Origin of the sequence: Lacrimispora sp. 210928-DFI.3.58 (genome assembly GCF_020554865.1) — a bacterium.
GTDB lineage: Bacteria > Bacillota > Clostridia > Lachnospirales > Lachnospiraceae > Enterocloster.
Genome location: NZ_JAJCIC010000001.1, coordinates 57672 through 173014 on the forward strand (window position 1 = coordinate 57672; position 115343 = coordinate 173014).

Annotated in this window: 110 protein-coding genes, 1 tRNA gene, 5 pseudogenes and 1 other annotated feature (1 of these 117 only partly in view); of the genes and pseudogenes, 90 read left to right on the forward strand and 26 right to left on the reverse strand. The window is 50.8% G+C overall.

Features of this window, described 5'->3' with window-relative positions:
- Both LIZ87_RS00250 and LIZ87_RS00255 read left to right on the forward strand, forming a co-directional pair.
- On the forward strand, window positions 1-641 hold the 3' portion of the coding sequence (locus tag LIZ87_RS00250; protein WP_178316576.1) for a uracil-DNA glycosylase. The gene continues 34 nt to the left of window position 1, outside the view; only the last 641 of its 675 coding nucleotides appear in the window; the start codon falls outside the window, past its left edge; it ends in the stop codon at window positions 639-641.
- A gap of 112 nt (window positions 642-753) precedes the next feature.
- Window positions 754-1596 (forward strand): undecaprenyl-diphosphate phosphatase, encoded by an 843-nt coding sequence (locus LIZ87_RS00255; protein ID WP_227144706.1) that lies wholly within the window; start codon window positions 754-756, stop codon window positions 1594-1596.
- Window positions 1597-1693: 97 nt separating this feature from the next.
- Here LIZ87_RS00255 and LIZ87_RS00260 read toward each other — a convergent pair whose 3' ends face one another.
- The gene (locus LIZ87_RS00260) at window positions 1694-2725 is read right to left on the reverse strand and encodes a 3-deoxy-7-phosphoheptulonate synthase (protein WP_178314588.1); all 1032 of its coding nucleotides are present in this window, start codon (window positions 2723-2725) and stop codon (window positions 1694-1696) included.
- Between the two features lie 518 nt (window positions 2726-3243).
- On the opposite strand from LIZ87_RS00260, the gene LIZ87_RS00265 reads away from it, so the two are divergent.
- The 4 genes from LIZ87_RS00265 (at window position 3244) to LIZ87_RS00275 (ending at window position 6873) form a co-directional block, all read left to right on the forward strand.
- The gene (locus tag LIZ87_RS00265) at window positions 3244-4137 is read left to right on the forward strand and encodes a DMT family transporter (protein WP_178313182.1); all 894 of its coding nucleotides are present in this window, start codon (window positions 3244-3246) and stop codon (window positions 4135-4137) included.
- A gap of 143 nt (window positions 4138-4280) precedes the next feature.
- Window positions 4281-4548 (forward strand) — a binding site (T-box leader).
- Window positions 4549-4597: 49 nt separating this feature from the next.
- Window positions 4598-4726: a hypothetical protein gene (locus tag LIZ87_RS22310; RefSeq protein WP_264467831.1), complete on the forward strand. Its 129-nt coding sequence runs from the start codon at window positions 4598-4600 to the stop codon at window positions 4724-4726.
- Between the two features lie 115 nt (window positions 4727-4841).
- On the forward strand, window positions 4842-6068 hold the full coding sequence (gene tyrS / locus LIZ87_RS00270) for a tyrosine--tRNA ligase (RefSeq protein WP_178313178.1): 1227 nt from the start codon (window positions 4842-4844) through the stop codon (window positions 6066-6068).
- A gap of 61 nt (window positions 6069-6129) precedes the next feature.
- The gene (locus LIZ87_RS00275; protein ID WP_178313179.1) at window positions 6130-6873 is read left to right on the forward strand and encodes a hypothetical protein; all 744 of its coding nucleotides are present in this window, start codon (window positions 6130-6132) and stop codon (window positions 6871-6873) included.
- Between the two features lie 118 nt (window positions 6874-6991).
- Here LIZ87_RS00275 and LIZ87_RS00280 read toward each other — a convergent pair whose 3' ends face one another.
- Complete coding sequence (locus LIZ87_RS00280; RefSeq protein ID WP_178313180.1) at window positions 6992-7555, reverse strand: manganese efflux pump MntP; 564 nt, start codon at window positions 7553-7555, stop codon at window positions 6992-6994.
- Window positions 7556-7708: 153 nt separating this feature from the next.
- Between LIZ87_RS00280 and LIZ87_RS00285 the strand changes: the two genes are divergently transcribed.
- On the forward strand, window positions 7709-9067 hold the full coding sequence (locus LIZ87_RS00285; protein ID WP_227144710.1) for an MATE family efflux transporter: 1359 nt from the start codon (window positions 7709-7711) through the stop codon (window positions 9065-9067).
- Between the two features lie 838 nt (window positions 9068-9905).
- On the forward strand, window positions 9906-10595 hold the full coding sequence (locus LIZ87_RS00290) for an aspartate/glutamate racemase family protein (protein ID WP_178313279.1): 690 nt from the start codon (window positions 9906-9908) through the stop codon (window positions 10593-10595).
- 64 nt (window positions 10596-10659) lie between these two features.
- On the opposite strand, the gene LIZ87_RS00295 is transcribed toward LIZ87_RS00290, so the two are convergent.
- Together LIZ87_RS00295 and LIZ87_RS00300 are read right to left on the reverse strand one after the other, a co-directional pair.
- Window positions 10660-11610 (reverse strand): radical SAM protein, encoded by a 951-nt coding sequence (locus LIZ87_RS00295; protein ID WP_227144712.1) that lies wholly within the window; start codon window positions 11608-11610, stop codon window positions 10660-10662.
- A 157-nt stretch (window positions 11611-11767) separates the two neighbouring features.
- Window positions 11768-12655: a helix-turn-helix transcriptional regulator gene (locus tag LIZ87_RS00300; protein WP_227144714.1), complete on the reverse strand. Its 888-nt coding sequence runs from the start codon at window positions 12653-12655 to the stop codon at window positions 11768-11770.
- Window positions 12656-12940: 285 nt separating this feature from the next.
- On the opposite strand from LIZ87_RS00300, the gene kduI reads away from it, so the two are divergent.
- From kduI to LIZ87_RS00315, 3 genes are all read left to right on the forward strand, one after another.
- Window positions 12941-13783, forward strand: a complete 843-nt coding sequence (kduI, locus tag LIZ87_RS00305; protein ID WP_178314502.1) for a 5-dehydro-4-deoxy-D-glucuronate isomerase — start codon at window positions 12941-12943, stop codon at window positions 13781-13783.
- A gap of 52 nt (window positions 13784-13835) precedes the next feature.
- Window positions 13836-14642, forward strand: a complete 807-nt coding sequence (locus LIZ87_RS00310) for a gluconate 5-dehydrogenase (protein ID WP_319638561.1) — start codon at window positions 13836-13838, stop codon at window positions 14640-14642.
- Window positions 14643-14740: 98 nt separating this feature from the next.
- Window positions 14741-15448: a GntR family transcriptional regulator gene (locus LIZ87_RS00315; protein WP_178314217.1), complete on the forward strand. Its 708-nt coding sequence runs from the start codon at window positions 14741-14743 to the stop codon at window positions 15446-15448.
- On the opposite strand, the gene LIZ87_RS00320 is transcribed toward LIZ87_RS00315, so the two are convergent.
- The gene (locus LIZ87_RS00320; RefSeq protein WP_178314215.1) at window positions 15441-15662 is read right to left on the reverse strand and encodes a hypothetical protein; all 222 of its coding nucleotides are present in this window, start codon (window positions 15660-15662) and stop codon (window positions 15441-15443) included. The genes LIZ87_RS00315 and LIZ87_RS00320 overlap by 8 nt on opposite strands.
- Window positions 15663-15850: 188 nt before the next feature.
- On the opposite strand from LIZ87_RS00320, the gene LIZ87_RS00325 reads away from it, so the two are divergent.
- From LIZ87_RS00325 to LIZ87_RS00350, 6 genes are all read left to right on the forward strand, one after another.
- Window positions 15851-17287, forward strand: coding sequence for a sensor histidine kinase (locus LIZ87_RS00325; protein WP_227144716.1), 1437 nt, complete (start codon window positions 15851-15853; stop codon window positions 17285-17287).
- A gap of 174 nt (window positions 17288-17461) precedes the next feature.
- Window positions 17462-18277, forward strand: a complete 816-nt coding sequence (locus LIZ87_RS00330; RefSeq protein ID WP_178314210.1) for a response regulator transcription factor — start codon at window positions 17462-17464, stop codon at window positions 18275-18277.
- A 314-nt stretch (window positions 18278-18591) separates the two neighbouring features.
- A complete protein-coding gene (locus LIZ87_RS00335; RefSeq protein ID WP_227144912.1) occupies window positions 18592-19605 on the forward strand; it encodes a TRAP transporter substrate-binding protein in 1014 nt (337 codons plus the stop codon).
- A 1-nt stretch (window position 19606) separates the two neighbouring features.
- A complete protein-coding gene (locus tag LIZ87_RS00340) occupies window positions 19607-20110 on the forward strand; it encodes a TRAP transporter small permease (protein WP_227144718.1) in 504 nt (167 codons plus the stop codon).
- Window positions 20107-21414, forward strand: a complete 1308-nt coding sequence (locus tag LIZ87_RS00345) for a TRAP transporter large permease (RefSeq protein WP_178316476.1) — start codon at window positions 20107-20109, stop codon at window positions 21412-21414. The genes LIZ87_RS00340 and LIZ87_RS00345 overlap by 4 nt, the downstream gene beginning before the upstream one ends.
- A gap of 166 nt (window positions 21415-21580) precedes the next feature.
- Entirely contained in the window at window positions 21581-22492 is a 912-nt protein-coding gene (locus LIZ87_RS00350; RefSeq protein ID WP_178316475.1) for an AEC family transporter, read from the forward strand.
- A 209-nt stretch (window positions 22493-22701) separates the two neighbouring features.
- On the opposite strand, the gene LIZ87_RS00355 is transcribed toward LIZ87_RS00350, so the two are convergent.
- Both LIZ87_RS00355 and LIZ87_RS00360 read right to left on the reverse strand, forming a co-directional pair.
- Window positions 22702-22869 carry a hypothetical protein gene (locus LIZ87_RS00355; RefSeq protein ID WP_178316474.1) on the reverse strand — a complete coding sequence of 56 codons (168 nt, stop codon included), beginning with the start codon at window positions 22867-22869 and terminating at the stop codon, window positions 22702-22704.
- Between the two features lie 146 nt (window positions 22870-23015).
- Window positions 23016-23771 (reverse strand): AraC family transcriptional regulator, encoded by a 756-nt coding sequence (locus LIZ87_RS00360; RefSeq protein ID WP_178316473.1) that lies wholly within the window; start codon window positions 23769-23771, stop codon window positions 23016-23018.
- A gap of 101 nt (window positions 23772-23872) precedes the next feature.
- Between LIZ87_RS00360 and LIZ87_RS00365 the strand changes: the two genes are divergently transcribed.
- Window positions 23873-24217, forward strand: a complete 345-nt coding sequence (locus LIZ87_RS00365) for a hypothetical protein (protein ID WP_178316472.1) — start codon at window positions 23873-23875, stop codon at window positions 24215-24217.
- Between the two features lie 20 nt (window positions 24218-24237).
- Window positions 24238-24885 (forward strand): YczE/YyaS/YitT family protein, encoded by a 648-nt coding sequence (locus tag LIZ87_RS00370; RefSeq protein WP_178316471.1) that lies wholly within the window; start codon window positions 24238-24240, stop codon window positions 24883-24885.
- 30 nt (window positions 24886-24915) lie between these two features.
- On the opposite strand, the gene LIZ87_RS00375 is transcribed toward LIZ87_RS00370, so the two are convergent.
- The 3 genes from LIZ87_RS00375 to LIZ87_RS00385 all read right to left on the reverse strand — a co-directional run bounded on the left by LIZ87_RS00375 (window position 24916) and on the right by LIZ87_RS00385 (window position 25851).
- Entirely contained in the window at window positions 24916-25062 is a 147-nt protein-coding gene (locus LIZ87_RS00375; RefSeq protein ID WP_178316470.1) for a hypothetical protein, read from the reverse strand.
- A gap of 200 nt (window positions 25063-25262) precedes the next feature.
- A tRNA-Val gene (locus tag LIZ87_RS00380) sits at window positions 25263-25335 on the reverse strand.
- A 342-nt stretch (window positions 25336-25677) separates the two neighbouring features.
- Complete coding sequence (locus LIZ87_RS00385; RefSeq protein ID WP_227144720.1) at window positions 25678-25851, reverse strand: DUF1540 domain-containing protein; 174 nt, start codon at window positions 25849-25851, stop codon at window positions 25678-25680.
- Window positions 25852-26009: 158 nt separating this feature from the next.
- Here LIZ87_RS00385 and LIZ87_RS00390 point away from each other — a divergent pair, with 158 nt between their 5' ends.
- From LIZ87_RS00390 to hslO, 3 genes are all read left to right on the forward strand, one after another.
- Window positions 26010-26519, forward strand: a complete 510-nt coding sequence (locus tag LIZ87_RS00390; RefSeq protein WP_178316735.1) for an SEC-C metal-binding domain-containing protein — start codon at window positions 26010-26012, stop codon at window positions 26517-26519.
- A 156-nt stretch (window positions 26520-26675) separates the two neighbouring features.
- Window positions 26676-27437, forward strand: a complete 762-nt coding sequence (locus tag LIZ87_RS00395) for a class I SAM-dependent DNA methyltransferase (protein ID WP_178316734.1) — start codon at window positions 26676-26678, stop codon at window positions 27435-27437.
- A gap of 5 nt (window positions 27438-27442) precedes the next feature.
- Entirely contained in the window at window positions 27443-28321 is an 879-nt protein-coding gene (gene hslO / locus LIZ87_RS00400) for an Hsp33 family molecular chaperone HslO (protein ID WP_178316733.1), read from the forward strand.
- A gap of 140 nt (window positions 28322-28461) precedes the next feature.
- Here the strand turns inward: hslO and LIZ87_RS00405 are convergent, their stop codons facing one another.
- On the reverse strand, window positions 28462-28659 hold the full coding sequence (locus LIZ87_RS00405) for a cold shock domain-containing protein (protein ID WP_021869793.1): 198 nt from the start codon (window positions 28657-28659) through the stop codon (window positions 28462-28464).
- A 232-nt stretch (window positions 28660-28891) separates the two neighbouring features.
- On the opposite strand from LIZ87_RS00405, the gene LIZ87_RS00410 reads away from it, so the two are divergent.
- A complete protein-coding gene (locus tag LIZ87_RS00410) occupies window positions 28892-29437 on the forward strand; it encodes a DUF5662 family protein (protein WP_227144723.1) in 546 nt (181 codons plus the stop codon).
- Between the two features lie 7 nt (window positions 29438-29444).
- On the opposite strand, the gene LIZ87_RS00415 is transcribed toward LIZ87_RS00410, so the two are convergent.
- Together LIZ87_RS00415 and LIZ87_RS00420 are read right to left on the reverse strand one after the other, a co-directional pair.
- Window positions 29445-29885, reverse strand: a complete 441-nt coding sequence (locus LIZ87_RS00415) for a C-GCAxxG-C-C family protein (protein ID WP_178316731.1) — start codon at window positions 29883-29885, stop codon at window positions 29445-29447.
- Complete coding sequence (locus LIZ87_RS00420) at window positions 29875-30681, reverse strand: TMEM164 family acyltransferase (RefSeq protein WP_227144725.1); 807 nt, start codon at window positions 30679-30681, stop codon at window positions 29875-29877. Before LIZ87_RS00420 ends, LIZ87_RS00415 begins: the two co-directional genes overlap by 11 nt.
- Before the next feature lie 460 nt (window positions 30682-31141).
- Here LIZ87_RS00420 and LIZ87_RS00425 point away from each other — a divergent pair, with 460 nt between their 5' ends.
- The 25 genes from LIZ87_RS00425 (at window position 31142) to spoIVB (ending at window position 53022) form a co-directional block, all read left to right on the forward strand.
- The gene (locus tag LIZ87_RS00425; protein WP_227144914.1) at window positions 31142-31570 is read left to right on the forward strand and encodes a DMT family transporter; all 429 of its coding nucleotides are present in this window, start codon (window positions 31142-31144) and stop codon (window positions 31568-31570) included.
- Window positions 31571-31669: 99 nt separating this feature from the next.
- Entirely contained in the window at window positions 31670-32401 is a 732-nt protein-coding gene (locus LIZ87_RS00430; RefSeq protein ID WP_442912165.1) for a helix-hairpin-helix domain-containing protein, read from the forward strand.
- 163 nt (window positions 32402-32564) lie between these two features.
- Window positions 32565-33269 carry a response regulator transcription factor gene (locus tag LIZ87_RS00435; protein ID WP_227144729.1) on the forward strand — a complete coding sequence of 235 codons (705 nt, stop codon included), beginning with the start codon at window positions 32565-32567 and terminating at the stop codon, window positions 33267-33269.
- 31 nt (window positions 33270-33300) lie between these two features.
- Window positions 33301-33792, forward strand: coding sequence for a GNAT family N-acetyltransferase (locus LIZ87_RS00440; RefSeq protein WP_178316842.1), 492 nt, complete (start codon window positions 33301-33303; stop codon window positions 33790-33792).
- Window positions 33793-33795: 3 nt separating this feature from the next.
- A complete protein-coding gene (gene rlmH / locus LIZ87_RS00445; protein WP_227144731.1) occupies window positions 33796-34275 on the forward strand; it encodes a 23S rRNA (pseudouridine(1915)-N(3))-methyltransferase RlmH in 480 nt (159 codons plus the stop codon).
- Window positions 34276-34438: 163 nt separating this feature from the next.
- Window positions 34439-35638, forward strand: a complete 1200-nt coding sequence (locus LIZ87_RS00450; protein ID WP_227144732.1) for a lipase family alpha/beta hydrolase — start codon at window positions 34439-34441, stop codon at window positions 35636-35638.
- A gap of 188 nt (window positions 35639-35826) precedes the next feature.
- Entirely contained in the window at window positions 35827-36828 is a 1002-nt protein-coding gene (gene spoIIIAA / locus LIZ87_RS00455; RefSeq protein ID WP_227144734.1) for a stage III sporulation protein AA, read from the forward strand.
- Window positions 36803-37348 (forward strand): stage III sporulation protein AB, encoded by a 546-nt coding sequence (locus LIZ87_RS00460; protein ID WP_178316838.1) that lies wholly within the window; start codon window positions 36803-36805, stop codon window positions 37346-37348. The genes spoIIIAA and LIZ87_RS00460 overlap by 26 nt, the downstream gene beginning before the upstream one ends.
- Before the next feature lie 36 nt (window positions 37349-37384).
- Window positions 37385-37579, forward strand: a complete 195-nt coding sequence (gene spoIIIAC / locus LIZ87_RS00465) for a stage III sporulation protein AC (RefSeq protein ID WP_178316837.1) — start codon at window positions 37385-37387, stop codon at window positions 37577-37579.
- Window positions 37580-37723: 144 nt separating this feature from the next.
- Window positions 37724-38110, forward strand: coding sequence for a SpoIIIAC/SpoIIIAD family protein (locus LIZ87_RS00470; RefSeq protein WP_227144735.1), 387 nt, complete (start codon window positions 37724-37726; stop codon window positions 38108-38110).
- A 20-nt stretch (window positions 38111-38130) separates the two neighbouring features.
- A complete protein-coding gene (locus LIZ87_RS00475) occupies window positions 38131-39426 on the forward strand; it encodes a stage III sporulation protein AE (RefSeq protein WP_227144737.1) in 1296 nt (431 codons plus the stop codon).
- A gap of 17 nt (window positions 39427-39443) precedes the next feature.
- Entirely contained in the window at window positions 39444-40151 is a 708-nt protein-coding gene (locus tag LIZ87_RS00480; RefSeq protein WP_178317175.1) for a stage III sporulation protein AF, read from the forward strand.
- A complete protein-coding gene (locus LIZ87_RS00485) occupies window positions 40105-40848 on the forward strand; it encodes a stage III sporulation protein AG (protein ID WP_178317176.1) in 744 nt (247 codons plus the stop codon). The genes LIZ87_RS00480 and LIZ87_RS00485 overlap by 47 nt, the downstream gene beginning before the upstream one ends.
- Window positions 40849-40863: 15 nt before the next feature.
- Window positions 40864-41640, forward strand: a complete 777-nt coding sequence (locus tag LIZ87_RS00490; protein ID WP_178317177.1) for a SpoIIIAH-like family protein — start codon at window positions 40864-40866, stop codon at window positions 41638-41640.
- Window positions 41641-41875: 235 nt separating this feature from the next.
- Window positions 41876-42256, forward strand: a complete 381-nt coding sequence (locus tag LIZ87_RS00495) for an Asp23/Gls24 family envelope stress response protein (RefSeq protein ID WP_227144739.1) — start codon at window positions 41876-41878, stop codon at window positions 42254-42256.
- A gap of 212 nt (window positions 42257-42468) precedes the next feature.
- Window positions 42469-42981 (forward strand): transcription antitermination factor NusB, encoded by a 513-nt coding sequence (nusB, locus tag LIZ87_RS00500; RefSeq protein WP_178317179.1) that lies wholly within the window; start codon window positions 42469-42471, stop codon window positions 42979-42981.
- 2 nt (window positions 42982-42983) lie between these two features.
- Window positions 42984-44267, forward strand: coding sequence for an exodeoxyribonuclease VII large subunit (gene xseA, locus LIZ87_RS00505; protein WP_227144741.1), 1284 nt, complete (start codon window positions 42984-42986; stop codon window positions 44265-44267).
- Between the two features lie 2 nt (window positions 44268-44269).
- Complete coding sequence (gene xseB, locus LIZ87_RS00510; protein WP_178314719.1) at window positions 44270-44503, forward strand: exodeoxyribonuclease VII small subunit; 234 nt, start codon at window positions 44270-44272, stop codon at window positions 44501-44503.
- The gene (locus LIZ87_RS00515) at window positions 44490-45398 is read left to right on the forward strand and encodes a polyprenyl synthetase family protein (protein ID WP_227144744.1); all 909 of its coding nucleotides are present in this window, start codon (window positions 44490-44492) and stop codon (window positions 45396-45398) included. The genes xseB and LIZ87_RS00515 overlap by 14 nt, the downstream gene beginning before the upstream one ends.
- A 230-nt stretch (window positions 45399-45628) precedes the next feature.
- Complete coding sequence (dxs, locus tag LIZ87_RS00520) at window positions 45629-47497, forward strand: 1-deoxy-D-xylulose-5-phosphate synthase (RefSeq protein WP_227144746.1); 1869 nt, start codon at window positions 45629-45631, stop codon at window positions 47495-47497.
- Window positions 47498-47553: 56 nt separating this feature from the next.
- The gene (locus LIZ87_RS00525; RefSeq protein WP_227144748.1) at window positions 47554-48372 is read left to right on the forward strand and encodes a TlyA family RNA methyltransferase; all 819 of its coding nucleotides are present in this window, start codon (window positions 47554-47556) and stop codon (window positions 48370-48372) included.
- A gap of 50 nt (window positions 48373-48422) precedes the next feature.
- Window positions 48423-49265, forward strand: coding sequence for an NAD(+)/NADH kinase (locus LIZ87_RS00530; protein ID WP_227144750.1), 843 nt, complete (start codon window positions 48423-48425; stop codon window positions 49263-49265).
- A gap of 40 nt (window positions 49266-49305) precedes the next feature.
- A complete protein-coding gene (gene argR / locus LIZ87_RS00535) occupies window positions 49306-49758 on the forward strand; it encodes an arginine repressor (protein ID WP_178314555.1) in 453 nt (150 codons plus the stop codon).
- Window positions 49759-49811: 53 nt separating this feature from the next.
- Window positions 49812-51488: a DNA repair protein RecN gene (gene recN, locus LIZ87_RS00540; protein ID WP_178314557.1), complete on the forward strand. Its 1677-nt coding sequence runs from the start codon at window positions 49812-49814 to the stop codon at window positions 51486-51488.
- Window positions 51489-51741: 253 nt separating this feature from the next.
- On the forward strand, window positions 51742-53022 hold the full coding sequence (spoIVB, locus tag LIZ87_RS00545; protein WP_178314559.1) for a SpoIVB peptidase: 1281 nt from the start codon (window positions 51742-51744) through the stop codon (window positions 53020-53022).
- A gap of 308 nt (window positions 53023-53330) precedes the next feature.
- Here the strand turns inward: spoIVB and LIZ87_RS00550 are convergent, their stop codons facing one another.
- From LIZ87_RS00550 to LIZ87_RS00565, 4 genes are read right to left on the reverse strand one after another with little or no spacing between them, the layout of a single operon-like run.
- Window positions 53331-55082 carry a PHB depolymerase family esterase gene (locus LIZ87_RS00550; protein ID WP_178314561.1) on the reverse strand — a complete coding sequence of 584 codons (1752 nt, stop codon included), beginning with the start codon at window positions 55080-55082 and terminating at the stop codon, window positions 53331-53333.
- Between the two features lie 11 nt (window positions 55083-55093).
- Window positions 55094-56419, reverse strand: coding sequence for an SLC13 family permease (locus LIZ87_RS00555; protein ID WP_178314563.1), 1326 nt, complete (start codon window positions 56417-56419; stop codon window positions 55094-55096).
- A 26-nt stretch (window positions 56420-56445) separates the two neighbouring features.
- Entirely contained in the window at window positions 56446-57606 is a 1161-nt protein-coding gene (locus LIZ87_RS00560; RefSeq protein WP_227144752.1) for a UxaA family hydrolase, read from the reverse strand.
- A 3-nt stretch (window positions 57607-57609) separates the two neighbouring features.
- Window positions 57610-57921: a UxaA family hydrolase gene (locus tag LIZ87_RS00565; RefSeq protein ID WP_227144754.1), complete on the reverse strand. Its 312-nt coding sequence runs from the start codon at window positions 57919-57921 to the stop codon at window positions 57610-57612.
- 101 nt (window positions 57922-58022) lie between these two features.
- Between LIZ87_RS00565 and LIZ87_RS00570 the strand changes: the two genes are divergently transcribed.
- Together LIZ87_RS00570 and LIZ87_RS00575 are read left to right on the forward strand one after the other, a co-directional pair.
- Window positions 58023-58958: a LysR family transcriptional regulator gene (locus tag LIZ87_RS00570; RefSeq protein WP_227144756.1), complete on the forward strand. Its 936-nt coding sequence runs from the start codon at window positions 58023-58025 to the stop codon at window positions 58956-58958.
- Between the two features lie 161 nt (window positions 58959-59119).
- Window positions 59120-59779 (forward strand): FmdE family protein, encoded by a 660-nt coding sequence (locus tag LIZ87_RS00575; protein WP_330664503.1) that lies wholly within the window; start codon window positions 59120-59122, stop codon window positions 59777-59779.
- 91 nt (window positions 59780-59870) lie between these two features.
- Here LIZ87_RS00575 and LIZ87_RS00580 read toward each other — a convergent pair whose 3' ends face one another.
- Window positions 59871-61250, reverse strand: coding sequence for an aldehyde dehydrogenase (locus LIZ87_RS00580; protein ID WP_178316286.1), 1380 nt, complete (start codon window positions 61248-61250; stop codon window positions 59871-59873).
- Between the two features lie 30 nt (window positions 61251-61280).
- Window positions 61281-62609 (reverse strand): iron-containing alcohol dehydrogenase, encoded by a 1329-nt coding sequence (locus tag LIZ87_RS00585; protein WP_178316285.1) that lies wholly within the window; start codon window positions 62607-62609, stop codon window positions 61281-61283.
- A 219-nt stretch (window positions 62610-62828) separates the two neighbouring features.
- Between LIZ87_RS00585 and LIZ87_RS00590 the strand changes: the two genes are divergently transcribed.
- The 21 genes from LIZ87_RS00590 (at window position 62829) to LIZ87_RS00690 (ending at window position 91636) form a co-directional block, all read left to right on the forward strand.
- Window positions 62829-66365 carry a hybrid sensor histidine kinase/response regulator gene (locus LIZ87_RS00590; RefSeq protein WP_227144758.1) on the forward strand — a complete coding sequence of 1179 codons (3537 nt, stop codon included), beginning with the start codon at window positions 62829-62831 and terminating at the stop codon, window positions 66363-66365.
- 212 nt (window positions 66366-66577) lie between these two features.
- The gene (locus tag LIZ87_RS00595; protein WP_227144760.1) at window positions 66578-70180 is read left to right on the forward strand and encodes an AMP-binding protein; all 3603 of its coding nucleotides are present in this window, start codon (window positions 66578-66580) and stop codon (window positions 70178-70180) included.
- Between the two features lie 286 nt (window positions 70181-70466).
- A complete protein-coding gene (gene spo0A, locus LIZ87_RS00600) occupies window positions 70467-71285 on the forward strand; it encodes a sporulation transcription factor Spo0A (protein WP_227144762.1) in 819 nt (272 codons plus the stop codon).
- Between the two features lie 403 nt (window positions 71286-71688).
- Window positions 71689-73134, forward strand: a complete 1446-nt coding sequence (glgA, locus tag LIZ87_RS00605; protein WP_227144763.1) for a glycogen synthase GlgA — start codon at window positions 71689-71691, stop codon at window positions 73132-73134.
- Window positions 73135-73273: 139 nt separating this feature from the next.
- The gene (locus LIZ87_RS00610) at window positions 73274-73786 is read left to right on the forward strand and encodes an HD family phosphohydrolase (RefSeq protein WP_178314756.1); all 513 of its coding nucleotides are present in this window, start codon (window positions 73274-73276) and stop codon (window positions 73784-73786) included.
- Window positions 73787-73845: 59 nt separating this feature from the next.
- The gene (locus LIZ87_RS00615; protein ID WP_227144918.1) at window positions 73846-74289 is read left to right on the forward strand and encodes a divergent PAP2 family protein; all 444 of its coding nucleotides are present in this window, start codon (window positions 73846-73848) and stop codon (window positions 74287-74289) included.
- A gap of 41 nt (window positions 74290-74330) precedes the next feature.
- Window positions 74331-74882 (forward strand): putative ABC transporter permease, encoded by a 552-nt coding sequence (locus tag LIZ87_RS00620; RefSeq protein ID WP_227144765.1) that lies wholly within the window; start codon window positions 74331-74333, stop codon window positions 74880-74882.
- Between the two features lie 279 nt (window positions 74883-75161).
- Window positions 75162-75770 (forward strand): Maf family protein, encoded by a 609-nt coding sequence (locus LIZ87_RS00625; protein WP_442912166.1) that lies wholly within the window; start codon window positions 75162-75164, stop codon window positions 75768-75770.
- Entirely contained in the window at window positions 75763-76548 is a 786-nt protein-coding gene (locus LIZ87_RS00630; protein ID WP_227144769.1) for an HAD family hydrolase, read from the forward strand. Before LIZ87_RS00625 ends, LIZ87_RS00630 begins: the two co-directional genes overlap by 8 nt.
- 13 nt (window positions 76549-76561) lie before the next feature.
- Complete coding sequence (locus LIZ87_RS00635) at window positions 76562-77590, forward strand: peptidyl-prolyl cis-trans isomerase (RefSeq protein ID WP_227144771.1); 1029 nt, start codon at window positions 76562-76564, stop codon at window positions 77588-77590.
- 81 nt (window positions 77591-77671) lie between these two features.
- Complete coding sequence (gene eno, locus LIZ87_RS00640) at window positions 77672-78943, forward strand: phosphopyruvate hydratase (protein WP_227144773.1); 1272 nt, start codon at window positions 77672-77674, stop codon at window positions 78941-78943.
- A 174-nt stretch (window positions 78944-79117) separates the two neighbouring features.
- Window positions 79118-80062, forward strand: coding sequence for a type I phosphomannose isomerase catalytic subunit (locus tag LIZ87_RS00645; protein ID WP_178315916.1), 945 nt, complete (start codon window positions 79118-79120; stop codon window positions 80060-80062).
- 228 nt (window positions 80063-80290) lie between these two features.
- On the forward strand, window positions 80291-80542 hold the full coding sequence (gene secG / locus LIZ87_RS00650; protein WP_178315917.1) for a preprotein translocase subunit SecG: 252 nt from the start codon (window positions 80291-80293) through the stop codon (window positions 80540-80542).
- 106 nt (window positions 80543-80648) lie between these two features.
- Window positions 80649-82892, forward strand: coding sequence for a ribonuclease R (gene rnr, locus LIZ87_RS00655; RefSeq protein WP_227144920.1), 2244 nt, complete (start codon window positions 80649-80651; stop codon window positions 82890-82892).
- Between the two features lie 4 nt (window positions 82893-82896).
- Window positions 82897-83364, forward strand: a complete 468-nt coding sequence (gene smpB, locus LIZ87_RS00660; RefSeq protein ID WP_178316775.1) for an SsrA-binding protein SmpB — start codon at window positions 82897-82899, stop codon at window positions 83362-83364.
- Window positions 83365-83755: 391 nt separating this feature from the next.
- The gene (locus tag LIZ87_RS00665; protein WP_178316776.1) at window positions 83756-84529 is read left to right on the forward strand and encodes a YdcF family protein; all 774 of its coding nucleotides are present in this window, start codon (window positions 83756-83758) and stop codon (window positions 84527-84529) included.
- Window positions 84530-84637: 108 nt separating this feature from the next.
- Complete coding sequence (locus tag LIZ87_RS22525; RefSeq protein WP_227144775.1) at window positions 84638-87607, forward strand: acyl-CoA dehydratase activase-related protein; 2970 nt, start codon at window positions 84638-84640, stop codon at window positions 87605-87607.
- Window positions 87608-87616: 9 nt separating this feature from the next.
- On the forward strand, window positions 87617-88885 hold the full coding sequence (locus LIZ87_RS22685; RefSeq protein ID WP_178316778.1) for a 2-hydroxyacyl-CoA dehydratase: 1269 nt from the start codon (window positions 87617-87619) through the stop codon (window positions 88883-88885).
- A gap of 14 nt (window positions 88886-88899) precedes the next feature.
- A complete protein-coding gene (locus LIZ87_RS00680; RefSeq protein WP_227144777.1) occupies window positions 88900-89433 on the forward strand; it encodes a hypothetical protein in 534 nt (177 codons plus the stop codon).
- 135 nt (window positions 89434-89568) lie between these two features.
- Window positions 89569-90009, forward strand: coding sequence for an HIT family protein (locus tag LIZ87_RS00685; protein ID WP_178314057.1), 441 nt, complete (start codon window positions 89569-89571; stop codon window positions 90007-90009).
- Window positions 90010-90187: 178 nt separating this feature from the next.
- A complete protein-coding gene (locus tag LIZ87_RS00690) occupies window positions 90188-91636 on the forward strand; it encodes a D-alanyl-D-alanine carboxypeptidase family protein (RefSeq protein WP_227144779.1) in 1449 nt (482 codons plus the stop codon).
- Window positions 91637-91755: 119 nt separating this feature from the next.
- Here the strand turns inward: LIZ87_RS00690 and LIZ87_RS22800 are convergent.
- The 5 genes and pseudogenes from LIZ87_RS22800 to LIZ87_RS00715 all read right to left on the reverse strand — a co-directional run.
- Window positions 91756-92337 (reverse strand): annotated as a pseudogene (locus LIZ87_RS22800) (ABC transporter substrate-binding protein); the annotation flags it as partial.
- Between the two features lie 753 nt (window positions 92338-93090).
- Window positions 93091-94200: pseudogene (locus LIZ87_RS22805) on the reverse strand (recombinase family protein); the annotation flags it as partial.
- 616 nt (window positions 94201-94816) lie between these two features.
- Window positions 94817-95460: pseudogene (locus LIZ87_RS00705) on the reverse strand (ATP-binding protein); the annotation flags it as partial.
- A pseudogene (locus LIZ87_RS00710) lies at window positions 95447-95982 on the reverse strand (phage replisome organizer N-terminal domain-containing protein); the annotation flags it as partial. The pseudogenes LIZ87_RS00710 and LIZ87_RS00705, both read right to left, overlap by 14 nt.
- Window positions 95983-96093: 111 nt before the next feature.
- Window positions 96094-96246 carry a hypothetical protein gene (locus tag LIZ87_RS00715; protein WP_227144781.1) on the reverse strand — a complete coding sequence of 51 codons (153 nt, stop codon included), beginning with the start codon at window positions 96244-96246 and terminating at the stop codon, window positions 96094-96096.
- A 129-nt stretch (window positions 96247-96375) separates the two neighbouring features.
- Between LIZ87_RS00715 and LIZ87_RS00720 the strand changes: the two genes are divergently transcribed.
- Window positions 96376-96651, forward strand: a complete 276-nt coding sequence (locus tag LIZ87_RS00720) for a type II toxin-antitoxin system RelB/DinJ family antitoxin (protein ID WP_057572732.1) — start codon at window positions 96376-96378, stop codon at window positions 96649-96651.
- Complete coding sequence (locus LIZ87_RS00725; protein ID WP_178314053.1) at window positions 96648-96929, forward strand: type II toxin-antitoxin system YafQ family toxin; 282 nt, start codon at window positions 96648-96650, stop codon at window positions 96927-96929. Before LIZ87_RS00720 ends, LIZ87_RS00725 begins: the two co-directional genes overlap by 4 nt.
- Window positions 96930-97885: 956 nt before the next feature.
- On the opposite strand, the pseudogene LIZ87_RS00735 reads toward LIZ87_RS00725, so the two are convergent.
- Both LIZ87_RS00735 and LIZ87_RS00740 read right to left on the reverse strand, forming a co-directional pair.
- Window positions 97886-98341 (reverse strand): annotated as a pseudogene (locus LIZ87_RS00735) (ABC transporter substrate-binding protein); the annotation flags it as partial.
- A gap of 81 nt (window positions 98342-98422) precedes the next feature.
- Window positions 98423-99019, reverse strand: a complete 597-nt coding sequence (locus LIZ87_RS00740; protein ID WP_178315417.1) for a MarR family winged helix-turn-helix transcriptional regulator — start codon at window positions 99017-99019, stop codon at window positions 98423-98425.
- Window positions 99020-99444: 425 nt separating this feature from the next.
- On the opposite strand from LIZ87_RS00740, the gene LIZ87_RS00745 reads away from it, so the two are divergent.
- The 17 genes from LIZ87_RS00745 to LIZ87_RS00825 all read left to right on the forward strand — a co-directional run bounded on the left by LIZ87_RS00745 (window position 99445) and on the right by LIZ87_RS00825 (window position 115284).
- On the forward strand, window positions 99445-101142 hold the full coding sequence (locus LIZ87_RS00745; protein WP_227144783.1) for an ABC transporter substrate-binding protein: 1698 nt from the start codon (window positions 99445-99447) through the stop codon (window positions 101140-101142).
- A gap of 71 nt (window positions 101143-101213) precedes the next feature.
- Window positions 101214-102134 carry an ABC transporter permease gene (locus tag LIZ87_RS00750; protein ID WP_227144785.1) on the forward strand — a complete coding sequence of 307 codons (921 nt, stop codon included), beginning with the start codon at window positions 101214-101216 and terminating at the stop codon, window positions 102132-102134.
- A gap of 15 nt (window positions 102135-102149) precedes the next feature.
- Entirely contained in the window at window positions 102150-103004 is an 855-nt protein-coding gene (locus LIZ87_RS00755; RefSeq protein ID WP_227144787.1) for an ABC transporter permease, read from the forward strand.
- A 14-nt stretch (window positions 103005-103018) separates the two neighbouring features.
- Window positions 103019-104005, forward strand: a complete 987-nt coding sequence (locus tag LIZ87_RS00760) for an ABC transporter ATP-binding protein (protein ID WP_227144788.1) — start codon at window positions 103019-103021, stop codon at window positions 104003-104005.
- Window positions 103972-105051, forward strand: a complete 1080-nt coding sequence (locus tag LIZ87_RS00765; RefSeq protein ID WP_178317225.1) for an oligopeptide/dipeptide ABC transporter ATP-binding protein — start codon at window positions 103972-103974, stop codon at window positions 105049-105051. The genes LIZ87_RS00760 and LIZ87_RS00765 overlap by 34 nt, the downstream gene beginning before the upstream one ends.
- Window positions 105052-105087: 36 nt before the next feature.
- The gene (locus LIZ87_RS00770) at window positions 105088-105531 is read left to right on the forward strand and encodes an RpiB/LacA/LacB family sugar-phosphate isomerase (RefSeq protein ID WP_178317224.1); all 444 of its coding nucleotides are present in this window, start codon (window positions 105088-105090) and stop codon (window positions 105529-105531) included.
- A gap of 24 nt (window positions 105532-105555) precedes the next feature.
- Window positions 105556-105954 carry a hypothetical protein gene (locus LIZ87_RS00775; protein ID WP_178317223.1) on the forward strand — a complete coding sequence of 133 codons (399 nt, stop codon included), beginning with the start codon at window positions 105556-105558 and terminating at the stop codon, window positions 105952-105954.
- Window positions 105955-105968: 14 nt separating this feature from the next.
- The gene (locus tag LIZ87_RS00780; RefSeq protein ID WP_178317222.1) at window positions 105969-106370 is read left to right on the forward strand and encodes a tautomerase family protein; all 402 of its coding nucleotides are present in this window, start codon (window positions 105969-105971) and stop codon (window positions 106368-106370) included.
- A 28-nt stretch (window positions 106371-106398) separates the two neighbouring features.
- On the forward strand, window positions 106399-106821 hold the full coding sequence (locus tag LIZ87_RS00785; RefSeq protein ID WP_178317221.1) for a hypothetical protein: 423 nt from the start codon (window positions 106399-106401) through the stop codon (window positions 106819-106821).
- 19 nt (window positions 106822-106840) lie between these two features.
- Window positions 106841-107218: a hypothetical protein gene (locus tag LIZ87_RS00790; protein ID WP_178317220.1), complete on the forward strand. Its 378-nt coding sequence runs from the start codon at window positions 106841-106843 to the stop codon at window positions 107216-107218.
- A gap of 87 nt (window positions 107219-107305) precedes the next feature.
- Entirely contained in the window at window positions 107306-108451 is a 1146-nt protein-coding gene (locus LIZ87_RS00795) for an alpha-hydroxy-acid oxidizing protein (RefSeq protein ID WP_178317219.1), read from the forward strand.
- A gap of 36 nt (window positions 108452-108487) precedes the next feature.
- Window positions 108488-109633 carry an alpha-hydroxy-acid oxidizing protein gene (locus LIZ87_RS00800; protein ID WP_227144790.1) on the forward strand — a complete coding sequence of 382 codons (1146 nt, stop codon included), beginning with the start codon at window positions 108488-108490 and terminating at the stop codon, window positions 109631-109633.
- 78 nt (window positions 109634-109711) lie between these two features.
- The gene (locus LIZ87_RS00805; RefSeq protein ID WP_227144792.1) at window positions 109712-111109 is read left to right on the forward strand and encodes an amidohydrolase; all 1398 of its coding nucleotides are present in this window, start codon (window positions 109712-109714) and stop codon (window positions 111107-111109) included.
- A gap of 68 nt (window positions 111110-111177) precedes the next feature.
- A complete protein-coding gene (locus tag LIZ87_RS00810) occupies window positions 111178-112881 on the forward strand; it encodes a M14 family metallopeptidase (protein WP_178315982.1) in 1704 nt (567 codons plus the stop codon).
- Window positions 112882-112964: 83 nt separating this feature from the next.
- Window positions 112965-113789 (forward strand): sugar phosphate isomerase/epimerase family protein, encoded by an 825-nt coding sequence (locus LIZ87_RS00815; protein WP_178315981.1) that lies wholly within the window; start codon window positions 112965-112967, stop codon window positions 113787-113789.
- Between the two features lie 142 nt (window positions 113790-113931).
- The gene (locus tag LIZ87_RS00820) at window positions 113932-114738 is read left to right on the forward strand and encodes a Cof-type HAD-IIB family hydrolase (RefSeq protein ID WP_227144794.1); all 807 of its coding nucleotides are present in this window, start codon (window positions 113932-113934) and stop codon (window positions 114736-114738) included.
- A gap of 231 nt (window positions 114739-114969) precedes the next feature.
- Window positions 114970-115284: a YerC/YecD family TrpR-related protein gene (locus tag LIZ87_RS00825; RefSeq protein WP_227144796.1), complete on the forward strand. Its 315-nt coding sequence runs from the start codon at window positions 114970-114972 to the stop codon at window positions 115282-115284.
- Window positions 115285-115343 lie beyond the last annotated feature (59 nt).

Sequence of the window (115343 nt, forward strand, 5' to 3'; positions counted from 1 at the left end):
TAAGCGCTGAATTTAAAAAGCCCTATTATAGAAAACTTTATGAGACAGTGATGCATGAGTACCAGACCAGGAAGATCTTCCCGGACCCCAACGACATTTTCAATGCCTTTGCATTCACCCCTCTTGCCCAGGTAAAAGTGGTTATTTTGGGTCAGGATCCCTACCACAATGACGGCCAGGCCCACGGCCTTTGTTTTTCTGTGAAGCCGGATGTGGAGATCCCTCCGTCACTGGTGAATATCTATCAGGAGCTCCACGATGATCTGGGATGCGATATCCCAAACAACGGATATCTGAAAAAATGGGCGGATCAGGGAGTCATGCTCTTAAACACTGTGCTCACAGTCAGGGCCCATCAGGCCAATTCCCACCGGGACATCGGCTGGGAGCAGTTTACGGATGCTGCCATTAAGATCTTAAACGAGCAGGACCGCCCCATGGTATTCATCCTTTGGGGAAGGCCGGCACAGTCAAAAAAGGCGATGCTGAACAACCCGAAGCATCTGATCCTGGAGGCCCCTCATCCCAGCCCCTTATCTGCATTCCGCGGCTTTTTCGGAAGCCGTCCCTTCAGCAGGACCAATGAATTTTTGAAGGAACACGGCATAGAGCCCATTGACTGGCAGATCGAGAATGTCTGAGAAGGAGACTTCAGAGAAAGGAATAGCTGTCTGAGAAATTACATAAAATGTACGGCACAGGCACAGGGAAGCTCTAGGATCCATGGAAAGGACTGTGCAGCAAGGAGAAGCAATGAGCATAGTAGAAATATTAAAGATTATTGTACTGGGCATTGTTGAGGGATTTACAGAATGGCTGCCCATCAGCAGTACGGGACATATGATACTGGTGGATGAGATCATCCGCTTAAACCAGCCGGATGCATTTAAAGAAATGTTCCGTGTGGTGATCCAGCTGGGAGCGATCATGGCAGTGGTCGTCATGTATTTTCATCGGCTGAATCCGTTCAGCCCCACCAAATCCGGCAGGCAGAGGGACGCCACCTGGGCCCTGTGGATCAAGATCATTATAGCCTGCCTCCCGGCAGCGGTCTTTGGCCTGCTGTTAGATGACTGGATGGACGCGCATCTTTACAATGCTTATGTGGTAGCTATTACGCTGATCCTCTACGGAGTTCTGTTCATTGTGCTGGAGAACAGCCGCCTCTGCGCCAACCCAACATATAATAAGGTGGGTCAGATATCGGCAAAGACAGCTCTGTACATCGGGCTGTTCCAGCTCTTGTCCCTGATCCCCGGCACCTCCCGTTCCGGTTCTACCATTCTGGGAGCAATGGTTCTGGGCTGCTCCAGGGGCGCGGCTGCGGAGTTTTCCTTCTTTTTAGGGATTCCGGTGATGTTTGGGGCCAGCTTTCTTAAAATTGTAAAATTCTTCCTGGACGGCAACATGTTCACAGGCTCTCAGGTGTTCTACACGATCCTGGGAATGCTGATCGCCTTCGGTGTGTCCATCTACTCCATCCAGTTTTTGATGGGGTATGTGCGCAAGCACGATTTCAAATTTTTCGGATATTACAGGATCATCCTGGGAGTGATCGTGCTGGCTTATTTTGGGATTACGGCCTTAGCCAGCTGAATATAGGACGATAACATACAGACAATAAGATCAGGCGCGGCAGTTGATTTGCCGCGCCTGTTATATTTGTGCCGTTTGGTTGTTCCTGTGTGTAAGATCAGTCAAGCAGATCTGCAATATCATACAGCAGCCGTTCGGAATCCTCCCAGCCCAGGCAGGGATCTGTGATGGACTGGCCGTAGCAGTGCTCGCCAATCTTGTGGTTTCCGGGTACGATGTAGCTCTCGATCATCAGGCCCTTTACCAGGTTCTTGATGTCATTGGAGTGGGAACGGCTGTGGAGCACGTCCTTTGCAATGCGGACCTGCTCCTTGTACTGCTTGTTGGAGTTGGAGTGGTTGGTGTCCACGATGCAGGCCGGGTTCTTTAAGTCGCGCTTTGCGTAAAGTTCAAAGAGAAGCCGCAGATCCTCATAGTGGTAATTGGGCAGGCACTGTCCGTGGGAGTTCACTGCGCCCCGCAGGATGGTGTGGGCCAGCGGGTTGCCGGGGCACTCTACCTCATAGCCCCGGAAGCAGAAGGTGTGCGGAAGCTGGGCAGCCACAACGGAGTTGAGCATAACGGTCAGGTCGCCGCTGGTAGGATTCTTCATGCCCACAGGGACATCGCAGCCGCTTGCCACCAGGCGGTGGTACTGGTTCTCCACAGAGCGGGCACCCACGGCGATGTAGGACATGATATCAGACATATAGCCCACATTATCCTGGTAAAGCATCTCGTCTGCAGTGGAAAAGCCTGTCTCCCTCAGCACACGCATGTGCATGTGACGGATGGTGAGAACGCCCTCCAGCATGTCGGGCTTTTTTTCAGGGTCGGGCTGATGAAGCATGCCCATATAGCCCTCTCCGGTGGTCCTGGGCTTGTTGGTGTAAACTCTTGGTACGATGAGAAGCTTGTCCTTTGTCTTTTCCTGAACCTTCACCAGGCGGCTGGTATAATCGCATACAGCCTCCTCGTTGTCAGCGGAGCAGGGGCCGATGATGATCAAAAATTTATCACTTTTCCCCTCGATAATGTCTGCGATCTCCTTATCCCTCTGGGCTTTTAACTCTGCCAAATGGGCCGGAAGAGGAAACTGCTCACGGATCTCATCCGGTGTGGGCAGAAGCTTATTGAATTTGAATCCCATATCTTAAGTCCTCCGATAAATCTAAACTAACTATGCGCTTTGCGCTCTAATCAATCATTATAATATAGAAAAAAGAATTCGTAAAGACCGAGATTTCCCCGATTTCCGCGTTTTGTATCACGGCTGTCAGGGAGAAGTCCGGATGCTCCGGTTTCGGACATAAGCAGCACTAAGACACCGGATTTTTCCGAAAAGCCAGAGCAGCATCAATGCAACTCGCTGCGCTCAAACAATCATTGATGCTGCTCTGAACGGAAAAACCAGCTGCCTAAGTGCTTCTAATGTCCTGCAAAGTCGCACCATCCTTTCCCCTGCCAGCCGCAATACAAAACGCGGAAACTCAGGCGGGATTTCTCGAAAAGGGCCATGAAATGGTTGACAGAAGAAACGCTACAAAGTATAAATAGAAAGGGCACAAAGGAAGAAATGGAGGCAGTTGGAGGATCATGGCAGGAGCAGTGACAGAGAAGAAAAGGGAAGCAGGCGCAGAGCCGTGCCGCATGCGACTGGGAACAGTCATGGCGCTGATCGGAGGGACCTGCTGGGGCTTTTCCGGCTGCTGCGGGCAGTTTTTATTCCAGCAAAAAGGCGCGCAGGCTCCCTGGCTGGTATCCCTGCGTCTCTTTTTTGCAGGACTCCTTCTGATCGCGGCAGGCTTTTGTATACACGGAAAACGGAATCTTGAGATCTTTCAAAAGAAGAGGGATGCTCTTCATCTGCTGGCATTTTCCCTCTGCGGGATCACCTTCTGCCAGTTTACCTATTTCATGGCGATCCAGGCTTCCAATGCAGGGACGGCTACGGTACTGCAGTATCTTTCACCTGTCATGATCCTGTTTGTGGTATGTATCCGTGAGAGGAGGAGACCAAAGGGACTTGAGCTGGCCGCTATTGGCTTGTCTGTTCTGGGCACCTTTGTTTTAGGGACCCATGGGGATATCCATACATTTCACATTACGGGGCAGGCGCTGTTTTGGGGCCTTCTGGCAGCAGTCAGCTCTGTGATCTATACTATGCTGCCGGGAGGGCTGATCATCCGGTATGATATCTATCAGGTACTGGGCTTTGGAATGTTCTTTGGCGGTGTTGCCATGAGCCTGGCTGTCCGCCCCTGGAGCTATGAGCTTGTGTGGGACGGAGGAACCTGGGGAGCTCTGACCGGTGTGATCGTTGTGGGGACGGCATTGGCCTTTGCCCTCTACCTGCAGGGCGTCAGCATGATAGGACCCTTAAGGGGCAGCATTTTAGCCAGTGTAGAGCCTATATCGGCAGTTATCCTCTCTGTACTGTGGCTGGGCACAGCCTTTGAGACAGCTGATTTCCTGGGCTTTGTCCTGATATTATCCGCAGTCATGGTTCTGACCCTTGCCCAGCAAAAGAGAGGGAAAACCACGGAAAGACCAGCTGACTAAGTGCTTCTAATGTCCTGCAAAGCCGCGCCGTCCGCCCTCCTGTCAGGCGCTCCGTAAAATGGTAACAGTTCAGACGGCGGGGACTCAGGAGGAAAAAGGCTTGACAAATATAGAATGCCTGTCTATAATGGGAATAATTTCATGAATTGGCTGTGACAAGAACAAGTAGCGGTCTGAAATCCCATACAGAGAGCTGCCGGGTGGTGAGAGGCGCATGGAGAGCAGGACGTGAATACATCTTCGAGCTCCGCACCAAACGGCCCTTTATCCGGCCCAGTAGGCTGCGGCGGATTCCCGCACCCGTTATCGTGCTAGAGTATTGGGATATGATATGTACTCGAAGAGGCAGGCAGTGTGAGCTGCCTGTGAACATTAGGTGGTAACACGGAAAGCGCAGGCTCCGTCCTTTTGAAGGGACGGGGCCTTTTTTGCATCACAGGAAGCTCCTCTGGAGCCTCTTATGATACAAAAAGCCCGACCGGCAAGATGCACATGCCGCGCGAAGGAAGATGTGCTCTATAAAGCAGAGTACGCGCGGCGGTGCGCAAAGCAGGCAAAGCCCTTGGGGATCGAGGGAGTGGGGAGCTGAGGCGGTCTTGCCCGCTTTGTTCTATCCCGCCAGTGTCAGAAAACGTAAGAATCAGGCTCTTGCATGAAAGGAAAAATATGATAAAATAGAAAACGTAAGAAGAGGAGAAATGACAATGCAGATTTACGAAGAGTTAGTTGCCAGAGGCCTCATTGCCCAGGTGACAAATGAAGAAGAGATCAGAAAAATGGTCAACGAAGGAAAAGCCGTCTTCTATATTGGTTTTGACCCAACGGCAGACAGCCTTCATGTAGGCCACTTTATGGCCCTCTGTCTGATGAAACGCCTTCAGATGGCAGGGAATAAGCCCATCGCCCTGATCGGCGGCGGTACCGGTATGGTAGGAGATCCCTCAGGCCGCAGCGATATGCGCAGCATGATGACAACAGAGACCATACAGCACAACTGTGACTGCTTCAAGAAGCAGATGAGCCGCTTTATCGATTTTTCCGACGGAAAAGCATTGATGGTGAACAATGCAGAGTGGCTTATGGGATTAAATTATATCGAGTTTCTGCGTGACGTAGGCCCGCATTTTTCCGTCAACAACATGCTTAGGGCAGAGTGCTACAAGCAGAGGATGGAGAAGGGCTTAAGCTTCTTAGAGTTTAACTACATGATCATGCAGAGCTACGACTTCTATGAGTTATTCCTCCGCTACGGCTGCAACATGCAGTTCGGCGGCAATGACCAGTGGAGCAATATGTTAGGCGGCACAGAGCTGATCCGCAAGAAATTGGGCAAGGACGCTCATGCCATGACTATCACTCTGCTCTTAAATTCCGAGGGCAAGAAGATGGGCAAGACCCAGTCCGGCGCAGTGTGGCTTGACCCGGAGAAGACCTCACCCTTTGACTTCTATCAGTATTGGAGAAATGTGGGAGATGCTGATGTGCTCAAGTGCCTGCGCATGCTCACTTTCCTTCCTCTGGAGCAGATCGACGAGATGGACCAGTGGGAAGGCAGCCAGTTAAACAAGGCAAAAGAGATCCTTGCCTTCGAGCTCACCAAGCTGGTTCACGGCGAGGAGGAGGCCGCAAAGGCTCAGGAGGGCGCAAGAGCGCTGTTTGCAGCAGGCTCCGGTACAGCCAATATGCCCACCTGCAAGCTGGATGATGAGGACTTCACGGAAGGCTCCATCGACATTTTGACCATCCTTCACAAATCCGGCCTGGCAGCTTCCCGCTCTGAGGCCAGAAGAAATGTAGAGCAGGGCGGCGTATCCGTAGACGGAACCCAGGTAAAGGACATCAAAGCCTGCTTCTCAAAGGAGCAGTTTGCAGGAGAAGGCCTTGTGGTAAAGAGGGGAAAGAAGAATTTCATGAAGGTGATCGTGAAATAGAGAGTCTGAAAAACAAGTGCTTTGGGAGTGCCGCAGAGATTGAGAGAGAGGAGGAGAACGTATGAGACGGAATAACATGGTGCGCAGGCTGTGTGTTCTTGCACTGTCTGCAGCAATGGCTGTTTCTGCTGCTTTTCTTTCGGAAGCATCTGCCGTGAAAGAAGAAACGCCGCTGACGCTCCACATGGATGTCAATAATCGCCAGACGGCCATCTATGACGGCTACACATCCTACGTGATGGGCTACCGTGCTTCGGAATATGACACGTTCACCGTTACGAAAGATACAAACAACATCAATCTTGATGAGGTAACCATGAACTACTATCTGATCACCTATAACGGGGAATCACAAAAATATCTGGAGTGTACGGTCCATGGGCTGAAGGAGGGAACACATTATCCCGTTGTAAGGCCTGAGACCGTTGCAAAGGAGACGGAGACAGGGAACTTTTACGAATACCTGGAACGGTGCTATGTTGTTGAGTTCTGCTATGAGAACACGAGAAAATCCCTTTATTTCACCCTTCTGCCTGAGGAGGACATGGCAGCCTACCGGAATATCCTGTTGGGAAAATGGGATAAGGATACCAAGGGCTGGAAATATTTTTACCAGGACGGATATCTGACTTCCTGGGCAAAGATCAACGACTGCTGGTATTACTTTGGCCTGGATGGGTATATGAGGACAGGCTGGCTGGAATATAAGGGCTTCTGGTATTATCTTGATCCCTCCAATGGAGTGATGAGGACTAACTGCACCATTGACGGCTATGAGATAGACGGCAACGGGATCCGAAGATAGGTTAAGAGAATAGAAGAATAGAAAAGAAATGAAAAGAGCTGTACAGGGATCTGCCAAATGGCTGCAGTCCCTGTACAGCTTTTCCGTTGTCTATGTTTGGAGGCACCGCCATATCGCATCAGAATAAGATGCCCAAATGCTCCAGCAATATCTTTACGCCCATGAGCACCAGGATCAGGCCGCCTGCGATCTCCGCTTTGGATTTATATTTGGAACCAAAGGCATTTCCCACCTTTACTCCCGTCATGGACAGGAAAAATGTAACAGTTCCGATAAAAATGACAGCAGGCACGATATCTACCCGGAGAAAGGCAAAGGTGACGCCCACGGCCAGAGCGTCAATGCTGGTGGCAATGGCCAGCAGTGTCATGGTCTTTACATCCAGTGCAGCGCTGGGACATTCCTCCTCGCCCTCCATGCCTTCCTTTATCATATTTCCTCCGATGACAGCCAGCAGGAGGAATGCGACCCAGTGGTCATACTGTTCAATGGCCTGGCTGAAGCCGGTGCCCAGAAAAAAACCGAGAAGGGGCATAGCTGCCTGAAATCCGCCGAAGTAAAGCCCCACGATCAGCGCTCCCTTCCAGTTCATGACCGGCATGGAAAGACCTTTACAGACCGATACCGCAAATGCGTCCATGGAAAGGCCCACAGCAATGATAAACAGCTCTGCAATTGACATAACGAATCCCCCTGATAACTGAATAGTTGTATGCCTGTTATGTAAAATCCGTCTTATTCTAAGATACAGCCAGAAAAATGTCAAGTAAAATTCCCGTATTGTAAAAATATATGCCCTATGATAAACTGAGTAGACGTGAGGAGGAGAATGACAATGAAAAAATCCTATGAAATTGATATGTGCCATGGGCCGCTTTTAGGGAAGATCCTGCTGTTTTCCGTCCCTTTAATGCTGTCCGGCATTTTGCAGCTTCTGTTCAATGCAGCGGATATCATCGTGGTGGGAAGATTTGCAGGGAGCGGTGCCCTGGCGGCAGTGGGCTCCACGTCCTCCCTGATTAACCTTCTGATCAACCTGTTCGTAGGCTTGTCCGTGGGCGTCAATGTGCTGGTAGCCAAATATTACGGCGCAGGAAAGGAAAAGGATATCAGCGAAACCGTACATACAGCAGTGCTTACAAGTATTTTAAGCGGCCTCATCCTGGTGGCCGTGGGCCTGATGGCGGCAAAGCCCCTTCTGCATATGATGGGAACGCCGGATGATGTGCTGGATCAGTCTGTACTTTACATGAGGATATATTTCCTGGGTATGCCGGTGCTAATGATCTATAATTTCGGCGCAGCGATCCTGCGTGCGATCGGAGATACAAGACGTCCTCTTTATTTCCTGTTTGCAGCCGGCATCGTAAATGTGATACTGAACCTGTTCTTTGTGCTGGGCATGGGAATGGGCGTGGACGGCGTTGGCTGGGCAACAGTGCTGTCAGAGCATGTGTCTGCTTTCCTTGTTCTCCGCACCCTTATGAAGACTGAGGGGCCCTTAAGGCTTCATCTGAGACAGCTTAGGATCGTTCCGGGAAAGCTGAAGCGCATTGTGAAGATCGGCCTTCCGGCCGGCATGCAGGGAGCGGTTTTCTCAATCTCCAATGTGGTGATCCAGTCCTCGGTCAATTCCTTTGGCTCCATCGCAATGGCCGGCAATACAGCTTCCTCCAATATTGAGGGCTTCATATATACGGCCATGAATGCGGTGTACCAGACCAATTTGAGCTTTACCAGCCAGAACCTGGGCGGCGGAAAGTATAAAAGGATCGATCAGATCATGTACCAGTGCCTGGGAGTGGTGACTGTGGTCGGCTTAAGCCTGGGGCTGTTGGCTGTGATGGGAAAGAGCGTTCTTTTGGGGATCTATTCCTCTGATCCTGAGGTGCTTTCCTATGGAATGCTGAGGCTTAAGATCATATGCGGCACCTATTTCCTGTGCGGCATTATGGACTGTATGGTGGGAAGCTTGAGAGGGCTGGGATATTCCGTTCTTCCCATGCTGGTATCCCTGACAGGGGCATGCGGCTTTCGGATCCTCTGGGTAGTTACTGTGTTTGCCGCCCGGCATTCACTGACCGTCCTTTACATGTCTTATCCGGTATCATGGTTTATTACGGCAACAGCCCATATGGTCACCTTCCGAAAGGTGCGCCGCCATTTTCCAAAAGAAAATGTAGCAGAAGTATAAAATGTCAGTAAATTTTCAAAAATATATACAATTAAGCAATAAATACTGTATAAAAATGGAAACAATTATAATAAACGAGCCTTGAAGAAAAACAAACAAAAAATTAGACCAAAATGCGAAAAAAGTGTTGACAAAATCCGGCTCGTTTATTATAATAAAGACAACAAAACAAAAGAGAAAAACAAACAAGGAACTGTAGACAATCAGTTCAAAGGGTATAAAATCTAAGCAAAGGAGGTACGGACCGCCAGCAAATTAAATTTTGTTTCATTTATAAGCTGATTATAAATGAAACCAGGAAAACCTTTCATCCAAAAGTGAAAAGTTCCAAAAAAGAAGAGTTACAAACAAACAGATAACCGCATTTTCATTGGCTGTGACAGAAGTATCAGAGAGATAGAAATGATCGGTTTGGTAATATGACGAGAAAGTATTATCAGAACGAAGACGAGATACAAGACAGTATAAAAAGAAAGTAAAGTAAGAAATGGATTAAATGTAAGTGAGTAAGAAATAGGAACAGAGTAGCAGAAGGAAGAGAGGATGACAACTTCATATAGATGTTGGAAAACTTCAGAAAAGAGAGGTAAGTCCAATGGACGAGATAGCAGGAAGACGGATATCGTAATCGAGAACGTGGTTAGTCAAAGATTCGATATCCGTCTTCAATTTGATTTGTTGTGTTGGCCTTAAGGCGGATAGGAATTATGTTGCTAAAGCAGCCGCCGCAGGCAGAGAAGTTCGCAAGCGGACTTCTTTTTTTGTGCTGTTTTTAGTGGAAGGATGGAGGGAGGGCATGCTATAATGGAGACAGAAATCAAAAACGGAGGTAGATAACATGAAAACGATTGGCCTGATCGGAGGCATGAGCTGGGAGAGTACGGTGACCTATTATCAGATCATCAATGAGACCATCAAACAGAAGCTGGGAGGGCTTCATTCCGGAAAGATACTGTTGTACAGTGTGGATTTTGCGGAGATAGAAAAGTACCAGGCAGACGGTGAGTGGGACAAAAGCGCAGAAGTGCTTGGCGCGGCTGCTGTGAACCTGCAGAATGCAGGAGCTGATTTTATTGTGATCTGCACCAACACCATGCATAAGGTCGCACCGCAGATCCAGGAGAAGATCCATATCCCGGTCCTTCACATCGCAGATGCCACAGCAGATGCCTTGCTGGGGGCTGACGTGAAGACCGTGGCCCTTCTTGGGACAAAGTATACCATGACCCAGGATTTTTATAAGGACAGGCTGACCGCAAAGGGGATCTCTGTCCTGATCCCGGACAAGGAAGAGGTTGAGATCGTGAATCACGTGATCTACGATGAATTGTGCTGCGGTATCATTTCCCCGGATTCAAGAAATGAATACAAGCGGATCATCGGGCAGCTGAAGGAAAGAGGAGCAGAGGGCGTGATCTTAGGCTGTACAGAGATCGGGCTGCTGATCCGTCAGGAGGATTCGCCGCTTCCTGTATTTGATACGACAGTGATCCACGGAACGAGGGCAGCATTGGCATCCCTTAAATGATCCTGGTAGAAGGCCGGAGGCATGGATGATGCCTTACAGCCGGTGCTGCCGGACAATGATCGTGTCATTCCAGGCCCTCCAGGTTAAAGGGAGGCGTATACTCCTCCTTGGCACTGCTCTTCTCCTGCATAAAGCCCTGGGTCAGTCCCAGGGAGATGGCGGCGTCCACCACCTGATTGTATTCATAGGTGGTGATGCGCCGGTTCAGCTCAGGGTATTGGCTGCTGTGAAAGCAGGGCGTGTATTGGCTTAGGAGGCTTAAGAGGTACTGGCCCTCTGGAAAATGCTCCTTTATCCAGTGAAGGAGCCTTATGGAGTCATCCTTGTGGCTCGGAAGGACCAGATGGCGGATGATAACGCCCTTTTTCATGAGCCGGTATGGAGAGCCGCTGTCCGGTGCCACTGTCTCAAACACAGGAGCGCCGGTCTGCCCGATCATCTGAGAGATGGCGGCAGCTGCTGTCTCAAAGTAATCGCCTGCCCTGGAATACCGGAGGGCCAGTTGGTTATCAAAGTACTTGAAATCAGGAAGCCAGATGTCCACATAGTCCTTTAAGGCCATGACGGTGGAAACACGCTCATAGCCGCCGCAGTTATAGACAATGGGAATGGTGAGTCTGTGGCGCACCTGATCCAGAGCAGGAAGGATGGAGGGAAGATAGTGGGTGGCCGTCACCAGATTGATGTTGTGGGCACCCTGGGCTTCTAAGCGCAGAAAGATATCTGCCAGCTGACCGGAAGAAATTTCCTTTCCGTGTCCTTCCTCGCTCAGCTCAAAGTTCTGGCAGAAGGCACAGCGAAGGGTACAGCCGGAGAAAAAGACAGTGCCGCTGCCTCCGGGCTCATATTCGGGGCCGCTCAGGACGGGCTCCTCCCAGAAATGGAGAGCGGCCCTGGCTGCCTTCAGGACAGGACCGCAGCCGCAAAAGCCAGTGGCCTTGTAGCGGTCTGCGCTGCAGCCTCTGGGACAGAGGGAGCAGGCATGGTAGCTGTCTGTGGAAATGGTATGGTTCATAATATCGTACTCCTATGGATCGCAGCCATTATTTCCGCGAAGCAATGAGCCAAATAGCCGTGCTTGCACAGATGTTCGGCTGTGTATGGCATTGTGCGGGCTGCTTTTGGTAAGAGGGAGGACAGGTGCTCAGGCTTTCTGGCGCCAGCCTTGCGTGTCAGCTGTGTTTTGGCACTTCTGGCAGCCGGTGCTGTTCCCTGTATTCCTTTGGTGCTGTTCCGTATTCCTTTTTAAATGCCCGAAAAAAGCTGGTATAGTCCTTAAAGCCGTATTGCTGATACACATGGCTGATAGGCTGGTCGGAGAGAATGGCATTTTTGCTGGCGTGAAGCCGTTTTTTCAATATATATTGGTGAAGCGGGATGCCCATATTGTCCTTAAAGGTGTGGGCAATGTGGTATTTGCTTACATAGAAAAAGGAAGCAAGGCTGTCAAGGCTTAAGTCCTCCTCCAGATGCTCGTTGATGTAATTGCAGATATTGAGGTAGAGGACATTTTCATATACCATGGGTTTCTGATGGAGGGCGTCATAGAGCAGGCGGTTCACGTATACCATGAAGGAGGCTGCCATGAGCTCCGCAGTCTGGCGGCAGAAGGCGCGGCTGCTGCCCATTTCCTCCAAAAGCTCCATGAGCTTACCCTGGAGGGCCTGGGTGGCAATGGAGTCTGTGTGGAAGCGGTAGACCTGATTGCTGCCGGCATAGTCAAAGCTGTAGGTCAGCGCCTCGTCTAAGGACCGCAGTTTCCGGTAATAATCCTTGCCGAACCAGAATACGAAGCGGCGGTAGGCCTTTTCGTGGGAGAGAAATACCGGATAGTGGAAGGTGCCGGGAGGAATGATGAGGCAGTCTCCGTATTCCAGATGGTAGATCTTGTCATGGATGTGGTAGTCCACATCTCCTTCCAGGAAAAAATAGAGCTCATAGTAATCGTGGTCATGGGAGGCCACGGATTCCAGCGTGGTGTCGCTGTAGTAGAATAATTCAAAATCAACGGGCTTCATATACTGCCGCGTATTAAAATCGGAGGAAAGACGTTTTTTCACCGGAAATCTCCCTTCCGGGGCATATCTGCCCCTCACATTATCCCCATCTTAGCATGCAGAAGCAATTTTTGCAATGTATACAGCATTTGAGATCCCGCATGGCTGAATAGTTACCATTTTGCGCCGCTGCCGTTTTGTGAATATGTCTAGAAAATCCTATTATTTTTGTGAACAATCACCATTGTAAATCAGAGATAGAAGTGGTAGTCTGTATACAGATAGAAAAAGTTGTATACAAACTAGAAAGTTTGAATACAAACAAAAAAGAGAAGGAGGAATTGGAAAATGGATATTCGTTATTCTGCAAATCAAAGGGACGTAAAACGGTATACCACAGAGGAATTAAGAGATGAGTTTCTGATCCAGAACCTGTATGTGGCAAATGAGGTAGTGGCTGTGTACTCCCATGTAGACCGTATGGTAACTCTGGGATGTATGCCTACCACAGAGGTGGTGTCCATTGACAAGGGCATTGACTGCTGGAAGAACTTCGGCACCCACTATTTCCTGGAGCGCAGAGAGATCGGTATTTTCAATATTGGCGGAGCAGGCACCATCAAAGCTGACGGTGAAGAGTTTAAGATGGGCTACAAGGACTGCCTCTACATCACAAAGGGCACAAAGGAAGTATTATTTGCAAGCGAGGATCCGGAGAAGCCGGCAAAGTTTTATATGGTAAGCGCACCGGCCCACACCTCCTACACCACCACCTTTATCCCCATCGATAAGGCTGCTAAGAGGCCCTGCGGCGCAGCAGAGACTGCCAATAAGCGCACCATCAACCAGTTCATCCATCCGGATGTGTTAAAGACCTGCCAGCTGTCCATGGGCATGACCTACTTAGAGCCGGGCAGCGTATGGAACACCATGCCGTCCCACACACATGAGCGCCGCATGGAGGTGTACATGTACTTTGAGGTTCCTGGGGATAATGTGGTATTCCACATGATGGGCGAGCCCACAGAGACAAGGCACATTGTAATGAAGAATGAGGAGGCTGTGATCAGCCCATCCTGGAGTATCCACAGCGGAGTGGGCACCTCCAACTATACCTTTATCTGGGCTATGGGCGGAGAGAACATGGAGTTTGACGACATGGACACCATGATGCCAAATGAGATGAAATAATGGTTCCCAAATAAGAAAAATGAGCTATAATAAAGAAATGGAGGATAAAGAAATGGCAGACTATTTACAGAACTTTTCATTGGAGGGCAAGGTTGCCCTGATCACAGGCGCTTCCTACGGCATCGGCTTTGCGATCGCAAAGGCCATGGCAGGAGCCGGCGCAACCATCGTTTTCAATGACATCAAGCAGGAGCTGGTGGACAAGGGAGTAGCAGCATACAAGGAAGAGGGCATTGAGGCTCACGGCTATGTATGCGATGTTACCAACGAGGACGCTGTGAACGAGCTGGTTGCTAAGATCGAGAAGGAAGTCGGCGTGATCGACATCCTGGTAAACAATGCCGGCATCATCAAGAGGATCCCAATGTGCGACATGACAGCTGCTGAGTTCAGACAGGTGATCGATGTGGACTTAAACGCACCATTCATCGTATCAAAGGCAGTGATCCCCAGCATGATCAAGAAGGGCCATGGCAAGATCATCAATATCTGCTCCATGATGAGTGAGCTGGGCCGTGAGACCGTATCTGCTTATGCAGCAGCAAAGGGCGGCCTTAAGATGCTGACAAAGAACATTGCTTCTGAGTACGGCGAGTACAACATCCAGTGCAACGGCATTGGACCTGGCTATATTGCAACTCCACAGACAGCACCTCTGCGTGAGATCCAGCCAGACGGCTCCCGTCATCCATTTGACCAGTTTATCGTGAGCAAGACTCCTGCAGGCCGTTGGGGTGAGGCAGAGGACTTAGGCGGACCAGCCGTATTCCTGGCTTCCGATGCTTCCAACTTTGTAAATGGACTGGTACTCTACGTAGACGGCGGTATCCTTGCTTATATCGGAAAGCAGCCTAAGTAATACCAATTATTTACCTGGTTTCACTTATCCGGCGGCTGCCTTGGCCGCCGGATCCTGCTTTTCATCCGCTGTTATCAGCTTCAAACGGGGGTCATAGGATGGAAGAGACAAATTTTAAAAACCGCGGCGAGCTTGTATTTGAAACCTTGAAAAGGGAGATTTTGGATCTGAAGCTGGAGCCAGGAAAATTGATCAGCGAGAATGACATCTGTGAGCGTTTTGGAGTGTCCAGGACGCCGGTGAGAGATGCGTTAAGGCTTCTGCAGGAGCAGGGCTTTGTGGAGACCATTCCCTACAGGGGAACCTATGTGACGCTCTTGAGTCTTGACAATATTAAGCAGATGATCTACATGAGGGTGGCGGTGGAGACCATGGTCCTGCGGGATTTTCTCCAGGTTCAGACACCTATGGTGATCGAGGATATCCGTCACGCCATTGCCCAGCAGAGGGCAGTCATTAAGGAACCCGGCTTTGTGCCGGAGCAGTTCTACCGCCTGGATGCGAAGATGCATTCCATCTGGTTTACAGCAGTAAGGCGGCAGAAGCTGTGGGATATGCTTCAGGCCCAGCAGCTCCATTATACCAGGTTCCGTATGCTGGACTTCATCACGGAGACAGATTTCATGCGCATCATCAGCGAGCACGAAAGGCTCTTTGGACTGATCGAGGAGAAAAATGAAAAAGAGCTGGAGGCAGTCCTGAAGGACCACCTTTACTACAGCATGAAGCGTATGCGCCACTCCATTGAGGTGGATTATAAGGATTATTTTGAGGAAGAACCGGAAGAGGGGCGGTTTGTCATTTGACAGGCTGCCCGCTTCCGGGCTTTTTTGTTTCATCGAGGTATTTCCTCTCGTCCGGATTTTCCTCCAGATATTCCTCCAGCTCCTCCTGGGAGAGGCCCAAGCGGACCTCCTCAAAAAATGCGGCTTCTCCCATGGATACAAAGTCTGAGATCCGCTTTACCACGTCCTCATCTTCCAGAAGCTCCTTTATCTTGTCATCTGTTAAATGTACCATATTTCGTGCCTTCCTTTCATAAAAATATACACTCAATTACCTATAGTATATTCGCAATTGCGGAGATATTCAATATGTGAAATTGGAAAAAAAAGGCAGGTTTCAAAATGCAAAACTCAAGCGGAAGCCTTTTCAAATCCGGAGAACTATTATAAAATAAAGGTATGAGGAGTGTCGGGAGGAAATATATGGGAAGAACGTGGATGTCAATGCCGCTGGAACGGAAGGTGAAAAGCATTTCCACTTGGGCGGCAGTGATCGTAATTTTGTCCATTGCTGCCAATGTGATGGTGGCTGGCTACGGCATGAAGAGCTTCAGTTCCATTTTAAAAAGTAATTCCCAGAGCCTTGCCTTTTGGTCTGCAATGGATGAGGAGAGTCTTGCCTTCCGGTGCTATGTGGAGGATGAGACGGAGGAGAATTACCGGAGGCTTCAGAACGCCTGTCTGGGCTCTAAGCGCCGTTTGAAGGAGCTTCCCTTTGATTATCAGAAGACCGGGGCAAACCGGTATGCAAGGACCTGGTCTCTTCGCAATATGTATGAGAATTATGAGCGTGAACGGGATGGCTTTCTGGAAATGAAAGAGGGGGAAGCAGGATATTTGGACCAGCTCTATCTGGTGTACCGGATACAGGGCTATCTGAATACCAGGGCAGGACAGCTGGAGCAGATGACGGTAGAAATGGGAAATAGTGCCTACGAAAGCCACAAGTACTGGCTGGTAGTGGTTCCCAGTCTGACGATCCTGCTGGGAGCGGTTTCCCTGCTGTTCATGAAAGGCTTAAGATGCTCGGTGGGCCGCTACATTGTCCAGCCTGTGCTGGATCTGGCAGAGGATTCCAGGCGCATTGCAGAGAATGATTTTTCAGGACCGGATACCTGCGCCCGGGGAGAGGATGAGATCGCCCAGCTGGTACGTGCATTTTGTACGATGAAGGCTTCCACCAGGGGATATATTGAGGCCTTGAAGAAGACTCATGCCATGGAGCAGAAGCTGAATGAGGTGCGCCTCCAGATGCTAAAGAACCAGATCAATCCCCATTTTCTTTTCAACACTTTAAATATGATCGCCAGCACGGCGCAGATCGAGGATGCCGCTTCCACGGAAAAGATGATCACAGCCCTGAGCCGTCTGTTCCGCTACAACCTGAAATCTTCGGATTCTGTTATGCCCCTTGACAGGGAACTGAATATTGTCCAGGACTATATGTATCTGCAGAAGATGCGGTTTGGAGCACGCATCCGTTATTCCATTGATTGTGCCCCGGATACTCTGGAGGTCCTGGTGCCTTCCTTTGCCCTCCAGCCTCTTGTGGAAAATGCGATCAAGCACGGCCTTTCCTCCAAGAGCCGGGGAGGGAGGATCCATATCCGCTCCAGGATGGAGGGGACGAAGCTTAAGCTGTGGGTCTCCGATACGGGCACTGGTATCAGTGAGGAGCGCCTAAGAGAGATCGGGAAGGCCTTAGAGAGAGAGGACGATAAGAAGACCGGGATCGGGATCAGCAATATCTACCGGAGGATACACGGGATGTATCAGGATGGGGAAATGCTCCTCTACAGCCGGGAGGGCTGCGGTACGTCAGTGGTGCTGTCATTTACGGCAGGGGAGCGGGTTGAATGAAGCATATGTAACTACTCAGCGCAGGTCTTTGCATTTACTGCAAAGACCGTAAGAACGAGCTGCGGACGAGAAAAATCCGGCTCCTTCGCCGCAGGCGGACTTAAAATGAGCCGGATTCCGTAACTACACAGCCATAGGCTGAGTAGTTACAAGCGTATAGAGGAGGGAATGGGTTTGTATCGTGTGTTGCTTGCAGATGATGAGCAGATCGAGAGAATGGCTCTTGCAAGAAGGCTGAAAAAGCAGTTTGGAGATATGCTTGTGATCAGTGAGGCCATCAATGGGGCGGAGGCCCTGGAGGTATTCAAGCGGGAAAAGAGCCAGATCATCATAATGGATATCGCCATGCCGGAAATGAACGGGGTAGAGGCGGCAGAGCATATCAGGAAAATGGATGAGGACTGCATTATCGTGTTTCTCACTGCCTATGACGAGTTCAGCTATGCAAAGCGGGCGATCGTCATCCGTGCTCTGGACTACCTGTTAAAGCCCTGTGAGCAGGAGGAATTGGTGGCTGTCATGGAGGAGGCCATGCGGCTGACAGACAGGAGGATGAGGGAAAGGGAGTGGGAGGAGGAGAGCCGGACAGCCCTAAGGGAGCAACGGAGTGAGGCCTCCTGGCAGCCTGTGGAAGACGGGGACCTGGAAGAAGCAGGAGGGGGACGCATGAACCAGGTGGCGGAGGCCATACGGGAGTACATCCGCAGCAATTATATGAAGGAGATCTCCATGCAGGATGCAGCCAAAATGATGAATTATTCTGATGCCTATTTCTGCAAGCTGTTCAAGCAGTGCTTTGACCAGAATTTTACCACCTACCTTACCAGATTCCGGATCAATGAGGCAAAGCGTCTGTTGCAGGATAAAAATATCAGTGTGAAGGATGTAAGCCTGCAGGTAGGCTACAATGATTCCAACTATTTTGCAAAGGTGTTTAAACGCCTAACAGGAATGATCCCCTCGGAGTACAGGGATAGGAATAATGCATAAAAAATAAAGATGATTTTTGTACATTTCCACAAATGACACAAAGAATTTACAAAAGATGTCAAAATCTTCTTCCCCAATGACAAAGTTTTACGGTACAAAATAAGAGCACCGGGCTATATAATGAAGAAAGTGTTAAGAGGACGCTAAAATTCCTGAACACAGGCTTGATTTTATGGCTGCCGGTGCTTTTTTTGACGTGAAAGAGGGCAGAATGCAGGAACAAAGGCATGGGAGAGGCTGTTTTCGTCCAGAATAGTGTAAGGGATTTTAAATAAAAGCGGTTATAAGGGAAAGGAAGGAAAAACGTGAGGAAAATGATGAAGAAACTGGCTGCCTGTATCCTGGCAGCTGCCGTGACAGCGGGACTGGCTGGCTGCGGCTCTGTGACCTCAGGGAGAAGGATCATCCGCATCTCCCATGCCCAGTCGGAGACCCACCCGGAGCATCTGGGCCTTCTGGCATTTAAGGAGTATGTAGAGGAGCGTCTGGGGGACAAGTACGAGGTGCAGATCTTCCCCAATGAGATCCTGGGCTCCGCCCAAAAGGCCATTGAGCTGACACAGACAGGGGCCATTGATTTCGTGGTGGCAGGTACGGCAAACCTGGAGACCTTTGCAGGGGTGTATGAGATATTCAGCATGCCATACCTGTTTGACTCCGAGGATGTGTACAAGTCTGTGATGCAGGATACGGACTATATGGAGAGGGTTTATGAGTCCACAGATGAGGCAGGCTTCCGCGTTGTGACCTGGTACAATGCAGGTACCAGAAATTTCTATGGCAAAAAGCCGATCAACACACCGGATGACTTAAAGGGCATGAAGATCCGTGTACAGCAGAGCCCTGCCAGCGTTGCCATGGTAAATGCCTTTGGCGCAGCGGCAGCTCCCATGGGCTTTGGCGAGGTGTACACAGCCATCCAGCAGGGCGTGATCGACGGTGCTGAGAACAATGAGCTGGCCCTCACCAACAATAAGCACGGCGAGGTGGCCAAGTATTACTCCTACAACAAGCACCAGATGGTGCCGGATATGCTGGTTGCCAACCTGAAATTCTTAAACAACTTAAGCCCTGAGGAATATCAGATCTTCAAGGAGGCGGCAGCCCTCTCCACAGAGGTGGAGCTTGAAGAGTGGGATAAGAGCATTGAGGAGGCAAAGAACATTGCCATGGGTGATATGGGCGTGGAATTCATCGATGTGGATGTAGATGCATTTAAGGAAAAGGTGCTTCCTCTTCATGAGAAGATGCAGCAGGACAATCCGAAGATCGTAGAGCTTTACAGCCATATCCAGGAAGCCAATGAAAAGGCGAAGGGAGGACAGTAATATGGAAGCAATGCATAAAGTGAGAGCAGCCATCATGAAAGTGCTGGGGATCGTGATCATCTTCCTGTTTGCCTTTATGACGGTGATCGGAACCTATCAGATCGTGACCCGGTATTTCTTTAACAGGCCCAGTACGGTGTCTGAGGAGCTTCTGACCTACTCCTTTACATGGATGGCCCTTCTGGCCTCTGCCTATGTGTTCGGCAAGCGGGATCACATGCGTATGGGCTTTCTGGCAGATAAATTTACAGGGCCCGGAAGGAAATATCTGGAAATCGTTATCGATCTTCTGACCTTTGGACTGGCAGCCGTTGTGATGGTGTACGGCGGTATTTCCATCACAAAGCTTACCATGATACAGACAACAGCATCCTTAAGAGTACCTATGGGATATATCTATGTGATCGTTCCTGTGACAGGCGTGATCATCATGGTATTCAGCATTATGAATGCTCTGGATATGCTGCACCATGATTTTGATGAGAAAGGAGAGGCAAAAGTATGAATATAGCAGTAGCATGCGGACTGATCATATTGGTCCTTCTGGTGGTAATGTTGCTGGCCGGTGTGCCCATTGCCGTTGCGCTGGCAGTGTCCTCCATCTGTGCGATCCTTCCTGTGCTTGATACGGGAGCAGCCGTGCTTACGGGAGCACAGAGGATATTTTCCGGTATTTCCGTGTTCAGCCTTTTGGCGATCCCCTTCTTTATCTTAGCCGGAAACATCATGAATAAGGGCGGTATCGCTATCCGCCTGATCAATTTTGCAAAGCTCTTTACAGGAAGCATTCCGGGAGCTCTTGCCCACACCAACGCAGTTGCAAACATGCTGTTCGGTGCCATCTCCGGCTCCGGCACAGCGGCAGCCTCCGCCATGGGCTCCATCATCGGCCCCATCGAGGAGGAGGAGGGCTATGACAGGGATTTCTCCGCGGCAGCCAACATTGCCACAGCGCCCACAGGCCTTCTGATCCCGCCCAGCAACGTTATGATCACCTACTCTCTGGTGAGCGGCGGAACCTCTGTTGCAGCCCTGTTCATGGCAGGTTACATCCCCGGTATCCTCTGGGGCCTGGCTTGTATGGCGGTTATCTACTATTTTGCAATGAAAAGGGGATACAGGAGCACAAAGAAATTCTCCATGAGCGAGAAGGTGAAGGTGTTCTTCCAGGCAATCCCCTGTCTGCTCATGATCGTGATCGTAATCGGCGGTATCATTACCGGTATTTTTACAGCCACAGAGGGAAGCGTGGTGGCTGTGGTTTACAGCCTTGTGCTGTCTCTGGTATTTTATAAATCCATCAAGGTTTCCGAGCTTCCCAAGATCTTCTTGGACAGCGCTGAGATGACAGGCATCATTATTTTCCTGATCGGCGTTTCCAGTATCATGAGCTGGGTCATGGCATTTACAGGCATCCCTACAGCCGTATCCCAGGCAATGCTGTCCATCAGTGACAACAGGTATGTGATCCTCTTTATCATCAACATCCTGCTCCTGATCATTGGTACATTTATGGATATGACGCCTGCCTGCCTGATCTTTACACCGATCTTCCTCCCGATCTGTCAGGCGCTGGGAATGCATACAGTACATTTTGGAATCATGATGATCTTCAATCTCTGTATTGGAACCATTACCCCTCCTGTGGGCACCACCTTGTTTGTGGGTGTTAAGGTAGGTAAGACAAAGATTGAAAATGTGATAAGGCCTCTTCTTTTCTACTTTGCAGCGATCTTCTTTGTGCTGCTTCTGGTATCCTATGTTCCGATCCTGTCCATGTGGCTGCCGGGACTTCTGGGATATGTATAGGTATTGCCTTAGAGAAAGGTATTTTGGCGCAGACAGTAAGAAAATCCTACTGTCTGTGCCATTTTTTGACTTTTTGTATATTGAAGTCACAGCGGGTTTTTGGTATAGTACAAAGGTGTGTCCCGGTGTATGATGACAGACAGGGACAAAAGGAAGGGATAAGGAAATGGCAGAGATATTGGTAAAGGCCGCATCCTTTGTGGCGATCATCATTTTAGGGTATGTTCTCAGGCGGAAGGGACTTTTTAAGCAGGAGGATTTTCATGTATTGTCGAAAATCGTTTTGAAGATCACTCTTCCTGCGGCGATCGTTTCTAATTTTTCAGGCATTGACTTAAAGCCTTCCATGCTGCTTTTGTCAGCTCTGGGGCTGGGAGGCGGTGTGCTGCTGATCACAAGCTCTCTGGTGATGAACGCCGGAAAGAGCCGCAATGAGCGTGCCTTTGGCGTGATCAATTTATCGGGCTATAATATAGGCAACTTTACCATGCCCTTTGCCCAGGGCTTTTTAGGGCCAATGGGAGTGGTGGCCACCAGCCTTTTTGATGCAGGCAATGCATTTGTCTGTCTGGGAGGAAGCTACAGCATTGCTTCTATGATAAAAGGCGGAGATAAGAAGTTTTCCATCATGCCGATCCTGCGGACATTGGTGAAGTCAGTACCCTTTGATGCGTATGTTGTTATGACAGTTCTGTCACTGCTTCATCTGTCAATGCCTTCACCCATTGTGTCCTTTGCAGGGATCATTGCCAATGCCAATGCATTTCTGGCAATGTTCATGATCGGTGTGGGCTTCAAGCTGTCAGGTGATATGAGCCAGACAGGAAAGATCGCAAAGATCCTTCTGGTGCGCTATGGAATATCCATTGCCCTGGCGGCGGCCTTTTTCTTCCTGCTTCCCCTCGATTTGGGCTACAGGCAGGCTCTGGCGATCTTAAGCTTCAGCCCCATTGCCTCCGCGGCCCCGGCATTTACCGCTGACCTAAAGGAGGACTTCGGCCTTGCCAGCGCCATTAATTCCATCAGCATTGTCATCAGCATTGTACTGATCACAGTTACGCTCATACTTATTTTATAAGTTGAAAAATTTTCGAAAAGGCTGTATATTTTCCGGGGAAGTGTTCATAATGTTAGTATCAACAAATGATAAAAATTAATACTTATCCTCCCCTTTTTGCCGGTCCCGGTGCAATGGCGCACTGGGGCCGGTTTTTTGTTGCATGGGAAACTCCTCTGGAGTCTCCTATGCAACAAAAAGCCCGGCCGGCAGGATGCACACACTATTTATTATCTCCAGGGCCAGTTATCATGATGATCGCGTCTGTCTCTGCAGTCATCACACTGCCTGTGGCGGTGATCATGTCCGTCCTGGTCGCGGTGGCCGCGGTCATGGCCGCAGAAGGGGCAGTCACGCCTGGGCCAGTCCCGGAAAAATTCTTCGAATCGATCAGGCATAAGGTTTCCTCCTTTTTTATTTCATGTACTCTCGGAATCCAAAAATCATCCCACAAAATCAGACACAGAGAAATTCTGAGAATACATTTTAATATATGCAGGAGGGGGACAAGATGTGTAAAAGGGGGAAAGCAGGGCTGAAGGGCTTAAGGCGTGCCCTCCGCCTGCTGGTGATACTCATAGTAGCGGTCTCTGTACTGTTTTGGCGTGTAGCCGCAGTCGGCCTTCATGAGCTCGGTGAAATGGCTCTGGGTACCGAGGGAAAGGAGGCTGCATATTTCGGATATGGGGAAGCTGGAGTATTTCAGCATATTTTTGGCTGCAGTCAGCTTTTGGGAACGGATGTACTGGGTGATGGAGCAGCCCATGGTCTTTTTGAAAAGAGTGGAGAGATAGTTGGGGTGAAGACCGGTGTGCTCTGCCAGGATAGGGACTGTGATCTTTTCGTGAAGGTGGTAGTAGATGTAATCTGCACACTGCTGTACTGGCTTGGAATCAATGCGTTCACGCCTTACAGCTCTCATCCTGTGGATGTAGTCAGTGATCATTTCCATATAGAGCTCATTTAGCTCCGGAATGGAAGGGCACACATCGGCCTTCTGGATATAGAGGTCGCTTAAGCTGTAGGCAGTCTGGTAGTCCATGCCGCCGTGGATGCAGGCCCTGGCTGTCTGGGCAGTTTCTACCACAAAGTGATATTTGATGTTGCGCAGGGGATGCAGGGACAGGGTGCCGTTATGGCAGCCTGTGAACTTCTCATAGCCCAGAGAAATGGCGGAGGAGTCCCCCTGGCTTACCAGGTGGTATAGGTGGTATTCATCATCGTAGGTGTGGTGGACGAACTGACTTTCCCTCTGAATATAGGCCAGATAGGTTAAATCTCTTTGACGTACGCTCTTCATGGAACTTTGCCTCCTTCCTTCTGTGATCCTGTTGATAGGATTATATAATAAATATGATATTTTTACAATAAATTTGATAGAAGCGAAGAGGGCATTGCAGTATGATATGTAACAGGGAATATGCGGCAGGGAAAAGGACGAGAGCGTCCATCAGGAGGCAGGCCATAGGAGAATGGAGGGAAAAGGATATGGATGTGCTGATAATCGGAGCAGAATACAAGATAGGTTTGGTGGAAAACTATTTAAAGCAGGGGGCGGAGGTCTGTGCGGTCTGTTTTGAGCCGGATGTCAGGCTGGACAGATTAAGTTGTCAGTTTGAAAACCTGATGCTGCTGTGCATTTCAAAGAGGCAGAGCCATCTGACAGACGCGCTGCAGTATCTGACAAGTACGGTCCGGCTTCCCTGCGGGATAGATGACTTTTCCACTGTGATCTATGTGAAATGAGAGATAAGGAGGCTTACGATATGAAGAGAGCGGGATGTGGAAGGACGGCAGTAATGGTATTGGGGATTGTGATACTGGGACTTGGGATCAGTCTATTTAAACTGTCAGCCCTGGGAAATGATCCCTCCAGCGCGATGGTGATGGCGATCGGGGAAAGGATCCACATTGCCTTTGCGCCGACTCTGCTGGCGGCCAACTGCCTGTGGTTTGCTGCGGAGTGGAAATGGGGACGTCATTACATCGGTCTGGGGACTCTTGTAAACTGGTTTGGAGTGGGCTACATAAGTACTTTTTTTACAGGGATCTTAAACCGCCTTGTGGATGCGCCCCAGGGAATGGACCAAAAGCTGGCGGTGATGGCAGCAGGGCTTCTGGTACTGAGCCTGGCAGCCTCCATGTACCAGACAGCGGATCTGGGGATCGCGCCTTATGACAGTCTGGCTCTTATGCTGAGAGATCATTTCCCGGTAAAATACTTCTGGTGCAGAATATGTACGGACTGCATATGCGTCATTGTCTGCCTGGCCTTTGGAGGCCTGGCTGGGTTCGGAACCCTTGTGTGCTCCCTGGGCCTGGGACCGTTTATCCACTTTTTTAATATCCACGTGTCAGAAAAGCTGATAAGCTGTCTGGATGGAAGAGCCGTATCCGGATCAGCAGAACAGTAATATCCAGATACGGCATACGTCAAAAACGGATTATTCCCCTCCGGGGCCATCGCGTCTGGGCCTGGAGGATTCAGGAAGGGGTTCTGCAGGTGTGTCTGCCGCCTTTGCGGGACGGTCCGTGTCATTGGAGACATCACGGTTTAATGCTGTATTCTCTGTGTTGGCTGTTGTATCCATTGTCTCACCTCCTTGGGAAAATGAAGCCGCTTTTGCAAAAGAAAGGCGGCTTTTTTTAGTATGTGTAGATATCGTCGGGTTTATCCACAATAATGTGGAAAAATATGTGGATAAAATGTTAGTATCTGAAAATAAAAAACAGAGAAACAATGGTGTGAGATATTAAAAAAGCCCGCGCAGATACGCGGGCAAAAAAATAATGGAGACAACAGGACTCGAACCTGCGACCTCCTGCACGTCAAGCAAATGCTCTCCCAGCTGAGCTATGTCTCCATTAAAACTATTATATCATGTTTTATATCGGGGAAGCAACCGGAAAATTGGAAAATCGGGGAAAAACCGGAAGAAATTACTTTAGGGGGGTGCCCGGCTTGGCCTGCGTTGTGATGGGAGACCTTACCGGGCCGCGTCATTTCTGACATGTCTAAACTATACCATGGAGTTGGTTTAAGGTCAACGGAAGTCAGAGAAATGTAATGAAATGTAATAATTCTTACAAAAAACGAAGGAGAAACCGGATACAGACAGAAAATAAGGCAGCCCGAAACCGGGCTGCCGCAGGCTGCGGGCAAATACATTAATACACATGATGCCCGCAGTGTCAGGAAGGATGGCTTACTGCGCCTTGTTTACAAAGGACTCGCAGTCAGTACATTCCTTTTTGGTGGGATTCATCTCGTGAGTACCGATCTGGATGGTGTCAAGGGTGCAGTAATCTACCGTCCCTGCATGGTGGACACAGTTCTTGATGGAACATTGGATGCTGTCGTTTTTTGCGCTGAATTTCATGTTGAACCTCCTTTTGATTTGTTTGATTCCTCCTTAGTATCTGCAAAAGGCTGCAAAAAATACGAAATAATATTGTAATATGAAAAATGTTTGAAAAATCCGAGGTTTTGTTATATACTATAGGACATGACTATAAATACAAAAAGGATGGTTATGTTATGGCACTGTTAGAGACATGGAGAAATCTGGCCTATGGCGATGGCCTGGACGATAAAAAAAGAGAAGAACTGTGGTCTGGCTATTTCCAGATCGAGAAGGGCATCTATGAGCAGATCCTTTCCAATCCTTCTGAGGTGGTGACCGGCACCGTTAAGGGCCTGGCAGAGAAGTACAACACAGAGATCCTGATCATGACAGGCTTCCTGGATGGCATCAACGAGAGCTTAAAGGGCTACGAGAACCCGATTGATACCATGGAAGAGGATACCGAGGTTAAGATCGAGATCGACCCGGAAAAGCTGTATTACAATATGGTCGAGGCAAAGGCTACCTGGCTGTATGAGCTTCCGCAGTGGGACAGCATTCTGACACCTGAGAAGCGCAAGGAGCTGTACAAGACTCAGAAGGCTTCCGGTACGGTCCGCAAGGGCAAGAAGATTTTCCCAAATGATCCGTGTCCATGTGGAAGCGGCAAAAAGTATAAAAAGTGCTGCGGAAAGAACGCTTAAGACCCGCGCACAGGTTTGAGCGGCCTGCCCGGAGAAGAACCCCGGACAGGCTTTTTTCGCTGCCAGGGGCCGGAACAGTGAAGCGGATCCCGGCCTTCTGAATGTAAAATGGAGCCGGGAATGACAGGGAGGACCCTGGATGTAAGGAGGAGGCAGATGGACGCATATACAAGCTTTGCCCGGGTATACGACACCTTCATGGACAATATTCCCTATGAGGAATGGGCTTCCTATGTAAAGGAACTTCTAAAAGGATATGGGATAAATGACGGCCTTGTGCTGGATCTGGGCTGCGGCACAGGAAGCCTTACAGAGCTTTTGGCAAAGGCGGGCTATGACATGATCGGGGTGGACAGCTCTGAGGATATGCTGGAGATCGCTATGGAGAAGCAGAGAAGCTCAGGACTGGACATCCTCTACCTTCTTCAGGATATGCGGGAGTTTGAGCTCTACGGCACGGTGCGGGCTGTGGTGGGCATCTGCGATTCCCTGAACTATATCCTGGAATATGAAGAGCTGGTCCAGGTCTTCCGGCTTGTGAACAATTACCTGGATCCCGGCGGAGTGTTTATTTTTGATATGAATACGGAATATAAATACCGTGAGATATTGGGAGAAAACACCTTTGCGGAGGACAGGGAAGACAGCAGCTTTATCTGGGACAATTTTTATGATGAGGACGAGAGGATCAATGAATATGACCTGACCCTTTTTATAAGGGAAGGGGAGCTGTACCGCAAGTTTCAGGAGACCCATTACCAGAGGGCTTACAGCCTTAAGGAGGTTGAGAGGGCTGCGGCGGAGGCGGGGATGGAATTTCTGGCCGCCTATGATGCATTTACCCGTGATCCGATGAAGGAGCACAGCGAACGGATGTATGTGATCCTCAGGGAAAAGGGAAAAGAAGGACAGGAGTGAGAAAAATGGCAGATTATGTGATCAGGGCAACAGCAGCGGAAGGGCAGATACGTGCATTCGCAGCTACCACAAGAGATTTGACAGAGGCAGCCAGGGCGGCCCACAATACAAGCCCTGTGGCAACGGCTGCCCTGGGAAGACTTCTGACGGCAGGAGTCATGATGGGATATGATATGAAGGGAGAGGACGACCTTCTGACCCTGAAGATCCAGGGAGACGGGCCTATAGGAGGACTGACAGTGACGGCAGATGCCCATGGAAATGTAAAGGGATATGCATTTAACCCTTCTGTGATGCTGCCTCCCAATGAAAAGGGAAAGCTGGATGTGGGGGGAGCCCTGGGAGTGGGCGTCTTAAGCGTGATCAAGGATATTGGCTTAAAGGAGCCCTATGTGGGCCAGACGATCCTGGTGACAGGAGAGATCGCGGAGGACCTTACCTATTACTATGCGACCTCGGAGCAGACACCGTCCTCTGTGGCACTGGGAGTCCTCATGAATAAGGACAATACGGTGCGCCAGGCAGGCGGCTTTATCCTGCAGCTGATGCCGGGAGCCTCTGAGGCTGTGATAAGCGGACTGGAGGCAAAGCTTAAGGAGATCCGGTCTGTCACCACACTCCTTGATGTGGGCAATACGCCGGAGACCATCCTGCAGTATATCCTGGGGGAGTTCGGACTGGAGATCAATGATAAAAAGCCAGCCAGATTCTTCTGCAACTGCACAAAGAGCCGGGTGGAAAAGGCGTTGATCAGTGTTGGAAAAAAGGAGATCCAGGAAATGATCGATGATGGCAAGCCTATTGAGGTGAACTGCCATTTCTGTGGAAGGAATTACAGCTTTGATGTGGAGGAGCTGAAGGAGATCCTGGAAAAGGCGAGATAGGCCTGGATGACAGAGAGAAACAACAAGAGCCAGTCCTATGACTGGCTCTTACTTGTAATCATTTGAAATCAGATATAACTTAGTTCAACTTCTATCAGTGATGATATATGTTTGAAAAAGGTACACTGTTGTTCATTAGATTATAATTTGGTTACGTTGGTAGCCTGAGGTCCCTTAGCGCCGTTAACAACGTCGAACTCAACCTCTGCGCCCTCATCTAAGGACTTGAAGCCTTCCATGTTCAGGCCTGAGTAGTGTACGAATACATCGTTACCCTGCTCATCGGAAATGAATCCGTAACCCTTCTGGTTGTTGAACCACTTAACTGTACCTTTCATTGTGATACCTCCAAAAATATATAAAAAAATGTTCCGTTGCGAGCAATTTCGCAACTGTGATAAGAATATCACAAATAATGGAAAGTGTCAAACATTTTAGGGAAAACCTTTGATTTTTAAGTGCTTGGGAAAAGACCTTTCCCGGAGAGAGAAAGAAAGTAGCCAGAAAGGGGCTGTTTGTGCTATACTGTAGGATAAGTTTGAATGAGTAAGCAGAAAAGAGGATTGGCAAATGAAAATTATAAATATATGGAAACATTTCTGTACGATCACAAAACACAGGCACCTTGTGAGAAAACACTGTTTCCGGCTGGGCCTGTACTGGCAGGGATTGACCCATGACCTTTCCAAATACAGCCCGGAGGAGTTCTGGACAGGAGTGCGCTATTATCAGGGAACAAGGAGCCCCAATGCAGCCGAGAGGGAGGATATTGGCTTTTCTAAGGCATGGCTCCACCATAAGGGGCGCAACAAGCACCATTATGAATACTGGATCGACATTTCCTCCAACAAGGAGGATGGCCTGGTAGGCAATAAAATGCCTTTAAGATATGTAGCAGAAATGATATGTGACAGGATCGCTGCCTGTGAGGTGTACCGTGGCAGGAACTATACCAGCGCTGCGCCCTGGGAGTACTATGAATTTACAAAGAAATATATCACCATCCACCCTCAGACCAGGAAGCTTTTGGAGAAGCTGCTCCTTATGCTCCGGGATGAAGGGGAGGAGGCGACCTATGTGTATTTGAGAAAGCTGTTGAAAAAGGGGAAATACTAGTACAGCGTCAGGAATCCGGAAACAGCTGTTCCTCAATGATGTGGACGGCATCCTCGATACAGCCTGCACAGCTTCTTAAGGGACGTCCGGTGTCAATGCCCTTGAGCTCGCGGCAGACAACGCTTCCGTTGGTATCCTTGAAGGCTTCGATGCACCTGCGGGATGCTTTATAGGAAATGGCCTTTGAGTCAGGGCGCTCTGTGTGGCCGGTGCTGCAGGCTAAGCCGGAGAGGACGGCGGCAGCGGAGATGGCGCCGCAGGTCCCCTCCATGCAGCCCATTCCCAGGCCAAGGCCCTCTGTGATGCGGAATAAGGTGGTCTCGTCCAGGCCCGTTTTATCTGCAAATGCACAGACCACAGACTGGGCGCAGTTAAAGCCCCGGTCATGGAAGGCAATGGCCTGTTCCGCTCTTGTTTTCTTGTTGGTTTCTGAATGATCATTTGACATTTTCATGTCTCCTTTCACTATTTTCCATTAGATATCCGGCGCAGTGACAGATGGCGCCTCCCAGGATCACAGACAGAAGGTACAGCAGGTTCCCAGGCAGGATGCCGATGGTAAGGGCGATCTGATGAAAGATCACCTGACCGTTGGGATAATAGGGGCTGATGTAGAACATGTCTGCATTTCCGTAGGGATGGGACAAAATGTTGATACAGGTGGCGGCTGCGCAGCAGAAAAGAAACAGCGGGATGGTGTCAAGAAAGTCCCTGATCCCCTTTTTGCCGTTTCCTGTCAGGGCACAGGTGAGTCCGATAAAGATCAGGATAAAATGCCATAAAAATCCGTGGAGGGTCAGCGTCCAATAGGGATGCATCAGCCCGCTGGGCTCAGCCAGGGCCATGATGCCCCCCAGAAGGCCGAAATCCTGTATAAAGGTATAGAAGACCGTGAGCAGCTTCTGCATGTTCCGCTTTTTAAGGAGCGGAAGGAGAAGACACAGATACATGGGGATGCTGCACAGCTGGAAGGGAAAATACCACCAGTCATAGTGTCCATTTCCGCAGACAGTATACAGAAAGCCCTGCTTGTAGGCCTCACTGGCAGCCAGTATCAGGCCGCAGAGAAAGAGCGGGGCGTGGATATCGGGGGCATACCGCCTGCTGCGGGAAAGCCGGTATGCCAAAAGGGCAGCCGCCGCGGTCCCCGCTGCCGTAAGACAGAGGTGGAAGGCCGAATAGGGCCTGGGTGGGATCATATCCCATGCGGTTGCCTGAAAAAAGGCAGTTGCAAAAAAAGCCATTGTCTGCGCCTCCTGACGGAATGATTATACATCATATGTGCCGGGCTGGCAACTCTGTACTGCCCCCAGCTTCCGCATTTTGTACCCTGGCTGCCGGGAGGGCGGCTCTCGCTCCGGTTTCGGACATAAGAAGCACTAAGACGCCTGATTTTTCCTAAAAGCCAGAGAGGCATCAATGCAACTCGCTGCGCTCAAACAATCATTGATGCCTCTCTGAACGGAAAAACCAGCCGACTAAGTGCTTCTAATGTCCTGCAAAGTTGCTCCAGCCGCCCTCCCGGCAGCCAGGGTACAAAATGCGGAAACTCAAATGTACTGCTTCCGACATGTTCTGAGCGAGGGACGAGCGGAATAAAAAGCCATTTCCCTGGGAAATCTAACACTACATGTAAGTCTCTGTAGAAAAAGAGGCCTCATGGCAGAATGGCAAGAACAGTGGAAAGGCAGGAATTGGAAAATGATGGGAATTGTAGTTGCATTGATCTCCGGGGCGTTGATGAGCATTCAGGGAGTATTTAATACGGAGGTGACGAAGCAGACCAGTGTGTGGGTGGCAGCGGGCTGGGTGCAGGTGACGGCATTTATCACATGCGTGCTGATATGGCTGTTTACGGGCAGGGAGCCCATTGGGGGGCTTATGGAGGTGACGCCCAGGTATGTGCTGGCGGGCGGTATCATCGGAGCATTGATCACCTATACGGTCATCCGGAGCATGGGCAGCCTGGGGCCGGCTCAGGCCTCTCTTTTGATCGTAGTGGCTCAGATCATTGTGGCTTACGGGATCGAGCTGTGGGGCCTCTTTGGCGTAGAGAAAGCTCCCTTTGCCTGGCATAAGCTGATCGGGGCTGCTATTGCCATTGCCGGGATCGTGGTATTTGAGCGAACGTAATTTAAAATTTGGAAATAGCCCTTGTATTTGCCGGGGGTTTTCGATAGAATAGTAATGCAGGCTGAGATAGTACCCTGAAAAGGAGGGGTATTGTTGAAGTTGAAAAAGATATCTTTGAAGAAGAAAAAGCTGCTGCTCATGGCAGTATGCATGTTGGCTGCAGGCATATGCTATAGCTGTAGCGTGGCTGCCTCAGACGGCTCAGGCAGATCAGAAGGTCCGGTGGAGCTTTTGCTGGCAGAGGAGGCAGGGACACCGGAGGCTTCCGGTGAGGCCCGCAGGGAGGATCAGGAGGATCAGGAGGCCCAGGAGGCATCTCTGGACCGTGTGCCGGAGGCCTATGCCCAGGAGACGGGGACAGAGGCCGTCCAGCCGGAGGAAGCCTGTATCTATGTCCATGTCTGCGGCAGTGTAGAAAGGCCCGGCGTATATGAGCTCTCTGCGGGAAGCCGCGTATATGAGGCTGTGGAAGCTGCAGGGGGCTTTGCTGAGGAAGCCTCCGTGGATTTTTTAAATCTTGCAATGGAAGCCGGGGATGGGATGAAGATCGAGGTTCCCACAGTCAGCCAGGCAGAGCAGTGGAGGGCAGATGGGATAACCGGTATGACCTCGGATAAACGGCCGGCTGCTGCCTCACCGGCAGTGGTGAACCTGAATACGGCTGCGTTAGAGGAGCTCATGACCTTAAAGGGCATTGGGCAGTCGCGGGCGGAGGATATTATCCGCTACAGGGAGGCAAACGGGCCCTTTCGCTCCATTGAGGATGTGATGAAGGTGCCCGGCATCAAGGAAGGTGCTTTTGAGAAGATAAAAGACAGCATATCTGTATGAATAGTCAGTAACCAGGAGGCGGCCCGGATTTTGGGCCGCCATTGATTCACACGAGCAACGAGCCAAGTGTCATGCTTGCATACACATTTGGCGGCTGCCGCGAGGGTCACATACCCCGTTGCTTGCAGCAGGGTTGTTGACTGATAGATAAGGGGAATATTGTATGGCACGAGTATTAGTAGTTGATGATGAGAAATTAATTGTAAAAGGAATCCGTTTCAGCCTTGAGCAGGATGGAATGGAGGTAGATTGCGCATATGACGGGGAGGAGGCCATTGCACTTGCAAAGCAGACAGAGTATGATATCGTTCTGCTGGATGTGATGCTGCCCAAATATGACGGCTTTGAGGTATGCCAGGCGATCAGGGAGTTTTCTGATATGCCGATCATCATGCTCACGGCCAAGGGCGGCGATATGGATAAGATCCTGGGCCTGGAATACGGCGCAGACGACTATATCAGCAAGCCCTTTAACATCCTGGAGGTCAAGGCCAGGATCAAGGCGGTCATCCGCCGCAGCTCAAAGAGCAAGAAGCAGAAAAAGGATGCCGGCGTCAGCCTGATCGGCGCCGGGGATCTGAAGATGGATACAGAGGGCCGCAGGGTCTTTATCGGTGAAAAGGAGATCAATCTTACGGCAAAGGAGTTTGACCTTCTGGAGCTTTTGGTGCGCAATCCCAACAAGGTGTACAGCAGAGAGAGCCTGTTGACCTATGTGTGGGGCAATAAGGCGCTGGACAGCGGAGATGTGAGGACAGTGGATGTCCATGTGAGAAGGCTCAGGGAGAAGATCGAGCCCAGCCCCAGCGATCCGAAGTATGTACATACCAAATGGGGTGTGGGATATTATTTCCGGGTAAAGGGCTGATCGATAAAAGAGAAAGGACAAAAGAAGCAGTATGGACAGCATTATTATAAGAAATGTAAGGCCGGAGGACCTGGAAGAGGTGGCAGCAGTGGAGCTTGCCTGCTTTCCAGCAGCAGAGGCAGCAGATAAAAAGAGCTTAAAAGAACGGTTGGGAGCATTTCCTGGGAGCTTTCTCGTGGCAGAGGATGCAGGAAGAATCGTGGGCTTTATCAATGGCGCTGTGACAGACGAGACCACCATTGCAGATGCCATGTTTGAGGACATTTCCCTGCATGATCCCAATGGGGCCTATCAGAGCATTTTCGGGCTGGATGTGATTGAGGAGTACCGTCACAACGGGCTGGCATCCAGGCTGATGGAGGCTATGATCGAGACGGCCAGAAGCCAGGGAAGGAAAGGGCTGATCCTGACCTGCAAGGACAGGCTGATCGGTTTTTATGAGAGGTTCGGCTATGTGAACAAGGGCGTATCCCTGTCCGTTCACGGCGGGGCTGTATGGTACGATATGATCCTGGAGTTTTAGTATATGAAGATTACCCTTGTAACTGTGGGAAAGATAAAGGAGCGCTATTTTGAGGACGCCGTCAAGGAGTATCAAAAGCGCTTAAGCCGCTACTGCCGTCTGGAGATCCTCCAGGTGGCGGATGAAAAGACCCCTGACGGGGCCAGTGAGGCCGTGGAGCGCCAGATAAAGGAAAAGGAAGGCCAGCGCATCCTGGACAATATCCGGGATGGAGCCTTCGTGGTCGCCCTGGCGATCGAGGGGGAGATGCTCTCCAGCGAACAGCTGGCTGAGAAGATCGATAAGCTGGGGATCAGGGGAGTGAGCCACATTGTGTTTGTGATCGGAGGCTCCTTAGGCCTTTCCGAAGCGGTGATGAATCGGGCAGACTATGCCTTAAGCTTTTCCAAAATGACATTTCCCCACCAGCTTATGCGAGTGGTTCTTTTGGAGCAGATATACAGGAGCTACCGGATCATTGCGGGGGAGCCGTATCATAAGTAAGACGGTATAACATGGCGGCAAAGTTTTCATAGTAAACCTTCATGCGCCCGGCCGGCGGACGCGCCACCGCACCGCGAAAGTCTGGCGGGCGCATTTGGAATACCTGAACTTAGTGCCGCCTATGGGCGGCGGAACTTTCATAGTAAACCAGAGGGAACGGATCGTGAGGTCATATATACGGAAGCATTATGATGAATGGCTGACAGCAGCAGAAAAGGTACATATCTGGTTTTTAAGGCTGGTAACAAGCCTGCTGACCATGGACCTGTGGCTGCTTTCTCTTAGCGGTATAGGATCGGTTTATCTGTTTTTGACCGGTGGATTGACGGTTTTTGGCGGAGTGATCCTTGTACTTTTTCTTATCTGCTATGGGAGTCTGCTGCTTCTTCTGGTCTGGATGTGTGTGCTGTGCAGGCGGCTGCGGATTGCCAAGCGGATCCTGATCTGGACATTTATCTGGATACCCGTTGTTCATTTCGGACTGGCTCTGTATGTCAGAGGGCTGGCAAAGCAGGAGATCGACCATACCCTATATAAGATCAGCTTGGATCATGTAAGGGTAGAAAACCAGATCTGCAGTACCCGTTACCCCCTCCTTCTGGTTCATGGCGTAGGCTTCCGTGACTTTCACTATTTTAACTATTGGGGACGGATCCCCAGGGAATTAGTACGCAATGGAGCCCGCGTTTATTATGGTCATCAGGAAGCATGGGGGACGGTAGAGGGAAACGGAGAGATCCTGAAGGAAAAGATTCTGGAGATCGTAAAGGAAACCGGGTGTAAAAAAGTCAATATCATTGCCCATTCCAAGGGCGGCCTGGATGCCAGATATGTGATCAGCGGTCTTCATATGGCTCCCTATGTGGCTTCTTTAACTACGATCAATACGCCGCACAGAGGATCTATGCTGGTGGAGTTTTTAAAAAATCTTCCTGACGGCATTTACCGGGGTATATGTAAAAGGATCGACACATATTTTGGAAAGCTGGGAGATAAAAATCCGGATGCCTATAACGCCAGCTATCAGCTATCCTGTGCCTATGCAAAAGAATTCAATAAGCGCTATCCCGATGCGGAAGGTACGTATTACCAGAGCTTTGCCAGTCTGATGAAGCATGGATTCAGCAGCAAGCTTCTGTGCATCCCCTATTGGATCCTAAAGGCGCTGGATGCGCCCAATGACGGTCTGGTAACACCAGAATCCGCTGAGTGGACCAATTTCCAAGGGGTGATCACAAACCGGTATTTGAAAGGAATCTCCCATGGAGACATGATCGATCTGACCAGGGAAGATTATCGGGGCTTCGATGTGCTGGAGTTTTACATACAATTAGCGGCGCGGCTGAAGGACATGGATTTTTAAATTCCTCCTGAAACAGGAAGACGGCTGCCGGCAGCAGAGCGCTGGATAGGCACTTGACAATAAAAATGAGAACATGTGAAGAGAAACCAGATCTTGAGAGAGGTCTGGTTTTGTTTTTAGGATCCTGTTTTATAAACAGTCATAAAACAGAGCCTGTCTCATATATTGAGATAAAGGGAGTGAGGAAGATGACTGGTAAGGAACAGGTCTTACAAATATTTCCAAAGGATATACGGGCCAGGCTCCGGGGGCTGCCGGTGGAGTTTGAGAAGCTTCAGGAGGTGCGCCTTCGGGCAGGAAGGCCCCTTATGATCCTGTGGGACAACAGGGAGTATGGGGTGACGGAGGAGGGAAGGCTGACAGAAGGCGGGCAGGAGCTTTTCTGCGTCACACCGCAGCAGATCAGGGAAACAGTGGAGTTTATGAGCAGCTTTTCCCTCTATGCAGCCGAGGAGGAGCTTCGCCAGGGCTTTTTAACGATCCAGGGAGGACACCGGATCGGCGTGGCTGGCAGGATCGTGACCCAGGGGAAGGAGGTACGCCTGTTAAAATTCATTTCCTTTTTAAATGTGCGCATTGCCCATGAGCGAAAGGGTTGTGCAGACGGAGTGATGGATCTTTTGTATTCCCCGGACAGACATTTTTTAAACACCCTTATCATATCGCCGCCGCGATGCGGAAAGACCACGCTCCTCAGGGACATCATACGCCAGGTCTCCAACGGAAGGCCGGGGAAGGACTCCCTGCCGGGGTTGAATGTGGGGGTGGTAGATGAGCGGTCAGAGCTTGCCGCCTGTTACCAGGGAGTGCCTCAGAATGATCTGGGCTTGCGCACAGATGTGCTGGACTGCTGTCCGAAGAGCCAGGGAATGATGATGCTGGTGCGCACCATGGCGCCTGATGTGATCGCTGTGGATGAGGTGGGAGGCAGGGAGGACACAGAGGCCATTGAATATGCCGGAAACTGCGGCTGCGCCCTTGCAGCTACTGTCCACGGAGGCTCGCTGGAGGAGATCCTTTATAAGCCTGGGATCGGCAGGCTGGTAAAAGAGGGATTTTTTAAGAGGATCATTTTGCTGGATCAGAGGCAGGCAGGACGTATACAGCAGATCTATGGTGAGAGGCTTAAACCTTTAGGGAAGCCGAAGGGAGGTGCCGCGATAGATGGAGGCAGCAGATTTGATATGTAAATGGGTTGGAGCGGGACTGGTCTTATTTTCCGCCGGAGGCATGGGCCTGTGGTACTCCTGGCAGTGGAAAAAACGCCTGAGGACGCTTTTGCAGCTGAGGCAGATGGTGTATTTCCTGAAGGGCGAGATCACCTACAGCCATGCGCCTCTGCCTGAGGCGCTGGAACGGGTCGGAAAGCGGGCAGGCGGCGGTCTTGGAAGGCTGTTTGTCAGCGCGGCAGAGCGTATTGGAAGGCAGGAGGGAGAGACCTTTCAGGAGATCTGGAAGGATGAGACAGAGAAGCTGGCAGGACAGGAAATGGGGATCGTATTGACTGGGGAGGATGTAGAGCACCTGAGTGGCCTGGGGGAGCATCTGGGATATCTGGATGTGGACATGCAGGAGAGAACGCTCCTTCTTTTTCTGGAGCAGCTGGACGATGCCATTCTGTATCTGAAAAGCCATCAAAAGGAAAAATGCCGTCTCTATGCCAGCCTGGGCATGATGGGAGGAATGTTTCTGGTGATCGTGATGTGCTGATGCCCGGAAATTTTGGTAGAAAGTTGAGGAAAGGTTATGGGGATAAATCTGATATTCCGCATTGCTGCAGTGGGGATCCTTGTCTCTGTCATCTGTCAGGTGTTAAAGCACAGCGGCAGGGATGAGCAGGCATTTCTCACCAGCCTGGCAGGGCTGATACTGGTGCTGTTCTGGATGATACCGTACATATATGATCTGTTTGAGACCATGAAGAACCTGTTTGCATTGTAAGCCTTCGTGTGCCCGGCTGGCAGATGCGCTGCCGCACCATGAAAGATTGGCGGACACACTTGGCATACCTGACTTTCGTGCCGCCTTGCGGCGGAGGACGTTTATTGTAAGGGAAGTGCTCTGGAAAGTAAAAGGAGGGATCGCATGACGATTGTTGCCATAGGAGCTGCTGCAGTGGCTGTCATTCTCATGGCCGTGCAGATGAAGAGTATCCGGGGAGAATATGCGGTGTACATGGTAATGGCAGCCGGTTGTTTTATTTTCTTTTATGGAACGGGAAAGCTGGCCGTGATACTGGATACCCTGAGGCAGATACAGAGCTATATAAACATTGATAATGTATATCTGGGGACTCTCCTCAAGATGATCGGGATCACCTATGTGGCGGAGTTTACCTCCGGCATCTGCCGGGATGCAGGGTATGGCGCATTGGGAAACCAGATCGAGATCTTTGGGAAGCTGTCCATTTTGGGGATCAGTATGCCGGTGCTTCTGGCATTGTTCGGTGTTCTGGAACGTTTTTTGAGATAAGTCCCTGGGAGGTTTGAGACATGGACAGGCTCGTATGGGAAGAAGGGTGGGGAAAATGGTTCAGGATAGGACTGTGGGCAGCGCTGCTGGCAGCCGTGTTCTCATGGCGGATGGCGGGCAGGGCCTGGGCAGCGGAGGAAGGTCCGGGAATCATGGCAGCAGCCGGGAACACGGGGGTTTTGATCCCGAAGGCCCCTTCGGAAGAAGTGTATCAGGAAGAAGAGAATTTGGGAGAAACCGTCCAGGAGCTGGGGATCGGGGATGAGATCGAAGACATGCAGAGATTTCTTGACGAGGTGATGGGACAGAGGCAGGAAATTTCCGGGGATTTCTCCTTCCGGGGCCTTATGAAGGAGATGGCGGGAGGAAATTTTAAGGGGATACTCGCGCAGATAGGAGCAGGTATTAGAAATCAGCTGTGGTCCGAGGTGGAGCAGGGGGGAAGGCTCTTGGCCCAGGTGGCGGCAATCGGGGTGATCGGAGCTGTATTTTCCAATGTGTCCTCTGTATGGAAAGGGGGCCAGATTTCGGATACGGGCTTTTTTGTGACATATCTTCTGCTGTTTACCTGCCTTGCAGGAAGCTTTCTCTCCAGTCTTCAGATCGCATCTAAGGTGCTGGGGCAGATTTTGGAGTTTATGCGGCTGCTGATGCCGGCGTATTTTATGGCAGTGGCATTTTCAGGCGGCAGTATGAGCGCATTGGCACTGTATGAGGGAATGATGGCAGCAGTGACAGCAGTGCAGTGGATGTGCAGCGGTATACTGCTGACTGCCGTGAAAATGTACGTGCTTGTGATCCTGGGAAGCCATGCGGTGAAGGAGCCCTTTCTTTCAAAGGCAGCAGAGCTTCTGGAAAAGGGGGTAGGGTGGAGTCTTAAGACCCTTCTGGGGCTTGTGGTGGGGATCCAGGTCCTTCAGTCCCTGATCCTGCCCTATGCGGACGGGCTGAAGCAGACGGGAATGTGGAGGCTGGTGGAGATGGTGCCCGGCCTGGGACAGGGAGCAGGCGCGGCTGCACAGATGGTGCTGGGGGCAGGAGTGCTTCTTAAAAATACCATAGGAGGGGCAGCAGTGGTGGTCCTCGCAGCCATTTCCCTGGTGCCTGTGATGAAGCTGGCGGTCCTCATGCTGTTGTATCATCTTGTGGCGGCTGTGATGCAGCCCATCTGTGACAAGCGGATGGTCTCCTGCGTATCCGGGGTGGCAAAGGGACATGGGCTGCTTTTGCAGATCGTTCTCTATTCCCTGTTCCTTTTTGTGCTGGCAGTGGCGGTCACCTGCGTATCGACAAATGTGGGATATCTGGCCCATTGATCATTGGGAGGCGTGCAGTGGAGGCAGTTTATAACTGGGTGAAGGGGATCATTTATTTTATGCTGTTTCTGGCAGTGGCAGGGAATCTTCTGGCAGAGGCAAAGTATGAAAGGTATATACGGTTTTTTGCAGGGATCGTGCTGATCCTTCTGGTAGTAAGCCCCTTTGCGGGCGGCTTCCGGCTGGAGGAGCAGGCAGCCAGGCTGTTTGAGAGCATTTCCCTGGAAATGGATACGCAGGATCTAAAGAAAGACCTGTGGGGAATGGAGGATAAACGCCGGGAGCAGGTGATCGGACGATATGAGGAGGCAGTGGAAAATGACATCGCAAGGATTGCAGAGAACCAGGGCCTTACATGCAGCCAGGTCCGGGTATCCATTGAGAAGGACAGCGGGAGCAGCCGGTACGGGCAGGTACGGTCGGTGTGGATGATGGTGGAGAAGAATGAGGAGGATGGATGGAACAATGCGGAAAACGGGGGACAGGATGGGAAGGAATGGGAAGCAGGGAGGAAAAAGAAAATTGAGGTGGAAAAGATCGAGGTAGGGAATGTGGGGGAATGGGCGGTCAAAGATACCAGTGCAGCTGCCAAAGCGGCCAATGTCTCAGACTCTCAGCAGCCCCCGGATCCTGTCCGCGAGAAGATCGGAAGCTTAAAGGGAAAGGTGGCGCAGTATTATGAACTGGAAGAAACAGATATCAAAATTCAGTGGAAAAATGACTAAGGAAAAATGGCTGTTCCTGCTTCTTTTAGGTGTGTTTCTCATGATCCTGTCCTTTCCGGCGCCTGATACCTGGGTAAAGGGGAAGAAAAGGGAACAGCAGACAGCAGCAGTAGAGGAAAAGGGGGCGGTTCCGCTTTGGACAGAGGAAGGAGGCAGCGGGAGCCAGGAGCCGGAGGAGGGGTACTTTGGCAGTGGTGCCGGGAGCTTTGACAGCGGTAATTCAGCAGGAAGCAGCGGCAGTGCCGATGGAGGGGATGGCGCCTTCCTGCCAGCTTCCGCCCCCACGTCTCCTAATTCCTATGAGGCCCAGCTGGAAGCCCGCATACGGGAGCTTCTAAAATCCGTGGAGGGAGTAGGCAAGGTGGATGTGATGGTGGTGTTAAAATCCTCCAGCGAGAAGGTCATGCGCATCGACCGTTCAGAAAGCTCCAGCACCACAAAGGAGCAGGATGCCTCCGGAGGACAGAGGGAGGCAGCAGATGTCCAGAAGTCTGAGAGCACGGTGCTGTCCGGGGCAGGTTCAGGAGGCGGTACATCGCCCATTATCGAGAAGGAATTAAGCCCGGAGATCTCAGGCATCATCATCAGCGCAGAGGGCGGGGGAAGCCCCGCCGTACAAGCGGAAATTTCTGAGGCAATGGAAGCATTATTTGGCCTTCCCCCACATAAAATAAAAGTATTAAAGAGGGTGGAATAAAAAGGAGTGCATGACATGAAGATCAAGAATATGAAACAGGTCAAGGAGCATATGAAGGACATGAACATGAAACGCCTCTTTCGGCGCAACCAGATCATCATCACCACACTGGCTGTCATGATAGCAGCTGCCGGGTATTTGAACTATGCCGGAAAAAAGGATCTGGAAGCCAGCAACCGGATCTCAGAGGTGGGAATGATGGAAATTTCCGATGAGGACATTTTCGCAGAAAACCAGGCAGCAGCTCTGACAGGACAGACGCAGCTGGAGGAGATCCCCAGTCTTGACCAGGATCTCTCTGATCTGGAGACAGCAAACACAGAGGGCATGACCCAGGCAGAAAATGACGGAGCAGCAGGCAGCAATCAGTCAGAAACCTCCCAGACAGGACTTGAGAATCCGGGAGAGGCCGTACTCACCAGCGGTATGAGTGTGGCAGATTACATAGCCAATGTGCAGCTGAGCCGGGAGCAGGTGCGTGCCAGGAATAAGGAAACGCTCATGAGCCTGATCAACAGCACAAGCATTGACGAGGCGGCAAAGCAGCAGGCCATCCAGGATATGATCGACCTGACAGAAATTTCCGAGAAGGAAAATGCAGCCGAGACTCTTCTGTTAGCCAAAGGCTTTGCAGATCCAGTGGTGAGCATCAGCAAGGAGAAGGTGGATGTGGTCATCAACGCGCCTTCCATCACAGATCCCCAGCGGGCTCAGATCGAGGATATCGTAAAGCGCAAGGCAGAGGTGGGAGCAGACCAGATCATCATAACACTGCTGAATATGGCGGAATAGCAAAATATATACAGGGAAAAGGCATCAGGCAGCCGGCATGGGGCGGTCCTGGTGCCTTTTTTTGCGAAGCGCCCTGGGGCGTTACAGTTCAGGCGCCAGCCGCTCTCTCAGCAGCCGCCTGAACTGTAACCCTGGGGCAGCTGCTGTACAGTTACAGATAAATTTTAGCCTATACATCTTTCGATGGATTTGATATAATAGAAGCAATTAAGTTTTGACAGGAGGGAAAGTTTAGATGGCGGAGGAAAATCGTAGTACCCATAAATTATACGAAAAGGACAAGATCGGCGAGGTGCAGATCTCAGATGAGGTGGTTGCCATCATCGCAGGCCTTGCAGCCACAGAGGTGGAGGGCGTGGATTCCATGGCCGGGAACATCACCAATGAGCTGGTGGGCAAGCTGGGAATGAAGAACCTGAGCAAGGGCGTCAAGGTGGAGGTCACAGAGGAGCATGTATCCGTTGACCTGTCCTTGAACATCAAATACGGCTACAGCATTCCGGCAGTCAGCGAGCAGGTGCAGGAAAAGGTCAGCGCCGCGATCGAGAACATGACAGGCCTTACGGTCCTGGATGTGAATATCAAGATTGCCGGTGTCAATATGGCTGAAAATTAAATATGCGTGAAAAACGCATCTTGATGGAACCTTTGTAATGAGAACACTCCCCGGAGCGCTGCCTAGGGAGTGTTTTATACATTTTTTATTGTTTTTATGCAACGTGTTTGATATAATCAATGAAGGACCTCATTTCCCAGCAGAGGGAGAGAGAGATGAGAGAAAGGAAAATGTACCTCAAAGCGCAGGCTTTTACGTACAAGCAGAGAAAGATGACCAGAAGAGAATTGCGGGAGCACTGCTTTAAAATGCTGTTCTCAGCAGATTTCTATCCCACAAAAGAGGAAGCAAAGGCACAGCTGGAGCAGTATTTCCAGTCACCGGAGGAGGACGATGTGGATCCCGAAGGCGTGTGTCTGGTACTGCATAAAGTAGAATTAAAAGAAGCGGACAGTGAATATCTCAGGGAAAGAACTGGGAATATAATGGATAAGATACCGGAGATCGACCAGAAGATCGATCAGGTAGCAGCAGGCTGGAAGACGCGCCGTATGGGAAAGGTGGAGCTCACTATCCTGAGGCTGGCCCTTTATGAGATGGGTTATGATGACACCATTCCGGAGAAGGTCTCTGTCAATGAAGCAGTAGAACTGGCAAAGAAGTTTGGCGGCAACGAATCCCCGGCCTTTGTAAACGGTATCTTAGCAAAATTCATAGGCGGAGAGGAACGGGAAAAAGAGGAGCCGGAGCCTGCCGCAGACAGTGAGAATAAGGGACAGGCATAGGAATGGCAAGCATTTTTACCGTATCACAGGTAACTGCATATATCAAAAACATGTTCACACAGGACTTCGCCCTGAACCGTATTTCCATCAAGGGCGAGGTCTCTAATTGTAAGTACCACACATCCGGCCATATTTACTTTACCTTAAAGGACGGCGGCGCTCAGATTGCCGCCGTCATGTTCGCAGGGCAGAGGAAGGGCCTGGCCTTTGAATTGAAGGAGGGCCAGCAGGTCGTTGTGACGGGGACCGTGGATGTCTATGAGAGGGACGGCAGATACCAGCTCTATGCCAGGGAGATCAAAAAGGAGGGCAAAGGGGATCTCTTTGCCAGGTTTGAAAAGCTCCGGGACGAGCTGGAGGAGATGGGAATGTTTGACAGCTGCTACAAGCAGCCGATTCCCAAATACGCAAAAAAGGTGGGGATCGTCACCGCCAGCACAGGGGCGGCCATCCGGGACATCATGAACATTTCCGCCAGGAGGAACCCTTATGTGCAGCTGATCCTGTACCCGGCCCTTGTCCAGGGAGAGCAGGCCGCCTGCAGCATCGTAAAGGGCATCGAAGCCCTGGATGCGATGGACCTTGACGTGATCATCGTAGGGCGGGGCGGCGGCTCCATTGAGGACCTTTGGGCCTTTAATGAGGAAATTGTGGCGAGGGCGATCTTCAACTGCCGGACGCCTGTCATCTCTGCTGTGGGCCATGAGACCGATGTTACCATTGCAGACTATGTGGCAGACCTGCGTGCTCCCACGCCGTCGGCGGCAGCAGAATTGGCTGTATTTGACTACCGTCAGTTTGTGGAGCAGGTAAGGCTTTACAAACAGGTCCTGGACCGGGCCATGGGACGCCATATGGAACGGCTCCGATTCCGGTTGAGCCAGGACAGGATGAAGCTGAAGCTCCGTGAGCCCATACGCCAGGTTAATGACATGCGCCAGCGCCTGGCGGACCTGGAAAGCAGCCTGGAGCAGGAGATGAAGGAAAAGCTTCTCTCTGACAGACAGCAGATAAAGGAAGCAGAGGATATCCTGAAGCGCCGGATGGAGCGGTCGCTTACAGAGAACAGCCACCGTCTGGCTCTCCTGGCCAGCCGTTTGGACGGCCTGTCTCCCCTTAAGAAGCTTGGCGGAGGCTATGGCTTTATCACAGACAGCAGGGGTCAGGCCATGACGGCCATCAGACAGGCTGAGGTTGGGAGCAGTATACGCGTACACGTAAGAGACGGCTACCTGGATGCAAGGGTGGAAGCAGTCATACCGGTTGCAGAGATAAGGGAGGAATAGCAATGCCCAGAAAGAAAGCGGAGGCCCTGGAAACAGAGGAAAAGGCCCCTACGATTGAGGAAAATTTTGCCGGGCTGGAGGAGATCATCCGAAGGCTGGAGGCGGGGGGAAGTTCATTGGAGGAAACATTTTCCGGCTACGAAGCTGGAATGAAGCTGGTAAAGGAACTAAGCAGCCAGATAGATGAAGTGGAAAAAAAGATTCAGATATTGAGCGAGGGTGATGACAATGAATGAAGAATTTAAGAAGGAACTGGAAGTTAGGACACAGGAGATCAATGCGCTTTTAGAGCAGTATCTGCCGGAGGAAAAAGGATATCAGAAAACCATTTTTGAGGCAGTAAATTACAGTGTGAGGGCCGGAGGAAAGAGGCTGCGCCCACTGTTCATGCAGGAGATGTGCAGGCTGTTTACAGGTGAAGTTCTGGGGATGGTGAAGCCCTTTATGGCAGCCATTGAGATGATCCACACCTCCTCCCTGGTCCATGACGACCTTCCATGTATGGATGATGACATGATGCGCAGGGGCAAGGCCAGCACCTGGGCAGAGTTTGGCGAGGATATGGGTGTCCTGGCCGGTGATGCCCTGATGATGTATGCTGTGGAGACAGCAGCAAAGGCCTTTAAAGAGGCAAATGAGCCGGATGAGTTTGCCCGCGTTGGACAGGCCATGGGGATCCTGGCAGGCAAGGCAGGCATGTACGGCATGATCGGCGGTCAGACGGTAGACGTTGAGCTGGCCGGCGGACCGATCCCAAAGGATAAGCTGAACTTTATCTACAAGCTGAAAACAGGTGCCCTGCTGGAAGCTTCCATGCTTATAGGCGCTGTTTTAGGCGGCGCAGCAGATGAGGACTGCAAGATCGTGGAAAGCCTTGCCTCTAAGATCGGCATGGCATTCCAGATCCAGGACGATATCCTGGATGTGACGGGGAATGAAAATGTGACAGGAAAGCCTTCGGGAAGCGATGAGAAGAACCAGAAGACGACCTATGTGACCCTGGAGGGCTTAGAGAAGGCAAAGGCAGAGGTAGAGAGGCTTTCCAAAGAAGCCATCGAGGAGCTTGACAAGCTGGGCTACAATGAGTTTTTGGAGAATCTCATAAAGGCTCTGGTGGGCAGGCAGAAATAAGGCTGCGCACCGGACGTTAGGCCGGACTGCAGAAAAGAAAGATGTACTCTCGGGATCACCCTTGCACCTGCTTTTGTGGCTGATTTTCTGCCGGCTGCACCCAAAGTTGATCAACGTACGTGCCGCGTACGCCTTATAACTTTGTGCACAGCTGGCAAAAAATCATCTCACAAGATCAGGTACAAAGAGACTCCGAGAGCACATAAGGGATAATTGGGGATGAATCCATTATGATATTGGAAAAGATCACAGGGCCTGAGGAATTAAAAAAGCTGTCCCAGGAGGAGCTTAAGGCCCTTGCACAGGAGATCAGGGATTTCCTGATCGGAAAGATCAGCCGCACCGGAGGCCACCTGGCCTCGAACCTGGGAGTGGTGGAGTTGACGATTGCGTTATTCTATACCCTTAACCTGCCAGAGGATAAGATCATCTGGGATGTGGGCCACCAGTCCTATACACACAAGATTTTAAGCGGGCGGGCGGCAGAGTTTGACGAGCTGCGCCAGCACGGCGGGATCAGCGGCTTTCCGAAGCGGAAGGAGAGCCCCTATGATTCCTTTGACACAGGCCACAGCTCCACCTCCATATCTGCCGGACTGGGTATTGCCCAGGGAAGAGATATCCTGGGGGAGGATTACAGGGTGGTCTCTGTGATCGGAGACGGTGCCCTGACGGGAGGCATGGCCTATGAGGCGCTCAATAATGCCGCCCGGATGAAGAAAAATTTTATTATTGTGCTCAATGACAACGAGATGTCGATCTCAGAAAATGTAGGCGGCATGTCCCAATATTTAAGCGGCCTGCGCACCGGCAGCGGCTATAATGATCTGAAAAAGAACGTGGTGGACGCCCTGGACAGGATCCCCGGCGTAGGCAACGTTATGATAGACCGCATTAAGCGGACAAAGAACAGCATCAAGCAGCTTTTGATACCGGGGATGCTCTTTGAAAACATGGGCATCACCTACCTGGGACCTGTGGACGGCCACAACATCCCGGTCCTCTGTAAGGTGCTGCGGGAGGCTCAGAAGCTGGATCACGCAGTATTGGTGCATGTGATCACGAAAAAGGGGAAGGGCTATGCTCCGGCAGAGAAGAATCCCGCCCAGTTCCACGGTGTAGGAGCCTTTGATGTGGCAACGGGAAAGCCTCTGGGAGAGAAGAAGGATCCGACCTACACAGATGTATTTTCAAGGAAAATGTGCCAGCTGGGCGGGAAATATCCGAAGCTGGTGGCAGTGACGGCGGCGATGCCGGACGGCACAGGGCTGACTGCCTTTGGAAGGAAGTTCCCGGACCGTTTCTTTGATGTGGGTATCGCAGAGGCCCATGCGGTGACCTCGGCGGCAGGCATGGCGGCAGCAGGACTGAAGCCGGTGGTGGCAGTGTACTCCTCCTTTTTGCAGAGAGGCTATGACCAGGTGCTCCACGATGTCTGCATCCAGGATCTTCCTGTGCTCTTTGCGGTGGACAGGGCCGGACTTGTGGGAAGCGACGGAGAGACACACCAGGGGATCTTTGATTATTCCTATCTGACCTCCATTCCCAATATGAGCGTGATGGCACCGAAAAACCTTTGGGAGCTGAGGGCAATGCTGGATTTTGCCATGGATTATGACCGGCCCCTAGCAGTCCGCTATCCCAGGGGAACAGCCTACAAGGGCCTTCGGGACTTCAGGCAGCCTGTCTCCTACGGAAAAGGGGAAATGCTCTATGAGGAGAACGGCATTGCCCTGCTGGCAGTGGGCAGTATGGTGAGCACCGGAGAGCATGTGAGGGAGAAGCTGAAGGAAGAAGGATATGAGTGCAGCCTGGCAAACGGCCGGTTCATCAAGCCCTTTGACAGGGAGCTTGTGGACAGGCTGGCAGGGAAGCACCGCCTGATCGTGACGATGGAGGAAAATGTGCTCCAGGGAGGCTATGGCCTGACAGTGGGAGCCTATATCCATGAGCATTATCCGGAGGTAAAGGTATTCCACGTTGCCCTTCCGGACGCCTATGTGGAGCATGGAAATGTCTCCATTCTGCGCCGGGGACTGGGGATCGACAGCGATTCTATCATAGAGAGAATGAAACGGGAAGGCCTGATACCTGTATAGGAGGAGGCCTTACAGTCCGGATCGGATGTCAAGTATACATTAGCAGGAGAGACGAGATGAAAGAACGTTTGGATGTGCTTCTTGTACAGAGAAACCTGGCAGAGTCCAGGGAAAAGGCAAAGGCCCTTATCATGTCAGGGATCGTCTATGTCAATGGACAGAAGGAGGACAAGGCCGGCACGACCTTTGAGGATAAGGCTGAGATCGAGGTACGGGGAAGCACATTGAAATATGTGAGCCGGGGCGGGCTCAAGCTGGAAAAGGCAATGACCCATTTCGGCGTGGAGCTGGCAGGCAAGGTCTGCATGGATGTGGGTGCTTCCACAGGAGGCTTTACGGACTGCATGCTCCAGAATGGGGCGGTAAAGGTCTACTCCGTGGACGTGGGCCACGGACAGCTGGCCTGGAAGCTGCGGGGCGACGAGCGCGTGGTCTGCATGGAGAAGACCAATATCCGCTATGTGACACCGGAGGATATAGGCGACAGGATCCAGTTTGCCAGCATCGATGTTTCCTTTATTTCCCTGACAAAGGTCCTGGGGCCGGTAAAGGCCCTGCTCACAGAGGAGGGCCAGGTGGTCTGCCTCATAAAGCCTCAGTTTGAGGCAGGACGGGAAAAGGTAGGAAAAAAGGGCGTTGTGAGGGAAAAAAGCGTCCACCTGGAAGTGATCGAAATGGCGATAAACTTTGCGGTATCCATTGGATTTGAGGTGCTGAACCTGGAGTTTTCACCGATCAAAGGGCCGGAGGGCAACATTGAATATCTGCTCTATCTCCAGAACCATGGGGAGGAGTATGGAGGAGAAGATGAGGCGGCCGGAAAGGTGAGTGCCTCTGCCGTGGTGGAGGAAGCCCACAGGACTCTTGATAAATAAGCCTTTTCCAGTTCCATGGAGAATGACAGGAGAGCGGCAGGAAACAGACGATGAGACATTTTTATATTATAGCAAATTATGATAAGGAATATGTAAAGGAAGCTCAGGCATTTATCAGAACCTATCTTGTGACAAAAGGAGCTGTCTGCCGTTTCCAGGAGCCGCGGGAGGACGGGGGAAGAAACACCCATATAAGCTCTTTGGAGGTGCCAAAGGAAACAGAGTGCATCATCACTCTGGGCGGGGATGGCACCCTGATCCAGGCAGCCCGCGATCTGGCGGGACGGAATATCCCCATGCTGGGGGTAAACAGGGGTCATTTGGGCTTTTTAAACCAGGTCAGCCGGAAGGAGGACATTGCCCCTGTGATGGACGCCCTGCTGGAGGACAGGTTCCAGCTGGAGCATCGGATGATGATCAAGGGAACGGCCTTCTGCAGAGGAGAACGGGTTCTGGAGGACATTGCCCTCAATGAGATCGCCGTTACAAGGATGGATCCCTTAAAGGTGCTGCGCTACAGCGTTTATGTAAATGGAGAGTATCTCAATGAGTATGCGGCAGACGGCGTGCTGGTGGCTACGCCCACCGGCTCTACTGCCTACAACCTTTCGGCAGGAGGGCCTGTGCTGGCTCCGGCGGCAAAAATGATGGCCCTTACCCCCATTTGCTCCCACGCGTTAAATGCCAGGAGCATTGTGCTGGCCCCGGAGGACTGCATTGAAATACGGGTACTCAACAGCGGCCAAGTGGTATCCTTTGACGGGGACAGCTCAGTGGAGCTGGGAGAAGGGGACTATGTGAGGATAGAACAGTCGGAGATGGAGACTGTGATGGTGAAGCTTAAGCAGATATCATTTATGCAGAATCTGAGCAATCATCTTGGGAAGATATAAGGGCGCGGCTTGGGGCGCCTGAGACGAGGAGGAAACCATAATGAAGGTGGAACGCCACAGCAAAATAGTGGAATTAATTGGAAAATATGAAATCGAGACTCAGGAGGAGCTGGCTGAAAAGCTGAATGAAGCCGGCTTTAATGTAACCCAGGCCACGGTTTCCAGGGATATCCGTGAGCTGAAGCTGACAAAGCTCCAGGCGGAGAATGGAAGGCAGCGCTACATGGTGCTGGAGAGCCCCAGGGGGACTTCTGCCATCAAATATATCAGGATCTTAAAGGATGGCTACATGTCCATGGATATGGCACAGAATATCCTGGTGATCAAAACCGTCTCCGGCATGGCAATGGCTGTGGCGGCTGCCCTGGATGCGATCCAGTTCCATGAGATCGTTGGATGCATCGCAGGAGATGATACCATTATGTGTGCTGTGAGGAGCGTGGACGATACGATCATCCTTATGGAGAAGATCAAGAAAATGGTGGAAGAGTGAGTGATGGCCGGCGGGAGGAACGCTTTCACGGCTTTGAGAAAGGGAGGTGTGGTATGTTACTGGAACTGCATGTGAAGAACCTGGCTCTGATCGAAAAGGCGGATGTGGAGTTCGGCGAAGGCTTAAATATCCTTACAGGAGAGACAGGAGCCGGAAAATCCATTATTATTGGTTCTGTCACTATGGCACTGGGAGGCAAGGCTTCCAAGGACAGCATACGCCAGGGTGCGGATTGGGCTTACATAGAGCTTGTATTTTCCGTGCCGGAAGAAGAGCAGAAAAAGGCGCTTCGTGAGCTGGAGGTGGAGCCGACAGAGGATGGCCTGGTGATCATCTCGCGCAAGATCATGCCCTCCAGAAGCATAAGCCGCATCAACGATGAGACAGTCACCACCGCCCGCCTGCGCCAGATCACCGGGCTTTTATTAGATATCCATGGGCAGCACGAGCATCAATCCCTGCTGTACAAATCCAAACATCTTGAAATCCTGGATGCCTATGTCAAGGCGAAAACCCAGTCAATGAAATTGAATATTGCCAGGGAATACCAGATATACCGCAGCCTGACGGAGCGCCTGGCCGGATTTGATATGGACAGCGAAGCCAGGATACGGGAGGCTGATTTTCTGCGTTTTGAGATCCAGGAGATCGAGGAGGCCGGACTCCGTGAAGGGGAGGAGGAGGAGCTGACTGCCAGCTACCGCCGGTTTGCCCATGCACAGAGGATAGCAGAATGCCTGGGAAATGCCCATGAGGCCCTGGAGGGGGACTGGCTCTATCATGCTTTAAAGGCAGTGGAGCAGGTAGTGGAGTATGATGCTGCCTTAGGAAGCATACGGGATCAGCTTTATGATGCGGATTCCGTGATCAATGATGCCTCCAGGGAAATTGCCTCCTATCTGGATTCCATGGAATTTGATGAGGAGACCTTCCGCCGTACGGAGGAGCGCCTGGATACCATCCACAACCTTCAGGCAAAGTATGGAAAGACGGTGGCTGATATTAGGAAAAATCTGGAAAATAAAAGGACGAGGCTGGAAGAACTGGAGGATTACGATGCTCACCGGGAAGCAGTGAAAAAGGAGTTTGCAGAGTGCAGGAATCGTTTGGAGGGATTTTGCGCACAATTATCGGAGATCAGAAGAGCTGCTTCAAGGAAGCTTACAGGGAGGATCAAAGAGGGCTTAGAGGATCTGAATTTCCTGGATGTGGAGTTTGATATGGAGTTTGAACGGCTGGATCATTTTACTGCTTCGGGCTATGACGAGGTGCAGTTCCTCATTTCCACCAATCCGGGACAGCCGATGCGGCCATTAAAGGATGTGGCCTCCGGCGGTGAGCTGTCGCGGATCATGCTGGCGATCAAGACGGTGCTGGCTGATTCGGATGAGATTCCTACACTGATCTTTGATGAGATCGACACAGGGATCAGCGGAAGGACGGCTCAGAAGGTATCCGAAAAGCTCTCCTATATTGGAAGGAGCCACCAGGTTATCTGCATCACCCACCTTCCTCAGATCGCCGCTATGGCAGACGCCCATTTTGAGATCGCAAAATCGGCAAAGGACGGCCGCACCACCACCACTATCCGGCTCCTTGACAGGGAGGAATCGGTAAATGAGCTGGCACGCCTGCTGGGAGGAGCCAAGATCACAGAGGCGGTGGTGAAAAATGCGGGGGAGATGAAGGAGCTGGCGGATAAAACGAAACTATGTGTAAAATGCAAATGAAAGAAATGGCAGACAGAACAAAATAAAACAGATTGAAAATCCTTCTGCGGATAATACTAAGAAAGAGGCATGAAAGAGCTTCTTTCTTTTTTTGTTTTAAACCGCACGTAAGCGTCTAAAATACAGGCGCTAAGTGCTCATAACGAGCCACTGCACTAAGCGGTCAGAGGACGCCCGCTAAGTGCCAGTGACATGTATCGCACGTAAGCGTCTAAAAAACAGACGCTAAGTGCTCATAACGAGGAGGCAGGCGATGACAGAGAAGACGAAATTTTACCGGTGGCTGGGGCGGCTGTTTTGGCTGTCTGTTATAGCTGTTACAGGGTATACCTGGTACTACATGGATCATGTGGTCCCGGACCGTATCAGCATTATTGAAAACCAGGCGGAGGAATTTTCCTTCGGCCTGCCCGTAAAAGCCACCATATCCAGCGAGAGCCAGGAGGTTTCCCTTGGAAATGAAAGCAATATTCCAGCAGACCAGATCACCATTACCAGCGGACAGTCCTTTTCCATGTTTGCGGGAAATCAGGGCAGCTATCAGGTAGGGCTTAAGCTGTTTGGCATTATCAAGCTGAAGGACATTCAGGTGGACGTGGTGGACACAAGGTACGCCATCCCCTGCGGAAGTCCCATTGGCATATACTTAAAATCGGACGGCGTCATGGTGATAGGCACAGGCCGCATTACCGGGGCAGACGGCATGGAGCGGGAGCCGGCCTATGGAAAGCTGAAATCCGGGGACTATATAGAGGCATTGAACGGCACTCCCATGAATACAAAGGAGGATCTGATGGATGCGGTAAACCGTGTTGGAGGAAAGGAGGAGGCAGTCCTTACTGTGCGGCGTGAGGGGGAATCCATCGATGTGAGCGTTGAGCCTATAAAAAGCTCAGACGGCCAGTACAAGCTGGGGGCCTGGGTCCGCGACGACACCCAGGGGATCGGGACCATTACCTATGTGGACATGAACGGGCGGTTCGGCGCTCTGGGCCATGGGATCAGCGACAGCGATACGGGAGAGCTGGTGGAAACCGCTCAGGGATCCCTGTATACCACCCAGATCATGGGAATCGAAAAAGGCACCATAGGAAAGCCCGGCCTCCTGTCCGGTGTCATCTACTACGGCCCCCAGTCCCATATGGGGGATGTCACCCAAAATACAAATGAAGGCATTTTCGGAACCGTAAACCAGCAGTTTATGAAGGACCTCCCAGGCGAGCCCATAGAGATCGCCTGCCGCCAGGATGTCAAACCGGGGACTGCCTATATACGGAGCAATATTTCCGGAGAGCTGAAGGATTATGAGATCGAGATACAAAAGGTAGACATCAATGCAGGCCATAAAAATAAAAGCTTGGTGATCAAGGTGGTAGATCCGGAGCTTTTGGAGCTGACGGGCGGTATCGTACAAGGAATGTCAGGTTCACCTGTCCTCCAGAACGGCAAGCTGGCCGGGGCCGTGACTCATGTGTTTGTGCAGGATGCAGCGCGGGGGTATGGGATATTGGCGGAGGATATGATACAGCATTGAGCGGAGGATGACAGAGACAGAAGAGTCTGATCATGAGGGAAAGCTCATCGGAACGGCATCATGTTCAGAGAAGAGATGATTACGGCATATTCCACAGCGGCCCAGGGACTTAGAGATTAAGGGATGACTTTCAGCTGTTACATTGCATTGTACAACTGTCCGCGGGGCCGCTGGATATGCCCGGAATACAGCAGATCGAACTGCTGTGTTGTAATATATTTTACCATATCCCTGCCGGGACAGGTAGATATGAAAACGGAATGCGGGTATTCCTGTACAGATATCCTGCAGAATAAGGCCAAAGGATTTCAGATGTTATCCGATTTCTGCTTTGCGGATGTTACAGGGATTCCGCGGTAGCAGAGCTCACCTTCCTCGTTTTTGCAGAACTGGCTGAAAAACTGGTCATAGCTGATCCGGCTTTCCTCCGGATAATTTCCGTGAACCATATTTTCCACAATGCCGATTGTCAGCATGGGCACGCCCTGGTCGTTGGGATAGCTGTACCAGGTAATGGGATAGGTTTTCCATGTGTGGAAGCGCTCCTTTTTCAGATGATAGCGCTCCAGCTTCTGGAGAAGTACCTGATGAACTTCCTCATGGACATAAAACGGAAAGTCAGGATTGGGTTCTTTGGAGATACAGATGTTATCCCGGTCACCGTAGAGAAACAGGGTAGGGGACAGGGGAGCGGTGGGCTCAAAATCACGGTAGGACCGGCTCTTTGACATCAGTGCTGACCAGGAGGCACAGGCTGCGAAGATGTCGCTGGCGCAGGTACAGAGCACATCTGTCATCATGCCGCCGCTGCTCTGGCCGCAGGCGTAGATGCGTCCGCGGTCAATAGGAAGTCTGCCTGAGATATTCTCAACCATTTGGCGGATGAAGGCCACATCGTCAATGGGCTGATTCCTGTAGATCCCATTCCATAGAAGGACATTTCTGAGGCCGTCTTTCTTCTGCTGATGAATTCCCGCTTCGGGGAATACGGCAATAAATTTGCGGTCATGGGCAACGGAAGACATGCAGGTGATGTCGAAAAAGGTCTCGGCGGAGCCTCCGCGCCCATGCATGACCACAACCAGTGGCCATTTGCGGTCAGGCGTACAGCCCTCAGGCACATATTCATACCAGCGGCGCGTCATTCCATCTACCTTCAGAGTATGTAAGGAAGCACCTGCCTGAAGGGGATCCTTTGTATAGCGGAGATTTTTGATTCTGAAGCTTCTGTGTCTTCTTGCCATGCCGATATAGCGCCAGGCGGTGGAAAGAGCAGAGTAGGAGATTTCTGTCACCTGTTCTGTGACCCGCACCTGAGCAATGGACTCCTCATTGATCTCACTTAGATACCGAACAGGGGAGGGCATCCAGATATAATCGGCACCCTGGCCGGAGAGGGGATCCGGCAGTACATGGTTTTGCTGGCTCCAGTATTGGACAGCCGCTGAGTTGATGCCCTCCAGATGGCTGATCATCATCCAGACAGGAAGCTGGGCCTTCTGTCCGTCGATCATAAGCTCCAGCTCGCCCTGGTCATGTTCCTTTTTGGAAACCGAAGAAAAGCCGGGGAAGGTGCTGCCCAGGTCACCGAAGGTCATTAGGCCGGACCAGTCGCTTGACATGGCGGCGGCGGCCAGCTGGGCAACAGCTGCGCCCTCACCTGCGCCGCAGGCGTAGATATTATCCTGAATTGTAACATAGTAATCGCGGCGCTGTACGGCTTCGTAGACAGCATTCATAAAGGCCGGGTCATCCGGAGTGAGCTTCCAGCCCTCCTTGGGCGGTGTCAGGACAGCGGTGTAGAGCATGTTTTCATCAGCAAGGCGGGCAAGGCCGGAGTGTTCCAGAAAGGCCAGAGGATCAGCACCAGAGGGAGGCGCAGCAATGATGCAGGGACGCGCATATTCGATCTGCTTTGGGATATAGATCAGGAAGGAGCGTTCCTGCTTCCCGATCTGGACTCTTTCTTCAAAGCAGCCGTTTATGAGAGCACGGTTTAAGTGATCAAAATCAAGTTCAAGATCTGCCATCTGTTTTGGAAACTGATTAAGTGTAAGCATAAGCTCCTCCTTTAAAATGGGTATACAGTCATGATCCACAGGATATTGACGATGGAAAGGATTACAGCGGGAAGAAGAGACTGCTTAAGAAGGCTCTTTAGATTATAGCCGCCGATATCCATGATCATTGGGACGCAAGCAGTAGCCATAGGGGTCATAAAGGCAGTACAGCAGGCGGAGGCCACTAAGAGCACCGGCCCCACGCAGCTGACTCCCATGCTTTTGCAGGCGAGAATCGCGATTGGCTGAAAGATCGCCATTACGGTGCGGTTCTGCATGATCTGTGTCAGGATAAAGGGTACCAGGTAGAATACGGCTCCGATCAGGTAGGGATTGCCCAGTTTCCCGGCTACTCCCGCGATCATGTTTCCAATGAGTTCACCGCCTCCTGTATTTGCCAGAGCGGAGCCCATACAGAGGCTTCCGGCGATCAGAAAGCCCAGATCCCAGGGAACGGCCTGATAGGCTTCTTTGCTGGAGAGAACACCTGTCAGGACAGTAATTAGAGCTCCGAAGAAGACGATCTGCCAGGAGGCCCAGGAGGGAAGGCCGACAGCGACCAGGACAGCGTTGAGCTGGGAGTTAAAGATCAGGGCGATCGTTACAAGAAAGAATACAAGATAGCCGCATTTCTCCTGGAATGGAGGGAGAGCCTTTCTGGCGGCATTCTTTGCGTTCAGCTCCTCGCTGCTTCCAAGGGCAGTAACCGGACGCTCTGGGGAGAAACGGTGGCCGAGGAAGATGCAGTACAGCATAACGGCAGCCAGGCTCAGGCATCTTCCCTTCCAGAGGTCGGTGATGGCCAGCTGGAACTGCTCATATTCGTTGGCAGTGATATAGCCATTGAGCTCAGCAAACATGGCCAGAGAGCCGCCTACTGGGATGATCCCGCAGGCAGCGATGCAGGTAAGGCCAACGCAGAAGGTTACCTTGCTGGGGCTGATTTTCAGCTCCCCGCAGCTTACGGTTACGATGGGTGCCATGATGCAGAAGGCGGCTGCGGCGCTTCCTGTCAGGGTTGCGGCCAGAACAGACGCAGCAATAAAGCCGAACATGATTTTTGTAATGCTGCCGTTTGCAAGCATGTTTACCGTTTTACCGATCATTTTTACAAATTGTGTTTTGCCGAAACCGGCTGATACAACGAACATGCTCAGTACCATGACCACATTGCTGTTGGACAGATTTCCCAGGGCATCCTTGGCGGAAATGCATCCAGTGATGAGATAAAGCGCCATACTGCAGGCGGCAACGGTTCCCAGGGAATATTTCCCCCAGACATAACCGGCGATGGTTAAAAGGCAGATTGTCAGACAGACCCCTAATAGTGTGTTCATTTGTGTGTTCCCCTCTCCTTTAAATTTTATACATAACGGCAGACATGGTCAACGGCAATATCAGAGAAGCCATAGGCTTCAGCCTTTGTAAGCCGTCCATTGCAGATTTCCTCAATGATCTCAAGAAGCATTTGCCCGCTTTCCTTAAAGGTAACGGTTCCGCGGATGATACCGCTCAGATCTACATCTATATTGTCCTCCATGCGTTGGTAGGTGAGGCCGTTGGCAGTCACCTTGAGAACGGGGACAATGGCATTGCCGGTGGGAGTTCCACGGCCTGTTGTGAAGATAACGGCATTGCAGCCGCCGGCCACCATGGAGGTGACAGAGGAAATGTCGTAGCCTGCGGTGTCCATGACGATGGCCCCTTGCCTGGTGGGGCGTTCGGCCTGGTCTAAAACCTCTACAATGGGCCGTGTCCCGCCCTTTCGGATACAGCCAAGGCTCTTTTCATCCAGGGTCGACAGGCCTCCTGCTTTGTTGCCAGGGGTGGGCTGTCCTGCGCGGCAATCCTGCCCGGCCGCCCGCAGATGCTCTTCGTAGCGCTTGCAGATATGAATGATCTGGTTGTGGATCTTGGGAGTAGCTGCCCGGGCCGCGACAATATGCTCGCCGCCGATCCACTCAATGGATTCGCTCATAATGGTGGAGGCCCCAAGGTCTACCAGAAGGTCGCTTAACTCCCCCACTGCGGGATTGGAGGCAATGCCGGAGGTCGCATCGGAGCCGCCGCATTCGATCCCAAGAAGGAGCTCAGAGATATCGCAGAGTTCCTTTTGCTGGAGGGCGGCTTCTGCAGCCATATCCCTGGCAGCGCGGACTGCCTTCTCAATGGTTTTTAAGGTGCCTCCCTCCTCCTGGATGCCGAAGGATACCACAGGCTTGCTGGTCATGGCCTGGATTTTTTTCCTCAGCTCCATGTGGGGCACGGTTTCACAGCCAAGGCCTATGATAACAACGCCGTAGACATTAGGATTGCAGGCGAAGCCGGTGAGGATCTTCTGGGACATGGCAGTGTTTTCAGCTACGTCGGAACAGCCCGTATTGAAAACAATGTTGACAGCTCCCCGGACCTGGCTGGCAACAATCCTGGCGCTTTCGCTTCCGCAGGCGCAGGTGGGAAGGATCAGCACATGATTGCGGATGCCGGCCCGTCCTTCCTTTCGTTTATAACCCCAAAATTTCATTGATCATTTTCCTCCTTCTGCGATCAGCTCGCTGTCATAGTCCCTTGGGACGCTGTAAATGTTGTTGTGGGATACCCAATCGCCCCGTCCAATGGGATAGTTTGTTTTTCCGATGGTTTCACCGTATTTGATGACCGTAGCTCCCTTGTCCAGATCTTTCAGGGCAATTTTGTGACAATAAGGAATGTCCTCGTTGGCGGTAAGGCTACAGAGGACTTCGCCTTTGCGGTATACCACCTGTTCTCCGGCGGCAACCTCCCTGACACAGGTTACAACATTATCCGTTTCATCCATCAGCAGTCCATTGATTTCCATGGAGTCAGCTCCTTTCATTAAATCTGGCTTTACAATAACATGGATATAATATATAATCAATTTTATAAATTTTATATTAATATTAATGGAGTTTATAGTATATGGAGCAGGAAATGCGCTACGCCTACGAGGTATTCCGTGAAGGAAGCTTTTCCAAGGCGGCGGAGAAATTATTTATTACACAGCCGGCTTTAAGCATTGCGATACAAAAGCTGGAGGCAGACATTGGCATGGCTCTTTTTGACCGGAGCAGAAGGCCGCTTAAGCTGACTGCCGCAGGGGAGATTTATATCAATACTATCTGTAAAATACGGGATTTGGAGCATGACCTGGAATGCCAGATCCATGATATTCAGAATTTAAATACGGGAAGTATACGGCTGGGAGGCTCCCACTATCTGAATGCTTATATTTTGCCGGACATTCTTACAGGGTTTGGCCGCCTGTATCCGGGGATCCGTCTGGAGCTTGTGGAGGAGGGTTCCAACGTTTTGGCCAAAATGCTGAGTGAGAGGAGGCTGGATCTGACCTTCAGCTGCAATACGGTTTTTATGAGAGAGTTTGAGCGCTATGAGGTTTTCCATGACCATATTCTTCTTGCCATTGCCAAGGATCATCCGGCCAATGGGCTGGTGCCGGAAGCGAGGCTGTCGGCGGAGGACATTAAGAGGGGGGTCCATTTGTCCGAAGGCTGTCCTTCTGTGTCCCTGAAAGTATTCCGGGATTTGGAATATATCCTGCTGACAGAAGGGAATAACCTCCATGACAGGGCTTTTAAGATGTTTCAGGAGGCAGGTTTTTCACCGAAGGTCAAGCTTATGCTGGCCCAGCTTGTTACAGCCTACCGTCTTGCAGCCAGTGGCCTTGCGGCAGCTTTGGTCAGTGACCGTCTGGTCCGCGATCCCAAGGTCTCTCTGTACTTTTATAAGCTGGACTCCGAAGAGACGGTCAGGCGCTTCTATGCCCTGCTGCCAAACCGGCTCTATACCTCCCATGCTACAAAAATGTTTATTCAGTATCTGCTGTTAAATGTTTGATGAGGGATTCCTGTTTCGTTTGATTTCCGAGAATTTCTGAGCAATTTGGAAGGAGGAGCTCCTGCTCTGCGGATCCGGGACCTGGATACAGAGCATTGCAGGAGCAGGTCAAACATGTTAAAATAAGCCCGGAGATAAATCATAAACAGGGGAAAAAGAATATGTTTGATATCAGCAAATCAGATGTGACGGAATGTAAGGGGCCGGCGCATGACGGGCAGCAGCCGGAGGAAGAATCATGCTGCTATGAAAGCGGAAACGTGTATGGAAGGATGGGGTTAATGATGAATAAAATAAAAGAGAGAAGCTGGGATACATGTGTGGCATTTCACGGACATGAATGCGGGGGGCTGACGATCGGATATAAGGCAGCCCTCTATGCGGTTAAGCTGCTGGAGCTGGCATTTTCCGAGGACGAGCAGGTGGTTTGTATCTCGGAAAATGATGCCTGCGGCGTGGATGCCATACAGGTTATGCTGGGCTGCAGCATCGGAAAGGGAAATCTGCTGTTCCATATGACGGGCAAGCAGGCATTTTCCTTCTACTGCCGCAGCACCGGACGCTCCGTCAGGCTGGTCCTGAGGGAAAAGCCCCAGGGTATGACAAAGGAGGAAGCCTTTGGGTACTACCAGAGCCGGACGCCGGAGGAGCTGTTTGAGGTGAAGAAAACTGCCATCCCTCTGCCGGAGCAGGCGCGTATTTTTGATTCCTATATCTGTGAATGCTGCGGGGAAAGAACAGGAGCCAACTGGATCCGCATACAGGGAGGGAAAAAGCTGTGCGTGGATTGTTACGGAACGTATGACCGGTTCCAGGTATAGGGAAGGACAGGCGCGAAAAGAGACCGGCAGCTGCCGGTGTTCCCAAGGAACACAGCCGCTGCCGGCCAGTAAAGCCTCGGCAGACCGTCCGTTATTTCAGGAAAAACCGTATCAGCTTCCCATTCACCCACCTGTAAGGCTGATACCTCATAGGCAGGTCGATCCAGGTCTTCTTGTCCACAATGCTTTTCGCGTGGGAAAAGGTGTCGAAGCCTGCTTTTCCATGGTAAGCGCCCATGCCGCTTTCCCCAAAGCCGCCAAAGCCCATCTCGCTGGTGGCAAGGTGGATGATGGTGTCATTGATGCAGCCGCCGCCGAAGCCGCACCGGGAGGTGATTTTTTCGGCGGCATTTTTGTCCTCTGTAAAGACATACAGGGCCAGGGGATGGGCCATGGAATTGATCCTGTCTATGGCCTCCTCAAAGGATCCGTAGGTAAGGACGGGCAGCAGAGGGCCGAAGATCTCCTCCTGCATGACGTCATCCTCAAAGGTCACATGGTCCATAACGGTGGGTTCGATCTGAAGGGTACCGGGATCTGCTTTTCCGCCCCAGACCACCTTTGACGGGTCTATAAGGCCGGCTATCCGGTTAAAATGCTTTTCATTTATGATCTTTCCATAGTTCCTGTTTTCCAAAGGAGCCTTTCCAAACTGCTTTCGGATCTGCTTTTTGATCTCCGCCACCAGGGCATCCTTCACATCCCGGTCACAGTAAATATAATCAGGTGCCACACAGGTTTGGCCGCAGTTTAAAAATTTGCCGAAAACGATCCGCCTGGCCGCCAGCTTAAGATTCGCGCTTTTTTCTACCACACAGGGGCTTTTTCCGCCTAATTCCAGCGTCACCGGAGTCAGATGAGCAGCTGCCTGCCTCATGACGTCCTTTCCCACGGCCTGGCTTCCTGTGAAGAAGATATAGTCAAAATGCTGGTTCAGCAGACAGGTGTTTTCTGCCCGTCCTCCTGTGATGACAGCCACGTAAGGCTCATCAAAGCATTTTTCGATCAGCTTCTTTATGATCCCGCTGGTAAAAGGAGAGTAGGCGCTGGGCTTTAACACGGCGGTATTGCCGGCTGCGATGGCGTCCACCAGGGGATCGAGAGTCAGCAGGAAGGGATAATTCCACGGACTCATGATCAGCGCCACTCCGTAAGGGGAGGGCTTTATGAAGCTTCGGGAATGGAACTGGGCCAGGGGTGTGGGAACACGCTTTTCCCTTGCAAAGGAGCGGATATGCTTTATCATGTAGCTGATCTCGCTGAGAACAAGCCCTGTTTCACACATGTAGCTCTCAAAGCCGCCTTTTCCCAGATCCTTCCCGATGGCTTCTGTGATCTCCTCCTCGTAGTGGAGGATCCCGGCCTTCAGCCGTTCTAAGGCGCGTATACGGAACTCGATGCTTAAGGTGGCCCCGGTGCGGAAATATTCCCGCTGGCGGTCAATGATCTGTTTGATTTCCTGCTCTGTCATGATCTGTTTCTATCCTTTCCTTATAGATTTTTATAAATTCCCATCAGACGGCCTGAAGCTGTCTGCACCATCTGCCTTTTCCATTAAAAGATAATAAAATTGTTCCAGCTCCTCTGCATCCATCAGCACAGGCACAGGATAGAGGGGATTAGCCTCCTTATCCGCATAGCGGGCCAGCTTTGGGATGTCCTCTTTTCGGATCTCCTTCACCGTGTCACCAATCTGGAAACGCTTTTTCATATCCTTCACTGCCTGGATAAAGCTTCTGGCAGCCTCGTCACAGGGAGTATCCTTCTTTGCTGCATGGGCTGCAATGGCGAGCTGGCGCAGCTTTTTGCAGTAGGAGCCGGGAGCGTTCCTGCGGGCAGCTTTTTTGGAGGCAGCCCGGCTTCCGGTTTTACAGTCTGAATCACAGCCTGTCCCGCTGGCTTCCAAGTACGCCTCCAGCACAAAGGGCAGCAGGATCGCATTGGCCAGTCCATGGGGAACATTGTATTCCCCGCCCAGGGAGTGGGCCACGGCATGGACGTATCCTACATAAGATTTGGTAAAGGCACAGCCGGCGTAAAAGGAGGCCTTCAGCATATTTGCCCTGGCCTTTACATTGCCTCCGTCCTGATAAGCAGTATCCAGGTTTTCAAAGATCAGCCGCACCGCCCGCAGGGCGTCCCTCCGTGTTTCCTTTGTGGTGGAATTGCCGATGTAGGCCTCCACCGCATGGGTCAGGGCATCCATGCCCGTGGTGGCAGTGATAAAGGGCGGAAGGCTTAAAGTGACCTTTGGATCCAGCACAGCGTAGCGGGGGATCAATGGAAAGTCGTTGATCGCGTATTTATGCCTGGTCTCAGAATCCGTGATAACAGCCGCCAATGTGGTCTCGCTTCCCGTTCCCGCTGTGGTGGGAACAGCAATGAGCAGGGGGATCCTTTTATGCACCTTCAGAATCCCCTTCATATGAGACAATGGCTGCTTTGGCTTGACGATCCGTGCCCCCACAGCCTTCGCACAGTCAATGCTGGAGCCGCCTCCGAAGGCCACGATGGCATCGCAGCCTTCCTGACGGTAGAGCTCCAAAGCCTCTGCCACATTGGCAGTGGTGGGATTGGCCACGGTTTTATCGTACATGGAATAGCTGACACCGGCCAGAGCCAGGGCTTCCTCCAGCCTCGCTGTAAGCCCCAGGCCCCGTATGCCGGCGTCTGTGATGATCAGGACATGGCTGCAGCCGTGCTTTTTTATGATTTCCGGGATCCTTGTCACGCTGCCCGCGATTTCCGGTTTTCGGTAAGGAAGAAAGGGCAGTGCAGCCTTAAAGGCAGTCTGGTAGATCCGGCAATAGCTTTTTTTCAGTTTGTTCATGGTTTTTTATCCCCCTTTTCCTGTTTTATCTTACTTGATTGGAGGAAAATTTGCAATGCGCAGCAGCAGGGAAATATTTTTTTCTGTGTTTGTGCTGCCTGGTTTTGATGAATAGCCGAAATGCAGCGAAAAGCAGATGGGAAAATGAAAATCATTGATTTCGGGGAGAGGAGACTTTATAATTATCATATAGAAAAAGATTGAGAATAGGGAAAATATATGAAATCAGAACAATATGAACTGCTATTGGATTCATTCCGGATGACCGGAGTTTATGTCATACGGGAAGATGATCATGAAATCCTGTATTTTAATAAGCGGATAAAGGAGATCGTGCCGGAGATCAGGGAAGGCATAGTCTGCCATGAACTGTGGAAGGGAGCCTGTTCTAACTGCCCCGTGCTTTCCATGAAAGAGAAGGACGAAGCGCGCTCTGTCAGCTATGATTCCCCCTTTGGAAGAGCAGTAGAGATCACAGCGAAAAGGATCCTCTGGGAAGAGGCGGTTTCAGCCCTTATGATTACGGTCACTCCTTATGAGGAAGATTCAAATTATGTATATTATAAGGTGCTGCGCGGAAATCTGAGCGCAGACAGCTTCAGTATCGTCAAAGCAGATGAAAAAGAAATGCGGGATATGCAGGGATATATGACCTCTCTTTCTGCATGGTTTGAAGGTATTGCGTTATGCGGCTACATTTATGAGGAGGATGTTGAGCGGTATCGGAAGTTTGTTCAGATAGATCGGCTGAAAACGGAGTTGAGAGACAATGCGAAGGTTCTGAACTGCCTTTACCGGCGGAAAGCAGGAAACGGCTTCCGATGGCATACGCTGGAGATTGCCCCGGATTTTGAGTATACGGAGGATAACCAGCGTATCATGATCCGTGTGAAGGATGTGCATGATATTTTCAGGGACGGGCTTGAGCGGGAAGAAATCAACATTCGGAACCAGGAGATCATTCATTCTCTGGGAGAGATGAATTTTGCTATTTATGTGGTAGATCTGCAAAATGGCGGCGTAAATATTGTGCGTACCACAGAGTTGGTCAGACGGGCCGTGGGAAGGGACATCTTTTTATGGGATAATATTTTTAAGGGCAAGTCAGCTGAGCACATCGCTTCGGAGGACCAGGAAGAATTTGCCCATAAATTTTCTCTTAATGCGATGAGGCAGGCATGGGAGAAGAATGAAAGAAAACAGAATCTTGTATGCAGGGCATTTCTCTACGGTGAGTGGCGCCATATATCGGTAACCGCTTATTTCAAGGAGAATCAGAGACAGGGCGGATATGCAATTCTGACCTTCCAGGATGTGAATGAGCAGACAAAGAAAAATATGGAGCGCACCTGGAATGACCGGAGAATGGCTGCTATCATCCGGTCAAGATTCAGTATCTTGAATATTGTTGATTTGGAAACAGGAAAATGTGAGAGGATCTATCTGAGGGAAGGAACTACGGAAAATCGGTTAGAAGGAGATTACAGCTACTATATCCGGAAAGCGCTGGATACGTTTGTGGCAGAGGAGGATAAAGAGGGTTTCAGGAATACATTTTTACTTGAAAATCTCCGAAAGAAAGCGGAGGATGTACAGAATTTTAAGGAAGAGATCTTTCAGTACCGGAGTAAAACCGCTTCCACACTGTGGGTTGAGGAGCAGGTGTTTTATATACGGCAGGGAAATAAGACGGTGGTCAATATATTGGGACGCGATATTACTTCCGAAAAGCTGGAGGAGGAGCGTACCCGCAGGGATGTTCGGGAAAAGACTTCCATTATCAGCAGTTTAAGCAGCATGTTTTTTGCCACGTATTACTTAGATCTGGAGAATGATACGTTCCGGCCGGTAACCCAGAAGGCGGAGGTTGGAAGCGTTTTAGGGGATGAGAAAAATTGTACCCAGGGATTTTTGCTGTATGCCCAAAACTTTGTGCATCCGGATGACCGGGAGGAATATCTTGCAAATATCAGTCATAAGAATTTATGCAACACTCTGAGCAGGGAACATCCGCTGATCGCTTTTGAATACCGCAGGCTGCCATATGGGGATAGCGGGATGGCCTGGATCCGTGCCACTGTGGTGCTGGCTGCAGCAATTGACAAAAGGCCGACCCAGGCAGTGTATGTGGTGCAGGATGTGACCGAAAGCAAGCGAAAAGAGGCACAAGAGCAGCAGGCATTAAGAGAAGCATGCAAAGTGGCGAATCATGCCAATGCGGCCAAGAGCGAGTTCATGTCAAGGATGAGCCACGATATCCGGACTCCGATGAATGCGATCATCGGAATGACAGCCATTGCAGGAAAGTATCTGGAGGATCATGAGCGTGTGGCGGACTGCCTGGGTAAGATCACGGTTGCCAGCAAGCATCTTTTGGCGCTGGTCAATGAGGTGCTTGACATGAGCAAGATAGAATCCGGGAAAATAGATCTGGCGGAAGAGGAAATCAACTTATCTGATCTGATCGGGAATCTTGTAACAATGATCAGGCCTTCCATGGATCAGAAGAACCATAACTTCAATGTGCATATTGCGAATGTGGAGCATGAGCAGGTGATCGGCGATTCCATGAGGATACAGCAGATCTTTATGAATATACTGGGAAATGCAGTGAAGTATACACCGCCCGGCGGTGACATTGAGATGGAGATCAACGAGAAACCATCCTCTACGTATGATTATGGCTGTTATGAATTTGTTTTCCGGGATAATGGGATCGGAATGAGCAAGGAGTTTCAAGAGAAAATGTTTGAACCCTTTAGCCGCGCAGAGGATTCGATGGTCAGCAAGACCGAAGGGACCGGCCTGGGAATGACGATAGCCAGAAATATTGCCCGCATGATGAATGGGGATATCCTGGTGGAGAGCACACCCGGCAAAGGATCACAGTTCATAGTCATATTGTCTTTCCGGATTGCCCATACGGCGGCGCCCAATACGGACAGGCTTGTGGACCTGCCGGTACTTGTGGTGGACGATGATGAGGCGGCAAGCCAGATGACCTGCATGATCCTGGAGCATATTGGGATGAAGGGCGAATACGTATTGAACGGAAGAGAAGCCGTGGAACGTGTATGGGAACATCACCAGGCAGCTCAGGATTATTTTTCTGTAATTTTAGACTGGAAAATGCCGGATATGGATGGGATCGAGACGGCCCGGGCCATCCGCAAAAAGGTGGGTCCCGATGTTCCGATCATTATCCTGTCGGCATATGACTGGAGCGATGTGGAGGAGGAAGCACGCCGTGCAGGCGTCAATGGTTTTATATCCAAGCCGCTGTTTAAGTCGCGCCTGGTCTACCTGTTCAACCAGATTGCTGCAGGCGATGAGGAAGAGGAGCCAGTGGAAACAGGCCTGCCTGACGAAGCCGGGCTTTCAGGGAAGAGGATACTTCTGGTTGAGGATAATGAACTGAACCGGGAAATAGCCGAAGAACTCATCGGAGAGACCGGGGTGACGGTAGAGAGCGTGGAGAATGGCCAAAAAGCGTTGGAACGTTTTGAGCAAGTGCCGGAGGACTACTTTGATATGATATTTATGGATATTCAAATGCCGGTTATGAATGGATATGAAGCAACTGCTGCGATCCGCCGGCTTCCCCGGAAGGATGCGGCCAGGATCCCGATCATTGCCATGACTGCCAATGCTTTTGCGGAGGATATACGAAAGTGTGAGAATGCAGGCATGAATAGCCATCTTGCAAAACCACTGGACATCAGAAAGATGATACAGTGTCTGAAAGCATGGACGTGATGAGAAGAAGCCTGGACCGTCTTTTCGGTGAAGCTTCAGATAAAAATGGCCGAAGAAAAGGCGGCAGGAATCGGTGACTTATGTAAATAAGCACTGTTCCTGCCGCTTTTTCCTTTTATATTCAGGCAAAACGTTAATTGTCACTTCGGGGTAAATATGTTATATTATCAACAGAAACCATGAGTTTTGTCTAAAAATAAAGAGAGGAAATCATGATTACAAGACAAACAACAAAAACAATATACGACCTAGTTCAGAATGCCGGCAGTGATTACAGTGACCGGATTTTTTTGCGTTATGAGGACAATGACGTTGTCTATGATGTGACCTATGGAGAGTTTGCAGCAGAGTGCCGGGCGATCGGTGCCTGGGTCCATGACCAGGATCAGAAGGCGGGACACAAGGTGCAGGTAGGACTTCTAGGAGGCAGCAGCCATCACTATCTGACCGTGCTCTTAGGTGTTATGGGAAATGGAAATATCAGCATCCCTCTGGATATCCAGATGAATGTGGACACCTTAAGCGACTGTTTAAACCGCTCGGATGTTGACATCCTGTTCTATGACTGGGAGCACCATGCCCTGGTGGAGGGTGTCAAAGAGCGCTGTCCGGGCGTAAAGGCATACATATCCCTGCAGCACGGAAAGCACGTGCCCTGCTCGGACAATATTTTAAAGGAATACGCCGGCCGCAGTGTCACCCCTGAGGTCTCCGGGAAGGACTGCGCCATGATCCTTTTTACCTCCGGCACCACCGGAAGGGGAAAGGGCGTTATGCTCTCCAACGGGAACCTGATCGATAATACCTTCTGCACCACAGACAAGGAGCACCCGGAGAATGAGGTCTACTTGAATGTGCTGCCCATTCACCATGTATTCTGTATCAACGGAGATATCCTGATCGTGATGCGCTACGGAAGCATGCTCTGCTTAAACCGCGACATGGCAAAGCTGGCAGACCATATCCAGCTTTTCCAGCCAACAGTCATCCGTATGGTGCCCATGATTGCAAAGGCCCTGTACAACAGGATCGCCATCCTCACAAGGCAGGAGCCCGGAGTATCCATCCATGCCATGCGCGACCGTGTGCTGGGACGCAGGCTCCACAAGATCATCAGCGGAGGCGGCTACTTGGCGCCGGAGCTGGCAGCCAACTTTAAGCGCCTGGGCATTTCCATTGCTCAGGGCTACGGCATGTCAGAGTGCTCCCCGAAGATATCCTCCCCTGATTGGAACCGCCCGGACAAGGTGGCATCTGTGGGCAGGATCGTGGAGGGCTGCCAGGTGCGCATTGTGGACGAGGAGATCCAGGTAAAGAGCCCCTCTGTGATGATGGGCTACTACAAGGAGCCGGACAAGACCGCGGAGGCTATAACAGAGGACGGCTGGCTCTGCACAGGTGATATTGGCTATGTGGATGAGGAGGGCTTCCTCTACCTTACAGGCAGGAAGAAGAATCTAATCATCTTAAGCAACGGCGAGAACGTGGCTCCGGAGCAGCTGGAGAACCTGTTTGAAAATGAGCGCCTGATCGAGGATATCCTTGTATTCGGCGAGGATGACACCATCTGCGCCGAGGTCTACCCCAACCTGAAATTCGCAGACGCGGCAGGCATTACGGATATCCGGTCCGCAGTGGCAGAGATCATAAAGAAACATAACCAGGATCTCCCCTCCTATAAGCGGATCATGAAAAACAGGATCAGGGAGACTCCATTTGCAAAGACCTCCTCAAAAAAGATCATCCGCAACCAGTATTTCACTCAGAAAAAGAAGGAAGAGGAGGAGCTTGCAAATGTCCGTCAGCCGGAAAATGAGCTTCAGCAAAAGCTTTACGACGCCATTGCAGATACCCTGGGACACCGCCGTTTCGGCATTGACACGGATGTCTACGAGGCAGGGCTGGACTCCCTGGGAAGCGTGCTGCTCCTCACAGATCTTTACAACCGCTTTGGGCTGTCCATGACCTTAAATGACCTGATGCTCCACCCGACAGTGGAAAAACTGGAGGCCTTCTTCCAGGAGCAGAAGGAGGGCGGACAGGTGGATTACACAGTGCGGGATGTGTACCCCCTCACAAATCTGCAGCTCTACTTTGCCTACGTGATGCGGGGCAACACCACGGCCAACCTGCCATTTTTGTTCCGCTTGGATAGGCGGGTGAACATCTACCGGTTAAAGACAGCGGTGGAGGCCCTGTTTGATGTCCATCCTCAGTTAAAGGGCGTGATCCAGCTGTCAGAGGGTGTGTATAAGAATTTCCGCTATGACAGCAGGAAGGTGGTCATCCCCATCACAGAGCTGTCTGACGAGGCCTGGGATAAGGTCAGCACGACCCTCCTTAGGCCCTACACCTACACAGAAAATGAGCCATTGTACCATGTGGGCATTTATAAGACGGATACCGCTAATTATCTGTTCTTCGACATTGCCCATATCATGGGCGACGGCATGACAATGAATATCCTGTTCGAGGATCTGAATGCCCTTTACCGGGGAGAGCAGGTGGAGAAGGAAAACTATACCTTCTACGAGTACATACTTGACGAAAAGGACAAGGATGCAAGGGGCCTGCGAAAGCAGAACGGAGAATACTATAAGGAGCTCATGAAGGATTTCAGGGTGAGAAAGAGCATTCTGAACCGGAAGGATTTCGGAGGCCTTTCCCACGGGGAAAATGCAGCTATCAGGGAGCGCTTTGACTCCCTGAGCAGAAAGAAGCTGACAGCCTTCTGCAAGAGCAACGGCGTCTCTGAAAATGTGGTCTTCCTCACAGCCTTCAATTACTGCATCGGCATTTTCAGCAATGAAAAGGATACGGTCAGCTCCAGCATCCACAGCGGAAGGACAGACAGCCGCTGGAACAGGCTGGCAGGTCCTCTGTTTTTGACCTACTTTTTCCGCTACACCAATGTGCCCCATGAGACCGTGCCGAAGCTTCTGAAGCGTTCAGGCCAGCAGATCATGAACACCATGCGCTGCTACATTTCCAACCTCCATGCAGACGAAATGTTCTTCCAGTATCAGGGAGACATCCTGAATCTGGATGAGATCGGCGGCCTTCCGGCGGAGCGCATGAGGATGCAGTTAGACTCCCTGCCCTTCCATCTCCAGGTGATGTCCGATTACAGGGGATATTATTACGAACTGCGCTACTGGGAGAACCGGTTTGATGCAGGACAGCTCCGCATCTTCATGACCTGCATGGAGGCCATTGTGGAGGCAATGCTGGAGGAGCCCTCTGTGCGCCGCTTGAAGAAGCATCTGCCGGAGAAGGTGTTCCCGAAGCACTACTTTGTGGAGGCGGACAAGGTCAATGCAGCTGCAGGCTGCGATCTCATAGAGGGAGTGGCAGGAAAGACCATGGTAAAGGCCTATGTATTTGATGACACCTGCCGCAAGCAGCCTATTGGCGGCTGGGGAGACCTCTATATCATGGATCATCCCACCAGGGACTGTGTGGACAAGATCACAAACCCCTATGGGCCGGGCGTCCTCTATAAGACAGGGCGTACAGCCAGGATCCTGCCGGACGGCTCCATTGATATGCTGGAGCAGGGCGGAAGGACAGTCATGATGGAGAGCGTCACAGGACGGAGCTTTCTGGATCTCTACAAGCTGGAGACCGTGCTGTCCGGCCATCCCGGGATCAGCAGGGCCGAGGCTTATGTGCAGTATGGTGAGGACAATAAGCTTTATCTCACAGCAGATGTTTACTCCGGGGCTGAGCTGGAGGCGGAGGAGCTGAAGGCCTATGTCGAAGCGCGCTGCGGAAAAACACTTGTACCCAGCCATATCGTTTTCAAAAAACAGTAAAAAAACAGCATAAAACGTAAAAATTGTAAAAAACGGCGAAGGAAAATTTGCCGTTTTTTACGTTATATATAATATAACAACAAAAGAAAAAACTGGTTTTTTCAGAACAAAGACGAAAAAAAACGCGATATGTGTCTAAAATTGCGACCAAGAAGCGTTGCTATCATGGGAGCAAGACATATATAATGGAAAACAGTTACAAAACGACAGTTGCGTAACGATTTTCAAGCCAATCATTGACCGGCTGGTTCAAAAACTAGTGAACACGTTTAGGAGGTAGGTTTAAGTGGAGAATCTGAATGTTGCGATTGTAGATGACAATCCGCTGATTCTGAATACGCTGGATGAAATGATTAACGCAGAAGACGGTTTATCTGTAATTGGAAAAGCAGATAACGGAGAAGACGCGATCGATATGATCGTGGACACCACACCAGACATCGTACTGCTGGACCTGATCATGCCAAAGATTGACGGGATTTCCGTAGTGGAACGGGTAAAGAGCGGACATACATTTCCGAAAAATCCCGCATTTATCATCTTAAGTGCAGTGGGCGGGGAGCAGATGACAGAAGAAGCATTCAGGGCAGGTGCGAATTACTACCTGATGAAACCATTTGACAAGGAGATACTGATGAACAAGATCCGGCATATCGGGAAGCTTCCCATGAAGCCGGTAGCAGGAAAGATACAGGCCTCCCCCTTTGAGCCGGGAGAAGAGTCCCACATATCCAGGGAAGAGTACATGAAGGAGCACTTAGAGGAGGATATCACCAAAATGCTCCACGAGCTGGGCATCCCGGCCCACATAAAGGGCTACCAATACCTCCGCGATGCCATCACCATGTCCGTCAAGGACCAGGAAATGATGAGCTCTGTGACAAAGATCCTCTATCCAGCCATCGCAAAACAAAACCAGACCACCGCCAGCCGCGTAGAACGCGCCATCCGCCACGCCATCGAGGTGGCCTGGGGCAGAGGGAAAATGGAGACGATCGATGAAGTATTTGGCTATACGATCAGCACAGCCAAGGGAAAACCCACAAATTCCGAATTTATCGCCCTGATTTCAGATAAAATTTTACTGGAGTACAAAAAATTTTAACATAAAAAGAGAAGAAAGAACTTTCTAAATGAAGGAAATTGGGGTATAATGTCCACGTAGGCAATGAGCAGTGCGAAAAAAAGCGGAGAAGCAGCTGTGTTGTGCTTGCACAAAAACAGCTGCTTATCTGATTTTTTTCATAGGGCGTTGCTGAGTGCCGGTGGCACTCGTTTAGCAAGGACCGAAGCGGAGCGTAGACGCCCGTGAGCGAGATGGAGCGCAGCGGAATCGAGCGGCGCACTGCGGACCAGGCAACCGCGCTGTCCCAGGAGCCAGAGACCACCCTGCCTAAAAGCGAGGTCTCCCACCCTCCCCAAAAGCGTCCGCATCCCCCGCATCAATCCTCGCCCCATTTCCCCTGCCCATCCCATCTATATATGTATACCAGGAGAGGGAGGTTTGGATGAAGAAAATATTATTTGCAGCTTCAGAAGCAGTACCATTTATCAAAACAGGAGGCTTAGCCGACGTAGTTGGTTCACTTCCAAAATGCTTTAACAAAGAATACTTCGACGTCAGAGTCATCATTCCCAAATACTTATGCATCAAGCAGGAATGGCGCGATAAGATGGAATATGTCAGCCATTTCTACATGGACTATCTGGGCCAGAGCCGTTATGTAGGTATTCTCCAGTATGTTCACGAGGGCGTAACCTTCTATTTCATTGACAATGAGAGCTATTTCAACGGCGCAAAGCCTTACGGCGACTGGTTCTGGGATTTAGAGAAATTCTGCTTCTTCTGCCGTGCCGCCTTATCCGCACTTCCGGTGATCGGCTTCCAGCCGGACGTTATACACTGTCATGACTGGCAGACAGGCCTGATCCCTGTACTGTTAAAAGATAAATTCCATGAGGGCGAGTTCTACCGCAACATGAAGTCTGTCATCACCATCCACAATCTGAAGTTCCAGGGCGTATGGGATGTAAAGACCATCCAGCGGTTTACAGAGCTTCCGGATTACTATTTTGCACCAGACAAACTGGAGGCCTATAAGGACGGCAACCTGTTAAAGGGCGGCATCGTATACGCAGACGCCATCACCACTGTGAGCAACACCTACGCAGAGGAGATCAAGACACCGTTCTACGGCGAGGGCTTAGACGGCCTTATGCGCGCAAGGGCGAACAGCCTGAGGGGCATTGTCAACGGCATTGACTACGATGACTTTAACCCGGAGACAGATGTCCACATTCCGCAGCAGTACAATGCAAAGAACTTCCGCAAGGAAAAAGCGAAAAACAAGAAAGCCCTCCAGCAGGAGTTAGGCCTTCCTGTAGATGAGAAGAAATTTATGGTAGGCATCGTATCACGCCTTACCGACCAGAAGGGCTTAGACCTGATCCAGGCAGTGATGGATGAGATCTGTGCCGACGATATGCAGCTGGTAGTTCTGGGAACAGGTGATGAGCGCTACGAGAACATGTTCCGCCATTACGACTGGAAGTACCATGACAGGGTTTCCGCACAGATCTACTATTCAGAGCCTCTGTCCCACAAGATCTACGCTGCCTGTGATGCCTTCCTTATGCCGTCCCTCTTTGAACCCTGCGGCTTAAGCCAGCTGATGGCCCTGCGCTACGGCACTGTGCCGATCGTGAGAGAGACAGGAGGCCTTAAGGATACCGTAGAGCCTTATAATGAGTACGAAGGCCTGGGAACCGGCTTCTCCTTTGCAAACTACAATGCCCATGAGATGCTGGGAAGCATCCGCTATGCAAAGTACATCTACTACAGCAAGCGCCGTGAGTGGAACAAGATCATCGACAGGGCTATGGCAAAGGATTTCTCCTGGTGGGCATCCGCATCCAAGTACCAGGAGCTCTATGACTGGCTGATCGGATATTAAACCTGCATGCGCCCAGCAGCGGATATACCACCGCACCATAAAAGTCTGGCGGGCGCACTTGGCATACCTGAATACATGCCGCCTATCCGGCGGCAGGACCTTTATAGTAATGACTGGCTGAAAGAAAGGTGTGATACCAATGGAGCCATCGGCCGCTTCCGAATACGTGAATGATCAGGAATACATGGAATGCGTAAAGGATATCCTGGAGCATCCCGTGTTCCAGTCAATGGATCAATACATACAGCATGGGACTACTACATGTAAGGACCACTGTATACAGGTTTCATACCTGGGATATCAGTTTTGTAAAAGGTTTGGGGGAAACTGGAGGAGCGCTGCGAGAGCAGGGCTTCTCCATGATTTGTTTTTATATGACTGGCATACTCATGCCAGAGAAACAGGGAACCATTTTCATGGATTTACTCATCCGCGGGCTGCCCTTGTGAATGCAGAGAAATATTTTGTTCTGTCCCAGGAGGAAAAGGATATCATCCTTCGCCACATGTGGCCCCTCACTCCCGTGCCTCCGTCCACCAGGGCTGGCTTCGCCATTACCTGTGCAGACAAGGCATGGAGCACGGTTGAGACGGTAGAAAGAATCGTACATTGGCTGGCTTTTCCCTTTATGGCACAGCCTGTCAGACGCTAAAGCACCATGCTTATCCAGAGAAAGGGGAACAAAACACACATATGAATATTTGGCAGGAAATGCTCGGCAATCAGATACTCATCAGCGCAGTGGTGGGATGGGTAGTGGCCCAGGTATTAAAGACCATGATTGACTGTGCTTTAAATAAAAGCTTCCATGCAGAGCGGCTGGTGGGATCAGGCGGTATGCCCAGCTCCCATTCATCTACTGTATGCGGACTGACAACAGGAGCATTGTTAAAATACGGAGCAGGCTCCTTTGAATTTGCAGTTTCCTTTGTGCTGTCCATGGTGGTGATGTACGATGCCATCGGGGTACGCCGGGAGACAGGAAAGCAGGCAAAACTCTTAAATTCCATCCTGATGGAGAATCCGCTGAAGCTGAACGCGGAGGTTCTGCAGGAAAAGCTGAAGGAATACGTAGGCCATACGCCTCTTCAGGTAGCGGCGGGAGCCATTTTAGGCATTGGTCTGGCGTTGTTGCTCGATCCATTGTTTCAGTGAGCCCTTTAGGCCTTGTTTCATTAGAATAGATTGAGGTTTTCATGAATATATACAATTTTATCAACTGGTTTTTTGTGTACAGCTTCCTGGGGTATCTGCTGGAATGTGTGGTACTCAGTGTTGAATATAAGCGGCCGGTGGTGGACCGTGGCTTTGGCCATGGCCCCTTTTGCATCATATACGGCGTAGGAGCCGCAGGGGCCTGCCTTTTGCTAAAGCCCATATCCGATCATCCGGTGGAGCTCTACACGGCGTCCATGGCCATGGCAACTACCATGGAGCTTGTAACAGCGAATGTCATGATACGCCTGTTTGGCGCGTTTTGGTGGGATTACAGCCATAAGCGGTTTAACTACAAGGGCATTGTGTGCCTGGAGAGCAGTCTGGCGTGGGGATTTTTAGGCTTGTTCTTCTTCTACTACCTGGACAGCTGGGTGCGCGTGATGGTAGACAGGATACCGGGCCATATGGGAACGATGCTGGCCGTGGGGCTGACCGTATTTTATCTGATCGATTTTCTATATTGCGTATACCACCGCATGGGTGGATCGGAGGAGGAAGAAACAGCCATTGGAAGGCTGAAGATATATTAGGGGGGCGGCTGCAGGCGGCTGTTAGAAGGCCGGCATGCAGAGGCCCCTTTTTTCCATAGTAAACCTGCATGTGTCCGGCGGCGAGGTTTTCATAGTAAACCTACATGCGTCCAGCGGGCGGACGCGCTACCGCACCATGAAGGTCTGGTGGACGCATTGGGCATACCTGAATACATGCCGCCTATTCGGCGGCGGACTTTCATAGTAAACCTGCATGCGCCCGGTAGCGGGATTTTTGCAGGAAGATCGCATTTACAGAAAGGAAGGAACAGCATGGAAATGTCAGACAGCTTTCAGGGCTGGCATGTGGTACTTGCCTCCGGCTCTCCCAGAAGGAAGGAGCTGCTGGCTCAGATCGGGATACAGGCAGAGGTAAGGCCCAGCCGGATAGAAGAGGTTACAGAGGAGACAGAGCCGGACCTTCTGGTCATGGAGCTCTCCAGACAGAAGGCGGAGGACATCGCGGCAGGATGCGGACCAGGCAGCCTTGTGATCGGGGCTGATACCGTGGTGGCAGCAGAGGGGGAGATCCTGGGAAAGCCGGGCACGCCGGAGAAAGCCTGCGGGATGATAAAAAGGCTTGCAGGACGCACCCACCAGGTATATACAGGAGTTACGGTCCTTCTCTGCCTGGAAAATGGCAGCTTCCACGGGGCTACATTTGCAGAGAAGACAGATGTCCATGTGTATCCCATGACCGAAGCAGAGATAAAGGAATATGCAGAGAGCGGGGAGCCCTTAGACAAGGCAGGAGGCTACGGCATACAGGGAAAATTTGCCGCTTACATTAAGGGGATTGACGGGGATTACTCAAATGTGGTAGGCTTGCCTTTAGGCAGGCTGTGCCAGGAGATCAAAGGACTTTTGGAGGAAGAGGAAAATGATTAAACTGATCGTATCAGATGTGGATGGAACCATTGTTCCGGACGGCTCACCGGATATCAATCCTGAATATTTTGAGGTCATAAAAAAGCTGCGGGAAAAGGGCATCCAGTTCGCCATTGCCAGCGGCAGGCCGTGGGCCAGCGTGGAGACAGCATTTTACCCGGTAAAGGAAAAAATATTTTATATTGCAGACAATGGAGCCTATATCGGCTGCCATGGGCGGAGCCTCTACGAGTTTGCCATTGACCAGAAGCTGGTGAAAAAAGCGATCGATATGGGCCGCAGCCAAGGGGATCTGGAAATTGTATATGCAGCTGCTGACGGAGACTTCATTGATTCGAAAGATGATGCCCTTTACAAATGGCTGACAGAGGGGTATAAGTTCCACGTTACAAGAGTGGAGGATATCACGAAGCTGGATGTGCCCTGTATCAAGCTTTCCTTCTACAAAAAAGAGAACATCGAGGAAGCCACCAGAGGGATCTACGAGGAATTTAAGAATGATCTGAAAATCACCTGTGCAGGGGACATGTGGATGGACTGCATGGCTTTGGGGGTAAATAAGGGAAATGCAGTGAAGATGATCCAGGAAAGCCTGGGGATCCTCCCTGAGGAGACCATGGCCTTTGGAGACCAGCTCAACGATATCGAGATGCTGGGACAGGCCTACTACAGCTTTGCAGTGGCAAATGCAAGGGAGGAAGTGCGGAAAGCCGCCAGATTCCAGGCAGACAGCAATGGAAACAACGGGGTATTAAAGGTATTGAAGCAGCTTCTGTGAAAGGAGTTTTGGATTGGATAGAAAACAGGTGAAGAGAGGGGATAAGAGAAAAGCGGGCGGGCGGTTCTCACGAAGGGCAGTTCGTATCGCAGCAGCCCTTCTGGGAACAGCCTGCCTGGTCATTACAGCCTGCAGCAAGACGGCAGTTTCCTCCCCAAAGACGAAGGCCAGGACAGCAGAAACGGAGTATACCCAGGGACAGATCCGCCTGATTGCTGCTACAGAGCGCAACCGGTATCAGAATGTCTATTCCTCCAGGCTCTGGTCTGTGACAGCAGACGGAGCAGGCAATACCTTTGAGGAGAAATTAAAGGCACAGATGGGGCAGTTTCTGGTGGAGCTCACCACCATCAACCTGATGGCCGGGGAGCAGGGGATCGAGCTCACAGGACAGGAAAAGGACGGCATCAAAACCCTGGCCCAGGAATATTACCACAGTTTGACAGACGGGGACAAGGAATACATGGATGTGACCCAGGATGAGGTCTACGACCTGTACTGCCGGTATTTCCTGGCGGATAAGCTGGTAGCGGAGCTCATAGAGGATAAGGACCTGGAAGTCAGCGATGCGGAGGCAAAGGTCATAGAGGTACAGCAGATGGCCTTTGATACCAGGGAGGAGGCGGAGGCTGTTTTGACGCAGCTTCAGGAGGAACCGGCAGTTTTTTCCTCCATTGCCTCCAAGCATTCAAAGGATGGACAGATCCTGTTCTCCCTGGAGTGGAAGGAGGATATGGACAGCCTGGAGCAGTGCGCATTTTCCCTGGAGCAGGATGAGATCAGCGGCATTGCGGAGCAGGATGGAAAATGTTACATCCAGAAATGCGTCAATGCCTACGATCAGGACGCCACTGCTGCCAGAAAAAGCAGCCTTGCCCAGGAAAAAAAGACCCAGGCCTTCCGCCGGATATATGAGCCATTTGCAGGGGAATACAGCGTAAAGCTGGCAGAGGATACCTGGAACGAGGTGGATTTCTCCCAGGGGGAGGGATGTACCTCGGATGATTTTTTTGAACTGTATCATAGTTATTTCAGCAAATAGAAGAGAGAAAACCGAATAGAAAACACATAAAATGTCAGGAAAAGGCCATCCTAATATCAGAATAAAAAGGAGGTCTTGATGATGTTAAATGAATTAGAGATAGAAAGCGTCCAGGGGAGAGAGATCCTGGATTCCAGGGGCAATCCCACGGTGGAGGTGGAGGTATGCCTGGCAGGAGGAGCTGTGGGAAGGGCGGCAGTGCCTTCCGGGGCATCAACTGGGAAATTTGAGGCGGTGGAGCTGAGAGATGGGGGAAGCCGTTACAATGGACAGGGAGTCAGAAAGGCAGTAGAGCATGTAAATAGCATCCTTGCGGAAGCGGTCATGTTTGAAAGCGCCCTGGACCAGAGGTATATTGACGGGCTTCTTCGGGATGCAGACGGCACGGACAATAAGGGAAAGCTTGGAGCCAATGCGGTCTTAGGCGTGTCCATGGCAGTTGCGAGGGCAGCGGCCAATGGGCTCCACATGCCGCTGTACCGCTACCTGGGCGGGATCCATGCCTGCAGGCTGCCTGTTCCTATGATGAATATTTTAAATGGCGGAAAGCATGCGGATAATACGGTGGACCTACAGGAATTTATGATCATGCCCTGTGAGGGCGGCAGCTTTTCAGAGAATCTAAGGATGTGCGCCGAGGTCTACCACACCCTGAAAAAGCTCCTGAAGGAGGACGGCTACAGCACGGGCGTGGGAGATGAGGGCGGCTTTGCACCGGATCTGAAGAATGCGGAGGAGGTTCTGTCCTACCTGGTAAGGGCTATGGAGAAAAATGGCCTGAAGCCGGGGACCGACATGAGGATCGCCATCGATGCAGCCTCCAGTGAACTGTATGATGAAGGAACGGGACAGTACCTGTTCCCCGGTGAGAGCAAAATGGCAGGAAGCCAGGTAACGCGCAGCGCACGTCAGATGGTGGATTACTATAAAAAGCTTGCGGATGAGTTCCCCATCTGCTCCATTGAGGACGGCCTTCATGAGGAGGACTGGGAGGGCTGGCAGATGCTCACACAGGAGCTGGGAGGAAGGATCCAGCTGGTGGGCGACGACCTCTTTGTCACCAATACAAAACGCCTTGCCAAAGGGATCGAACAGAAGGCGGGCAATGCCATTCTGGTAAAGGTCAACCAGATCGGAACGCTGACAGAGAGCTTTGAGGCCATCGAGATGGCAAAGCGGGCCGGCTTTGGAACCATTATTTCCCACCGATCCGGTGAGACAGAGGATTCCATCATTGCAGATATTGCAGTTGCAGTGAATGCAGGCCAGATCAAAACAGGTGCGCCCTGCCGCTCAGACCGCGTGGCAAAATACAACCAGCTTTTGAGGATTGAGGAAAATATCCGGAGGTAACAGTCCAGGCGGCCGCCGGGAGGGCGGCTGGCGCTCCCGGCAGCCGACTCAACCTCTCGGAGCGTAAAATGCGGAAACGCAAGGGCAAGGCTCCTTGAATAATCTGCCAAAGTATTGTATGATGAAGAAAGATACTGCATGGCAGTAAAATGGATTGGCAAGGAGAGAGATCATATGAAAGAATTATTATTTATGGAGCCTGTGTTCAAGGAAGCCATCTGGGGAGGAAGCAGGTTAAATGAAGTATACGGCTACACCATACCCAGCGACCACACAGGCGAGTGCTGGGCCATCAGCGCCCACAAAAGCGGAGACTGTAAGATCGCTTCCGGGACATTTGCAGGCCATACCTTAAGCTCTCTTTGGGAGGACCACAAGGAGCTGTTTGGGAGCACGTCATCCCAGAAGGTATTTCCGCTGCTGATCAAGATCATCGATGCCAAGAAGGACTTAAGCATCCAGGTCCATCCTGACAATGCATACGCCGCAGAGCATGAAAACGGCTCTCTGGGCAAGACAGAGTGCTGGTATGTGCTGGACTGCGATGAGGATGCCACCATTGTCATCGGACACAATGCGAAGGACAAGGAAGAACTGCGGGAAATGATAGAGGGAAAGCGCTGGAGCGAATTTATCCGTCAGATTCCGGTGAAAAAGGGCGACTTTTTCCAGATCAATCCCGGCTGCGTCCACGCGATCAAGGGAGGCACCCTGATCCTGGAGACACAGCAGAGCAGTGATATTACATACCGCGTGTATGATTACGACCGGTTATCAGACGGCAAGCCCAGGCAGCTCCATATCAAACAGAGTCTGGACGTGATCGAAGCGCCTTATAAGGTCCGTGAGGGAGATAAGCCCTATGTGGAGGCGGACAATGAGCACGGCAAAAAGCAGCATCTTGTGACCTGCGATTACTACACCTGCGGGAAGGTGGATGTGAAGGACTGCTGGGAGGAGGATTTTGGCAGTGATTTTGCCAATGTGAGCATTCTGGAGGGCCACGGAACCGTGAACGGCATCCCGGTGTCAAAGGGCCAGCATTTTATCGTACCGGCAGATTACGGCTGCTGCCGATTCGAGGGGGAGCTTTCCTTTATTTGGTCTCAGGCCAGGTAAAAGCCTGCGCTTTTGCATTTGTGCTGTGGCAGCCGGGAGGAAGGCTGGAGCTTCTTATGTCCGAAACCGGAGCATCTGGACATCCTCCTGGCAGCCAAGGTGCAGAATGCGGAGATCCAAGAGGGACAAATGCGGAGATTCAAGAGGGAAAAAGGCCTTGTAATTTGGGACATAATATGGTATAGTAACTGTGTTTGACTATTTAAGAAAGTGGAGAGGTGCGGGCGAATGTCAGTTATACAGGTTATTTTATCAATCATATATGTACTCCTCGGTGTTGCAATTTCCGTGGTGATCCTGATGCAGGAGGGCAAGTCCAATGGTCTGGGCAGCGCTATCGGCGGCATGGCAGACAGCTACTGGAGCAAGAACAAGGGCCGTTCCATGGAAGGTGCCTTAGAGCATTTTACAAGATATGGAGCCATTATTTTCATGGTTATTACCCTTATCCTGAATATTCTGTTAAAGGTCCAGGGATAATAGAGACAAAGGAACAGACGAAGACACCCTTGTATTCATATATAAGGGTGTTTTATTTTTAGAAAGAGGTTATATGGAAAAAGAAGAATTTGAACGCCGCAGCAGGGTGCTTTTAGAGCTCTTAAACGACAAGGCCTATGTGCCCATGAAGGCGAAGGAGATCGCCATCCTGTTAGATATCCCAAAGTCCCAGAGAGGAGAGCTGACAGAGGTTCTGGATGCTCTGGTGGCAGAGGGCAAGGCTGGGATCTCAAAAAAGGGAAAATATGGAAAGCCAGAGGCATTTTCTGTCAACGGCATCTTTTCCGGCCATCCAAAGGGCTTTGGCTTTGTGACAGTGGAGGGCATGGAACAGGATGTGTTCATACCGGAGGACAAGACAGGAGCGGCCCTTCACGGGGACCGTGTACAGATCGTAGTGGAATCCGAGAGCCGGGATAAGCGCAGGGCTGAGGGCGCTGTGATACGCGTGCTGGAGCATGCCAATAAGGAAGTGGTGGGATATTACCAGAAAAACAAGAGCTTTGGCTTTGTGATCCCCGATAATCAGAAGATCGCGAAGGATATCTTTATTCCCCAGGGCTGCGATATGGGCGCTGTGACAGGGCATAAGGTGGTGGTCCTGATCAAGGATTTCGGCGGAAATGGACGCAAGCCGGAGGGTGTAGTAAAGGAGATCCTGGGCCATGTAAGTGATCCTGGCACAGATATCCTCTCCATTGTACGGGCATATGGCTTGCCGGAGGCATTTCCGGAGGAGGTGATGGAGCAGATCGAAGGGATCGGAGACTGTGTGGAGGTTCCGGGAGAGTGGCATCCCATAGGGAACGTGTCTGCGGGCGGGGAAGCCCTGTCCCGGCAGTCCTGTGATCCCTGCTATGGCTTGGACGACCTGCCTGCCCCCTCTGAGTGGACAGGGGACCTGGCAGGCAGGCTGGATCTGAGGGTACTCCAGACAGTTACCATTGACGGAGAGGATGCAAAGGATCTGGATGATGCTGTGACCATAGGCAGGAACAGCCGCGGCAATGTGATCCTGGGGGTTCACATTGCCGATGTGAGCCATTATGTGAGGGAGGGAAGCCCTCTGGATAAGGAGGCCGTCAGACGGGGAACAAGCGTGTATCTGGTAGACCGGGTGATCCCCATGCTGCCCCACAAGCTGTCCAATGGGATCTGCTCCCTGAATGCAGGTACAGACCGCCTGGCCCTAAGCTGCATCATGGAGGTGGAGGAGGACGGAACAGTGGCGGACCACCGGATCTGCGAGTCTGTCATCCATGTGGACCGCCGCATGACCTATACAGCGGTAAATGCGATTCTCACAGAGGAAAATGGGGAGACAGCGGCAGAGTATAAGGAGTTTGTCCCCATGTTCCTTGCCATGAAGGAGCTGGCAGACCGGCTGCGGGCGAAAAGGAGAAAGCGGGGGGCCATTGATTTTGACTTCCCGGAGAGTAAGATCCTCTTAGATCCCCAGGGAAAGCCCCTGGAGATCAAGCCCTATGAGAGGAATGCCGCCACAAGGATCATAGAGGATTTCATGCTGCTGGCAAATGAGACAGTGGCGGAGGATTATTACTGGCAGTCAGTGCCCTTCCTGTACCGAACCCATGACAACCCGGACCCGGAAAAGATCAAGCAGCTGGGTATTTTCATCAACAACTTTGGATATTTCATCCGTATGCAGCAGGGGGAGATCCATCCAAAGGAGCTTCAGAAGCTGTTAGATAAGATCGAGGGCACGCCGGAGGAGGCGCTTCTCTCCCGTCTGACCCTGCGGTCCATGAAGCAGGCAAAATACACGACCCTGTGCTCCGGGCATTTTGGACTGGCGACCCAGTATTATACCCATTTCACCTCCCCCATCAGGCGCTATCCTGATCTGCAGATCCACCGGATCATAAAGGAAGGATTGCGGGGAGGCTTGGGAGAGAGGCGTACGGCCCACTATGAGCGTCTTTTGCCGCAGATCGCAGTCCAGTCCTCTGCCTTAGAGCGCAGAGCGGACGAGGCGGAGCGGGAGACGGACAAGCTGAAAAAATGTGAATATATGTCCCGGTATATCGGGCAGGAATTTGACGGTGTTATTTCCGGCGTGACGAACTGGGGCTTCTATGTGGAGCTGCCAAATACGGTAGAGGGCTTAGTGAGGCTCAGTGAGCTCCACGATGACTACTATCTATTTGACGAGCAGCGCTATGAGCTGACAGGCGAGATGACAAAGAAGACCTACAAGCTGGGACAGCCTGTGCGGGTACAGGTGGCAGGTACGGACCGCCTGCTGCGCACTGTGGATTTTATCCTGGCCCGCCAGTGGGCGAGAGAGGACAGGGACGAGGAGGAGTAGAGTGATGGGGAAGGAAAGTATCAAATTAGTCGCCAACAATAAGAAGGCATATCACGAATATTTTATTGAAGACAAGTATGAGGCTGGCATTGAACTCTTTGGCACAGAGGTGAAATCCATACGTATGGGAAAATGCAGCGTAAAGGAAGCCTTTGTAAAGATCGAAAAGGGTGAGGTATTTGTGTACGGAATGCACATAAGCCCTTATGAGAAGGGAAACATATTCAACAAGGATCCCTTAAGAGTCCGCCGCCTCCTGCTCCACAAGAGCGAGATCATGAAGCTGAACGGAAAGATCGCAGAAAAGGGCCTTACCCTGGTGCCTCTCCAGGTGTATTTTAAGGGAAGCCTGGTAAAGGTGGAGATCGGGCTGGCACGAGGCAAAAAGCTCTATGACAAGAGGGCGGATATTGCGAAGAAGGACCAGAGGCGGGAGCTGGAGAAGGAGTTTAAGGTGAAAAATCTGTATTAATGAGCAGTGTTTTTTCCTTTATTTCCTAAACAGGGCGTTGGAAAGAATCGTATTGATAGAAAAATAGTTATCTTTGTCTGAACATGTAACATTTTTAATTGTGAATATCCGCCAGGGTCAAACCATACCCTGGCGATATCATTTTTATAACCTCAACAAATGTGGAGACTGTGTATCGGCTTTTAAGCCCCCAGTAAACCAAGCATTGAAAAATAAACCTTGGTAACCATAGCAGAATCCTGATCATACAACAACAGGCCGATAGCCGGAGGCATTTTATGATATGAAGAGAGAAGACACAGAACAATATCTTTTTTGTGCCATGTCCATAGGCGAACATTTTTCAGGTAATATGGGATCATTTCCGGAAAGGACAGAAAGGAGGTAACACATGAGGGAGCGAATTGCTGAGTGCATCAATATATTGGGTGGATTCTGCGGAAAAAGGGATGTTCCGTCTTTGCGAAGTGAGGAATTAAGGAAGCGTTACGGAATAGAGCAGGCAGATGTGATGGTCCTCTTTGGAGGAAGCATCCTGTGCGGCGGCGATGTCCTTGCAGAGGCAATGAAGCAGCATATTGCGAAAACCTATATCATTGTGGGAGGAGCCGGGCATACAACAGAGACTCTGAGGGAGAAGATGCATGCAGAATTTCCGAAGATCGAGACAGCCGGATTGCCGGAGGCCGACATATTTGAGGCCTATTTGGAATACCGCTATGGGCTTCATGCTGACCTTTTGGAGCGCAGCTCCACAAACTGTGGAAATAATATCACATATCTGCTGGATCTGATGAGGAAACATAAGATACCCTGCAGGTCCATCATTCTCACGCAGGATGCCTCCATGCAGCACAGAATGGAGGCCGGACTGCGCAAATATGCCTCGGATGTGCAGGTCATTAATTTTGCTGCCTACCAGGCAAAGGTGACCACAAAGGATTCGGAGCTCATATATGAGAAAGAAATATGGGGAATGTGGGATATGGACAGATATCTCTCCCTGCTCATGGGTGAGATCCCGCGCCTGGCAGACAGCCCGGAGGGATATGGGCCCAAAGGAAAAGCATACATTGCCCATGTGGACATTCCGGAGGAGGTTGAAGAGGCATTTTCAGAGCTTGAACGGGAATATCCGGGGATGGTACGGAAGGCAGTGTTTTAAATGATAATTTATTTTTTAAAAATTAACATTCTGTTTACGCATTTTTCCTCAATAAATGGTAAAATAGTAAAGTTATACTAGAGTAGGAATGCTAAGGAGAAGAGAAACTTGAAAATAGGATTAGATGTGGGCTCCACCACAATAAAGAGCATTGTTCTGGATAATGCCGGAAGTATTCTGTATTCTGCGTATGAGCGGCATTTTTCCCAGATCACGGCAAAGACGGTGGAGACTTTAAAAAAGATCAGGGACCGGTTCCGGGAGGAGGATGAGGTCAGCCTGGTGATCTCCGGTTCCGCAGGGATGGGGATGGCGGAGAGCTGCTCCGTTGATTTCGTCCAGGAGGTCTATGCCACAAAGGTAGCAGCCATGGAAAATGCCCCTGATACGGATGTGATCATTGAGCTGGGCGGCGAGGACGCGAAGATCATCTATCTGGAGGGGGCCATGGAGGCCAGGATGAACGGGTCCTGCGCCGGCGGTACCGGCGCCTTTATTGACCAGATGGCGACCCTTCTTAACATTACCCCGGACGAGATGAATGATTATGCCAGGGAGAGCACGAAGCTTTATACCATTGCCTCCCGGTGCGGTGTGTTTGCAAAGAGCGATATCCAGCCTCTGATCAACCAGGGAGCGGATAAGCGGGATATTTCGGCAAGCATTTTCAGCGCTGTTGTGAACCAGACCATCGGGGGCCTGGCCCAGGGGAGGGCCATCAAGGGAAATGTCCTCTACCTGGGAGGGCCTCTGACATTTATGCCCCAGCTGCGAAAGAGCTTTGACAGGGCTCTGGGGCTAAAGGGGATCTGCCCGGAAAATTCCCTGTATTATGTGGCTCTGGGCGCGGCGCTCTGTGCGAAAAATTCAGTGAAGCTGGATGAAGTCATAGAAGCGCTCTCTGCATACGAGTCTGTCCATGAGTTTGACACCCTTCCGCCTCTGTTTCAAAACGAGGAGGAATACAGGAAATTTCGGGAACGCCATGGAAAGGCGGACGTAAAGTATGGAAAGCTGGAGGGATATACGGGCAGGGCCTTTATCGGTATTGACGCTGGCTCCACCACGGTAAAGGCCGTGGTGATGGGAGAGGACCGGGAGATCCTGGACAGCATCTACCGCTCCAACAGCGGAAACCCGGTGCCGATCGTGAAGGATTACCTGATAAGCGTCTATGAGCGCTGTCCGGGTATCCGGATCGCAGGCTCCTGCGTCACAGGATACGGGGAGGATATTATCCGGAATGCATTTTCCATCGACCACGGTCTGGTGGAGACCATGGCTCACTTAAAGGCAGCCCAGGAATTTATGCCGGATGTGGAATTTATCATCGATATCGGCGGCCAGGACATGAAATGCTTCAAGATCCACAATTCTGCCATCGACAATATTTACCTCAATGAGGCCTGCTCCTCCGGCTGCGGCTCTTTCCTCCAGACCTTTGCGGGGGCCTTAAACTATACATCGGAGGAGTTTGCAAAGCTGGGTCTTTTTGCCAGGAATGCGGTGGATCTGGGATCGCGGTGTACAGTATTCATGAACTCCTCGGTGAAGCAGGCCCAGAAGGATGGTGTGAGCACAGAGGACATTTCAGCCGGACTGTCCATCAGCGTGGTGAAAAATGCCATCTATAAGGTGATCCGTCCCGCCAGTGTGGATGCCCTTGGAAAGAGGATCGTGGTCCAGGGCGGAACCTTCTTAAATGATGCGGTCCTGCGTGCATTTGAGCGGGAGCTTGATATCCAAGTGGTAAGGCCGGTGATCGCAGGGCTTATGGGGGCTTGCGGCTGTGCCCTTGACGCCATGGCGCGGGAGGCAGGGGAAAGCTCCATTATGGGCTATGAGGAGCTGCAGAGCTTTTTCCACGAAGTGAAGCAGATAAACTGCGGGCTGTGCAGCAATAACTGCCGCTTAAGCGTCAACCAGTTTTCCGGCGGGCGCAGGTATATTGCAGGGAACAAATGCGAACGTCCTGTGACAAAGCGGGTCACGGATTCTGCCCACAATATTTATAAATATAAGCAGGAGCTTCTCGCCGCCTACGGCACAGTGAAAGGGAAGCGCAGGGAAGTGATCGGTCTGCCTCTGGGGCTCAACATGTATGAGCTTGTACCCTTCTGGCATACCTTTTTTGAGGCCCTGGGCTTTGGGGTGGAGGTGTCTCCATTTTCCAACCGTGAGCTCTACCTGTCAGGGCAGCACTCCATCCCCAGCGATACGGTGTGCTTTCCGGCGAAAATGCTTCACGGCCATGTGGAATATCTGGTGAAAAAGCAGGTGGATGCGGTATTTTATCCCTGCATGAGCTTTAACTTTGATGAGGGACTGGGAGATAACAATTACAACTGCCCTGTGGTGGCCTATTATCCTGAGGTCATAGCCGCCAACACCCATTTTGAAGGAAAGACCAGGCTGATCAATGACTATGTGGGCCCCCACAAGAAGAAATATTTCCCGGAGAAAATGACAGAGCTTTTGAGCCGGTACTTTGAGGGGATTTCCCAGAAAGAGGTGAAGCGGGCCAGCGACCTGGCCTTTCAGGAACGGGAGATATTCCTGGAAAGAGTGAGGAAGAAGGCAGAGGAGATCGTTGCCCTTGCAAGAAAAGAGGGAAAGCGTATCATCGTCCTGGCCGGGCGTCCTTACCATGTGGATCCTGAGATCAACCATGGTATTGATATGCTGATAAATGGCTTTGGCGTCAGTGTGATCTCCGAGGATTCTGTGAGCCATAAGGTGTCAAAGTTTCCGGTGCGGGTGCTGAACCAGTGGATGTACCATGCAAGGCTGTATGCGGCTGCCAAATACGTCTGTACCCAGAAGGATATGGATCTGGTCCAGTTAGTCAGCTTCGGCTGCGGCCTGGATGCCATTACCACCGATGAGACAAGGAGCATTATTGAGAAGTCCGGGAAGATCTACACCCAGATCAAGATCGATGAGATCACCAATCTGGGAGCGGTGAAGGTGCGCCTTAGAAGCCTCTTGTCAGCATTGGAGCAGAGGGAAGAGGAAGGGCAGAATGCAGGAAGCAGGACAGCCGGGCCGACATTGTACAGGAAGGCAGAAAAGGAGTAACACATTGACATGGCAAAGATAAAGAGAACGAGGAACGGAAGAATCATTTTCACAAAGGAGATGAAGCGGGACTACACGATCCTGGTGCCGGATATGCTGCCCATCCATTTTGAGCTGATGAAGCATGTGTTCCTCAATGAAGGCTATAAGATCGAGCTGTTGAGGTCGGCAAAGCCGGAGATCAAGCAGCTGGGTTTAAAATATGTACATAATGATACTTGTTATCCGGCTCTTTTGGTGATCGGCCAGTTTTTGGATGCCCTGGAGAGCGGAAAATATGATGTGGATAAGACAGCCCTTCTGATCATGCAGACAGGAGGGGGCTGCCGTGCCTCCAATTACATCCACCTGCTGAGAAAGGCCCTGGAAAAGGCGAATCTCGGCCAGGTTCCGGTGATATCCTTCAACCTGTCGGGCTCGGAGTTTAACAGCGGTTTTGTGCTCACACTGCCGATCATCCGGCGCTGCGTGGCAGGGGTGATCTACGGGGATCTGCTGATGCTCCTTGGCAACCAGACCAGAGCCTATGAGCTCCACAAGGGAGATACAGACAAGCTGATCGAAAAATGGGTTCTGGATATTGCAGGCCAGTTTAAGCACAGGACAGGCTTCGGGCTGAAGGATATGACGGAGAATTTCAACAGGATCATCCCGTCCTTTGCGGAGGTTCCCGTGAACCGGGTGCCTAAGGTAAAGGTGGGTGTTGTAGGAGAAATCTATGTAAAATATGCAAGGTTTGCCAACAACAATCTGGAGGAGTTCCTGGCAGGACAGGACTGCGAGGTCATGGTTCCGGGGCTTTTGGGCTTTTTGATGTTTAAGATTGATGCGAGGATCCAGGATGTGAGGCTTTACGGAGGCAGCATTCTCAAGAAGAAGATCGCAGGCCTGCTCCTTGATTATTTCAAAAAAGTGGAGAAGGCATTTATGGACGCGGTGGGCCGCTATCCCGTGTTCCATATGCTCTCCTGCTATGAGGATGCAAAGCCTCTTGTGGACGGCCTGATCGGCGTTGGCAACAGGATGGGAGAGGGGTGGTTTCTGCCGGCGGAGATCATCAAGCTGGTGAACCACGGATATTCCAACATTATCTGCACCCAGCCCTTTGGCTGCCTGCCCACCCATATATGCGGCAAGGGCATGATCCACAAGATCAAGGAAATGTACCCACAGGCAAATATCGTACCCATTGATTACGATCCGGGCGCTTCCCGCGTGAACCAGGAAAACAGGATCAAGCTGATGCTTTCCGTGGCGCGGGAAGGGATGGAAGGATAAAAGGAGGAGATGCCATGAAATTAAAAAATGGGCGCAGAAGCTGTCTGAAAAACAGCTGCCGGGCATTGGCGGCGGCGTGTATATTGTGTTCTGCCGTTCTGCCGTTTAAGGCCTATGGAGCGGAGACGGTTTTTGAAGAGGCTGCCGGAGAATACGGCGATGTGATCCTTCCGGGCTGGAATGAGCTGGGAGGGAAATGGTATTATGCAGATGAAGACGGAAATCTGCTCACAGGCTGGATAAAGGATGATGCGCTGAATAAGTGGTATTACCTGGATGAATCATCGGGAGAACTGAGATCACGCCCGGGGATCAACCAGGAGTCTGCCTGCCATTTGCTCGAAAATGCACTGGTCCGCGACAAGCTTTATCAGGAGGAGGAAAGGCCCCTTTTATTCCATGTGGAGGAGACCACAAACTCTTACATCAAGGTGGTAGTCCGGGTGGAGGAAAAGCCGGACAGGTTCCGGAATATCAATACCTATGAGGTTGATAAGAAAACAGGAGTGGCAAAGGCCGTTGTGGGGGAGGACATTTCCCTGTATTGATGCGGAAATTTTCCAAAAATTGAGAGATTAGAATTGAATTTCATGTCCATTCGTGGTATGTTTAAAAGTGCGAACTATGGTAACTGTGAGGGTGCTGAACAGTTACCAACTATGTATGAAAAGGAGATAAAGGTGATGGCAGAAATGGTAAAAGATCCGAATTGCGCATATTGCATGCAGGGAGAATTAGTAGCAAAATTTGGTTATCCAGTTTGTGAGATGAAGACAGGCTTCCTCTATGTATTCAAGGAGCAGAGCAAGAAGGGCAGAGTGATCCTGGCACACAAGAAGCATGTGAGCGAGCTCATCGACCTGACGGATGAGGAGAGAAATGATTACTTTGCAGAGGTGGCACAGGTTGCAAGAGCCGTACACAAGGTATTCCATCCTGACAAGGTAAACTACGGCGCATACGGCGATACCGGACATCATCTGCATTTCCACATTGTTCCGAAGTATGAAGGCGGCGAAGAGTGGGGCGGCACCTTCGAGATGAACAGCGGAAGGACCATGCTGACCGATGCTGAGTACGAGAAGATGGCAGAGGATTTAAGGCAGGCATTGAAGGAAGTATAACGGAGCAAAGCGGAGTTCGCGTTCCCCGTTTGTTTAAGATTTAAAGGGCGGCTGTCCGGGATACCGGGCAGCCCTTTTTCTCTTAAAATATCTGTGTGAAAACGCCCTCTTGTCATATCATGTCTGTCCTCCTCCATACAATGAGTAGTAGAAGAGTTTGACTGGAGGAAGGAAAGGAATGAAACGGATCACAGCGATCATATGCGCAGTCACATTGCTGTCAGCACAGCCTCAGGCCCTGGCTCTGGCCCAGGAACCAGAGCTTGCCATTCCGGCGGGGGCGTTGGTTGCGGGAAATGCGGCGGAGAAAGAAACTGCCGGTGCAGGCGGGCAGGAGGAGGGCCATGGCTGGAGCGTGGGGCAGGATCCTGACGGAGCGGCCCTGTCAGCCGGAACCGCACTTCCGGCCGGAACAGAGCCTGAGTCCGGAGGTGCTGTGCAGGTTGCCGCTCCCTCGGCTGTCCTTATGGAGGCTTCCACCGGCCAGGTGATCTACGAAAAAGGGGCGGATGAAAGGCGCAGCCCTGCCAGCGTCACAAAGGTTATGACCTTGATCCTGATCTTTGATGCCCTGCAGGCGGGGAAGATCCGGCTGACAGACGAGGTCGTCACCAGCGCCAGGGCAAAATCCATGGGAGGCTCCCAGGTGTTTTTGGAGGAGGGCGAAAAGCAGACAGTGGAGACTTTGATCAAGTGCATTGTCATTGCCTCCGGAAATGACGCCTCTGTTGCCATGGCAGAGTACATAGCGGGGACAGAGGAGGAATTTGTGCGGATGATGAATGAGCGGGCGGCAGGCCTGGGGATGACCAACACCCATTTTGTGGACTGCTGCGGGCTGACGGAGGATCCGGAGCATCTGACAACGGCCAGGGACATTGCCATCATGAGCCGGGAGCTGATAAACCGATATCCCCAGATACACAACTACTCCACCATATGGATGGAGAATATCACCCATGTGACAAAGCAGGGAACAAAGGAGTTCGGCCTTTCCAACACCAATAAGCTTTTGAAGATGGCGACAAATTTCAACGTCACAGGCCTCAAAACAGGCTCCACCTCCCTGGCAAAATACTGCCTGTCTGCCACGGCGGAGAAAGATGGTGTGCGCCTGATCGCCGCGATCATGGCTGCCCCTGATTACAAGGTCCGCTTTGCAGACGCCCAGACCCTTTTAAACTACGGCTATGCCAACTGCCGCCTTTATGAGGACAAAGAACCTCTGCCACTGCCTGTGATGCCTGTGGAAGGAGGCGTGGAGGATGAGGTGGAGCTGGCCTATGAAGGGACATTTTCCTATCTGAGCCTGAAGGGAGAGGACTTCGGAGGCATTGAAAGGAACCTGATCCTGGAGGAGGCAATGCCCGCACCGGTGGAGCCGGGGCAGAAGGCCGGAGTCCTGGAATATGCCCTGGGCGGCAAAAAGCTGGGGGAGGTCAATGTAGTTACAGCCGGAAGTGTCAGAGAGGCCGGCTATATGGATTACCTGAAAAAGCTGATCGCGGCTTGGCAGATGAAAACAGCAGGCAGCACGGGTGATGAAAATGCCCGGAGCTTTGAACATAGCGGAGGTGACGGAAATCCTGCGGGCGCTGCAGACAGTGCAGCTGCCGCAGGAAGATGATCGCCCTGGGATGCATTGAGACTTGTTGCTGATAAAAAAGCAGGGATGCTGCAGCAGGCCATTTCGGCCAATTGCTGTCAGCATCCCTGTTTCATTTGAGTGCGCCTGTCAGAAAGCTTTTAGTGTTTTTTTGCTGATACAGAAAATTCCGTTGTCACCAGCTCCTCATAAGGCACCCGCTCCTTCAGCTCACCGGCCTCCTCTAAGATATTCTCCAGCAGCTCAAAGCTTTCCTTTTCAAAAACCGTATCGCCCTTCCATGTATCCTGCTCCTTATAGCGCTCTACAATGGCGGAAATCTTTTCCACAGGAGTTTCCTTGAACTGGGGCTGGATCGTCTTTGCGATTTCCTCGGATGAGTGGGAATTGACATAGTCAAGGCCCCTTTGGACCGCATTTGTAAATTTCTGTATGATCTCCGGATTCTGCTCCATATAGCTCTTCCTTGCGCAGTAAGCCGTATAAGGCACATAGCCGGATTCTGTCCCAAGGGAGGCTACCACATATCCGTTCCCCTCCATCTCCAGCGTAGTGGCAAAGGGTTCAAATTCCACTGTGTAGTCGGCATCATTGCTGGTAAAAGCAGCAGCCGTCAGCCCGAAGCTGATGCTCTGGTCAATAGTCAGGTCAGCGGCCGGGTCAATACCGTGCTTTTTCAGGATATATTCAAATACCATCTGGGGCATACCGCCTGTCTGCCCCAGCATGATGAACATATTTTCCACATCATGCAGTTTTTGTCGAGAGGCGACTATTCTGTATGGATAGTGGTAGATTCCAGTTTTTTCAACCAGTCCTAAGTCCAGCAGGTGCTCCATGTAGGTCACGAATTTCTTCTTGTGCATGGGATAGCCCATAGATTTCAGGCTTTCTGCAAGGAATTTAACAGAGGTAAAACCTGTTTCGTCTTTTGCCAGAAGCCGGATTGCTTCAATCAGCATAGTCAATTTCAGATTTTCCTTGTCTGCCTTAAAATCATAAGCCGCCAGATTGCCAAGGCCGTGTTTCAAGTAAATGTCCACGTTTCCATCTTTATCTACAATGATTTTTTCCACAAGTACCTCAATGTCTGTCCGGGTCAATGATTTCTGTTCCAGAACTTCATTCAGAATATCCAGTGCGGTTTGAAGATTGGGCTTTATCGTAGTTACAGGGATATGCGGTTCTTTGGTTAAATCCTGCAAGGTTTTTTCAATGGCAGAAATGCGTTCCATTTTTTCAGTTTGCAGAGCCGCATACGTCTCATTGATAATTTCATTCATGGACGGGTTAGCTGTTATCTCTTTTACTTTTTGAGCAATCAGCGTTTTCAACTCATTTTTTACTTTTTCCAGTTCACTTTCTAATCTCTGCTGACTGTCGTTGGTGGAATAAGTATCAACCTTTAATTTTGATAAGTCAAAATTTTGTATAATATCTGTCAGACTGTCCCGGCAAAGAGTGAGATACTTAATCAAAGCATCAGTCAGGGTTTCTTCGGTTACTAAGTGGGCGTGCTGGCAAAATTGCTTTCCTTTTTTATTGTAAGTGCCGCAAACATAATATTTCCCACGATTGGGGCGGTTGATAGCAGTCAGCTTCATACCGCAGTCTTTGCAGTACAAACAACCGGAAAAGAGATTGATATGCTTCTTCTGTCCGCGATACTTGCTGTTGTGGCGGCTGTCCTTCACTTCAAAAAGGAGTTTCATGGTATCATCATCAAATATTTTCGGGTGATGATTGGGAAATACATATTGTTGTTCCTTGGGGATTTTTTTATCCTTACCGTTTATGGTAACACGTTCCCGCTTGTGGGTACGAAGTATTCCGTTATGGTAGTCGTTAAACAGGGTATCTTTTACCATGCCATAGCTCCACATATAAGCGACTTCACGGTTATAAGGCAGTCCTAAAGATTCATACCGTTCTTTCTGTAACATGGTAGGAGTGGGAACACCACGTTTTGAAAGAATCTCCGCAACTCTGCGAATCCCGTTTCCTTCCAGATAAAGGTCTTTTTCCAGATTCAGAATAGCAGCGGCTTCTTCATCAATCAAAACCATCTGTTTATTCAACGGGTGCTGTGTATAACCGAAGGGTGGGGCGCATTTCAAAGTCCCATTTTCCTGTTCCATTTTTTTGATTCGCTTTACCTTCCGGCTGGTATTTTTAACATGGCGTTCATTATCCCATGTCTTGATTCCGATAATATCGTCGTCAGAGTAAAGGGTATCATAGTTATCATCAATTAAGATAACACGCTTTCCCTGTTCCTCCATTTCCTCCAAAAAGAGCAGTACCTTTGCATTATGCCTGCCAATCCGGGAAAGGTCTTTTGCCACAATCACATCTATGGTGTCAAGATTCGCCATCATTTTCTGAAAGTCAGGACGATTAAAAGAGTAACCGGAAATACCGTCATCCTCGTATATATGGCGGACAATCATATTATTATCTTCGGCATATTTTTGAATAATCAGCTTTTGATTTTCGATAGACGAATAGTTTCGCTTGTTATCGTCTCTGGAAAGCCGAACATAACCGTCTATTACAAGGGGAGTATTTATTTTAGTTGTAATCATAAATAGTGACCTCCTTTGCTATTAACCTTATACCTATATTTTACCATATAGGCAGAATAGCACAATGTTGTAGACGATTAGTGAAAATGGTTCCGAACAACATCCCGCAATCCACTTTCCATTTTTTGATTGCCTTCAATAATTGTAACTACCAGATAGCCCTGCCTGAGCAGAGCCTCTTTTTTCTTTGTAATCTCGGAAATATCAGAATCGTTTTTTTGAAGTAAGTAACAAACCTCCTTCTGCCTTCTTATGATAATCACCTCAAATTTTGTCTCATATAATCGTATGAAAGGATAGGCTTATCCTATGCGGCACGTTTCCCTCTCGTCTTGTGGGGAAATGCTAAAGAGCGGCACCCGATAAAAAGTACCGCTTTTTAGTCTTTCTCCACGCTTCGGGCCAAATTGGCCCGAGGATATACTATGAGAACAGAAAAACGTCCGGGCGGCATAAGGCCACACGGACGCATGAAAGATAATATAACTTTAGCGGTAATGAAATTCCATATACATAGCCGGTATATCCCGGAGGTGGAACTACATTTTTTTGACAAGTGGTATCCTGTCAAAAATTGTCGCATAGAAATGAGAACCACCTCCCGGCCTGTGGTGGCCTTGCGGCTGCGGTAGCGGCAGTCAATGACGGTGAATATCTGCTCCATTGCGTATTCGGTGTTGCGCTCCACACCTAAATCGTCAATAATCAGCAGGTCATACATTCCCAGACTTGCGATAGAATCTGCCCCGTCCTCGGAGAACATACCTGTCAGCCGGTTCAGAATGACGGGAAAATTCGTCATAAGCACCGGAATATCCCGGTCAAGCAGCGCATTGGCGATACAACCGACAAAAAAGGCTTTCCCGGTCCCCACATTCCCGAACAGAAGAAGCCCGGTGTTCTCCCGGTATACCTCGTCCCAATGCTCCACATAGGCGCAGGCTTTCTTCATTAGCGGGTTTTGCCCGTTATTGTTGGCAAAGGTATAATCATACAGATAGCGGTCTTGAAGCCCCTGCGCCCTCCGGCGCTTGATACTCGCCATGCGGTTTCTTTGTTCCCCGGCCTCTTTGCGCTGGCGCTCTGCCTCGGCCTGACAAGGGCAGATACAGCGGAGCATGAAATAGCCGGGTTTTCCAAAACAGGGAACGATGGTCTGGCGGTTGCCGCCGCATTTCTTACAGTGTGGATAAGCCCGTCAGCCGGGTCTATGTACTCATCCCCGGCAAGGGGCAGATCAGTGGTGGATTGTGGCGGCATGATTCTGATACCGTTTGCCGGTGGACGCCATGTACTCGGATAGCCGGTCAATGTGGGTCTGCCACAAGGTAGGCAGTTCGGATAATTCCTCGTCACTTTGAAAAACATTTTTGTAACGGCCATAGGCGTGTGTGCTGTCACACTCTCTACTCTCTATATTTTTATCTCTAATATCTAATCTCTGGTGGACAAATGTCCGCTTTACCGGATGAAAGCAGTTTTTGGCGCTTCAAACGCATCCGTTCTTTCTTCTTGCGCTCCCCCTCAGTAGAGGACTGCCCGTAACGCCTGTTCCACGGTTCCGATCTGGTGGCGGATAAAAGTGGCTATGGTCTGGCGTGTGGGGGGAAGATGACCGTTCAGCATAAGAACGCAGTTGCTCTTTAGCGACATAAGATACATTTTCAACAACAGGTTGGAATACAGCAGCCCGTCCTGCATAGTTTTCATAATCACCCTCTTTTCATCGGTGAAAAAGTTTTCTTTCAGCTTCAGGTAATAATATTTTCGGTTGTCTGACATAGGTTTGCTCCTTTGGTCTATAATGGCACGTGTACGCATTTATAATTGCAGCACTCATGTACCAGACGCTGCGCCCTGCGGTACTACCGGTAATCCATGACAGAGGTTTTCTCATGCTGCCCGGTTGTCATAGCGCACATGGCAGCGGCACACGGTAGGCTGCTCTTTTGTGAAAACCGGCTCCGGCTTCTTTGCGGCTGCGGGTGTGGGCGGCATAGGCGGCACCGGGATTTGGACGGTAATCGTCAAAAGCATTGTTTGCATTTTGGCGGTGAATTTTGGGATGAATTTTGGGCTCCTTAAAAATTTGTAAATTTTATGTCTGCTGAGTTGATTTTGCATTGCAATTCGCATATACTATAAGTGCAATGAAATGAGAAAGGGGTTGATACTATGGCAAGCACGACAAATTTCAGCGTCCGCATGGACAGCGACATCAAAAAACAGTGCGAAACGCTTTATGGCGAGTTGGGTATGAACCTGACGACTGCAATCAATGTGTTTCTGCGTCAGTCTTTGCGTGTCGGCGGTTTTCCCTTTGAAGTCCGGCTGGAACAGCCCAACAAAGAAACCATTGCCGCTATGCTGGAAGCAGAACGTATTGCGCGTGATCCCAGCGTGAAGCACTACTCCGATGTAGAAGAAGCACTTCGGGAGCTGAAACGATGAACCGTGACATTGTTTGGACGACACAGTTCAAAAAAGACTATAAGCTGGCATTGAAGCGCCACCTCAATATTGATCTGCTGGATGATATTATCCGGGCCTTATCACGGGGGGAAACGCTGCCAGAGAAGAACAAAGACCACGTGCTGTCCGGCGATTGGGTAGGACACCGGGAATGTCATATTCAGCCGGACTGGCTGCTGGTTTACCGCATTGAGGACGATGTGCTGGTACTGACATTGGCCCGTACCGGGACGCACAGCGATTTGTTCGGAAAATGAAAGCACAAGCCGCCGTATGGAAGATTTTTCTGTACGGCGGTTTTGCTATGCTCATAACTCGTGATCCTCCTTTTTCTGGTTCTGGTCGGGCTGTTCCTTTGCCAGCTTCTCAGCGACCTTCCTCAAATTCTCCACGGCCTTAATTTCCTCCCACATGGCTTTCATCTGCTGGTACTGCAAATCTTTCTGCGCCGACAGCCTATCCATTTCGGCTTGCCATTTTTCGGGGTGATCGGCTCATCGTCAGCTTTCAGATTTTCCAGATAGCGGGCAGCGGCTTCACCTTGTCAATCTGGCAGCGGGTTCTTTTGTACTTTTCGTACTGCGCCTGCCATAGCTGCGTCATAATACTGCCTTTACCCTGCGGCTTGGCGGCTTCTTCCTTAGACCAGTTATACAGCCGAGTAATGCGTGCTTTAATCTCTTACGTCACACCAACACGCTTTAATTCTTTGTGGACGTACTCATAATCCGGTTGGCGGTACAGATTTTCCGTGACATGTTTATCAGGGTAAAACATAAGCAAGTAATTTTGTTTCTGTTATTGCCAACTCTTTGTGTAATTGTATTGCCATGAATGCAGTGATGATAGCCGAGATGTGACGGCCCCCATTCCAGCAATCACCGCGTCATCATATCCATTTGCGGCCCTGTTAATCAGCGCGATAGAAAGACTGGTAAGAAGCTGGAAAGTCAATGTAGGAATACCGATTTTCAAAATTTTCACTAAAATCTGTTTTGTGGGGCAAAAGCTCTTGATGCTGAAGGTAAAGGCGCATGAAAAAGACCCAACCTTTACGGTCAGGCCTGTCCTTTTTCAAGCAAAGTAATATAATGCAGTTGTGCTAAGAGGCGGATATAACCCTTTCCTCATACTGAAAAACCTTTAAATTTGGGGCTTTTCCGCTTGTCCACTCATAAATCCCTCTAATGTGCTCCCATGTTACATCGTGGTTAGGTAGACCGCCTGCCCTTCCGCCCAGCACCTTCTTCCCCTTTAAGCTTTCCCACTGAAAGTCTCCCTCCAACTGCCGCCCTACCAGGAAATTCCCGGCTCGCTGGGTCAGCTGGGCGAAGCTTATGGCGTAGTCCTGGGAGCCCTCCTGATATACGTAGATGCTGGCTTCCGAGCCCATGAAGCCGATCTGGGCATCGCCGGAGATCAGGGCGGTCATTACCTTGTCGGCTCCGCCGCCGTTTACCAGTGTGAGGTCAATCCCCTCATCCTCAAAATATCCCAGCTCGATGGCTGCATACTGGGGCGCATAGAAGATGGAATGGGCCACCTCATTGAGCACAAGGGGCTTTCGGTCCGAGCTTCCCGTCCCTCCCGGCAGGCTGCAGCCTGATAAAAGGGCAAGAGAGAACAAGGCTGCAGCCAGGGACTGCAGCAGTCTTCTGCGTTTTTTCATAACATCCTCCTGAAAATGGGTTATAGTATAGTGTATTGCTGATTCGGGAGAATGTGCAGCGGGGGGACAGGGTACAAAGAATTATCCTGCATTTTCTGCAGTTTCATCAAGAGGGACAGCCTGACCGGCTTTCTCCTTCTTTTTTACCTCTGCCTTTGCTACTGCTTCGTTTTCTTCGGATATCTGGCTGATGAGGATTGTAATATAGATATCTACCATGCGGAAAAAGGTTTGGATATCCTCCAGGGGACATATCTGGAGCAGGCGCATCAGGGTTCCATTGGAATCGTTCATGTCTTTCTCGTTGATCTTCTGGATCAGACGCATTCCCTTTAAAGTAGTGTAGAACAGATAAGATTTCGCATCCTCAGGATTGGATTCCCGCTGTATGTAATTTTTATCCTCCAGTTTTCGGATGAGTTGGGAAATGGCACCCTTTGTCCGGCCGAACTGTTCACACAGAATAGCATTTGTTACTCCGGGAAAGGAGGAGATATAGACCAGAATACCGATCTCGATCAGAGATACATAATCGCCATCGCCAAAATATTTTGGCCGGGACGCATACCGGTTCAGTAAGGATGCAAGCTGTATCATACGTCCGGGACGCTGGTTGATTAGCTGTGTGGTTAAGGCCATATCATCCATATATTTCAGGTTCTGTTCTGCGATTGTCATATATACCCTCCTACATCCGCCCATAGCATATAAAGCTGGGGGAGTTTATCCTTTCTATATATCATAACATATTGGAAAATAAATACAAGTCCATGAAAAGTTGTTTAATTATTAAACTAATTATAAAACAAAGGACGAAGAAAAACAAGAAGAAAACAAGAAATAAATCCACCAAAAATATGTTAAAAAGGCATGATTAAATAGGCAAAAATATTGATATATCTATCAAAAAACACAAAAATTCTTTGAAAAAATCGCTACAAAAACAATTTCGAGAATATTCTGAAATTTAATGACTAAACAAAAAAACATTGACAAATCTACTGGCAGGGTATATGCTTTAACTATCAGAAATACCTGCTGCAGCGATATATGGGTATGTACGTGAAACTATTTTTACTAAGAAGAAAAGAGAGGACAACGTTATGAAGAAGAATCTTTTGAAACGAGTCGCCGGATTAATTGTCTGTATGACAATGGCTGCATCGGTAGCAGCCTGTGGCAGTGGTTCTTCCACGAAAACAACGGAAGGGAATGCTTCCCAGGCCCCCTCACAGGCGGGCGGTGAGGCTGAGGATGCTCCGGCGCAAGAGTACAGGGACACGATTGTTCTGGCGATCGACCAGGAACCGCCTTCCCTCTGCGGATTGACGATGATGACGACTACACCATCCTTTATGACGATGATGGAGACTACTCAGATGGTGAATGAGCTGGTGCTTGCAGAGCCAGGCAGTGAATTTGCTGAGGAAGTAAAGATGGCCCTGATCACGGATTATGAGGTCTCTGAGGATGAGCTTACATGGACGTTTACTTTAAAAGACGGCATGAAGTTCGCCAAGGGCAATCCGATCACGGCAAAAGATGTGGTAGCTACCCTTAAGGTACTGGTTCCGTTTGCAGAGGCCAATCCTCTGGCAGTTCCAAAAGGACATTACGCACAGTTTAAGAGCGTTGACTATATTGATGACCTGCATTTTTCCATCACCACTTATGAGCCTGCGCCTTCTATGATGCGTATCCTGTGCAGCTACAGTTCCGGTGTATGGGATGCGGAACTTTTGGAAAAATATCCGTTGGATGAGTTAGGCTGGTCCTATGAGACAATGAACGCGTCCGGCCCTTACCAGATCAAGGAATGGAAGTCCGGCGAATATGTGCTGTTGGAAGCAAACCCCAACTACTATACGGTTTCCGTGACAGGCGAGAATGCAAAGACGCAGTACCTGAAGGTGGTATTTATTCCTGATACCTCTGCACGTGCGGCCGCTCTGGAATCCGGAGAGGTGGATGTGGCTTACGGCTTATCTGCAGAGTCTGCACAGCTGTTAAAACAGAACCCGGATTTCGTGGTAACAGGCTCTGACAACTGCTCGATCTACAATGTCCGCTTTGGCTGCAATGACCCGATCATGTCAAATGTAAAGGTGCGCCAGGCTCTTGTATACGCTCTTGATGTAAATGCCATTGCCCAGAATCTGTACGGTGACTTCTGGAACGAAGTAAAGGGCTTTTCAAGCCATGTGATCTGGGGCTTCCTGGATGAGGGACATATTGACCAGGATCAGGCAAAGGCCAAGGAGCTTCTTGCAGAGGCAGGCTATCCGGATGGTTTTGAGACCAAGATCTATGCATCTACCACAGGCTATAAATATGTAGAACTGGCAGAGGCAGTATCCGCGCAGCTGGCAGAGATCGGCGTAAAGGCCGAAGTTGTCCCGGTAGAGAATTCTGTATATCAGGAGAAGATCGGCGGAAGCCGCATTGAAGACTTTGATTATCCGCTGTTCATCAAGGAGACAGGCGGCAGAACACGTGAATTCGGAAGCGTGGTGCATACCTGGTATGAGACTTCTCCGGATGGAACAAACGGAGCTCAGAACAATGGCTTCTACAGCAACGCACAGGTAGACGAATTATCCGCAAAGGCCAATGCCACCATGGACGATGAGGCGCGCCTGGATCTGTTCCATCAGATCCAGCACATCTGCTACAAGGAGGATCCGCCACAGATCAATATTGCTGAGATGGTAGATATCCTCTGCTATTCTGCAAAGATCCAGGGACTCTGGTGCAATGCAGGAGGCGTGCTTGAGTTTGACCAGACAGTCATTACAAAATAACAATCCTTATGGCCGGGACAATATCCATGTTCCCGGCCATATTAGAACCAGGAAGGAGGCAAACCTTACTTATGCTTGAATATCTGATAAAACGTATCATACAGATCATCCCCGTCCTGCTGATCGTATCCTTCCTCATTGTATCCCTTACCAGGCTGGTTCCGGGTGATCCTGTGCGGAATATATTGGGGGCAGAAGCGACAGAGGAGCAGTACCACGAGCTTCAGGAAAAATTTGGCCTGGATAAGCCTGTGGTGATCCAGTACGGGAGCTATATAAAGAACCTTTTAAAAGGTGATATGGGCCGGACCTATTTCAGAAATCTTCCCGTATCAAAGGAGATCGGTGACCGCTATCCCAATACCTTTAAAATCGCAGTGATAGCGGCCTGTCTGTCCACGGTCATAGGGATCGTCCTGGGAGTGACAGCAGCCCTTCACAGAGGAAAAATATTTGACAGCCTGATCATGGTATTGTCCCTGGTGGCCGTATCCACCCCCATATTTTTCCTGTGCATCATTTTGATGGTCGTGTTTGGAGTGCAGTTAAAATGGCTGCCGGTCATGGGCCTTTCCTCATGGAAGCATTATATCCTTCCGGTGACCTCCCTGGCTGCCCAGTCCATTGCTACGATCTCCAGGACCATGCGTTCCTCCATGCTGGACGTGCTGGGAGAAGACTATATACGGACAGCCTGGGCCTGCGGCATTCCTCGGCATGTGGTGATCTATAAAAATGCGGTCCGCAATGCCATGATCCCTGTTGTTACCATCATCGGCTTCCAATTTGGCTCCCTGCTTACAGGCGCTGCCATTACCGAGTCCGTTTTCTCTATCAACGGTATGGGAAGCTACATGGTCTCCGGCGTTATGAGCCGTGACTATCCTGTGGTACAGGGAACGATCCTTCTGTTTGCCCTGGTCTTCGTGGTAGTGAACCTGATCACAGACCTTTGCTACGGCCTTTTTGACCCGCGGATTTCATACAATTAAGGAGCAGGATACGATATGGCAAAGAATAAACTGATAAAAAACCCGGTTCTGAGACGTTTTGTGAAGCGGCCAGCCACGATTATAGGGAGCATTGTCCTCATCGCATTCTTTTTGGTAGCGATCCTGGGGCCCTTTGTCATCAAGGGAGATCCCTATGCAGTGGAGCTGGGAAGCAAGTATCTTCTTCCTGGTCCGGGACACTGGCTGGGAACAGATAATCTGGGACGCGATACTCTTGTTAGGATGATCTACGGTGCCCGCACCACTCTTCTCGTAAGCTTCCTGGCAGTTGCCATAGGCTCTGTGACAGGTATCTTTCTGGGACTTATGGCAGGCTATTTTGGCGGCCGTACAGATACCATCTTGTCCCGTATGGTGGATATTTTGATGGCGTTTCCGGGACTGCTCCTTGCGATCCTGGTGGTAGCGATCCTGGGTTCGGGCACAATGAACACCATTATTGCAATTTCCTTTTTCTCTATTCCCGGTATGGCGAGACGCACAAGGGGTATGGTGATGAGCTTAAAAAAGAGGGAGTATGTGCAGGCCTGCCAGATATTTGGAGCAAGCAATGCCCGCATTCTTCTTACCCATATTCTTCCAAACTGCGTGTCCCTTATTATCGTGGATGTGACATTGGCCCTGGGTACGGCCATCTTGACCTCCTCCTCCCTGTCTTTCTTAGGTCTGGGAGTGCAGCCGCCCACAGCAGAGTGGGGCGCTATGATGAACCAGGCGAGGGAGATGATACGGCTGCAGCCTATCCATGCGATCATTCCCGGTATCGCCATCACCATGGTAGTGTTGAGCTTCAGCCTGGTGGGAGATGGCTTGCGGGATGCCCTTGACCCGAAACTGAAAAACAGCTGAATGGGGATGTGACAATGGAAAAGAACATATTAGAAGTAAAAAATCTGAAGACCTACTTTTACACAGAAGAAGGCGTTGTCCACAGCGTGGACGGCTTAAGCTATAAGCTGGCGGAAAAAGAGACCCTTGCAATTGTGGGAGAGTCCGGCTGCGGTAAGAGCGTAAGCTCCTTGTCGGTTATGGGCATTGTCCAGAGCCCTCCCGGAAAGGTGGAGCCGGGAAGCGAGATCCTGTTTGAGGGAAAAAACCTGTTGGCTTTAAGTGAAAAGGAAATGCAGCGCATACGTGGAAATGATATTTCCATGATCTTTCAGGAGCCTATGACCTCGTTAAATCCTGTATTTACCGTGGGACAGCAGATCCATCAAATCCTGCATTACCACCAGAAGATCAGCAAAAAGGAGGCCAGGAGCCATGCCATTGACATGCTGCGTCTGGTAGGGATCCCTTCTCCGGAGCTCACTGTGGACCAGTATCCCCATCAGCTTTCCGGAGGTATGAGACAGAGGGTGATGATCGCCATGGCATTGTCATGCAATCCGCGCATCCTTATAGCAGACGAGCCTACCACAGCCCTGGATGTTACCATTCAGGCACAGATCCTGCGGCTTATGACCGATCTGAAGGAGAAGCTGGGAACGGCGATTATCCTTATTACCCATGACATGGGTGTGGTGGCTGAGATGGCTGACAATGTCCTTGTTATGTATGCAGGACAGGCCATTGAATATGCAGCAGTGGCAGATATTTTTGCATCGCCGAAGCATCCTTACACACAGGGACTGTTAAAATCCATTCCAAAGCTCCACGAGGATGTGGACAGGCTCTATGCCATCAAGGGCTCTGTGCCCAGCGCAGTGAATTTTCCGAAGGGCTGCCGGTTTGCTCCGAGATGCGAAAAATGCAGGCCGCTCTGTATGGAAAAGGCCCCGGAGCTTTATGAGTTAGGGGATGGAAGAAAGGTCAGATGCCATTTATATGCAGGGAGGGACGGAAATTGAGAGAAGTGATTCTGTCGGTAAAGGATTTAAAGATCCATTACCCGATCAAGATGAAAGTAAAGGGAAAAATATGGTCCCAGAAAAATAAGGTCCAGGCAGTCAATGGCATCTCCTTTGATGTGTATAAGGGAGAAACCCTGGGGATCGTAGGGGAGTCAGGCTGCGGAAAATCCACCTCCGGCAGGGCGATTGTCCGTTTGGAGCGCCCTACCTCCGGTCAGATACTGTACAAGGGAGAGGATATCTGGAGCTATGGAAGAGAGCAGCTGTTTGAATACAGGAAAAAGGCACAGATGATCTTCCAGGACGCTTATTCCACCCTTGATCCCAGATTTACGATTGGAAGAAGTATCTGCGAACCAATGGTCATCCACAAGGCAGGCAGCAGGGAGGAAAATGAAAAGCAGGCAAGGAAGCTTATGCGTGATGTGGGACTGCCTGAGACCTATTATGACCGTTACCCTCATGAGTTTTCCGGCGGACAGAGGCAGAGGATCGGTGTGGCCAGAGCTCTGGCTTTAAACCCGGAGATACTGGTATGCGATGAGCCGGTATCTGCTCTGGATGTCTCTGTACAGGCTCAGATATTGAACCTTATGAAGGAGCTTCAGGAGAAATTCAGCCTGACCTATATTTTTATCTCACACAATCTAAGCGTGGTAAAGCACTTATGCGACCGTATCGGGGTGATCTATCTGGGGAATATGGTGGAGCTCTCAGAAAAGGATGAGCTGTTTGGAAACATGCTCCATCCCTATACCAGAGCCCTGATATCCGCTATCCCTATCCCGGACCCTGCCTTTAAGAGACGGAAGGTGATCCTGGAGGGAGATGTGCCTACACCGATCAACCCGCCGAAAGGCTGCCCCTTTGCTACCCGCTGTACCTATGCCACGGAGCTGTGCAGGGCCGAAAAACCGGCCCTTGAGGATGTGGGGAAGGGACACTTTGTGGCCTGCCATATCTATGGAGGCCGCAGGCAGGAAATGAATGGACAGATGCTGAGAGCAGGGATCATGCCTCCTCAGAGAGAAAGCCTGTTATAGGAACTGCAAATAAAAAGAGAAAGGGAAGTTGGAAGAATGAAGGTAGCGATCGGTGGACAGGGTTCCGCATTTTTATTAAAGGAGAAAGTAAAAGAGTATCTGCTGGAAAAGGGCTATGAGGTCTGTGATATGGGCCAGACAGAGCAGGAGGACAGCCAGTTCTTTTTTGTGGATACCGTGGAGGGTGTAGCCGGAAAGATCAAAAGCGGAGAGTGCGAGCGGGGGATCGTTATGTGTGGCAGCGGAGCAGGAGTTTCTCTGGTTGCCAATAAGATCAAGGGGATCTACTGCGTGCCCTGTGAGAGCATTTTTACGGCGGAGCGCATCCATGCCTTTAATCAGGTGAACATGATGGCGATGGGAGCCATGGTAGTGACGCCGGGGAAGGCCTGCGAGATGGCAGAGGCATTTTTAAAAAGCACCTGCAACGGCGGTGCCCTGGAACATATCAAAAAGGTGGAGGAAGCCTATTTTAAATAACAAGAGGGAAAAGAGGGATAAAGCATGGCAATGGTAACAGCCTTTCTTCCAAAGGGCTATACCCAGGAGTTAAAGGACAGGTTTATCGCAGCGCTGGGCGATGTGGAGTGTATTGGATTTGATATGCCCAGGATATATGAGCACGTATATCTTCACGAATTTGATACCAGCCACTGTGATGAGGTGATGAAAAAAACAAAATATCTGGTGATCTACACGGGAGCAGGAAAGGTGACCGCCTCAAAGAGCAGGATCGCAGAGCTGTTTCGCGAAAAATGTGATGAGATCTTTGGAGCAGAGGATACCCTTTATGACTCGGTGGTGATAGAAGAGCATACCAACTGGATGATCTCCTGCGAGGGAGAAATGCGCTGCGAGGATCCGGAGGCAGTGGCGGCCCAGCTGGCTTACCAGAATAAATAAGGAGGATATGGTATATGGCAATGTTGATTGGGTTTATCCCGGCAGGCTATTCAGAGGAGCAGAAGGCGCGGTTCATAGAGGGCTGCCAGAAATGCGAGACCATGGGGCTGAAGCTTGCGCCGAATTTTGAGCATGTGTATCTTCATGAATTTGATCCGGATCACTGTGATGAGGTGATGAAGCGGTCAAAGATCATGCTCTGTTATACAGCGGAGGGTAAGGGCTTTGTAAATAAGAGTGAATTTGTACAGCTGTTTAAGGAAACCTGTGATGAGGCCTTTGGAGAAGGCGAGACGGAGAATGCTGTCGTGCTTCTAGAGGAGCATGAGAACCCGTTTATTTCCGTAGAAGGGCTTATGCGCTGTGAGGACGCAGAGATGATGGCCTATCTGGGCTCACTGAATCAGGACAAATAACAGAGAAGGATCAACAGGAGGGATAAAAATGACGACACTTGTACTTTATGTATCAGACCGGTATGCGGACAGCGCCAAAAAGCAGGCAATGATCACTGCCGCCAGAGAAAGCCTCTGCGAGGGGCTGCACTTGGAGAAGGAGGATGTGCTGGTGATCCTGGAAGCTTTCCGGGATGGAGAGGCAAATGAGCGCGTGCACCATTGCTATTTCCCGGTTCTCTATACACCGGAGGGCACGCCTTATGCATATAAAAAGCGTGCAGGAGAGCTGATGAATGAGCGCCTGAGGGCGCTGGTGGATCCGGAGGAGATCGGCCATGTGTATTTCCATATGAAGGAGCACGGATATGACAATGGGGCAGTGAACGGGACACTTTTAAAATATGACTCTGCCGCAATAAAGCATCTGGATGAGACACGCGGCGAAAACAGCACTCCCTGGCTGGGCTGATGGATTGGAGGATAAGAATATGACACATGTATATGCATATGTAAAAGAAGGCTGCTCAAAGGAGCAGATGAAGGATCTGATCGCTGGAATAAAAAGTGCAGTGGGAGAAGGCTTTAACCTGGATGAGAAGGCTTCCACAGTGGCTGTGAAGGAACTGGCAGCGGACTGCCACAGCGAAAACTTCGGCTCCTTTATGCTGGTATACACAGCAAAGGGAAAGGGATTTGATGTAAAGAAACGCTTTGCAAAGCTGTTAAACCAGGCAATTCGCAATGTATTGGGAGATCAGGGTGATGTACGCATGGTGATTAAGGAGCAGGCAAATGATATGGTCGGATTAAACGGCATCCTGCGCTGCAATGACAGGAGCGTAAATACGGCCTACGAAATGGGCTGACGGAAGGAATGGAAGGTCTGTCCGGGCTGCCTGCAGGGCCGGAGGGCGTGAAGATCGAAAATAAGAAAAGGTTCAGGAGGTAATATCATGGATAGAAATGTAACACAGATGATGTATATGGAAGTGAGAAAGGAATGGAACAGGATTTGTGATGAAGCGCGTCCGAGAATGGCGCCTAAGTGCAAAGCCTGTAAGGAGTGCGACAGTGCAAGGCCAAAATGCGGCTTTGTATCCAGCGACAGGGGACGCAGCGGTATCCGCAACTACGAAAAGATCCAGCAGATCAAGCTGGCCTGCGATACGATCTATGAGGGGGGAAATGGAGATGAGATCGACTCCTCCAGTGATTTCTTTGGCTATAAGATGCGTGCCCCGATCTTTAACGCGCCCATTGCGTGGGTGGGCAACGTGCTTCCCAATACGCATTTTAAGAAGCCGGGCGTTGAAAATGTAGACGGCAAGGCCATTGACAGTGATGACTACGCGTTCAGCAAGGCTCTGATCGACGGCTGTGCCGATGTGGGCACCATTGGCTGGGTGGCAGATTCCAAGCATCATCCTCTGGTACATTTCTATGAGGATGGACTGAGAGCTATCAAGGAGAGAGGCGGCCTGGGCGTTCCTACCATCAAATCCTGGGATGATGAGAAGCTTCCGAATAAGATCAGAATGGCGGACGAGGCTGGTGCCATTGCCATTGCAACAGACATTGACTGCGTAGGCCTGGGCTATATGTCCATTAATGGAAAATATGATATTCTTCCCGGCCTCAGCAATCCGAAGTCAGCAAGGCAGCTAAAGGAAATCTTTTCTATCACAGAGAAGCCCTATATCCTGAAGGGCATCATGACTCCCCAGGGAGCAGTGAAGGCCTGTGAGGCAGGGGCTGCCGGTATTGTGGTATCCAACCATGCAGGAAACAACCTGGACCAGTCCTTGGCTACCATCGAGGTTCTGGCCGATATTAAAAAGGCAGTTGGAAATGATATCAAGATCTACATTGACGGCGGTTTCCGCCATGGTGAGGATGTGTTCAAGGCTCTGGCCCTGGGAGCAGACGGTGTGCTGGTAGGACGTCCGTTTATGATTGCAGCAGAGGGCGGAGAGGCTTACGGCGTTTCCATCTATATGCAGAAGCTGATCTGGGAGCTGCAGAATGCAATGCGTATGACAGGATGCCTGAGCTTGAAGGACATCACAAGGGATAAGATCTATATCACGAAAGAATTCTAATAGAACAAGTGAGTTCAAACATATGGGAGAATACATATGGCAAAAGATATAACACAGATGATGTATATGGAGTTAAGGCAGGAGTGGAACCGCATTCTGGATGAGGCACGTCCAAGGGTGGCTCCCAGGTGCAGGGCTTGCAGGGAATGCGACAGCCTGCGGCCAAAGTGCGGTTTTGTCTCCAGCGAGCGTGGAAAGAGCGGAGAGCGCAATTATGAGAAGCTCCAGCAGATACGGCTGGCCTGCGATACCATGTATGAGGGCGGAAATGGAGACGAGATCGATACCTCCTGCGAATTTTTCGGGGAAGTCATGAGCGCACCTGTATTTAATGCTCCTATTGCATGGATAAAAAATGCATTTCCGGACAGCCATTTTAAGCGTCCGGGAATGGAGCGTGTAGACGGGCGTGCCACGGACAGCGATGATTATGGATATACAAAGGCTCTGATCGATGGCTGCGCCGATGTGGGCTTGGTAGGCTGGGTAGCAGATTCCAAACATCACCCGCTGGTCCATTTTTTTGATGACGGCCTGCACGCCATTAAGGAGAGAAGCGGCAGGGGCGTACCTACCATCAAGTCCTGGGAGGACGGACAGATGATAGAGAGGATCAAAAAGGCCGATGAGGCGGGGGCAGTTGCGATTGCGACGGATATTGACTGCGTAGGCCTGGGAGATATGTCCATCAATGCAAAGTACGATTCTCTTCCGGGAATTGTAACCCCTAAATCCGCAAAGCATTTAAAGGAAATTTTCTCTGTCACAGACAGGCCCTATATATTAAAGGGTATCATGACGCCTCAGGGAGCAGTAAAGGCCTGTGAGTCAGGGGCATCAGGGATCGTGATCTCCAACCATGCAGGAAACAGCCTAGACCAGTCCCTGGCGACGATCGAGGTGCTGGAGGATATTAAAAGGGCAGTTGGAAATGACATCAAGATCTATATTGACGGCGGCTTCCGCCATGGCGAGGACGTATTTAAGGCCATTGCCATGGGAGCGGACGGCGTTCTGATCGGACGCCCGGTTATGGTGGCGGCAGAGGGAGCTGACAGCTACGGCGTATCCATTTATCTGCAGAAGGTGATCTGGGAGCTGAAAAATGCGATGCGCATGACAGGATGTCTGACGCTCAGGGATATTACGAGAGACAAGGTCGTTATTACAAAGGAATTTTAACGTTACCGCTGCGGGAAGGCCGGCTGGGCAGAGAATCCCGGAAAAAGGCTCAGGCGGGAAAACACAGGAGGATTTCATATGTTAGGGGATATCAGTTTTAAGAGGATTGACGAGGAAAAGGATGATCTCATCCGGCTGGCCCGGAAGATCTGGGAGAATCCGGAGCAGGGGAACCGAGAATTTATTGCATCCGATGCATGTACGGAGCTGCTTGAAAAGGCTGGCTTTGAGGTGGAACGGGATTACGGCGGCCTGCCCACGGCCCTTAGGGCAGTATATGGTTCCGGACATCCGGTGATCGGTCTTCTGGGAGAGTTTGACGCCCTTCCGGGCTTAAGCCAGAAGGATGTCTGCTACAGGGATCCGGTGGTAGAAGGCGGCTGGGGACATGGCTGCGGCCACTGCCTGATGTGCTCAGCCAACATCGGAGCGCTGATCGCGCTGCGGGATGAGATGGAGGCCAAGAAGCTGAAGGGTACCATTGTATTTTATGCCTGCCCTGCAGAGGAAACTGTGGGCGGAAAGGGAGCCATGGCTTCAGGCGGAGCCTTTAAGGAGTTGGATATTGCCCTTTGCTGGCATCCGGGCAAGTTTAACCGCTCTTCCTACAGCCTTCTCACAGGTGCCAACAGCCAGATCTTTAAGTTTTACGGCAAGAGCGCCCATGCTGCCTGCGATCCCCAGCTGGGAAGGAGCGCCCTGGATGCAGTAGAGCTTATGGACGTGGCGGCCAATTATCTGAGGGAGCACGTACCGCAGGATGTGAGGATACACTACTGCATTATCAATGGAGGAAGTGCTCCGAATGTGGTGCCGGATTATGCTGCAGTGAAATACACCTTCCGTGCTCTCGATATCAATACCATGATGGATGTGGAAAAGCGCCTTCACGATATTGCAAAGGGGGCGGCTCTCATGACAGGTACGCGTGTGGAGGTGGAGCGGCTGGGAGGATGCTATCCGGTGCTCAACAATCATGTGGTGGCCGATGTGGTGGATGAGTGCATGAGGACGATCCCTATGGAGGAGTGGAGTACAGAGAATATTGAATATGCGCGCAAGCTCAATGAGACGATACCGGAGGAGTGGAAGGCCTCCGTGGCCTTCTCAAAGAGTGCCCCTGACACCCAGCTCCATGTCGGGGTCATGCCCATCGACGAGGACAATGACTACGGCTCCTCTGACCTGGGAGATGTGTCCCATATCTGCCCATCCTGTTTCTACAAGGGAGCCTGCTTCCCGATCGGGGCAAACTTCCACAGCTGGCAGGTGGCTGCTGTGACAGGTATGGAAATCGGATTTAAGAGCATGATAAACGGCGCCCGCATGACTGCCCTTACTGCCCTGCGGTTTCTGACAGAGCCTGAGCTGGTGGAGAAGGCAAAGGAGGAATTTGCCCGGAGTATGACAGGCAAGAAGTATGAGACCATGCTCCCTGACAAGGCCGAATATCCTCCCAGGCCTGTCAGGGAATAAGAGGACGAGGGCCGTGCCGCTGAGAAGGAGACGGCAGGGACTATGAGGGAGAAGGAGGAGATGAAGCGTTGAGCAGGATCCAGGATATCAGGATTGACTATTATTATGATTATGAGGAATTGATGGAAGTCCTTAAGGAGATGGCAGCGGAGGCATCGGGGCTCTGCAGGCTTTCCAGCGTAGGGACTACCCATGAGGGACGTGAGATCGCCCTGTTGGAGATCACAGATTACAGCACCGGAACGCCGGAGGAGAAGCCGGGCTACTATGCAGAGGCCTGCACCCATTCAGAGGAATTCTGCGGTACAAATGCAGCGCTTTCCCTGGCTAAGAACCTTTTGTGCTCCTATGGGCAGGATGAGGATATGACTCAGCTTTTAAAGGATACGGTTTTTTACATTATCCCCAGGCTGAACCCGGACGGGGTGGAGACCATTTTAAAGACAGGGCTGCAGGGTGTTTCCAATGGCAAATATCCCATGGAGGAGCGCCAGCCGCTGCCAGGCCTTAGGCCAAAGGATATCAACGGTGACCGTGTGGTAGCGCAGATGCGCATTCCGGATCCCGACGGGGAGTGGAAGGTATCGGAAAAGGATCCCCGTCTCATGGTGCTGAGAAAGCCCTATGAAAAGCAGGGCACCTTTTACCGTATATATCCTGAGGGCATTATCCAGGGAGACACAGTGGGGTTTGAGATACCGATGCCAAAGGATGTGAATCTGAACAGAAATTACCCCGCTAACTGGCTGCCGGAGAGCCTTCAGTATGGTGCATGCGAGCTGCCGCTTTCAGAGCCGGAGACAAGAGCTGTGGCCTATTTCATACATAACCATCCCAATATTGCCGGAGTGATCTCCTATCACACCAATGCCGGAGCGATCATGCGCCCCTTCAGCGGAAAGAGCGATGACCATTTCCTGGGAGCAGACCTGTCCATGTACAATGCACTGGGAGCTATGGGCAAGGAGGACCTGGGGTATGAGGTCATGTCCACCTTTGGGGGTTTTACACCGGACAAAAGCCGGGTAAGAGGCGGTACCCTAAGCGATCTGACCTTTGAGCTGTGGGGCATTCCTTCCTTTATGCTGGAGCTGTGGAATGTGTATGATGCAGCCGGAACAGAGCGCCCAAAGGAATTTCATTTTGCAGCAAAGGATGAAGAGAAGGAGCTGGCGATCCTGAAATGGGCGGATAAGGTCATGGGTAAAAAGGCCTATCTTGACTGGGAGCCGGTGGATCACCCCCAGCTGGGCAAGGTGGAGGTGGGCGGCTGGAACCGCATCTATGTGGAGCGCAATCCGCCGGAATCCTATCTGGAGGAGCTTTCAGGGGCTGCGGCCTCCTTCACCATCAAACTTGCCAAGGCCCTGCCAAAGCTGGTGATCCGTGAAGCCTCCGTTACTCCTCTGGCTGAGAATATTTATAAAGTGAGTGCTGTGATACGCAATTCAGGTTATCTGCCTACTTACTTAAGCTCCCAGGCAGTGGATGTAAATGCCGCTGCTCCTGTTAAGGTAAAGCTTGAGGGTGTAAATGGTGATATCCATATTGAATGCTGTACGGACAGAGGGAATATCGGGCATTTGGAGGGCCGTTTTGGCCGTGATGCAGAGTGGTCCCACGACAGGGCTATGTGGAAGCCCAATGAGAAAAAGGTGGAATGGATCCTCCGGGCGGATACAAACAAGAGCCGGGAGGGAGAGGCGCTTACCCTCAGGATCACGGCATCCACTGACAGGTGCGGTACTGTACGCCGGGAGATTTCCCTGTAGCACTGCATGAACCCGGCAGCGGGCGCCCTGTTGCAGCATAAAAAACTGGCGGTGCCCGGATTTCATAAAAGGAGAGACAACGTATGAATTTTAAGATTGGTGTTACCTGTGCCCTGGATGCCCCAGTCAATTCCCCGTTTCCGCTGAATGACCCTGATATTTACGGCACAGCGGACTTCCTGGCGGAAAACGGCTTTGATTCCATGGAGCTTCATCTTTTGAAGCCAACGGATGTGGACGGGCCAAGGATAAAGGAATACTGTGAAAAGAAAGGCCTGATCATATCGAGTATCGGAACAGGACAGGCCTATGGACGAGAGGGCCTTTCCATCACCTCGCCGGATGCAGATGTCAGAAGGAGGGCTGTGCAGAGGTTAAAGGATCATCTGGATCTGGCCTCCCTGCTGGAATGCAGCATTGTCATCGGCTCCATGCGCGGGGAGATCCCGAAGGATGTGCCCAGGGCGGAGATCGATAGGCGTATGATCGAGGCCTGCAAGGAGCTGTGCGACTATGCCTCTAAGGGGAAGGGAACCATTGTTATTGAGGCCATTGACCGCTTTGAGACCAATTACCTCCAGAGGGCAGAGGAGGTCATGGACATCATAGACAGGGTGGGCAGCGACAAGCTGGGCGTCCACCTGGACACATACCATATGAATATGGAAGAACAGGATTGGAAAAAACCGGTGCTCCTCAGCGGCAGCCACTTGCATCATGTTCATATTGCAGACAATAACCGCAATTATCCTGGCTGGGGGCTGATCGATTTTAAGCCCTTCCTGGAGGCGCTAGAGGAAATCGGCTATCAGGATACGCTTACGATCGAATGCTATCCATGGCCGGATGGAAAGACGGCAGTGCTCCGCGGACTGAAACATATCAGGGAGCTTATGGGCAATATGTAAAATACTTGAGTTTCTGCATGCTCCAGCCGTCCTCCCGGCAGCCAAGGTGCAGCATGCGGAAACGCAAGGTAAAATAGTTGTCCCCCGCTGCATTTTCTGGTACAATAAACTATTGGAAAATGTACACATGGGGAGAGATAACATGGACTATAATATGATCGTATTGGATTTAGACGGAACACTGACGAACCGTGACAAGATGATCACGCCCAGGACAAAGGCTGCGCTTATGAAGGCCCAGGAGGCCGGAAAGATCGTGGTGCTGGCGTCGGGGAGGCCTACGGCGGGGGTGCAGCCTCTGGCAGAGGAGCTGGAACTGGAAAAATATGGAAGTTATATCCTTTCCTACAACGGCGGCATGATCACCAACTGCCGGACAGGTGAGGTAGTGTTTTCCGCCCTTCTGCCCCCGGAATCCAATAGGAAGATTATCGGGCTGGCAGAGGAGTACCGGGTGGATATCCTGACCTATGAGGGCGGCGATATCATTACCAACAATGCGGAATGTCCTTACGCGATAAAGGAGTCTGCCATTAATCATCTCCCCCTCCGGCAGGTGGAGGATATGGCCTCCTATGTAAACTTTCAGGTGCCCAAGTTCCTCATGCTGGACGACGGGGACTACCTGGTGACAGTGGAGCCCAGGGTGAAGGCTGCCATGGGAAAGAATTTCAGTGTTTACCGTTCTGAACCCTTCTTCCTAGAGGTCATGCCAAAGGGCATTGATAAGGCCCAGTCCCTGGCCCGGCTTTTGGAGCGCCTGGGGATGAAAAAGGAGGAAATGATCGCCTGCGGTGACGGATACAATGATCTCTCCATGATCCGGTATGCAGGCCTGGGAGTGGCAATGGAAAATGCAGTCCTTCCTGTACGCAATGCAGCGGATTATATCACAGCATCCAACAATGATGACGGCGTGGGCCTGGTAGTAGAAAAATTTATGCTGTAGAACATTAAATAGAGTAAAAGTAACCGTTCAGCCGCCCTCCCGGCAGCCGTCTGAACGGTTATGAGTAAAAAACTTTCCTGGTAAAAAGTGGTTCTATATCTGGACTTTCAGACTTTAATATGTTAAAATGAAAATATATGAAATTCTTAAGCGAGGATCTGTCGTTTCATATTACAAAGATAGGGCCAACGGGGGGAGGCCTCATAGAATATAAGGAGAGAGAACCAGGACATGAATAAGAAGATTAAAACAGAAGCAGTTGACCATTTATTCCAGGCAGTACTGACATTGAAGGATTCAGAGGAATGCTACAAGTTTTTTGAGGATGTCTGCACGATCAATGAGCTTTTGTCCCTGTCCCAGCGCTACGAGGTAGCAAAGATGCTGAGAGAAGGCAAAACATATCTGGAGATCGCAGAGAAAACGGGCGCTTCCACTGCCACCATAAGCCGCGTAAACCGCTCCCTGAACTACGGAAGCGACGGATATGATATGGTATTTTCAAGGCTTATGACCGAGGCGGGGAATGAAGCAAAGGAACAATAAACTGTCGTCAGAGAGATACACGGAAAAAGCGGATATTCCGAGGATTGAAAGAGCGGAAT

Excerpts from the sequence above, each read along its gene's own strand:
- LIZ87_RS00255 (WP_227144706.1), top strand. The coding sequence starts at position 754 with ATGAGCATAGTAGAAATATTAAAGATTATTGTACTGGGCATTGTTGAG.
- LIZ87_RS00260 (WP_178314588.1), bottom strand. The coding sequence starts at position 2,725 with ATGGGATTCAAATTCAATAAGCTTCTGCCCACACCGGATGAGATCCGT.
- LIZ87_RS00265 (WP_178313182.1), top strand. The coding sequence starts at position 3,244 with ATGGCGCTGATCGGAGGGACCTGCTGGGGCTTTTCCGGCTGCTGCGGG.
- LIZ87_RS22310 (WP_264467831.1), top strand. The coding sequence starts at position 4,598 with ATGATACAAAAAGCCCGACCGGCAAGATGCACATGCCGCGCGAAGGAA.
- tyrS (WP_178313178.1), top strand. The coding sequence starts at position 4,842 with ATGCAGATTTACGAAGAGTTAGTTGCCAGAGGCCTCATTGCCCAGGTG.
- LIZ87_RS00275 (WP_178313179.1), top strand. The coding sequence starts at position 6,130 with ATGAGACGGAATAACATGGTGCGCAGGCTGTGTGTTCTTGCACTGTCT.
- LIZ87_RS00280 (WP_178313180.1), bottom strand. The coding sequence starts at position 7,555 with ATGTCAATTGCAGAGCTGTTTATCATTGCTGTGGGCCTTTCCATGGAC.
- LIZ87_RS00285 (WP_227144710.1), top strand. The coding sequence starts at position 7,709 with ATGAAAAAATCCTATGAAATTGATATGTGCCATGGGCCGCTTTTAGGG.
- LIZ87_RS00290 (WP_178313279.1), top strand. The coding sequence starts at position 9,906 with ATGAAAACGATTGGCCTGATCGGAGGCATGAGCTGGGAGAGTACGGTG.
- LIZ87_RS00295 (WP_227144712.1), bottom strand. The coding sequence starts at position 11,610 with ATGAACCATACCATTTCCACAGACAGCTACCATGCCTGCTCCCTCTGT.
- kduI (WP_178314502.1), top strand. The coding sequence starts at position 12,941 with ATGGATATTCGTTATTCTGCAAATCAAAGGGACGTAAAACGGTATACC.
- LIZ87_RS00310 (WP_319638561.1), top strand. The coding sequence starts at position 13,836 with ATGGCAGACTATTTACAGAACTTTTCATTGGAGGGCAAGGTTGCCCTG.
- LIZ87_RS00315 (WP_178314217.1), top strand. The coding sequence starts at position 14,741 with ATGGAAGAGACAAATTTTAAAAACCGCGGCGAGCTTGTATTTGAAACC.
- LIZ87_RS00320 (WP_178314215.1), bottom strand. The coding sequence starts at position 15,662 with ATGGTACATTTAACAGATGACAAGATAAAGGAGCTTCTGGAAGATGAG.
- LIZ87_RS00325 (WP_227144716.1), top strand. The coding sequence starts at position 15,851 with ATGGGAAGAACGTGGATGTCAATGCCGCTGGAACGGAAGGTGAAAAGC.
- LIZ87_RS00335 (WP_227144912.1), top strand. The coding sequence starts at position 18,592 with ATGATGAAGAAACTGGCTGCCTGTATCCTGGCAGCTGCCGTGACAGCG.
- LIZ87_RS00340 (WP_227144718.1), top strand. The coding sequence starts at position 19,607 with ATGGAAGCAATGCATAAAGTGAGAGCAGCCATCATGAAAGTGCTGGGG.
- LIZ87_RS00345 (WP_178316476.1), top strand. The coding sequence starts at position 20,107 with ATGAATATAGCAGTAGCATGCGGACTGATCATATTGGTCCTTCTGGTG.
- LIZ87_RS00350 (WP_178316475.1), top strand. The coding sequence starts at position 21,581 with ATGGCAGAGATATTGGTAAAGGCCGCATCCTTTGTGGCGATCATCATT.
- LIZ87_RS00355 (WP_178316474.1), bottom strand. The coding sequence starts at position 22,869 with ATGCCTGATCGATTCGAAGAATTTTTCCGGGACTGGCCCAGGCGTGAC.
- LIZ87_RS00360 (WP_178316473.1), bottom strand. The coding sequence starts at position 23,771 with ATGAAGAGCGTACGTCAAAGAGATTTAACCTATCTGGCCTATATTCAG.
- LIZ87_RS00365 (WP_178316472.1), top strand. The coding sequence starts at position 23,873 with ATGATATGTAACAGGGAATATGCGGCAGGGAAAAGGACGAGAGCGTCC.
- LIZ87_RS00370 (WP_178316471.1), top strand. The coding sequence starts at position 24,238 with ATGAAGAGAGCGGGATGTGGAAGGACGGCAGTAATGGTATTGGGGATT.
- LIZ87_RS00375 (WP_178316470.1), bottom strand. The coding sequence starts at position 25,062 with ATGGATACAACAGCCAACACAGAGAATACAGCATTAAACCGTGATGTC.
- LIZ87_RS00385 (WP_227144720.1), bottom strand. The coding sequence starts at position 25,851 with ATGAAATTCAGCGCAAAAAACGACAGCATCCAATGTTCCATCAAGAAC.
- LIZ87_RS00390 (WP_178316735.1), top strand. The coding sequence starts at position 26,010 with ATGGCACTGTTAGAGACATGGAGAAATCTGGCCTATGGCGATGGCCTG.
- LIZ87_RS00395 (WP_178316734.1), top strand. The coding sequence starts at position 26,676 with ATGGACGCATATACAAGCTTTGCCCGGGTATACGACACCTTCATGGAC.
- hslO (WP_178316733.1), top strand. The coding sequence starts at position 27,443 with ATGGCAGATTATGTGATCAGGGCAACAGCAGCGGAAGGGCAGATACGT.
- LIZ87_RS00405 (WP_021869793.1), bottom strand. The coding sequence starts at position 28,659 with ATGAAAGGTACAGTTAAGTGGTTCAACAACCAGAAGGGTTACGGATTC.
- LIZ87_RS00410 (WP_227144723.1), top strand. The coding sequence starts at position 28,892 with ATGAAAATTATAAATATATGGAAACATTTCTGTACGATCACAAAACAC.
- LIZ87_RS00415 (WP_178316731.1), bottom strand. The coding sequence starts at position 29,885 with ATGTCAAATGATCATTCAGAAACCAACAAGAAAACAAGAGCGGAACAG.
- LIZ87_RS00420 (WP_227144725.1), bottom strand. The coding sequence starts at position 30,681 with ATGGCTTTTTTTGCAACTGCCTTTTTTCAGGCAACCGCATGGGATATG.
- LIZ87_RS00425 (WP_227144914.1), top strand. The coding sequence starts at position 31,142 with ATGGGAATTGTAGTTGCATTGATCTCCGGGGCGTTGATGAGCATTCAG.
- LIZ87_RS00435 (WP_227144729.1), top strand. The coding sequence starts at position 32,565 with ATGGCACGAGTATTAGTAGTTGATGATGAGAAATTAATTGTAAAAGGA.
- LIZ87_RS00440 (WP_178316842.1), top strand. The coding sequence starts at position 33,301 with ATGGACAGCATTATTATAAGAAATGTAAGGCCGGAGGACCTGGAAGAG.
- rlmH (WP_227144731.1), top strand. The coding sequence starts at position 33,796 with ATGAAGATTACCCTTGTAACTGTGGGAAAGATAAAGGAGCGCTATTTT.
- spoIIIAA (WP_227144734.1), top strand. The coding sequence starts at position 35,827 with ATGACTGGTAAGGAACAGGTCTTACAAATATTTCCAAAGGATATACGG.
- LIZ87_RS00460 (WP_178316838.1), top strand. The coding sequence starts at position 36,803 with ATGGAGGCAGCAGATTTGATATGTAAATGGGTTGGAGCGGGACTGGTC.
- spoIIIAC (WP_178316837.1), top strand. The coding sequence starts at position 37,385 with ATGGGGATAAATCTGATATTCCGCATTGCTGCAGTGGGGATCCTTGTC.
- LIZ87_RS00470 (WP_227144735.1), top strand. The coding sequence starts at position 37,724 with ATGACGATTGTTGCCATAGGAGCTGCTGCAGTGGCTGTCATTCTCATG.
- LIZ87_RS00475 (WP_227144737.1), top strand. The coding sequence starts at position 38,131 with ATGGACAGGCTCGTATGGGAAGAAGGGTGGGGAAAATGGTTCAGGATA.
- LIZ87_RS00485 (WP_178317176.1), top strand. The coding sequence starts at position 40,105 with ATGAACTGGAAGAAACAGATATCAAAATTCAGTGGAAAAATGACTAAG.
- LIZ87_RS00490 (WP_178317177.1), top strand. The coding sequence starts at position 40,864 with ATGAAGATCAAGAATATGAAACAGGTCAAGGAGCATATGAAGGACATG.
- LIZ87_RS00495 (WP_227144739.1), top strand. The coding sequence starts at position 41,876 with ATGGCGGAGGAAAATCGTAGTACCCATAAATTATACGAAAAGGACAAG.
- nusB (WP_178317179.1), top strand. The coding sequence starts at position 42,469 with ATGACCAGAAGAGAATTGCGGGAGCACTGCTTTAAAATGCTGTTCTCA.
- xseA (WP_227144741.1), top strand. The coding sequence starts at position 42,984 with ATGGCAAGCATTTTTACCGTATCACAGGTAACTGCATATATCAAAAAC.
- xseB (WP_178314719.1), top strand. The coding sequence starts at position 44,270 with ATGCCCAGAAAGAAAGCGGAGGCCCTGGAAACAGAGGAAAAGGCCCCT.
- LIZ87_RS00515 (WP_227144744.1), top strand. The coding sequence starts at position 44,490 with ATGACAATGAATGAAGAATTTAAGAAGGAACTGGAAGTTAGGACACAG.
- dxs (WP_227144746.1), top strand. The coding sequence starts at position 45,629 with ATGATATTGGAAAAGATCACAGGGCCTGAGGAATTAAAAAAGCTGTCC.
- LIZ87_RS00525 (WP_227144748.1), top strand. The coding sequence starts at position 47,554 with ATGAAAGAACGTTTGGATGTGCTTCTTGTACAGAGAAACCTGGCAGAG.
- LIZ87_RS00530 (WP_227144750.1), top strand. The coding sequence starts at position 48,423 with ATGAGACATTTTTATATTATAGCAAATTATGATAAGGAATATGTAAAG.
- argR (WP_178314555.1), top strand. The coding sequence starts at position 49,306 with ATGAAGGTGGAACGCCACAGCAAAATAGTGGAATTAATTGGAAAATAT.
- recN (WP_178314557.1), top strand. The coding sequence starts at position 49,812 with ATGTTACTGGAACTGCATGTGAAGAACCTGGCTCTGATCGAAAAGGCG.
- spoIVB (WP_178314559.1), top strand. The coding sequence starts at position 51,742 with ATGACAGAGAAGACGAAATTTTACCGGTGGCTGGGGCGGCTGTTTTGG.
- LIZ87_RS00550 (WP_178314561.1), bottom strand. The coding sequence starts at position 55,082 with ATGCTTACACTTAATCAGTTTCCAAAACAGATGGCAGATCTTGAACTT.
- LIZ87_RS00555 (WP_178314563.1), bottom strand. The coding sequence starts at position 56,419 with ATGAACACACTATTAGGGGTCTGTCTGACAATCTGCCTTTTAACCATC.
- LIZ87_RS00560 (WP_227144752.1), bottom strand. The coding sequence starts at position 57,606 with ATGAAATTTTGGGGTTATAAACGAAAGGAAGGACGGGCCGGCATCCGC.
- LIZ87_RS00565 (WP_227144754.1), bottom strand. The coding sequence starts at position 57,921 with ATGGAAATCAATGGACTGCTGATGGATGAAACGGATAATGTTGTAACC.
- LIZ87_RS00570 (WP_227144756.1), top strand. The coding sequence starts at position 58,023 with ATGGAGCAGGAAATGCGCTACGCCTACGAGGTATTCCGTGAAGGAAGC.
- LIZ87_RS00575 (WP_330664503.1), top strand. The coding sequence starts at position 59,120 with ATGTTTGATATCAGCAAATCAGATGTGACGGAATGTAAGGGGCCGGCG.
- LIZ87_RS00580 (WP_178316286.1), bottom strand. The coding sequence starts at position 61,250 with ATGACAGAGCAGGAAATCAAACAGATCATTGACCGCCAGCGGGAATAT.
- LIZ87_RS00585 (WP_178316285.1), bottom strand. The coding sequence starts at position 62,609 with ATGAACAAACTGAAAAAAAGCTATTGCCGGATCTACCAGACTGCCTTT.
- LIZ87_RS00590 (WP_227144758.1), top strand. The coding sequence starts at position 62,829 with ATGAAATCAGAACAATATGAACTGCTATTGGATTCATTCCGGATGACC.
- LIZ87_RS00595 (WP_227144760.1), top strand. The coding sequence starts at position 66,578 with ATGATTACAAGACAAACAACAAAAACAATATACGACCTAGTTCAGAAT.
- glgA (WP_227144763.1), top strand. The coding sequence starts at position 71,689 with ATGAAGAAAATATTATTTGCAGCTTCAGAAGCAGTACCATTTATCAAA.
- LIZ87_RS00610 (WP_178314756.1), top strand. The coding sequence starts at position 73,274 with ATGGAGCCATCGGCCGCTTCCGAATACGTGAATGATCAGGAATACATG.
- LIZ87_RS00615 (WP_227144918.1), top strand. The coding sequence starts at position 73,846 with ATGCTCGGCAATCAGATACTCATCAGCGCAGTGGTGGGATGGGTAGTG.
- LIZ87_RS00620 (WP_227144765.1), top strand. The coding sequence starts at position 74,331 with ATGAATATATACAATTTTATCAACTGGTTTTTTGTGTACAGCTTCCTG.
- LIZ87_RS00625 (WP_442912166.1), top strand. The coding sequence starts at position 75,162 with ATGTCAGACAGCTTTCAGGGCTGGCATGTGGTACTTGCCTCCGGCTCT.
- LIZ87_RS00630 (WP_227144769.1), top strand. The coding sequence starts at position 75,763 with ATGATTAAACTGATCGTATCAGATGTGGATGGAACCATTGTTCCGGAC.
- eno (WP_227144773.1), top strand. The coding sequence starts at position 77,672 with ATGTTAAATGAATTAGAGATAGAAAGCGTCCAGGGGAGAGAGATCCTG.
- LIZ87_RS00645 (WP_178315916.1), top strand. The coding sequence starts at position 79,118 with ATGAAAGAATTATTATTTATGGAGCCTGTGTTCAAGGAAGCCATCTGG.
- secG (WP_178315917.1), top strand. The coding sequence starts at position 80,291 with ATGTCAGTTATACAGGTTATTTTATCAATCATATATGTACTCCTCGGT.
- smpB (WP_178316775.1), top strand. The coding sequence starts at position 82,897 with ATGGGGAAGGAAAGTATCAAATTAGTCGCCAACAATAAGAAGGCATAT.
- LIZ87_RS00665 (WP_178316776.1), top strand. The coding sequence starts at position 83,756 with ATGAGGGAGCGAATTGCTGAGTGCATCAATATATTGGGTGGATTCTGC.
- LIZ87_RS22685 (WP_178316778.1), top strand. The coding sequence starts at position 87,617 with ATGGCAAAGATAAAGAGAACGAGGAACGGAAGAATCATTTTCACAAAG.
- LIZ87_RS00680 (WP_227144777.1), top strand. The coding sequence starts at position 88,900 with ATGAAATTAAAAAATGGGCGCAGAAGCTGTCTGAAAAACAGCTGCCGG.
- LIZ87_RS00685 (WP_178314057.1), top strand. The coding sequence starts at position 89,569 with ATGGCAGAAATGGTAAAAGATCCGAATTGCGCATATTGCATGCAGGGA.
- LIZ87_RS00690 (WP_227144779.1), top strand. The coding sequence starts at position 90,188 with ATGAAACGGATCACAGCGATCATATGCGCAGTCACATTGCTGTCAGCA.
- LIZ87_RS00715 (WP_227144781.1), bottom strand. The coding sequence starts at position 96,246 with ATGCAAACAATGCTTTTGACGATTACCGTCCAAATCCCGGTGCCGCCT.
- LIZ87_RS00720 (WP_057572732.1), top strand. The coding sequence starts at position 96,376 with ATGGCAAGCACGACAAATTTCAGCGTCCGCATGGACAGCGACATCAAA.
- LIZ87_RS00725 (WP_178314053.1), top strand. The coding sequence starts at position 96,648 with ATGAACCGTGACATTGTTTGGACGACACAGTTCAAAAAAGACTATAAG.
- LIZ87_RS00740 (WP_178315417.1), bottom strand. The coding sequence starts at position 99,019 with ATGACAATCGCAGAACAGAACCTGAAATATATGGATGATATGGCCTTA.
- LIZ87_RS00745 (WP_227144783.1), top strand. The coding sequence starts at position 99,445 with ATGAAGAAGAATCTTTTGAAACGAGTCGCCGGATTAATTGTCTGTATG.
- LIZ87_RS00750 (WP_227144785.1), top strand. The coding sequence starts at position 101,214 with ATGCTTGAATATCTGATAAAACGTATCATACAGATCATCCCCGTCCTG.
- LIZ87_RS00755 (WP_227144787.1), top strand. The coding sequence starts at position 102,150 with ATGGCAAAGAATAAACTGATAAAAAACCCGGTTCTGAGACGTTTTGTG.
- LIZ87_RS00760 (WP_227144788.1), top strand. The coding sequence starts at position 103,019 with ATGGAAAAGAACATATTAGAAGTAAAAAATCTGAAGACCTACTTTTAC.
- LIZ87_RS00765 (WP_178317225.1), top strand. The coding sequence starts at position 103,972 with ATGCCATTTATATGCAGGGAGGGACGGAAATTGAGAGAAGTGATTCTG.
- LIZ87_RS00770 (WP_178317224.1), top strand. The coding sequence starts at position 105,088 with ATGAAGGTAGCGATCGGTGGACAGGGTTCCGCATTTTTATTAAAGGAG.
- LIZ87_RS00775 (WP_178317223.1), top strand. The coding sequence starts at position 105,556 with ATGGCAATGGTAACAGCCTTTCTTCCAAAGGGCTATACCCAGGAGTTA.
- LIZ87_RS00780 (WP_178317222.1), top strand. The coding sequence starts at position 105,969 with ATGGCAATGTTGATTGGGTTTATCCCGGCAGGCTATTCAGAGGAGCAG.
- LIZ87_RS00785 (WP_178317221.1), top strand. The coding sequence starts at position 106,399 with ATGACGACACTTGTACTTTATGTATCAGACCGGTATGCGGACAGCGCC.
- LIZ87_RS00790 (WP_178317220.1), top strand. The coding sequence starts at position 106,841 with ATGACACATGTATATGCATATGTAAAAGAAGGCTGCTCAAAGGAGCAG.
- LIZ87_RS00795 (WP_178317219.1), top strand. The coding sequence starts at position 107,306 with ATGGATAGAAATGTAACACAGATGATGTATATGGAAGTGAGAAAGGAA.
- LIZ87_RS00800 (WP_227144790.1), top strand. The coding sequence starts at position 108,488 with ATGGCAAAAGATATAACACAGATGATGTATATGGAGTTAAGGCAGGAG.
- LIZ87_RS00805 (WP_227144792.1), top strand. The coding sequence starts at position 109,712 with ATGTTAGGGGATATCAGTTTTAAGAGGATTGACGAGGAAAAGGATGAT.
- LIZ87_RS00815 (WP_178315981.1), top strand. The coding sequence starts at position 112,965 with ATGAATTTTAAGATTGGTGTTACCTGTGCCCTGGATGCCCCAGTCAAT.
- LIZ87_RS00820 (WP_227144794.1), top strand. The coding sequence starts at position 113,932 with ATGGACTATAATATGATCGTATTGGATTTAGACGGAACACTGACGAAC.
- LIZ87_RS00825 (WP_227144796.1), top strand. The coding sequence starts at position 114,970 with ATGAATAAGAAGATTAAAACAGAAGCAGTTGACCATTTATTCCAGGCA.